We start from the raw sequence: 115343 nt of genomic DNA on the forward strand, positions 1-115343 counted from the left end.
GGTAGAAAAGCTCTTGAAACCTTTTGTGACAAGTGGAAAGCAGCTTATCCCAAGGTCATTAAATCTCTATGTGAGAACCCTTATATGTTCACGTTCTACGGCTTTCCTAAGCCTATCTGGAGAAGCATTTATTCAACGAATCTCATTGAATCATTCAACAAACAGATTAAGAAATACACCAAGCCAAAAGAACAGTTTCCACATGAAGAAGCATTAGAAAAGTTCTTGGTCGCACAGTTCGAAGACTACAACCATCGATTTGCTACTCGCTGTCACATAGGCTTTGATCAAGCACGTGTCGAACTCCAAGCCATGTTCATCACCAAGGACTAACACTATCTTCTACAAGAGAAGGTTATCTTCATTTACACATAAATCTTGACGCTACCAGTTTTCACTTGTGTTATATAAAGATGGTTTATCGTTATATGTAACTAATGAAGAAGCTCTGGAAGTAATCAAGAATGGCAGGGTATTGTTTCATATAAATAAAAATAAAGAGTTATCAAGAATTGATCTGGTGAATTTGACTTTTGATGAAATAAATATGATTGTTGAGGCATTGAAAGTTGTATAGTTCAACAAATTTTGAATCCACGGGAGGTAGACATGGCTATAATTAAAATTTGGGGTAAAGATCTTGTCTGTAGCTGTTGTGGAAATACGGACTGGGACCATTCCAAGATTAGAATTACAATTTGGGATATTAGTATGGGGGAAGAAGAGTCAGAACAGTCAAGGTATCTATTTAACTGCACACGATGTGGCATGGAAATGATGTTTGGCAAGATTTATGATTGGGATAATAGTCGTCTAAATATAGTTATTGTTGAAGAAGAAACTAAAGATATATCTACTTGAACCACGTGAGAGTTTGCTACACATTCCTTTCAACACTAAACAGCAATGCTTCCCCTATAACAAACAGATTGTTGGTATCTAGGTCTCACAAACAAGCAAGGTGAAAGCTTAACTAATACAGGCACTTGAAGCTGGACCATCCCTAGCTTCCTCATTCCATTACATCAAACTTGAAAAGAAAGAGAGATTATTATTGCTAACCACTATTGATTTTACACCTGGTAAAATAACCTACAATGAATTTCATTTTGAACCACAACTTCCCTTAGCCGAACAGATATGGTCATTAAAGCATGATATTTTGCAAGTGGCTTTTGAAGATGAACGATTTATTCTGGATGTAGGTTGGCTTCCTGAGTTTGATGTGGAGCGAGGCAACTTTATTGTGGTCATCGTAGAAAACTATGATTGGGATCATCCCATATATGAAAACAAAACAAACGAGATGTTTGCACTTACAACGTACATAGAAGATGCTATAACATTGATAAGAAGACGTATAACCTTATAAATGAATTAAATCCGACTCAAATGATCCACAGTAAGGGGGGCGTATATTGTTTTCCTGTTACTATGGCTGTTGAACCCCACATGAATATTCTTTGATTAGGTTTGGAGGCTAATATTTGCGATACCAAGAGACTTTGCTGTTTTTTCATGAATTATTCCATAGGCAGGCAGTTGCTAGTGGCGATATCGTTCACCTCGTTAACGCTGCACTATTCCATTTGTCTAACGAGGAGAAAATTCAATTACATAATAATTTGACTGACGCAGCTCTAAATGGGCTGTATCCCTTGCTTGATCAGTTGCTCTTGCCTACGGAAGCGAAGGAACACATGATGTACAAGTATTTTTTAGTTGTATCTAATGCAGCAGCACAACAGCAGGTAGACAGTAGATTACTCCTGCAAATTTGTAGTGAGCATGATCGAACTTCTTATGTGGCATTTGAAAGCTTGCTAATATCTCTGCTAAAAGAAGACCGAATTCACGAAAGTGACCTCACCATACTTGAACATATCCATACGAAGGCAATAATAAAAGAGACATTTGCAAGTAAAATGCGCGCTCAGACCGCGAGCGGCAAACAGTTGTCTCCGAATGATGTGAAGAAGCTGCTGGAATACGAGAAGTATGCCATGTTACAAGAAGCTTTGTTGCAAAATGACGTTGCATACGAAGCACTATCCTTGTTTGTCCTGCCAAACAAAGGGGAGCGTAACTATAAATACAAAAATAGACTGCATTTATGTGCTTCACAGATGTTAAGGAAATAGGTTGACATTTATCTCGAAAACATATATCTTGAAATAAAGATAATAAACATAACCAAGTAATCATTCGTTCAATTCATTATTTGAAACATAAGTTTAGGTCAACATATAATCAGGAGGATGATCCGTCATGGAATTAAAGGGACTTCATCACGTATCAGCGTTAACGGCGAATGCGGCCGCCAACTTTGAATTTTACACGCAGGTTATGGGCATGCGCCTCGTCAAAAAGACCGTCAACCAAGATGACACATCCGTCTATCACCTATTCTATGGTGACGATCAAGCAAATCCAGGGACGGAATTGACGTTTTTTGAAATTCCAAACGCAGGGCGAAATCGGGACGGAGTGGATAGCATCTCGGGGACCTCACTCCGTGTTGCGAGTGATCAAGCTTTGTCATACTGGAAGCAGCGTCTGGAGCAGTTTGACGTGGAGCATGAAGAGATTAAGCAGCGCTTCGGTCGAGCGACGCTTGCGCTCCGTGATCCGGAAGGCATGCGTCTTATACTCGTCTCAGACGAGAGGAATACGGGAGTAGCCGGCGGAATACCATGGGCAGGCAGTGCTATCCCGCAAGAGTTTGGCGTTGTTGGCTTAGGTCCGGTGCAGCTTACGGTGCGGGAACCGGAGGCGACCGCCTATGTCCTTACCGAAATTATGGGTTTCCAGTTCAAGGGAGCTTATCCTGCTCTAGTAGAAGGTCAACCTGACATTCAGGTATATGAGACTGGGCAAGGGGGCACGGGAGCAGAGGTTCATATTGAGCCGCGCACAGACCTTGCTGAAGAGCGCCTTGGACGGGGCGGTGTTCACCACGTTGCGTTTCGGGTGGAAAATGAGGCAGAACTGCGCAAGTGGGTAGACCACATTCAAGACATGCGCCTGCCAAGCTCTGGCTTCGTAGATCGTTATTACTTCGGCGCGTTATATTTCCGTGAGCCAAACGGTATTTTGTTTGAGCTATCGACGGATGGCCCGGGATTCGACGTGGACGAGGATATGCTTCGTCTAGGTGAGAAGCTGGCGCTGCCGCCGTTTTTGGAGGAAAAACGAGAGCAGATTGAAGCAAAATTAAAACCTTTGGTTACGACATAAATAAAGCAGCACGCAATAAGAGAAGTGAACGGCACACCAGTTATAGGAAGCATGTAAGGTTAGCCCGAGTTAACAATAAAGCAGGAGGGCATCCCGTCCATTGGATACCCTCCTGCCTATGTTCATGCTAACGGGTGTACAAGTACATTACACGCTAACTCTATTTAGTTGTTGGCTTCGCTTTCCCTTGCTCAATGGCAATCGTTCCTTTCCAATTGCCTGTTGTGTTGCCGATCCGATTCACATCCACTTTCAGGAAGACCGATTGAGGCAGACTTTTGCCGCTAGTGACAAATGCAAGCACCCCTTCAGGCTTATCCTGATCTGCAATGCCCGTGTCCAGCTCAGCCCCTGTCACATCTGTCGGGTGGAAAGGCAGGTTGTCATGATCGCTGTCAAGGAAATTTAACACGCTAAAGCCTTCGTGCTGAGGCTCCTGATAAGTTGGTTTGTCTACCTGACGGCCCTCCTTTTTTGCCATCTGACAGTATATTTAACCCCGTTGTATCAAACTCATATGGAACCAAGCTGCATCTTGCTGTTCAATACGGTAATGAATAAGTATTTTAGTATCTTCCACAACCATTTCTTTAAAATGAATCGTAAGGCCTTGATCGGTAATTTTCTGATCGATCAGGATAGATAGACCTTTGGACAAGGCATCCTTAACGCCTCGATCAACCAAACCATTCAGGTTGGCTTCCTCCTTGGCAAAGTACGAGCCACTAAACGCGTAAGCCCCAGTCGGGATAATAACCGCTGCCAAGCAAAGAGCAATTATTTTCTTTTTCATTGTTTTATGCTCCTTTTGCTGATGATGATAAATACATGACCGTTTGACACGCTCGTCAAGTTCAGGAGGTGTATGAAGCTGATTGATTCGGTAAGACTTTGCTTAATTTTGTTTGAGATAGACATGTTCGGACATTCCCTCCTGTTGAAGCTGCTGGTTATACCGTTTGCGTATTTGTTTTAGCGCCAGATGAGTTCTTGATTTCACCGTGCCTATTGGGACCTGAAGCAAGGATGTCTCTATAGAGGTAAAATTACCACTCTTCGTATGTTGGATTAACCACCATCCTGTAACAACAACAGCAGCACAGCACAAAAAAGCACCAGCGAGACAGATTGAAATATGACCCGCAGTTGGTCACTTTTTTCAAAGTGTCCATCTTACGGTTCACAGTTCAAATTGACCGTACAGATTGGTCTGCCAAGCGGTGCCTGTGGCTAATTTATATAATCAATAGTAGTTTAGGGATCAGCTCAATAAAATGCAGTCATAACATGATTTAAGATGTCAAATATGCTAGGATTTATTGCTGTGCCTTTTCCTTTGGCCATAGCGTATAGCTGAAGCTCCAAATAAAGTCAATCAACAAAATAATCGTCCACAATCGCGCCGTTCCAAGCATCGTATCGGTTGTCGCTGGGCGGTCTACGATCCAGATGATGCCGCCCAATAAGGCGATGCCGATCGACCCTGCAAGCACATGTCGATACCAGCCAAGTCGTTCTTTCTTGGCTCGTGAGAGGTAAGCTTGTCGGGGCGGCTGGGCTGGTTGCTGGGAGCTTCCGCCGAATAGATGAATAAAGCGTTTGTCGGCCCATTGCACCATACTTTTGCCGAAGGCAATCGTAGCTCCAACGTACACCGCAGCCAAGCTGTGGAACACATTAGCTTCAGCGCCGTTACGAAGATCAATGACCGTAAAGGCTATTAACAGCACATCGATAACAGGTGTACATAACAAGAAGATGGCACCAAGGGTAGGTTGTCTTAATTTATATCTCACAAACAAACCTAACAAAATAAAAATCCAAAATCCGATTTCGCAAGCCAGGATGAGCCAGCCAATCATAACGCCACTCCTTTTTAATACAGTTGTATTATTTAATTTAGCACGACTGTATTAAAAAGGCAATATCGGTTATACTGAGAGCATGCCTAAAATTGTAGATCATCTCAAACAGAAAGAAAAATTGGCGGAAGCCACGTGGAGAGTTATTTTGCGAGACGGACTGGAACGTGCATCCGTACGCAACATTGCACTAGAAGCTGGAATATCCGTAGGCTCCATGAGACATTACTTCTCCACCCAATCTGAGCTCATAGCCTTCTCGATGCGACTTGTTTCTGAGCGGGTGAAGCACCGGATTAGCAGCATTTCGTATACGGGCAATACGCTAGAAGACATTGAACTGTTGCTTTGCGAGATTTTGCCTATGGATGAAGAACGTAGCGCGGAAATGGAGGTATGGCTTGGCTTTACGGCCAAAGCGCTAGTAGATCCGACTCTTCATACGTTGAGCAGCGAAGTGTATGAGGAACTAAGACGGGCTATTTCAAGTGTGATTGAAGCATTGATCACGTCGGGACTGGCACATGAAACATTGGATCGTGAGGTGGAGACGGAGCGTTTCTATGCCGTTATTGACGGTCTGGCGGTACATGCCGTTGTGATGCCGAGCCGTCTGAGCCCGGACATGATCAGGGCCGTTATAGCTGCTCACTTACAATCTCTATGTAAGTGATTGGGGTATATTAGAGCTTGGAAGTACATAATAGGCAGTCATTGTATCCTGCTGCCAACTATGAAGCCGCCTGAACCACGGTGATAAGTGGATCTGACGGCTTTGTTGCGGGAGCACCCAGAGGCAGATACGATTCGTCTTGTGTATCGGGGAGGGACGGTCATGGATCAAGACTTTGAAGCAGGTATCGTCTAGGCGACTGGAAGAGCGGAATTTGGCGCTGTCTTAGTGGTTCAGCCCGAACAAGCTATTCTATGGAAGCATTTACTGTAGAATCACAGAAATGGTGAGGGTTGTCTAGCAGAACCACAACAGCAAAGGGGGACGCCGGATGTTCGATTTTATGACGCCGTTCTATTTGCATTACTATAATAGCCGCGCATGGATGGATACTTATTGGATGGGACATCCCGTATATAAATGTCCATTGGATTTGTTTCTATACCAGGAAATTCTTTTTACCGTAAAGCCGGACATCATTGTGGAATGCGGAACAAATGTAGGCGGAAGCGCACTTTACTTGGCCCAGATGTGTGATCTCATGAACAAAGGGCGAATCATTACCGTCGATATTGTAGAGTTCGAACGGACCAAGCACGATCGTATTACTTATCTGACAGGAGATTCAGCTTCCGTAGATACGTTTAATCGTATTAAACAATTCATTAATTCAGGGGATGTCGTATTGGTCATTTTAGATTCAGATCATACAGAACAGCATGTCTATAAGGAATTAATGCTGTATCATCAACTCGTTACAGTAGGCAGCTACGTCATTGTGGAAGATACCATCTTGGGTCATCCCGTATATCCTGAGCTGCTGCCAGGACCGATGGAAGCAGTAGCCCGATTCCTTCCCGATCATGATGAATTTAGGATCGATAAGAGTAAACATAAATTTCATCTCACGTTTAACCCAAATGGTTATTTACAGCGAGTGAAGTAGGGGATCAAGGATTAACTGTTGACCAGCAGCGATCAATGAGAACAATTGCTAGGGCTGACAAAGCCCTTTTCTTTTTGATTTAAGGCATGGTCTTTTCGTTTTAGGAATAGAGGGTATACTATACCTAAGGGCTTTTATTTACTTTTACATGGAAAGAGGTTCAATTGATGTCAACCATTCACACATTATCTCATCAGGCCAGACCTAGCCTAGGGGTGACTATAAACAAGTTTATTAAGGAAGTACAAGGCACCATTTACAAACCTTATACGGAAGCAGAAGTGGAACGAATTACAACTAAGGTGAAGTTGTTCTATGAATACAGTAAACCGACCAAACAAACGTCGTATTATGCAGAAATAAAGGGAAAACTTAGCGATCCACAATTTATGATGGATTTGACGGAAGAAGTCAGACGTTTTCTTGATAACCGCCCTACACAAGCGCGGTATGATGAATACATAAATTTATGTGCACAGTATCAGCTAACACCAAAGGTTATAGCTAACAAGCAGAAGCTAGAGGCGAGAATGGACAAAATAATGAGTACAAATGGTGAAACACAGGATATCAAATGAACATGCACTAATGTTAGTTAGACTGACCTTTAGCACAGAAATATACATTGTGCAAACCAATTATTAATGGTAAGTTATTTGTAATTTTTAGGAACGGAGGGTTCATGTAATGGCATTTTACAGATTCCGATTGAACGCTATTTGCAATTAATTGCATAGTGCTTTTAATTCTGCCTTGTGCAGGATATCGGGATAGGTATGTCTATTGACATGAATTCTTATCATAAATGGATAGGTCTTCAACGTTGGAGAAGAGCTAAGAGAGTCGAGCATGGAACTTGCGGCGTGGCCGTATATGTTGCGTAGGTTGTATTCTTTTGGCTCTGAACTTCATAGTCTCCGTCATGAATCTCCGTCATAAATCTCAGTCGTGGATTGAATGACTTCTATTCCGATATACCTGTGCACAGACAGAAGTGTTTGTGCTTTTTATGTTGTTTTGGGACTATAAACAGGTATGAATTAGAGGAGAGTACACTTATGACAACGATGAATCCCGATAAAATAACGAATTTGTTGCAGCTTGCAGAGAAGCATGGCTTAAAGTTGGATGCTCATACAATTAGCATAAATGAATCTGGAATGGATTTTATCGTCGGCTTTGCAAATGATGAATCCGGTAAAGCATGGGTATTAAGGGTGCCGCGCCGTGAAGATCCGTTGGAACGTGCTGGCTATGAAAAGGACGTACTTGCATTAGTGAGTCGCCATTTGCCAATTGCTGTGCCGCAATGGCATATTCATACAGATGAACTAATAGCTTATCCCAAATTGGAGGGGAATCCCGCAGGCACCATAGATCCGGAAGCGCGTCAATATGTGTGGCACATTAATCCAGAGGCGTTAAAGCCAGCATTTATCGTATCGCTAGCTCAGTCACTGGCAGCTTTGCACAGTATTGATTATCAGGAGGCTGCTGCGCGAGGTATCCGGGTACTAAGCCCGCAAGAGGTGCGAACTTCGCTGATCATGCGAATGCAGGAGATCAAGCAGAAGATCGGCGTCTCGGATGAACTGTGGCAGCGCTGGCAGGCTTGGACCAGTGATGACTCCTATTGGCCGCAGCATTCAGCGCTTACCCATGGGGATATGCATGCAGGACACATATTGGTAGATGCTGAGGAGCGTGTAAGCGGGTTTATAGACTGGACGGAGGGACAAGTAGGTGATCCAGCAGCTGACTTCAAGCTGTGTCTGGCTACGTTTGGCGAGGATGTGCTTGAAGAATTGATCGAACAGTATGAAGCGGCAGGTGGTCGCGTCTGGCCGCGCATGCGCGATCACGTCGTGGAGATGTGGGCTGCATACGCAGTGGATGTGGCGGCATTTGCTTTGCTGACTGGAGATGAGGCGACGCTGGATATGGCGCGTTCGTTGCTTGGTGTAAACGATCAAGAGCAGCCAGAGAGTTAAAGCCTCAGGAAAATGGTGCAAAATGATAAAGGTCGAGCAGGCATACAGCCACTCGACCTTTACGTTTGTTTATTGTTATTGTTCCTCTAACGCGTGCATCCATTGCTCATACAACGGTTCTAACTTAGCCTGCACCATTTCTCGTTCATTGTGTAAAGCCGCGAGCTTACTCGCGTCCGAGGCGAGGGTGGGGCTTAGCATCGCTTCGTCCAACAGACGCAGCGACTGCTCCAAACAATGGATGTCCGCCTCTAATTGAGTCGGGTTCATCCCAAGGGAGCGCTTGCAGCCTCCAGACTTCGGATGCGGATAAGGAGGCTTGCTCATTTCACGCGTTTGAGCAGTTTCATTTGCAGCTTGAGCACGACTATTGTTTGCGCTATTTTTCCGTTGCTGGGAATAAAATTGCGGGTCGAGCATGCTGCCCGCTACACTGTGCTGCACAGAATTACTAGTGCCGTTGTTGTGCATAGCCAGTTCATGCTTAGCTTTGTAATCCTCGTAATTACCATGCACAGTGACCAACTTGCCTTGCTCGAGTGACCATATTTTCTTCGCTAACCGATTCATAAAGTAGCGGTCGTGTGATACGGCGAGCAGAGTTCCCGGGAAATCTTCGAGTGCTTCTTCCAATGCTTCGCGCGAATCGATGTCCAGATGGTTGGTCGGCTCATCCAACACGAGCAGGTTTGGCTGCTGATGCATGAGCAGCGCAAAGCGGAGCCGACTCCATTCACCACCAGAGAGATTACTTATCTTCTTAAACACATCAGCGCCACAGAAGAGGAAGCGGGCAAGACGACCTCGCGCTTCACCTTCTTCTATACCTGCAGCATGGCGATAATAGGACAGCACAGTAGCGTTCTCCTCTTCGGGAGCACTTTCCTGTGCCAAGTATCCGATATCAACCCGAGAACCAAGCCGAATTTCACCTTCATCAGGCTGCTCCGCCCCCAAAATGCATTTGAGCAGTGTGCTTTTGCCTGATCCGTTATGTCCGATAAGAGCCACATGCTCACCATAACATAGCAGCTCACTGGCCTTTCTAAACAGCATTCGGTCTTGATAACCTTTGCTAACGCCGTCCAACGTTAAAACCTCCACCCCAGAGCGATCACGCTGCTGCAAATTCAGCTCGATGGACTTCCGCTCCACTACCGGTCTTTTGATCTTGGTCATCCGGTCAAGTGCTTTTTGCATGGAAGCGGCTCGACGATGAAATTTAAGTGCATTTGCACGGTTTCCCCATTCGGTTAGCTGCTTAATTGCCTCTTGCATTTGTTTGATTTTCTTTTTCTGTTCTTGGTAATCTGCAAATTGCTGAAGCAGCCGAGCTTCCTTTTCCTGCTGAAAACCAGAGTAATGGGTATGGTAGGTGACGGCTTCTCCATCCTCAAGTTCAATTATTTTGGTGACGACTCGATCAAGAAAATACCGATCATGCGAAATCACGATAACGGTTCCCTCGTACGATTGGAGAAATTGCTCCAGCCAGTCAATGGCCATCATGTCGAGATGATTGGTCGGTTCGTCCAGCAGCAACAGGTCAGGTGATGCCAACAGCATTGCGGCCAGCCCAATCTTCGTTTTTTCCCCACCTGATAAAGATTGAAATGGACGTGTAAATTGGGATGCGGGTATACGTAAACCGCTTGTTACTTTGCCGATTCGAGCTTCGATTTCGTAGCCGCCAGCTCTTTCAAAGCGCTCTTGCAACTCGCCATATTGCTGTAGCCTTTGCTCTAACGTTTCACTTCCTTGACTGGGGTCAGCCATTAGCTGTTCCAGTTCACGCATGTTTGCCATCCACTGCATAGGTTCATGGAAAGCTTGATTTAGCACATCACGAACAGTGTCGTGCGCACCACATTGAGGGACTTGCTCCAGGTAACCAATTCTTGTCCCTTTCCGTATGGAGAGCTGTCCAGCGTCAGGTTTTTCGCTGCCGTTCAAGAGATGAAGCAGTGTAGTTTTGCCTGAGCCGTTGCGGCCGATCAGTCCTACGCGTTCGAACTCATTTATTTCACAGGTGACGTCCAGCAGAATGGACTGAGCGCCGAACCCTTTTTGGATTTGTTGGCATTGAATCATCATTTATATCTTCCTTCCTGATGACCCTAACTGCCGCTGCCTGCTTAAAAAGATGACAAAAAAGGCCGCAAGGACATGTCCTCGCGGCCTTTGGGCTGTTACATTCGTCCGTTAAGGCAGTGACAGGATGGTCATGTTGCTATAATGTGATATTTGGTTCGAATTTCTAAAAATGGACAGACGTATCCCGTTCTTAGAGGAATCATGAAAAATTCCTAGCAATTGCGAACGAAGCTCACTCAATAGCGTAGACCATACATGTAATTGCATCCTGTCACACCTCCTCCTAATAAATATATGGTTACATATTACCATAGACTGGATAACGTAGCAAGCACCTTGGGAGCCTATATGGGCTTCTGCGGAATCGTTGGACCGTTGGACGTACTAAATCGAATTGGTATGCATTCTAGGCACACAAAAAAATGCGCCACCGTAATCGCGCAAGTTGTCTTGTTTATCATCTGTCCATTGTAAGGTTAATTATATGAGCAATCTAATGGTGCCAGAAAGATTCAAGGTACTTCTTGTTCCAGCACATTCACATCCGTGGATTGAGGTTTGGTCCCGAGTGTAGAACTGTTTAACGCTTTAATGTTAAGTTGAAGATCGTGCATATAAGTCTGGATCGTTTGCATGAGTTTATCCTTGATTTCTTTCGTAATGTCTTGGACGTGATCTGACGTACAAAATACCGAGCAAGTTAGCGAACCGTTTACATAATGTTTTGATTCTTCCATAATCTGATTCATTTTTTCTTTGAAAATACGTTTAACGACTGGGCCTTCCTCTGACTTTATTTCGTAGTAACGATTGGTTTCGATTAAGAGCTTCCACTCCGAAATGTCGAAATTTAACTTGTCCTTATGCAAGGACCCCGTAATTTTAACAATTTTCATATCAGACTGACTCACTTTCTGAATACCCTCTTTACCCCATAATAATTTAATGGTATAAATATTTTCTTTCAAGCCTATAACCGTAAACAATTAGATAAAGATTTTATCATAATTTATCGAGCTTACAATAGATAAAGATGAATTTCAGCAAATACAAGGGTTTTGTCACCATTTTGTAGCAGAATTTTTAGGTATATTTTAGAATGGGGATAAAATTGAACGAATATTCGTTCTTGCTTGGCGTAATAAGCTTTGCCTCGTGTTAATATTTAACTACGCTAACCAATACAAGTGCAGTATGATTTAAAGGGTAAAAGCCACATGTTTGAGGCAAATAGAGCAAGTATAGCTGAAGGGTAGTATGTAGACATTTACAAGTTGTATTTCTGATCAGAAACTCAAATATTGAATAGGAAAGGCAGGAAAAAGAGATGACCGTACCTAAAATCAAAATGGCCATCGCGGGATTGGGACACATGGGACATTATATGATTCGTTTAGTTCAAAAGGAGGAATACAAGCAGCATATCACGTTAGTTGCGATTTGCGAGTCTAATGAGCAGTCGCGAAGAGATTGCGAGGCGCAGTATCCGGAGTTGGCATACTTTGCTGATTACGAAGCCTTGCTGGCAGGCGTGGAGTTCGATTTGCTTTACGTTGCTGTACCACCCGCTTACCATCACGACGTCGTAATGGCTGCGCTGGAGAAGCGGATTCACGTCTTTTGTGAGAAGCCTCTTGCTAATAGCGTGGAAGAGGCAAAGCAAATGTTGGACAAGGCAAAGGAAGCAAACGTTGTGCATGCTATTCACTTCTCGCTTCCTCATGAACCGACGATGCGTACACTGAAACGGAAGTTGGATAATGGTCAAATTGGCGCCATTCGTAAAATTGAGCTTGTGTGGCGATTTCCGAGCTGGCCGCGGAGCTGGCAGCACAATTCGTGGATTTCATCCCGAAAGCAAGGTGGATTTGTGCTGGAAGTAGGCGTGCATTGGATTCATGTTATTCAAAAATTATTCGGAAAAGTTACTCACGTGCAGAGCGAACTGGAGCTGTCAGAACAAGCGGATTGCTGTGAGATCGGTGTGGAAGCCAAGCTTCGATTGGCGGATGGGACACCAGTGTCCATCAATGGTATGTCAGGCTTTGCAGGTGAAGAACGGGTATCTATGATTATTCATGGAACAAACGGTACACTAGCTATTGAAAACTGGGCACAACTGCTGGAGGGAGAGATTGGACAACCGCTTCAAGTAGGTGAGATAGATGAAGGGACAGCACCTCACACGGTATTCCATTATGTAATGCAGGCGATCAGAGATCATAAGTCCCCTTTATTTGACTTTCAGGACGGTTATGATGCTCAAGTCGTGCTGGAGGCATTACGCCATCCAACTACTGCGGATTGGGTAGATATTCGAGAGGCTTAATGCTAATGTTGGCGTGACAGCACATTGCTTGTCGGGGCTCCCTATTTTATAATAGGCTAATATTGAGAATTGTTCTCAATTATGATATGTAAAATGAGAAAGTCCAATACGGCAGCAGAGGTAGACGTACACATGGAAAGTAAAGGCTATCAGGATATTTATACGCAATATTGGCGAGGTTTCCAGTTGCAGCCCCAAGTCCCCCTTACCGACAGTTCCATGACACTTTGTAGTCCTGTAGGTACGGGCGCTATTCGACGTCTGTCCTCCAATCCTAGGCTGGAAATCGTACATTCAGATTACCATCTAACTGGATTGCAGGAGGTTTATGTCTCGTCTCCAGCGGCAATGGTGGAGTTAAGTATCTGTTTGCAAGGGGCAGGGCAGGTAAAGGTATCGGGAGCACGACACGACATTTGTGAAGCTACTTGTTATTTACACTTTATGAAGCAATTTGATGCCGTGTTTGAATACGATAATCAAGTACCTATGCGTTCATTGGCTATTGGCATTCCCCTTGTAGAGTTTAACCGGCTCATGGATGGAGGATCGGATGGGCGGTCCATAGACTTCAATCGAGTGCTTGGGAAACGAGCTTTCCGCAGGTTCGAACTGCCGATGAACACATTCGCTGCCCATATCGTCCGTCAAATGCTTGAATGTCCATATCAGGATGCTGTGCGCAAAATGTATATAGAAGGCAAAGCTTTGGAACTGCTAGCCAGCTACATGCATATCTTTTTATTCGACAGGGAAGAACCTGCTGCTGCAAAGCTAAGCAAGCGGGACATCGATAAGGTGAAAGATGCTGCTCAAGTGCTGCTCTGTCATATGGAGAGCCCACCATCGCTGCTCGAACTTGCACGAATCGTCGGACTGAATGATTTCAAACTTAAACTAGGCTTCAAAGAGTGCTTTGGAACGTCCGCGTTTCGATACTTGCGTGATAAGCGGCTGGAGCACGCCATGAGCTTACTAAGGAAAGGCGATGTCAATGTGACACAAGCGGCGGGTCTTGTAGGATACGCCAATTTGAGTCATTTTACCGCAATATTCCGCGGAAAGTTTGGGCTTAATCCTTCCGAGGTGATGCGTCAGCGCGGGTAGACGGTTACTATAATCACTATTGTTTAACGCCACACATTTATGTGCTGGCGTTATTGCTGCGTCTAAAATCATAAAATGATAAAATACGCCAATTAATCCGTGTTGCAGTATTGTTATCCGTTCTCCGGTAGAAATAGCAGGTGAACAAGCGTAAGATGACATTTGTGCAAATGAGAATGATTATCAGAGGAGGGGTGCTGAATGAAGTTTGGTAGAGCAGGGGTTGTATGGATAACGACAATTATACTGTCAGTTTCATTGCTAGGCTGCAGTGCAGCGTCGAAGTCAGCAAAGGAACAAAATGATAATCCAACGAGCGGTGTGGGTGTGGCAACATCTGAAGGAACGGGAGGGCAGGCCAGCCCTGCGACGCGTGTAATTCAGGATGCTAAAGGAGAGGTTGAAATTCCAGTTCATCCAAAGCGGATCGCTGACATTTCCGGCTCGACGGAAGAACTGCTCATTTTAGGTTACAAGCCTGTCCTGACGGGCAACACAGATATGGGCGATCCTAAGCAGGTGACACCTATTTTGCAGGAAAAGCTAGGTACAGATGTTCAGATTGGCGGGTGGTTTCAGACGCCAGTAAATATCGAAGCGATCGTGGCAGCTGATCCAGATCTCATTTTGGCAGGGCCGACGCAAAGCGGAATGTACGAGGAGCTGCAAAAGATTGCTCCGACTATACGGGTGCCTTTCGGATTTAATGCCTTTCGTGAGCGTTTTGCATTTGTATCAAAGGCTTTGGATCAGGAGCAGGCGATGAGGGAGTGGCTCAAACAATATGATAACCGAGTGGAGCAGTTGCGAAGCCAGATTAAAAAGGTGACAAAGGAAGCGACGTTTGCGGTAATCGAGCCCACTGCAAAAGAAATACGGATTTATTCCAGCACAGGAGTAGCAGAGTTATTATTTGAAGATTTATTGCTGCCTAAAGCGCCTGGCACACCGGATCCTGACGGCTGGGGTGGCAAAGTAACAAGCCTAGAAGGACTGTCTACGCTTAATCCAGATCATATTGTCCTCATGTCGGATCATGAGCATAACGTCTTGGAGGGCAGCAAGCTGTGGACGGGACTTCAGGCAGTCAAGAGTGGACATGTGTATAGACTGACAACACGGCAAAATTATAATGAGGCTTTTACGGCATTTGGCAAGCAGGCTGTATTGGAGCAGGTGGCTGAGCAAATATTACGTCAGGCGCTGCCCTAGCCTAGCTCGAATGGTAGTGGAGTTCTCATGAACCTTGTACAGGGACTGTGCGGATACGCGTATGGATCGCGGTGCGTCAGTCCCTGAAAGTTTGTGATTAGCGCCAATTCGTTGATGAATCAGGAAGGAAATGGGAAGTTATAGGCCTTATTCCAAACTGGTTGGTTGTCCCCATTTGGTATCGTAAATCAACTTATCCAATTCTCTTCTTTTCTCCCAGTTATACGCCTCAAGTAGCGGCCGTTCTGGATAATCATCTGTATAGCCGATTGAAATAAGCGCTGTAGGGTCAATGTGAAGCGGGATGTTTAAAATGCGACGAATGTCGGGTTTCTTGTAGAAGCTGACCCATCCCATCGCCAGCCCCTCAGCATACGCCGCCAGCCACATATTCTGAATAGCACAACTGACGGACATAATATCGGTCTCAGGTATCGAGTTGCGGCCAAGCACGTGATCGCCTCCACGCGAAGGATCACATGTGATGCATACCGTTACCGGAGCCTCCAAAATACCTTGAATTTTGATCTCCATAAATTTGGTGTCGCGATCGGTGCCTTCATAGTGGATTGCCAAGGCACGGCGCTCACGGTCTACAACTTCAGCCAGCTTAGCTTTTGTTTCGTCATCTTTAATGACAATAAAGTTCCAAGGTTGCATAAAGCCTACAGAAGGTCCGTGATGGGCTGCTTCCAGCAGCTTCACCAACAATTCATCCGACACAGGCTGCTTTAAAAAAGTACGGATATCTCTACGGTTGTATATGGCTTTGTAAACGCCTTCTTTTTCTTCGTCGGACAATCTATTCATCGTCATGTCTCATACACCTCTTCTTGTGAAATGTGTCAGTGCTTATGTGCAGATTCAATTAACATACTTTCATTATACCGCACAAGTGACTTGTGCTGCGAATGTCATGGTACAACTACAAACGAGGGAACCGGCACCTGGATACAAGCACTCGCTCCTCATGTCATCCACTAGTCCGATAGGAAATGGTGTCAGCTTATGATAGAGTGATAGTCAGATTCATATCTTATACAAGCTGCAGGAGTTGAGTGCTTGATGCATGGTAGAGAGGATCAAATTAAGAACAGACGCTTTCTTCGAATATGTGGCGTATACGTAAGTACGTTGCTGACAGCAACTTTAATGGCCGGCATATGGCATGGGGAGATTGCATCAGCTGTAAGTGAAGGAGATGTGCAGGCACGTGTGGCTGCACGGAGCAAGGAAGAAATCAGGCAGCATTGGCTTACCTATAAGCCAATGTCCGCAGGAACTGGCTATATGGCGGGCCTTCATATTTACGAGAAAGAGCCAAAAATGGTGCAGCCTTACGAACCGGGCATGCTGAAGCGGGAATATATTAAGGATGGAATAAACGCGGTCAATTTTGTGCGGTATTTGTCCGGGCTGCCATATGATGTACAGCCTGAGTGGCGTTTACAGGATCAGTCACAGGCAGCAGCTTTAGTTAATGCGCTTAATAACGTACTTACACACCATCCGGCAAAACCTGAAGGGATGGAGGAAGTTCTTTTCCAGTTAGGGTATGAGGGGACAACTACAAGTAATCTGTATGCCGGAAGCCCGAACTTTTATGCTAGTGTATTAGGATATATGTCAGATAGTGACACGTCAAACATTGATCGTGTGGGCCATCGGCGCTGGATTATAAACCCTGCGATGTCCAAAACGATGTTTGGTATGGTCAATAGGTCGAAGAGTGGATTTGACTACCCTTATTCCTCTATGTATGCCTTTGATCGCAGCCGAACCGCTTCAGCAGTAAGCTATGATTACATAGGCTGGCCATCAGCGCACGATTTCCCGATCGAGATGTTTAGCCCGCAGGATGCTTGGTCTGTTTCTTTGAATCCCGAGAAATATGATAATACTAAGCTGGATCAGGTGGAAGTTACGATTACGCGCCCTGCTGACGGCAAATTGTGGACTTTGAACAAGAGCCACAAAGATAAGAAAGGCAGCTATTTTAACATCAATACGAGTGGTTTTGGCATACCGTTCTGTCTTATTTTCAGGCCCGCAGGGTTACCGGAATTATCGGATGCTGACACCTATAACGTACATATTAAAGGGTTATATGACCGCAAGGGCACTCCAGCGGAAATACAGTACCAGACGACCTTTTTTGATATGATACCAGACGTAAAAGTGTACACAGGTGATTATGTGCGTCTGACTCAAGGTGAACGTTTTCAGATTAAACATACGTTATCTCTGGCAGATGCTGCCGCAGCGGGAATGACGTTTGAGAGCAGCAATCCTGCCATAGTGACGGTGGATGAGTCTGGTCGTGTAAAGGCCGAGCAAGTGGGCTCCGCAACAGTGACGGTGAAGTCCTATTTGCAGCCTGACACAAGCATTCGTTTTCAAGTAAATAGAGCTGATCCCAAGGATAAGGTAAGCGCCTGGGCGCTGAATGATTACAATCTCGCGAAGAGCAGCGGTATAGTAGACAGCAATTATGACCGAGATTATCGTAAGCCTATGGATCGATACGGCTTTGCCTTGATGGCAGTTCATACCGCTGAGTCCACCTTGGGGCGACCGCTGCCAACCGGCCCATCTCCGTTCGAAGATACGACAGACCCTTGGATCGCCAAGGCTTATCATTTTGGAATCATTAAAGGAACGTCAGCTAACAAGTTTTCCCCCTGGAGCCCTATATCACGGCAGGAAGCTGCGGTGCTGCTGCTTCAACTGTATACAAAGCTAGAACCCGCAGAAACTGGGCATTCGGTGGAACTGCCTGGCGGACAAATACGGTTTGCTGATGACAAACGCATTGCGCCGTGGGCGGCTGCAAGTGTATATGGTGCTGTCGAGCGGGGGCTATTGCAAGGTGTAGGAGACAACAAGTTTGCTCCGCTTGAGTTGTTAACTAGAGAGCAAACATTTGTCATCTTGCAACAGGTGTTGTCGAAGTTTGGTGAGGAAAAATAATGTAAATGAAGCACCTTATTCCTACTAAAGGCATAGGAATTACTTCAGGTTTGGGTTATAATCTTGATTGTAATTGCTTTTATAAGGTATACTTTTCTCGCCAAAATAACAATAAGGGGATAAGAGAATGGAAAAAGTACTTATTTTCGGACATAAAAATCCAGACACAGACACGATTTGCTCCGCTATTGCTTATGCGGACTTAAAGCAACAGCTTGGTTATGACGCAGAGCCTGTGCGTCTAGGCACTGTAAACGGCGAAACTCAATTCGCACTGGACACGTTCCAAGCAGAGGCACCTCGTCTTGTAGAGACGGTAGCTAATGAGGTCAAAGGGGTTATTCTTGTTGACCATAACGAGCGTCAGCAAAGTGTAAGCGACATCGATCAAGTTCAAGTGTTAGAGGTTATTGATCATCACCGTATCGCAAACTTTGAGACTAGCGCACCTTTATACTACCGCGCAGAGCCAGTAGGTTGCACGGCGACTATTTTGAAGAAGCTTTATAAAGAACACGGTGTGGAGATCAAGAAGAACGTAGCAGGCTTGATGCTGTCTGCTATCATTTCGGACTCTTTGCTGTTCAAATCCCCGACATGTACGCCTGAAGACGTGGCTGCGGCTCGTGAGTTAGCAGAAATTGCTGGTGTGGATGCTGAGAAGTACGGATTGGAGATGCTCAAAGCGGGTGCAGACGTTAGCAGCAAGTCGATTGCGGAACTGATCTCGCTTGATTCGAAAGAGTTCACAATGGGCAGCGCAAAGGTCGAGATTGCACAAGTTAACGTCGTAGACATTAACGATGTTTATTCTCGTCAAGCGGACATTGAAGCGGCTTTGTCTGACATTATTGCGACTAAGGGCTTGGATTTGTTCGTATTTGTCGTAACCGACATTTTGAACAACGATTCCGTAGCACTTGCACTTGGCGCGTCTGCTAATGCAGTTGAGAAAGCATACAACGTAACTTTAAGCGACAATAAAGCGTTGCTGAAAGGTGTTGTATCTCGTAAATCACAAGTTGTTCCGGTACTTACAGAAGCGTTCAAAAACTAATATATAAGCAGGAAGAGAAGGCTGTATCTCTTTGCTGAAGTAGCCTTCACTCGCATAAAGCTAACGCTTTTGCCGAGATGGAAGTGATGTGTTTAAAAAGTGGTCATTCCTTTTGAGGAGGCCACTTTTTTGCATATTTACTTCGTTTTTTGATGTACAAAAGAATGCAGCAGCGAGATAAGAGCTTCTTTTTGGGATTCATTTATTTCGTGGAACAAGCGAATGAATTCGGTTTCATTTTCACGAATGTTCAACAGTTATGTTAGTGATGCTTGAGTCATAGTACATCAGACATGACTGAAATGTTGATGAATGATTAATTATGTAACTAATTACTTTACATAACAAAATAAGTGTCTTTACGATGAAAATTTTTTTAGATATAAGCATTTACATCAGATCTGAATTGGAATATTATAGGTGGGTATTACTTTATTACTATAATGTAGTAATAAAGTAATATTATTCTTTTAAGATATTACACATGTTAGTTCTTACGGATTATTTAAATTTGGTCCAGCGATGTTATTTCATATAGCAAGCGGCAATGTCGCATTTGTTCCTTTAGTGACACAAGAGTCGGAATTCTTGATGAAAAGATGGTTCAAAAGAAGGTAATGACAACTAATTATAATGAAGGAGTGAACCAGCAGCTAAGGATGATAAACCATCTGACGCGGTTTCAACAGACGCCGACTTTGAACAGAAATTAAAAGATTATACTGTAAAGGAATACGAAGTCATAGGTCCTGATACTGGTGATCAAGGTGTCATTAAATTACAACTCAATCGAGTATACATCTTGAAGCCAGACTTTATTGATGCTAAACATACACCTGATCAAAGTGCGAACGCTTACCTGCTTGCCTTAAAGACAACGGTGACGGCCAACCCCAACAATGAGGTTGACATGCCGATAAGTACTCGCCAACCTTGGCTTGCAATAGGAAACAACACTTACGAGAAGGGTGAGATTACACATATACGATTTGATCAGTTGGAAGAAGGATTGGGTGACATATATCATTCACATTTTGAGTTGTTGGGACGAGAAATTAAACCGGGTGAAACACTAGTCAGCTTCGAATATGCGTATCTCAAAAATGACCCAGAAGATTTGCAAATTACACTACGAAGCAATAAAACAGATCAACCGAATGTAATCGCTCAGTTAAAAGAGGTCAAGTAAAAATGGGCAAGTAATATCAACGTGAAGACAACTATAACAAGCATAATAAGAGTCGGTGACACCTGGCTCTTATTGTGTTATATCCAAGCAGATTTGCTTTGATGGCAATACCATTTTTAAAATATCAGATCACTTATGACTTAGGAGGGATAAGATGAAGTTGAAGTTAATTGCAACTTTAACAGCATTGATTTTGCTGGTAAGTATGATAGGTGAATATCCTCGGCAGGAAGCGGTTTATGCGGAGCCACAGGCAGTACAACTAGTCGATACGAAGGGTCATTGGGGCGAAGCAGCGATTACTAAGGCGGTCCAAGCAGGTTATGTCAACGGTTATCCCAATCAGACATTTAAGCCAAATGGGAATGTGACAAGGGCTGAGTTTATTCGAATGGTGGTAGGAGCGATGTCATTGTCGGTCCCAGATGCAAAGCAGGGACAAGCCTGGTATAAGCCGTTTGTGAATGCAGCGGCAAAAAAGGGTTTGTACATGGATAATGATTATCCAATGGGGGATATGAATACGGCCATGACCCGTATAGAAATGGCGAGAGTAGCTGTACGCAGTGTTGGTGAAAGTGCAGCAAATGATGCTGGATACATGGTGATGGCAACAAAAAAAGGTCTCATTTCTGGTATGCAGAACGGCTCGCTAGCAGCACTTGAGCCAACAACCCGGGCACAATCTGTAGTTGTCATTGACCGGATACTTCGCATTCAGAATGGCGAGATGCTGCCAGTGGACGAGAAGGCAGTCAAAAACGCTGAAATAGCCTTGAATGCTCCGAAAGACCCGTGGGGAAGGGCGATACGTACTACTAATTTACCTAAAAACTATAAGGATTTCCCATATGTTTTAGAAAAGTATCCTAATAAAATGTATGAAATGGAAATAAACATAAATTGGAAAGGCGTAAAAAGTGCAGTTGAGATTACAAAAGCAGAGAACTATAGCAAAGAAGCGGTCAACAAATGGATAGAATATGTAGGTCAATGGGGAATGCAGCAGTTTAATGTTAATTACAAGACGATTGATAACAACTGGTTAGAAAAATATATTAATCCTGTAATTCAACAAAATTCGGGTGTAAAGAATAGTACAAAAAAGTATGTTGACTGGGTTAAAAAAAATCAAATTCAAATAGAAGGTAACGTCGAGGTCGAGCCTTCTATCATCCAGTATGCAAAGGGCAGTTATTACATTCGAACAGTATATACATTTAGAATAATTAATTATAAGGAAGATAAAGAAATTCTTTTTGATCCGTGGTATGAGCCGGGGAAATTCAAAAAAAATCAGTGGTATATAGGGTACGCTGATATTCCTCTAGTATCGAATGTATATATGGGTACTTGGAGTGACTACAAAATATCAACCCGAGCAAGTTTTATGAAACAAGAAAATATTAATAAATTGGGTTCATAGGACTTTAAGTCTTAATTTGAGGAAGGAAGAAATGAATAAATTAAAATCTAATTTATGGTTGCGTCTGTCATTTTTGTTGATGTTATTGGTTACTATCTTCCCCCCTACGGTTGATTCAGCACAAATCGGTAACGAGATTGTGTTTGATGATGTCGGCAATTTGAATGTTGTCATTACGTCTACTGCCGCCACTACAGGGATAAGATACCGTACTGTTGGATGGATCGTGGCTACCAAGCCTATGTGCAAATCTTATAGTGGGAGTCACGATTGTCGCCCCAAACAATCAGATTATGTTCAGTTTAACAAGCCGAGTGAGAAAGATATAACAATTGATAAAGAAGATCCTTATGTTACAACAACATGGTTTTTTTCTAAAGAAACGGTGGAAACCCAGTTTTATGCATCCTTTTATGAAAAAATGGAGCCGAACCAAAAGTTGTACTTCAGTGCAGTTATGGAATCCTATGACGCGAGTACAGGGGCAAGGAGAAAAAAAACTTTTTCAACATTAAATGAGATAATAATAGCAGAAGGGTGGAAATCGCCAGAAGATTTAAACGAGTATTTTGATCTGGCCACAGTATATAATCCCAAACAACCAATTACCGAAGTGCTAGTATTCGATGACAACGGTGTAAAAAGAGAACTTGAACGCTCTCAAGTAGGGGAAGTAAAACTATATGAGTCTTCCACACATTCCTTACCTGAAACGATAAATTTATCTGACGGTCGAACGGCAAATATTTCACGTTCTTATATCGTACCTGCAAAAACGAGATTATAGTAAAATAAACCAAAACATGGCGAATGGAGATAAAAACGTAATCACTCGAAGTACATTAAAGGTGGGTCAGATAAGAGTTCTGACATTAACGATATGAACACAGTCACCTCTGTGATTATTTATGCGCAGGCGACAGATGACAAGCTGCATAATCAGAAACGAAGCCGAACCCGAATCGAGCTGCGTTTATACTGGATCGACCATTCTCAGTGTTTATGCCAACAAGCGGACAGCATCGTAATATACCTGGGTACGGGAATCGGGATTATGCCAAATACTTCCGTATGAAAGAGGTCCGTTTCCCGTTTGATGTGTATTCGGCGGATCGAGGTACCTTCTATCCGAAGCAGACATGGATTACCATTCCAGTTACGCAGGAACAGGCAGATTTCTTCCTACCGGTGTGGGTGGACGAAGGCGATTATACGGTCGAATTCCGCAGCACGGCGGAGAATGCTCCGTCAAATGTGACAGATCAGCGCAATGCCAATACGGATTTGCAGCATCATCGGGCGTCAGATACGATTCCAGTTGAAGTGATCGGACGGCTGTACGACTTCAAGATTACGGACATCGCTGATTATAACTGGTCTTCTGTGTTCCGCCTGAACAATGGAACGACACCAAAGGGAACCTCCTATTGGGTAGGCAAAGGGGATATTGATGGCGAGCCGCGAGGCAACAACAATCCATACGTGCTCAGCATAGCCCCGGGAAGTCATCCCAATAACGGCTACAAAAACGTGGCAGTTAAGACAGGCTACCATTTTAAGTTCGAGCTAAAGTCAAAGGGGAATATGTTCGACAGCAAGGATGGTGTTAGAATTACCCCCCAATTCTACTTTGTGGACAAGACAGGCACGCAGCGCCAAGCGGTGGACTTGTATTACCACTCCAACACCAAGCGGTTTGTGCGAATAGGATCATCAGATGATACGGAACGAAGATATGTCATCTTAAATGACAGGATGCGAAATGTGTCGGAGCAGGAAATGACAGACACGGCTTTGTACATTTATGACCATTACTATACGTTCGATCAAATCGGTCATATGAGTCGGTCGCAATTCGTACATGAGTACATCCGAAAGGCGAAGGAAAAGACGTTAGTCGGGAAGTATGATTGGATGATTCTGCCGTATCAGGTGAGGACATTGATCGGTCCGAAGCAAATTCCAACTGGGGTGGACTATCAGCGAGCATACGCCTCGGTGCAGAAATGGTATGGAGAGTACAGTATTCCAGCAGGCGTGTATGCGGTGCCAAAGGGAACCAACCTAGCAGAGTATGGACGGAAAAACAAGCTAGATGAAAAGTCGCCCATTTTCCTGCGTGAAGGTTATATCATCGTTAACTTTAATCTGGAATCGATCCGCGATGGCAACGTAAACGCACCGCATTTACAGTACATCCACGGTCCGCTGATGAACCAGTGGCAGCTAGAAGGATACCGCAACAGCTACACAGATCCTTATGGAAAGCACTTTAGTCTAAGGGATGGTGATGTTGTATTTTACCACGGTGACAAATCAAGCCAGGATGACTTTGATGCACAGGTGCCACATTAGGCACGGAATTGATATTTGAACAACAAAGCTTTGTCACAAGAAAGAGGACCGTCTCGTGCATGAGATTGTCCTCTTTTCTGTTCCATTATCTAATGCCTGCAATAAGCTACAACGATTTCGGTCCTGTAGGCTTTATGTTATCCAGGTCGTCTGCTTCTACAAGCAGCTTTAGCAGGTTCAGCTTGTTATCCCAGAAGCGCTCATAATAGGCAAGCCAATCCTTTAGCTCGCGCAGCGGCTCCGGCTGCAGATGGTAGCGCGTCTCGCGACCGATCTTCTTGTCTTTGACAAGGCCTGCTTCTGCCAGCACGCGCAAATGCTTCGACACAGCTGTGCGACTCATTGGAAAGTGACTGCTGATCGCAGTGACAGGCATCTCCTGATCTGCTAACAGGCGCAATAGCTTACGCCGAGTCGGGTCGGCGATAGCTTGAAAGACATCATGTTTTGGTGCAGAATTCATTAAGCTTCCACCAATTCGCGCAATCTAGGCAGCACAGCTGATTCCCAGCCATTGTCCATCCGGTTGCGGACTTCGGCGTGAGACATCCCCGCTTCAGTGTGGATATTTTCTTTCCATCCTCCGTGAGTAAGCGTGAATTCCGTTGTTCCGTCTGCACCTTCTTTTAATTGGAATGTAATAATCCAATCCGGTCCCCACGTAAATTCCAACTTGTACGGCGGGTCAATTACCGTCACCTTACATGGTGACACGCCGTAAGGGGAGTGAATCGAAAATGGATGCCCAAGCACAGGCTCGAAATCATTAGGCATAAACCAGGCTGCGATATTGGTTGAAGTGGCCACGGCATCCCATACTTTTAAAATAGGTGCCTGTAGAATAATAGTTTTTACAATGTCGGGAAGTGATTTCTCTTGGATCATGATGAACCTCCATTTTAGAAAAAGAACGTTGCAACTGCACTAATTCGTATTGATTAATTGATTTCAATAAAACTCATTATATAATATGAAACCATATGGTTTCAAGTTTGGTGGGGAAATGAGGTTCCATCGCTGAAGGAAGACGCTGTTTTTACCTACTGAGTCTCCCACAAAATTGGGCCAAATAAACATAAACCGTGTATGATCAACCCGTGTACTATTAATCACTTATTATTTAACTTTCAAGGCATAATAACGTTAAACGAATTGAACAATGGACAGACAAAACAGTCATTTTGCATGAAAAAAGGAGATAGCTCTCCTCCCGTTAAGGTTAAGGAATGCTATCTCCACATTTTCCAAAATGAAACTTACTTCGACATCGAATAAGGCAGCTTCTCGATGTCAGTCACTTCCGCTGGCGCTTGATTGCTCATGCTGAACTCGATCGTGCCACCGGCCGTCAATTGCTCGTGTGTGAAGTACAGCTTTTCAACTTTTGAACCGTCCAACTTGACACCAGCAACGTACTTGTTGTCCGCGGAATTATGGTCCGCTTGAATGATGAGCTGCTTGCCACTTTCCAGATGAACGGTCATCTTATCAAAGTACGGCGTCCCGATTACGTATTCAGGGACACCCGGGCTGAGCGGATACAACCCCAAGGCACCAAATACGTACCAGCCGCACAAGCTGCCGTTGTCCTCATCACCAGGCAAGCCGTCAGGACGGGAGCTAAACAGCTCGTCCATCGTCTTGCGTACCCATTGCTGTGTCAAGGCTGGGTAGCCAAGCGCCGTGTAGATGTAAGGGAAGTGGAAGCTTGGCTGATTGCTAATTGCAAATTGCCCGAAGTCAATCATTGCCATTTCGGACATCTCATGAATTTCAAAGCCGTAGGAACCAACCTTGAACGCGGGCTCTGCTGCAAACAGCGCATCCAAACGTTCTTTACCGCCAGCACGACCGCCCATTAGCTTCGCAAGTCCGAGGAAGTCATGCTGAACTGCCCAACTGCTCTGGTAAGCGCCACCTTCTGTATAAGGTCCGCCCCATAACGTTGGATCGAATGGCTCCAACCAACTGCCATCTTGCAGCTTGCCGCGCATAAAGCCGACGGATGGATCATACAGGTGCTTATAATTTGTTGCGCGTTCCATCAGTTGCTCATAATCAGCTTCACGGCCAAGATGTTTTGCAATTTGTGCGATACAGAAATCGCCATACACGTAGTCCAACGTATTACACACACTTTCATGAGTATGAATATCGGCCGGCATATAGTTAAATTTCAAGTATTCACCCATACCTTTGCGGCCATATCGGTTGTCCGCAGATACCGTTGTAGCGTGCTTAAGCAAGCCTTCAAATGCTGCCTCTACGTCAAAATCCGTATTGCCTTTCACGATCGCATCTGCAAAAGAGACATCAATTAGTGTACCTGGCATCATGCTGCGTTCGCCTGGGGAAGCCCATTTTGGCATCCAGCCTGCCTCATTGTATGCATTTACCCAACCTTGCATCATTTCATTAACAAAGGAAGGATAGAGCAGGTTATATAACGGGAACGACGTACGGTAAGTATCCCAGAAGCCGATGTCTGCAAACAGCGGGCCTGCTTCGATCTTGCCATTGTACGGGCTATAGTGAATTTGCTTGCCTTCGGCATCGTATTCGTGAATCGCATGCGGGAATAACGAGGTACGATACAAGCACGTATAGAAGGTTTTCAGCTTTTCTTCATCTTTGTCTTCGACTTCAATAACACCGAGCTGCTTTTCCCAAGCGGCATTTGCCAATTGGTGCACTTCTTCAAAGCTGCGTTCGCCAATTTCACGATCCAGGTTGGTAAAGGCCTGTTCTTGGCTAATAAAGGAGGTACTGATGTTAACCTCAACGATGCCATTTTCGGGCAGGACGAGACCAACATGTGCGCCCATACGTTCCCCCATACCCATCAAGGAAGCGACCGGCTTATTGTCGTTATCGGATAAACCGCTATTAGCAGCATCGATTGGACAGTTAAACTTCACAACAAAATACATCCGATAGTTGTCAGGCGTACCGCCAGCTTTGGCTGTCGTATAACCTGTTAATGTGCGGTTATCCGGATCGATCAGCATCGCGGATTCGCCTGGGAACGGCGACAAAATAAAGCGGGCTTCATCGCGACGGTCGTACGACAGGCGAATGCTGGAGCAGCGCTCAGTTGGCGCAAGTTCCATCGTCGTCTGATAACGAAGCAGACGTACTTTAAAATAATCAGGACGGACGATCATGTCCTGCTTGCGGAACGAAGAAGAGCGCTCAGGCGCCCACACTTTTAAAGGCCCAGTTTGCGGCATAAAGGTCATATGGCCGTAATCACCAATCCAAGGGCTAGGCTGATGCGTGATTCGTACACCTTCCAAACGGTTATGATGCGGACTGAACCACCAGCCGCCGCCGGCTTCGGTTGTTTGCGGCGCCCATGCGTTCATGGCAAATGGCATCGAAATTAACGGCAGTGTGTTTCCATTTGAATAGGGATAAATAGAATCTGTACCTTGCAATGGATTTACATATTTAATCAAGCTCATCTATATCGCTCCTTCAGTAAAATATAGTTCCAAGTGCTTGCTTCTACATTACGGGCTGTCATAAGTTGCACCTTCATTGTAGATAACTACACGTAGCTGTACCTATCAATTTTTTAGAATATCTATCACTTTTGATGATAAAATGAAAAGGAAATGCCCAGCCCGAAATAAATAACATGAGATGGCACATTTAAAGGCATGACAGAAAGAGGACTTATCATGTTTCCATACAATTTACATGGTGACGAAGAGATTCATGGGGAATTTCCGTTTACTTTAAAAATACATCAGCTTGGCGTTCCAGTACCTGCGCATGTACACCACTTTATTGAGTATACGTATGCTTTTAAGGGTAGGGGGACGGAGATCATTAATGGCGTAAAAAAGGAGTTGGTACCAGGCACGTTTACTTTACTGTTTCCCCATCAAGTGCACGAGATAGACATCGAGCCTGGCGAGGAGCTGTTTTTGTATGTGGGTGCGATTGGTCTGAAGGCCTATTTTGGCGGTGATACCGTGTTTGATCTGCACCAATTGTTAAAGCAGGCGGAGACAGATGCCAATACGACCTACAAGTTGGATGAGCAGACCGCAGCTGAAATGCTGCCCTTGCTACAGCAGATGCATGAAGAGGTGCAGGTGGAGAAACCGTGGAGCCGCGTAATGTTCTTATCCAAGCTGGTGCAAGTGTTTGTGCTGTTTGACCGCTATCGGCAGGCGGCTGTGCAATCAGAGGGGAGAGTACAAGAAGGAGCGCCGCTGAAGGGAATGTGGGAAATCATCTCTTACTTGTATCAGAACTTTAAAGAGGACATTACTTTGGAGACGCTTGCTCGCCAGTTTAATTACAGTGTGTCCTATATAAGCGCATCTTTTAAACAGGTGGTTGGAGAGAACTATTATTCATTCTTAGAGCGAATTCGGATCGCCCATGCGTGCAATTTGCTCATTGGTACGGAAATGAAGATTACAGACATAGCATATGAAGCAGGGTTCAAGTCTTATCCCACGTTTATAAGAGTATTTCAGTCCAGAATGAACATGTCGCCAACTGCTTATCGTAAGCACAAAGGAATTACACTAGCGTAGGAGAGGGGAATACCTCCAACCAAGAACAGCCTGCCGCAGCTTGCGACAGGCTTGTTAGGATAATATGAAGTAGTTGAAATTTCAGCCACTAAGCTGTAAAATGGGCAATAACTTCTTTTGGTATATATAATATGAATACGGTTGAATATGTTTGGCCTACGCTTGATTGTAGTACAACAGCAGCGCGATGTTCTAGTGAACTGTCTTCATAAACTTTCCGATCCGATCTAGTGCTTCCACGAGATTTTCCGTTGACGAAGCATACGAGATACGGATATGCCCCTCACCACTTGCACCTAACGCATTGCCTGGCACAACAGCAACTTTAGCTTCCCTTAATACCCGCTCTGCAAACTGCTCTGAAGAAAGTCCCGTATGTGTAATAGAAGGGAAGGCGTAGAATGCACCTTTAGGTTCAAAGCATGGCAAGCCAATGTCAGACAAGCCTTTGACTACTAATCTTCTGCGCTGATTGTATGAATCGACCATCGTCGTAATATCGTCCTGTCCGCGTCTAAGTGCATCAATGGCAGCTTTCTGGGCTGTAATTGGCGCGCACAGCATCGTATATTGATGGATCTTGGTCATAGCCGCGATCACCTCGCGATTGCCGCATACATAACCGAGCCGCCAGCCGGTCATGGCGTATCCTTTGGAGAAACCATTAAGCAGAATGGTATGATCTTTCATATCCGGAAGCGCTGCAAAGCAAGTATGTGTCCCTTCGTAAGTCAGCTTATCGTACACTTCGTCGGATAGAACAATCAGACCATGCCGTTTAACAACAGCAGCAATACGCTCAAGCTCAGCTTTGCCCATAATGGCTCCAGTCGGATTGTTAGGATAATTGATAATAATAGCTTTGGTACGGGGAGTAATCAATGCTTCTACTTGCTCTGCTGTAAGCTGAAAATGCTGTTCTTCCGTTGTGCGAATGGGGACAGGCACGCCGCCTGCCATAATGGTGCAAGAAGCGTATGATACGTAACAAGGCTCTGGGATCAGCACTTCATCACCAGGGCACACGATGGTGCGCAGTGCCAGATCCAGCGCTTCACTGGTACCCACCGTGACCAATACCTCGTCTCGCGGTTCATAATAGACGCTGTAGTTATGATGCAGATGGGCAGCAATCTCTTCACGAAGCTCTAGCAGGCCAGCATTTGCTGTATACATCGTGTAGCCTTTCTCCAGCGAATAACAAGCTGATTCTCGAATCAGCCGCGGCGTTACAAAGTCCGGCTCGCCCACACCAAGCGAGATGATGCCAGTAACTTCTGTCGCCAGATCAAAGAAGCGTCGGATGCCAGAGGGCGGTAAATCCAGAATAACAGGTGATATCAAAGTATTCCATTTTAGTGACAAGTGACCCACCAACCTTCTCAATAATAGAATTAATGATGCTCATTAAGGATTTGAAGCCCCAGCGGCAACAAGAGAAAACAAGAAGCAATAAGAGGCGATAAGAGTAAGCGGCGATAAGAGACAACAAAAAAAGCCCTCATCCCTGAAAGGGACGAGAGCATGCTCACGCGGTACCACCCTAGTTGGCTGACAGATTCAGCCCACCTCGATCCCGGTAACGGCGGGAAGCCGGCAATCTCTTACTCAAGTTCAGAGTGCAACTCAGGGAGGGCTTTCAATAAGGTGGATTCCCGGGCTCTCACTGTCCCCGGTCGCTTTGCAATCAACAGCCTTACTTACTTTTCCCATCAATGTTCGTATCCGTAATAAGTTGTGGAAAAATATATCACGAAAAGATTTGTATTGTCAATCTTTACTATTGGGATAAAGTGTGATAAATTTCTAGTAATATTTGAGTCTATGACTAAAAAATACTATTTATGCTATATTATTTTATTTAATGCATAATTATTTCATTGCATTAATAAATAAACGTTTGCCAAGACACACTTTGGCGAGGAATCTTAGCAAACGTCTGGTTACGACCTATTGATTTAACAAAAAAAGATCGTAAATCTATTATACGGGCATGCCTATTTTTTGTAAATCAATGGGTTATACCTCTACTCTTGACTTAGAAAGTGAGGTTGACCCGTCCATGACGTATGCGCTGCACAACGTTAGCCAATCGTCTGTTCTGAAGAGTATTCATACCATCTGCACGTTAGGGCCTGAGAATACCAATTGTGAGCTTGCTGCAAGGACTTGGTTTGATCGGATGGGAAAGTCAGGTGCCATATTATTATATCCAACTTTGGAGGAAGCGGTTGTTGATGTAAGGGAGCAGCCAGGCACAGCGCTGTTAGGTTGCGTGGTGTACCCCGATTTGCACAAAATCGTATTTTCCAATCTGGATAAGCTAGTGTTAATAGACTGCTTTATAATGCCTACTTACAAGATGGTTCTTGCCTCCAATACAAGCAGCCTGCACCAAGACCCTTCCATTGCAACTCATCCTGCCCCTTCTGGACTTGCCGCACAGCACACTACCGATATTCGCCTAGTTTCAAGTAATGCCCAAGCGGCAATTAATTGCGCAGCAGGGCTTGCAGATGCCTGTATTACGACGATTTCAGCAGCAGAACGACAAGGTTTGCACATCATGCATGATTATGGCGAAATACCTATGGGATTTACGATACATGCCCACACGACCACAGACTATAGGTAATTGGGGAGGTTCACGATGTCCAACGTACAGTTGAGCAAGACAGGGTTAAAAATGTCAGAACTGACTGGTGTTCGTTCGATTATGAAAGATATTAAGGAGACAAATGAATCGGACACACCAAGGGACTACGTCAACGTAAGCGCGGGCAATCCGTTAGTGCTGCCTGAGGTAGAGGCGTTATGGCGCAAATATGCACATGAATTGCTTGATGGTCAGGAATTTGGAGAAATTATCGGACGATACGGTTCCAGCCAAGGATATGAACCGTTTATAGATGCCATTGTGCACTGGTTTAATGCGGAGTACGGCTGGAACTTGACGAAGCATAATGTACTTGTTACACCAGGTAGCCAGTCATTGTACTTTATGGCGGCCAATGCTTTCAGCGGTCCAGATGAAGAGGGCAACCAGCGTTCGCTAGTGCTGCCTCTATGTCCTGACTACACAGGTTATGGCGGTGTCGTATTGTCCAAGGATGTACTGAAGACGTATAAGCCAACACTTGATATTCAAGAGAAGCATCGCTTTAAATACCGGCCTGATATTGATAAATTGACGATTGATAAATCAGTAGGTGCCGTCTTGTTCTCCCGTCCTTGCAATCCAAGCGGCAACTTAATGACGGAGCAGGAAGTTGATCGGATTGTAGCGATGTGTGCAAAGCAGGATGTGCCGGTCATTATCGATTCGGCCTATGCACCGCCGTTTCCGGATATGGTATTTACTGATATGACACCGGTATGGGGAGAGAATGTGATCCACTGTGTCAGTTTGTCGAAAGTAGGACTTCCAGGCGAGCGTATCGGGGTAGCGATTGCAAGCGAGAAATACATTCAATTGTTAGAAGCGTTCCAATCGAACATGAATATTCATTCTTCACGATTTGGCCAGGCACTCGCAGCCAGAGCCATTATGTCTGGTGAACTGGCAGAGGTGTCTACAAATGTCATTAAGACGTTCTACCATAAGCGATTCTTGATTTGGGAATCGGCGTTAGATCGCCTAATGCCAGACGAGGTGCCTTGGCATTTGCATGTAGGCGAGGGATCTATTTTTGCATGGATGTGGTTTCAAGATTTGCCGATCAGTGATGCGCAGCTGTATGTCGAGTTAAAGCAAGAAGGGATGATCGTAGTTCCGGGTTCTACGTTCTTTAGCGGGCTTAACGAGCAGTGGAGCCACACGAAGGAATGCATCCGAATTAGCTTGACGGCAAGCGAAGAAGAATTGGAGCGGGGTGTAGCTATTTTGGCTAAGGTCATTGCCCGTGTGTACCAACAAGCTGGTATTACGACCAGATAGCACCAAGAGCGAGCGTGTTCACACCAAGATGGAGCACGATTGATGGGAGGGGGATGCAGCCGTGGCATTTATCACCGTAGATGCTGTGTCAAAGGAGTTCAAGGTGGAAGTGAAGCAGCGAGGTGTCATGGGGAAGCTGCGCAGCCTTGTTCGTCCACATATTGTAATTCGACAAGCCGTTCGTAATATATCCTTCTCGGTAGATGAGGGAGAGATTATTGGATATTTGGGACCGAATGGCGCTGGCAAGTCAACTATGATCAAGATGCTGTGTGGCATCCTGCATCCAAGCTCCGGTCAAATTCGAGTCAACGGCTGCATCCCTTACATCGAGCGTCGTAAGTATTCAATGGCAATTGGGGTCGTATTTGGTCAACGCAGCCAATTGTGGTGGGACTTGCCGGCCATTGATTCGCTTGAGCTCTACAAAGACATTTACAAAGTATCTGCGGCAAGCTATAAGCGAAGTCTTGACGAATTTAACGAATTGTTAGACTTGCACGAATTTGCGCATACACCTGTACGTCAGCTAAGCTTGGGCCAACGTATGAGGATGGAGCTTGCTGCGGCTATGCTGCACCACCCTCAAATTTTGTTTTTGGATGAGCCGACGATTGGTCTTGATATTATGGTGAAGGAAAAGATCAGGGATTTTATCCTGCAGTGGAATACGCAGCGCAAGACGACGGTTATTTTGACAACACACGACGTGATAGACATCGAGCGACTGTGCAATAGGATTCTCATTATTAACAACGGCGAAATGGCATTTGACGGCTCAGCAAAGGAACTGGAGCAGTTGTATAGCCGGGAGAAGCAAATTATCGTCACGTTTAAAGATGCAATTGATCGTCTGCCGCCATTACTGCATACGACTGTGCAGCGTCGGGAAGGCAACCAGCTATGCTTTGCGGTGGAGCGCAGTGAAGATGTACAGGAAGTGATCAAACGAATCGTTAACAGCTATGAGGTCACAGATATTCAAATTCGTGCGGCAGATTTGGAAAGCATCATCAAGCAAGTGTATCAAACGGGAAAAAGGGATGTCGCCCATGAAGTCGTATATTCGCATTTTTCATAAAACGATTTCCACTTCTTTTGTGTACAGATCGAATTTGTATATGCCAATGCTGGCGTACTTCGTCTTTGTATTTCTTCAGTATTCACTTTGGTCTGCTGTATTTGCCTTAAATGAACCTAAAGGCACCACGATTTCACAAATGATGACTTATATTTTTATCGGTATGATGATTCGTTTTCTAACGACGGCTACAGCTTCCGATCAACTGTCTCAGGAGATCAGGGAGGGGAAGATCGAGCTTATGTTGATCCGGCCCTACAATTTGTTTTTGTTTTTCCTTGCGAAGCAGTTGGGGCGTATCGTCGTTGATTTTATAACTAAAGGCCTCCCTTTGTTAGGCATCAGCTTATTGTTTTTATCTCCTTTCATCCAGATCCCCTACAATTTATCTAACTGGCTTTACTTCGGATTTTGTTGTATAAATGCGGTCATAATCGCCTTCTGCATGGATTATATGATCGGACTTATGGCTTTTTGGATTATCGAAACTTGGCAGCTCCGCTTTCTTATTCAAGACATTGGTAACGTTTTTTCCGGCGTATTTATTCCACTTTGGTTTTTCTCAGAACCATTTCTTTGGATAGCTAATCTACTCCCATATCCTTATTTATACTTCTACCCCATTAATGTGCTGCTGGGAAATGTAGATCACACAAGCTTTTTATCCCTTACCCTTGTTGGGTTGTCTTGGAGTATCGGTCTTTTAGTTGTCATTATGCTGATGTGGCATCTTTGCAAATCCCGGATTGTCATTCAAGGAGGGTAAGCCGTGATTCGCGCTTATGCAGCATTGTATCGCAAATTTATTATCAAATATGCAAAAGCCAAGCTGGAATACAAAATCCCGCTTACATTAGATATCGTGGCTAACATGGTGAACTCGCTTAGCTTTGTCTCTGTTGTCTATTTTTTAATGAACCATTTTAGTAAGCTCGATGATTGGCAACTGAACGAGGTCATGTTGATGTTTGGCTTTGGATTGTTATCCTGGGGATTGGCGGGCATGCTGTTCTGGGCGCCGGTCATGCAATTAGAGCAGTTGATTATTACTGGGCAGTTTGACCATTTTTTATTAAAGCCACTACACCCATTACTACACCTGATGTTTCGTCACTTTCAGCATACGTTTCTCGGCCAGACTCTGGTTGGCATAGGTTTGCTGTACTACTCATTGGAGCACCTGTCCATCTGGTTGACACCTTCGTTTATCCTCAATGGCATCTATCTGTTATTTAACTCCGTGCTTGTACAATCCGCAATTTTAATCGCACTTAGCTCACTGAATTTTTTTGTTAAAAAGCCGCTCGTATTTTCGATGATGGTTGTAGTGGATCTACAAGTTATTTCACGTTACCCTGTTTCTATTTACCATCAGGGATTACAATTTGTAGTCAGCTTTGTGGTTCCTTATATTTTTGTCTCTTATTACCCTGTCGTCATCTTGACGCGAGGCGTTAACAGTGAGCCGTTGCTCTGGGTGACGTACGTGATTGGCCCGATGTTGGTTGCGTTCGCTTGTCTGTTGTTTAATTACGGTGTTAGACGTTATGACGGCGCAGGCAGCTAGCAGCCACATACATTGATGGAGGTGTATAACCATGTTATTAACAGCTATAGAGCCCGCACAATATGTGAGGCAGCATATTGTGCCTATTGTGAATGAGTTCCGTAAGCTGCAACAGCCCGACGGCCGCGTCCAAGCGAATTATGACTTAGCGGATGAATGGCTGGACAAGCTTCTGCCGTCTGTTCGTCACATATATGAGATTTTGCTCATGCCTGAAATGGCAGCTGCGTTTGAGGCAGACGTTGCAGAATGGCGGCAAAATGGGCTTGATTCCATTCCTTATTTCGATCATTCGTTAAAATGCTTTGTTCCCCCTGCTCCTCAAACTTTTTCTTTTATTATTGCGCCATTAGTAGCGACAAATGGGCCTGCACCAAAAGGGCATTTTCTCGAGTGTTTCCTCGTCCTGCGTGAAGAACCCGTGGAATTGGAAGGCGTATCGGCAATGCTTCCGCATCCGAAAAACGGATGCCAATCCTGTCGATTGATTACAGGCTCGACGGGGATTATGATGGGCAATTGTATCGTGTTTTTCCCAGAAAATATTAAAACGAAGGAAAAAGTAGAGAGCCAATCATTCGCCATGTTTTTCTTTAACAAATTTCAGCTAATTTACTTAACGGAAACGTTCCCGCGTGTAATGCAGCTGTTTGGTACAGGATGGGTATCCGATGCTCTTTCTACTGAATCGGTATATCGTGCCCGCTCCGTATGGGGGTATTTGCACGATTATTATCATCATAATGGCCCACGCCCGTTTGATACTAATTTGCAGGTGAAGTTGAACTTTTTTGTAGGCATTTTGGAAGAAATTAAAGTGGATTGTCAGTCCGTCGTAGCTGCTTGTGAATTGGATGTACCTTTTGGAAGGGAGATAGCGGAGTATATATTATTTGAACGGATGCTTCGTTATCCGAATCAGCCGGATGCAAAGACAAACTTTGATGCAGGGACAGGGCTGTTTTTGTTTGAATGGTTAATGAAAAATGGGACTTGTTTCGAAGTTTCTGAGCAAGGATTGCGGTTAAGTCTGGAACAATGCGTAGAAGATATTAAGCGGCTCGTAAGCGAAGTGGAGGACATTGAACGTATCGAGGATGACGAGCAATTTAAGGCAGCAGCAAAACAGTATGTAAGAAAGTACTTGCCAGAGGGTGTTGACAAGGAGAAGTTTGCGATGCCGGATTTGTATGCCCGCTATATTGGTCATACATTCGGGGAACCCAAACTGTTGGACTTTTCCCAATTGCCGTATTAATGGATGTCAGATCATTATCATAAAGCAGTGTGGAGGATGACTTATGAGCCTTTCAGATGAGGTCAGACAGGTTGTTCTGGAAATATTAGCAATAGATTTGGATGAGCATTTGCCAGAGGATCATACGTTGCTTAAACAGTACGGCATGGATTCTGTAGCTATGATTCGGCTTGCCGTTGCTGTGGAGAAGCGATTTGGTGTGAAATTTAAAGGTAGAGATCTGCTTGAACGTAACTTTGCGTCTATAGGTGATATGGTGAACTTACTTTTGGACAAACAGCAGCGTGCGACGAAAGTGCCAGAATAATAGGGAGTAGGGGGAATCTCATGAGCAGCAGCTTGCTGAAGGCAGTCGAGCATGCCGGGAAATATTTTAACTGCTGGAAATATGAATTGAGCGGCTATTTAAATGGTAGAGGGCTGCCTGTGGACTATTTATTTTACAATGCATTAGAAAGTTCAGACCAAGTGCTTGCCCAAATTATGCATCAGAAAAAAAATCGATGGGTATATGACACGACATGCTTGCGTAACGAAAAGCAACTGCACTTGATTGGCGTCAACCTGGTGCGGAAACGTTTGGACTCGTTTGATCAGCTTGCTGCGCTTGTCCCGAAGGTCATTGATCATTCGAGTTCAATTTTACTGCTGCTGGATTCTTTCTATGTTCCGCACAAAGAACATTACGAAACTGCTCATACTCCTCACTCTTACGTCATTACTGCTTACCAATACGATGACATCCTACAGGATACGGTTTACAACTTGGTCGATATTGTGATCGATGATTATGGAGATTTCCCTTACGCTGCATCAGACCTGAAGCAAATGTATGAGCTTAGCTGGCCAGCTAATCGAGCCGTAGCCTATTTTGAAATGGGACAGGACAGCTATATTCAAAAGGAACAAATACTAGACGCATATGATCGTCATCTGAAGCAGCATAGCGACAGTTACGCACTGCATGATCTAGTTATTTCTGGGCTTGATCGCTTTGATGGTTTCACTGACCATAAAGAGCGGCTGTATCACTTGGACATGGCGTATACATTTCTGGCTGGCTCTCGTTATTTGTACGCTAGATTTTTGAAAATTATTGGATTTCAAGCCGCGAGCGAGGCCTACTACGAAGCTGGCGAGCAAGCAGAGAGCTTGTCGAATATGTATAGACGCTACGGGCTAATTGACGAAGTTGACAGTGAAGAGCTGATAGAGGAGTGCAATCGGATGAAAGAGCTGGATCAGTCAGCGCTGTGTGCCGCGCGTCAACAAGCTCTTATATCCGGATAAAAGGGTGATTCAGCAAAGGATAGGGGAGAGGAGAGTCGTGAAATGACGATTAGTCAGTTGAAGCCATGCTGTGTGGGGCAGCGTCTATCTGAATTGGCCGCTAGGATGCCGGATCAAGCTGCTGTTGTGCACGACGAAACAAGCTTAACCTACATGCAGCTTAATTACTGGAGTGAGCAATTTGCAAGGCGCTTAGTTGGCATGGGCATGAAGCAGGGCGAACGTGTATGTGTAATGACATATAAAGATGTTCGTCTTTTGATTGCGATCTACGGCTGCTTTAAGGCGGGGGCCGTCTTTGTACCGCTCGATGCCGGCAATCCTGATACACGCTTAAAGTATATTCTCGACAGTGCGCAGCCTTGTGCTGTAGTGGCGCCTGTAGAGGCTGGTGAACGCCTAGCCAGTCTGACGCCTGAATTAAAGCATATCCCGTCGGAAGAACTGCTGGCTCATGCCCATACCGAGCAATGGAGTACGCAGATGCATATGAGCCCCGCAATTGCGCTGCCAGCGGTAAGTCTGGATGCACCTGCTTACTGTATGTTCACCTCTGGATCAACAGGCTCGCCCAAAGGTGTTGTCATCCGCCACGACAGTCTAGTTGCGTTCTTTGAAGCAGCAAACGCACATATGAGCTTAAACGAAAGTTCCAAATGTTTGAACCTGGCGCCATTTTTCTTTGATGCTGTAGTAGTGGACACCTTCTATCCTTTGTATCGAGGGGCGACTGTTTATTTATACGATGGTTTGATTTTGCCAACAACGGTACTGGGAATGGTGGAGGAGGAAGGAATCACACAATTTACAGCCGTAGCTCCGATATTAACGATGATTGCAGACAGTGGTACGATGGATGATTACAATTTGAACAGTGTTAAGACGATATGGACAGGAGCAGATGTGTTAAATGTCAAAGCCACGCAGCAGTGGCTGAGCCGAATTCCTGGTCTTAAAATTGTAAATGGATACGGTCCAACAGAAGCAACTTGTGCTTGCTTGGCGTATCCGATTACGGAGTTGGAGCCAGATCGCGTAGAGCCTTATCCGATTGGCAAGCCATTAGCTGGTATTCATATTCGAATCGTGGACGAGCATTTGCAGCCCCTCCCGCAAGGAGAAGCAGGAGAGCTGCTAGTAAGTGGAATTCAAATTTTGGATGCGTATTGGGATAATGCGGAAGAAACCCGCAAGCGCATTGTGTCAATGTCGGGCCTACAGTATTATCGCACAGGCGATATTTGTTATCTTGATCATAGCGGGAATGTACATTATATCGGCAGAGCTGACGATGAGATCAAAATACGGGGTCGGCGCATAAATTTGAATGAGATTAGACAGGCCTTGTTTGCGCAATCGATTGTGTTGGATGCGACAATATTTGTGGTGGAGGATGACATCCACGGCAAGCTGTTGACCGTAGTTGCTGAAGTGGATGTCCCCCTGACGGAAGCTGTTGGCGAAGCTGTGTTAATAGGTCTGGAGAAGCAGCTTCCGTCCTATATGGTACCAAGGCGCCTTGTGTTAACGAAGCAACTGCCAAAGCTGCCTTCAGACAAAACAGACAAACAGAAACTGATCAAGTTTGTCCAGTCCTCTAAAATGAACAACAGCGGTATTTTAATCTATGCGGAATGAGCTAAATGAGGATAGTGTGTGCTGCGCTGTTATTCGCTAGTCTGAGGCGGATACATAATATGGATGCCAACTTCGATAGTGCGCGGTTCGCCAAGAAAAGGAAGTTGAAGCGTTGCCCGTTTCTTGTGACGATCTACTTTTTTGATGAGATTTTCCATTCCTTGAAGAGGTCCGGCTACGACTTGAATATTTGAATTTGTAAGTATTTGTAAGGTGGAGTACTCAACAATTTCTTTGGCATCGAGCAGTTTCAGTAAGTGCTCGATTTCAACATCGTGGATGGAGGAGAGTTGAAAGGACTCGGGATTGTGCTCGTTCTTTCGACCGTTTGTTAACATACGTAGTACATGAGGGATGCGTCTTAAGGCATGGTAGCGGTCAGCGTTCATGCTTGTCTGGATCAGGACGTACCCTGGAAACATTTTTCTAAGTACATGTTGAGTGTGTCCTTGTTTCTTTTCGGGAACTTTACGTTTCGGTACTAATGAAATGAGCATTGATGGATCAAATTGCTGTTTAAGTGATCGCTGGACCGTTTCTTCTTGGCCCGTTTCTACAAAAAGGGCGTACCAGTGCAATAGAATCATTCCTTATTATTGGATTGTCTTGACTTTACTTGGAAGTAGTATACAATCTATAAAATGAAAAAAAAGTCGAATTATAGAATTAATAAAATAAATTGACATTATTTTTGTTATCCGCTACGATAATCGTGTATTTTGGTAGATGTTAAAATATAAGTTTGTAGAAACGTGTAGCCGCTAGTTGATAGGTATCATAAAGTATAAGCGTATGTATTTAAGTATTTGTAAATGGTAGTCGATAGACTAGGTCTTCCTTAATCGACGTTGCGGCGCGTTAAGGTGACACTAGTTCATATATGCGGTAAACAAGTAGTGTGCATCGTTGCAGGCGAACGGGGGAGGGTGTGTCCGCATGCAGCAATACCCTGCTTGCGCTTACGGTAGACGTGGGGAGGGATTGCCCATCATGACTAGTGTGGAAAGGATTATACAGACGCGACTGGATCATATGCCATCCCGTCCAGAGCGTATCACTTGTCATTTAAGGCTGCTCACAGCAAACCGGTACGATAAAGCGGTCATGACCGTATGTAGCTTGGTTGGCAAGCGAGCACACGTTGAGGAGTGGCTCCATCCGAGCGAAGCAGCGTATCTCGACAAGCTGCGATTCGTGAAGCGACGACAAAGTTATTTGGCTGGGCGTTACGCAGCCAAGCGTGCTGTGGCAGCATGGATCGGTGCAGATATTCCGTTACGATGCATCGCAATTGGGCGCGGCCAGTTCGAGCAACCGATCGTCACCGTGAATAGTTATTCTAACATTCAGGTTAGCATTACGCATTGTGACGGTGGTGCAGCCGCTATCGCTTTTCATGAAGCGATTCCACTAGGCATTGATATGGAACTTATCCAACAGGAGAAAGTGGATGTGTTAAAGAGCCAGCTTACAGCAAGTGAGTGTAACATGGTCAAACAGCTCCCATTTGCCCAAGCAGCATCTTTAACACTGCTGTGGACGGCTAAAGAGTCACTGTCCAAAGTGCTGAAGACGGGATTAACGGTTCCGCCTCATTTTTATGAAACAGTTGATGTGGAAGCGAGCGCTTCCTCTGTGAATGGCCGTTACGCCTTTTTTCCGCAGTATCGCTTCCTTGCTTTTATTGCAGGTCCGTTTGTCTATGCTGTTACGTATCCTCATCAAGCCGCACTAACAACTCCTTTTGATCGCACACCACTTCTAATTCCCGCATTAGCACAGCAATTACGTGTAGATGGCCCGAATATTCACCGCTCATTTCGAAAGCTAGGAAATAGTTTAGGAGATAACTTATGAGCAAATCGATTGTGTTTATGTACGCTGGACAAGGGTCTCAGTATTATGGGATGGGACGAGCACTATTCGAACAGGAGCCTGTGTTCCGCGATTGGCTGCTTCGACTTGATCAAGCAGCTTCTGAAATGATTGGCGAATCGGTGCTCGCCAAGCTGTACGATCCGAAGCAAAAGCAGTCAGAGCCTTTTGATCGGACTTTGTTTTCGCATCCTGCTATTTATATGATTGAGACTGCGTTGACGCAGCTCCTGTTCTCGTACGGTATATTTCCCGATTATGTACTGGGCGAAAGTATGGGTGAATTTGCTGCGGCAACTGCGGCAGGGATGGTGGGCTGGCAAGACGGGCTAGAGATGGTTATTGAGCAGGCAAAGACTCTTGACACCTATTGTGCAGCAGGCGGTATGCTCGCAATTTTAGACAATCCCTCCATATATACGGATAACAGCCTTCTGTATGAACAAAGTGAGATTGCAGCTCAACTGTCAGATACCCATTTCGTTGTTACAGGGACACAAGGCGCCATTCAGACGATACAGACTTACTTACATCAACAATATATTGTACGTGATCTACTCCCCGTAACCCATGCTTTTCATTCCAAGCTTATCGATCAGGCAGCAGCAGCCTACAAACATTATTTGTCGCAAAAAAAATTCATGCCCGGAAGTCTAGCTCTCGTATCTGGAATAAATGGAAAACTGATGCAGGAACTGCAAGCGGATTACTTGTGGCAGGTGATTCGTCAGCCTATTGCGCTGCAAAAAAGCTTTGAGACGCTTGCACATGAAGGGCCCGCCGTATTTATTGACCTAGGTCCTTCTGGGGGAATGGCGAATATGGCCAAGCGTTGCTTAACGACACAATTCGGGTCAGAAATGAAGCCGATCCTGACTCGTTTTCGACAAGATACGGCTTATTGGGACAGTCTGAAGCAAACACAACCGTATATTCGAACACCAAACAAATCGAATCAGCAGTCGGTGGATAGAAAGGACAACGCCTCTACTCATAAGCTGAACCACAAAGAGATATCCAAGCCAGAACATGCGACGAATCAAAAGTCGAATCCAAAGTCAAATCCAAAGTTGAATCATAAGGAGGCAACACCCATGAGGGCATATGTATTTCCTGGACAAGGTTCGCAGCAGCGCGGCATGGGAGAGGGGTTATTTGACGAATATCCAGAAATGACAGCTTTAGCCGATCGTATTTTGGGATATTCCATCCAACAACTGTGTATGCAGGATCCAGATAACTTGCTTGGTCAGACTCAATATACGCAACCAGCACTTTATGTTGTGAATGCGCTTCATTATTTAAAGGCAGTACAGGAGTTTGGTCCCCCGAATATTGCCGCCGGCCACAGCCTAGGAGAGTACAATGCACTATACGCAGCGGGAGCCTTTGATTTTGAAACGGGGCTTCGTCTTGTGCAGCGCCGCGGTGTTTTAATGAGCCAAGCTAGCGGTGGGGGAATGGCTGCGGTAATCGGATTAGACGAGGACAAGCTTCGACAAGTGCTAGAGGATCACGGTCTTGATCAGATCGATATCGCCAATTACAACCATTTGACGCAAATTGTCATCTCAGGTCCACAAGCGGATATGCTGCAAGCACAGCAGGTTTGCGAAACAGCAGGCGCTCGTCTCGTTATTCCGTTGAAGGTGAGCGGCGCATTTCATTCTCGAATGATGACAGCAGCTTACGATAGCTTTAACGATTTTTTGAAAGAGTTCTCTTTTGGCACGCTCACCATACCCGTAGTGTCAAATGTGACAGCAAGGCCATATGAACAGCAGCAGTTAAAGCAACATTTAGCAAGTCAAATTACACATGCTGTTAGGTGGACCGATACCATTCGATATCTGATGGGATTGGGGGTTGAAGAATATAAGGAGATCGGGCCTGGCAACGTGTTAACGAAGCTGATCGCATCCATTCGGAAGGAAGCGACCCCTATTCTGCTGCCAAACGATACTCCTGCTGAGGATGTCGGACAGTTAGATCAGCAAGAAGAACTTGCATCGGTGCAGAATACGATCGGAATGACGCTTGGTGATCCTCATTTCAAGCAGGATTATGGGCTTCAATACGCTTATATGATTGGTGCGATGTACAAGGGGATCGCCTCAACACAAATGGTCGTGAGAGCAGGGCGAGCAGGTATGCTAGGTGTGTATGGGGCAGGGGGACTTAGCTTAGATCAAGTGGAAGCATCGATTCGCACCATTCAACAACAATTGTCGAATGGTGAGTCTTATGGCATCAACCTACTGCATGATCCCGAGCATCCGGAGAAGGAAGAGCAGTTGGTTGATCTGTATTTGCAATATGGTGTACCCATTGTCGAAGCGTCCGCTTATATGGCTGTAAATGCGGCTTTGGTTCGCTACCGTGCTTGTGGGCTAAGTCGTCAACCAGATGGAGGCGTACACCTTCGAAATCGAATTATTGCGAAGGTATCGCGGCCAGAGGTGGCTATTTCATTTCTAAGCCCGGCTCCAGAACGGATCATATCCAAGCTGCTGCTTGCAGGCAGTATTACGTCGGAGGCAGCTGAACTTCTAAGGGAAGTGCCGATGGCGGATGATATTTCGGTAGAGGCTGATTCTGGCGGGCACACCGATCATCGTTCACCCTACACACTGCTGCCGGCAATGATTCGTCTGCGGGACGAGTACATGAAACGCTTTAACTACAGCAGGAGAATACGTATAGGAGCTGCTGGCGGCATAGGAACCCCTGAAGCAGCACTTGCAGCTTACGTAATGGGTGCAGATTATTTGGTAACAGGATCAATCAATCAATGCACGGTCGAGGCCCATACTAGCGAGTCAGTTAAAGAACTGCTTCAGCAGGCGGATATTCAAGATATGGATTACGCTCCGGCTGGTGATATGTTTGAGCTTGGGGCAAAGGTACAAGTTTTAAAGAAGGGCGGATTTTTTTCTGCACGTGCGAACAAATTATATGAGCTTTATCGTAATTTTGACTCCATCGAACAGATTGATGAGCGTACAAGACAAATGATTGAGGAGAAGTTTTTTCAGAAGACGTTTGAAGAAGTGTACTCTGAAGTTCGGGCCTATAAATCGAAGACAGAAACGGAAAAGGCGGATCGGGATTCTAAACATAAGATGGCGCTTATTTTTAAATGGTACTTTGCTATGTCGAACTTGGCAGCGATTCACGGTGATCCAACTCAGCGTGTGAACTATCAAATTCATTGCGGACCAGCACTTGGTGCTTTTAATCAATGGGTGAAAGGCACTCATCTGGAGCATTGGCAGCAGCGTCATGTAGATGAGATTGGCCGCAAACTATGTGACGAGACTGCTGAACTGCTTCGTCGACAAGTCTTGCAATATGCGACATAAATCGTAGGATTTGAATTGAAATGTTTACCATTAATTGCTATGATTTTGGGAGCATCTCAATTTGCAGGCTTGGAGGTAGTCTATGTATATTAAACAGTCAATAGAGCAGCTTGCACCCTATGTGCCGGGAATTCAACCTCAGATGGACGGCCGCGTTATTAAGATTAACGCCAACGAGAATCCTTATCCTCCCTCGTCTCAAGTACAGGAACTGCTGGGCGGGTTTGATTATGCGCAGCTCCGTTATTATCCTGACGCGACGAGCCAACGCTTGCGCCAGTTGATCGCAGCACATTACCAGTTGCCCTCTGAACATTTATTTTGTGGCAACGGTTCAGATGAAATTATTTCTTACCTTTTTCAAGTTTGTTTTGAGGAACAAGATACTATTGCTACACCTTATCCTACGTATACGTTATACAAAACGATTGCGGATATTCATCGCGTTCATACGGAATACGTACCTACAAGAGATGACTTTACAATCGATACAGAAGCATTAGTACAGACGGGAGCGAAAGGCATATTTATTGCGAATCCTAACGCTCAGACCGGACTGATGCTGCCTTTAGCGGAGATTGAGGAATTGCTGCAACGTTATGACGGGCTTGTAGTCATTGATGAGGCATATATGGATTTCGCACCTGCATCTGCCTCTGCAATTGCGCTTGTTGGGAAATATCCTCATTTGGTTGTGCTGCGTACTTTTTCCAAATCCTACTCGTTATGTGGTATTCGTGTAGGTTACAGTTTGGCTGATCCTGCACTTGTGCATGCCTTGGACAAATGCAGAGATTCCTATAATGTGAGTCTGTTAAGCCAGTTATTAGCGGAAGCAGCTTTTAAAGATCAGACTTACTTGCAGCGCACGATCCAGTGGATTGTGGCTACTCGCGATCGGGTAGCTGCGGCGCTGACAGAGCTTGGCTTTGAAGTGCTGCCTTCAGAGGCCAACTTTGTATTATGCAAGCCTGTGCACGGCAGTGCGATTGATATTTACGATTATTTGAAGGCGAGACAAGTTTACGTTCGCCATTTTGACGCTCCGCGACTGTCAGACAAGCTGAGAATTACGATCGGTACAGATGCAGAAATGGATGTGCTGCTGAAGTATTTGCATGAGTTCGCTGAAGTCAGATCGACATCATGAAGCAGAACGTAATAAAGCAGTGGGTGGTGTGAGTCTTGCGTAAGTCTCACGTGAGCCTTATGTAAGGCTAGTTGAGCCAGTCACATCCACATCGAAATGCAAAAGCAAGGGATAGCACAGACTGAACGGTTTTAATTGTTCAGTCTGTTTGGCGTGTCTTAATTCTGTTCAGGAGGCGAGTGTACAGTATGGACCATACAAGTGGCGAAATGGATACGCCAGAGCAAGTAGTGGAGGGAAAGGAGATTGCTATCGTTGGCATGGCTTGTCGATTCCCAGGAGCCGCACATTACGATGCATTTTGGGAACTGCTCGCAGCAGACCGCTCAAGTGTAAATGAAATACCGCATGATCGATGGGACTGGGCATCCTATTGGGGAGACAAGGATGGAGAAGGAAATACCAGTTACAGCAAATGGGGAGGATTTATCGACGATGTGGATGCATTCGACCCACAATTTTTTGGTCTGTCGGCCCGAGAAGCGGAGACGATGGACCCCCAGCAGCGCATCATGCTGGAGCTGGCCTGGAACAGCTTTGAGGATGCAGGAATTGCACCCTCCCGCTTATCAGGCTCCAATGTGGGCGTATACATCGGCGTATTTAATTACGATTATAAAGAGCTTCAAGAACATCCTTCGTTAGTCATTCAAACGTATCATTCCACAGGAACGGCCTCCGCCGTCATTGCCAATCGAATCTCCTACTTTTTTAATTTTAAAGGACCAAGTCTTCCGATTGATACCGCTTGCTCCAGCTCATTAAACGCCATTCATGCGGCTGTGCAGTCGCTGCAAGCGGGAGAGTGCAAAGTAGCACTTGCCGGTGGCGTCAACTTACTGCTAACACCGACTCGCCATATCTCGTTCGCGAAGACAGGTATGCTGTCTCCGACAGGCTCCTGCAAAACGTTTGACGACAGCGCAGACGGTTACGTTCGCAGCGAAGGTGCTGGTATGGTAGTACTCAAGCCATTAGCTCAGGCGCTTGCTGATGAAGATCGAATTTACGGTATTGTGAAAGGCAGTGCCATTAATCATAACGGAAAGACGCATACGTTAACGTATCCAAATCCACAATCACAAGCAGATGTCATTTGCGAGGCTTATCGCCGGGCGGGTGTATCTCCATTAAGTGTGAGTTACATCGAAACGCATGGAACAGGCACACCTAAAGGAGATCCTCTTGAGTTTCAAGGGCTGTGCACAGCGTTTCAGCAGCTTGCGACAGAGGAGGGAGTCGTACTTAAAAAAGGGTACTGCGGACTAGGCGCGGTAAAGTCTAACATCGGGCATCTGGAAGCGGCTGCTGGTATGGCGGGGGTTATTAAGACGCTGCTTGCCTTTAAGCATAAGCAATTGCCCAAGCTCCATCATTTTCAGCGTTTGAACCATCGAATCAAGCTTCGTCACACCCCTTTTTATATGCTGGATACACACAAGTCATGGAAAGCACTTCGAGATCATGAAGGAAATGCGTTGCCGCGTCGAGCGGGAGTAAGCTCGTTCGGGTTTGGCGGCACCAATGCACACGTTCTACTAGAAGAAGCACCTGAACAGAACCGCAAAAAAGGGCGAAAGAACAGCTATCCCTATTACCTGATTTGCTTGTCGGCGAAGACGGTTGAAGCATTAATGGCGAAGCAAATCGCACTAGCAGCTTGGTTAAAGCAGGATGAAGAGCAGGAAAGTTTGCTCGATATAAGTGCGACCTTACTTGTCGGCAGAGAGCATTTCGGGGTTAGATCAGCCCTAGTTGTTTCCAGTGTGGAAGAGCTAAGACAGAAGTTAGCGCACATCATCAAAGGAGAACATACGGAAGGATACTACACGGGACAAGCAGAGGCACATGCAACAGGGAAAGGTACTCAAGCCAATGTGACACATATTCGAAAAGGAATTTCAGGCAAGGGAAGCAGCAACGCAGCCTATAAAGATAAGCTCACTCGACTGGCGGAACGATATGTGGAAGGGGAGTATTGGGACACAACTGCTTTGTTCGAATCTGCCTCATACAAACGGCTGGCATTGCCAACGTATCCTTTTGCAAAAGAGAGACACTGGCTGCCACAGCCTGTGAAATCGAATGATGAGCAGCAGCCCACTACACTTCAGAAGCTTCCAAAACACGACTTTCTCCATCCCTACTTGCATCGTAACACTTCTAATTTGAACGAGCACCGATACAGTTCGACCTGGTCGGGACCCGCTGACGGTTTGTTGACAGACGCATTAAAATTTACTGGTTCTGGAACAAGCTTTTGTGCACTGGCTTGTCTGGAAATGGCCCGAGCTGCACTGACGCTGTCAGACACAACGTCAGCGCACAAAGACGAGTCATTATATATTCGTCTGCATAATGTGATATGGTCTGAATCGATTTGTGCTAATGTGGACCAGCATGAGGTGCACACTGCGCTAGTGCCATTTGCGGATGGGGATATCGGGTACGAAATCTATCGAGACGCTGAGGTAAATGGACAAGATTTCATTTACAGTCAAGGCAGGATGCAGTGGCTGACCCGAACACCACTAGAGGAGGAAGTATCATTTCCTCTGACTGAGCTGGATTTAAGCTGGACGGTTTCAAGTCCTCCTGCTCACATGCCATATATTAAGGCGGCTTATCATCAGGAAGGAAAGTATGTTGCGCACATACAATTTACGTCAACTAACGTGCCAGCAGATACGCTTATTCTCCATCCCGAATTGCTGGAGGCCGCGATTATAAGCGCCATAGAAAGTGACACTACGTTGCCTGGATATTTCACTTGGCATGGAGAATTGCTGCCTGTAGCTCTGCATGAACTAGACATTTACGGGGCATGCACATCAGATATGTGGGTCATGGTTGAATGTCAGGGCAAGGCGGAGCAGAATGCTTTGCTTGAGCTTGATATGCGGTTGTATGACGCAGAAGGAAGATGTCAGCTTGCTGTATTAGGGCTGCAAGTCAAATTATTAAAGGTAGAGCAGACGGTGCAGGCAGAGTTGGAGGGGCCCGAAACACGGGAATGGAGCTGCCTGCACAAACAATGGGTGCCCAAGCCTTTAGTCAAAATGAGCGATTATGACGGGGCAATTGTGATCTTAACGAATCCAGTCACACAACATATTGCTTTAGCACTTCAGCAGAAGCTGTCGAAGCATCAAGTCGTGCTGCTAAATGAGAAAGATTTGCTAGTACAGGCTGATCAGCAGGATCAGGTTTGGGGAACTTATCGTGCATGGATTGACATTACAGGCTGCGGGCCCCGAATGGAGGCTGATCCGACATGGAGCGCAATACCGCTGCTACAGCAAGCCGTAGAACAAAGTCGAGAGAAAGGACTTATTGTACTAGGTGTTACACAAGGACTTGAGGCGCTGCAAAACGAGTCCATCCATCGCGCAGGTGCTGTACGTGCAGCCTTGTACCGGATGCTGCAAAGCGAATATCGACATGTCATTTCACGTCACATTGATGTAGAGGTGGAGGTGACAGCAGCACATATTGCAGACATCATCAGTAACGAACTGGAAGCAGATGAAGAAACGGCCGAAGTATGCTATCGGCAAAATATACGGTACAAAGCAGAGCTTCAAGCAATGGAAAGCTTTGAGGAGGCTGGCTTAGGTGTTAATGCTCGGTTTGAGTCTGCGCCTGATAGCGGCGATAAAAAGAGTCCGATGCTTGCCTTTGCAGACGAGGAAGTGTTGTGGATTACGGGAGGTACACGCGGACTAGGCTACCTTTGCGCAAAGCATTTTGTTAAAAATCACGGCGTCAAGCGGCTAGTACTGACCGGTAGAGAAGAACTGCCACCTCGTGAACTGTGGGGGAAGGACTTGCCAGCAGCCACAAGAGCAAAGGTTGACGCCATAGGTCAGCTGGAGCAGCTTGGAGCACAAGTGAAAGTGCTGGCACTGCCACTGTCAGAGCGAGAACTGGTGGAGCAGCATGTGCAGGCAATTCGCAACGAGTGGGGCCCGATTGCGGGTGTTATTCATTGTGCGGGCAACTGGGATTTGGATAATCCAGCCTTTATTCGCAAACCTCTGGATCTGTTCTTGCAGGTGGCTGAACCAAAGACGACCGGATTCGAAGTGTTATTGGCGAGTGTAAGGACAGAGCCGTTGCGCTTCTTTGTGTTGTTCTCCTCCGTATCAGCCATAATCCCTACACTAGGTGCAGGTAGAAGTGATTATGCTATGGCGAATGCTTATTTGGATTATGCCGCAGAAGCTTATCAAGACACTTGCCCAATCGTCAGCATACAATGGCCGAGCTGGAAAGAGACAGGGCTAGGCGAGGTGAGAAATAAAGCCTATGACGATACAGGCCTGTACAGCTTAACGAATGAGGAAGGACTGCGTTGGCTGGATACAATTGTATCAAGTAAGATTGGCCCTGTTGTCATGCCAGTAGTTGTGCAGCCAAACAAGTGGAATCCGTCACGGCTGCTTGATCGTTACATGGTGGACACTTCTGCTCAACCAGATGAAAAGACGATTAAGCCCGCGTTGCCGCATACGGAATCTTCCCGAACACAGCAATCCGATACGGATCTGGTGAAGCAGACAGAAACTTGGCTTACAGCTCTGCTGGCCAAGGAGTTAAAGACAGAGCCTGCGAAGCTCACAAGTCATGTGCCATTTCAGGACTTTGGCATAGATTCGATTATGTTGGCGCAAATTGTGCGGCAGATGGATCGAAGTTTGCAAGGGGTAGCTGTAGACCCGGCAGCGTTTATCGAGCAAGGAACGATAGGGAGCATGACACACTATTTGGTTGCCCATCATCACGAGGCCTTGTTAGCAAATCTAACCACACATACTCAAGCTCCTTCTAACCTGCACATCGACTTGAAGTCAGATACAACCCCACATAAAGACCTAACAGCAGATCAGAGCATTCGGTCCGAACAGGAATCTAGTGCAAACAAAATCATGAGCTCCATACGGCAACGCAGCGTGACGTCAACACCACAGCGGGTTGCCACCAATCGAGATAAAATTGCCGTTATCGGCATGGCGTGTCACTTTCCGGAGGCGTCTAATTTAGAATCATACTGGGAAAATTTGAGGTTGGGTAAGGACAGCATTGGAGAAGTTCCGCTATCACGTTGGAATTGGCGGGACTATTACGATCCGAGCGGGCATCAAGCTGGTAAAAGTCTTAGTAAATGGGGCGCGTTTCTGGAGCAGATCGAATATTTTGATCCTAGTTATTTTCATATTTCGGAGGCATTGGCCGAGCAAATTGATCCGTTACAGCGACAATGGCTTGAGGTCAGCGCTGAGGCGCTTGCAGACGCCGGATTTGGCAAACGTGACCTGTGGGGCAAAAGAGTGGGCGTATTTACAGGAACTAGAACAAGCAATTTCGGTAGTAAATATTGCGCGACCTCAAAGGATGTACTCGTTGCGACAGGACAAAACTTCATTGCGGCCCACTTGTCTCACATCTATAACTTCAAGGGTCCGAATATGGTCGTTGATGCTGCCTGTGCAAGCTCGTTGACTGCAATTCACTTGGCAGTGCGCAGCATCCAAAGCGGTGAAGCAGAGATGGCGCTTGCTGGTGGTGTAGAAATACTGCTTGATGAGTCCATGTACTTGGATCTGAGCGCGGCCAAAATATTGTCGCCAGAAGGGCGCTGCCGCACGTTTGATTCTGCGGCAAACGGTGTTGGATTGGGCGAAGGCTGCGGTGTGCTTGTGCTGAAGCCATTACAAGCGGCTATTGCGGATGGCGACAAAATATATGGGGTCATTGATGGTACGGCGATTAACAATGACGGCAATACGATGGGCGTAACCACGCCGAATCCGGAAGCGCAGCGTGAACTGATCGAAGCGGCTATTGAGGATGGCGGCATTCATCCAGACACAATAACTTATGTGGAGGCGCATGGAACAGGCACTCTGATTGGAGATCCGATTGAATTAAAAGCACTTACACAAGTATTTGGCAAATACACTTCCAATAAGCAGTATTGTGGCGTCGGCAGTGTTAAGACAAATTTGGGTCATCTGCTAAGTGCGGCTGGCGCGGCCAGCATAATAAAAGTGCTGCTCTCCATGACGGCGGGAGAGTTGCCTCCGACCCTGAATTGTAGTCATCCAAATCCAAGGTTTAACTTTGATGATTCACCGTTTTATTTAGTGAGAGAGGCGAGGTCTTGGCAAACAGAGCATGACGTGCTAAGAGCAGGCATCAGCTCCTTTGGCCTAGGCGGCAACAATGCACATATTATCGTCAGCAATGAAGGGATACCTGAGTCACTGCGCGCTACTCTCGCTCCAAATGGTGAACGGGTGGCATTTAACCGCCGAAGATTCTGGCCACAGCCGCAGCTTGTAGAACAGGACGTGCATCGAGGGCAGGAATTGGTGGAAGAGGACGCATTTGCAGCATTTTTTGAGCCTGTCCAGATTACGAGGTAAGGAGCATTGCTAATGATTAGTCAAACGCAAAAGCAAGAAAGTTACTTGCAGCGAGTTACGCATGCCAACTATATCGTTCGGGACCATCTGGTCCATCAGATTCGTACGCTGCCTGGAGTTACGCTGCTTGACATGGTATATCGTTTGTCGCTGCCTTATTTGGGCACACAAGCTATTGAGCTGCGCAATATTTTGTTTATTCAGCCAATCGTCACATCACCGCAGTTCGATCAGGAAGTTAGTGTTACTTTTACACCCCAGCCAACACATGTTCAAGTGCGGGTGACGAGCAGGAAGGTGCGCGGCGACCAGGTTGTAGATCCTGAATGGCAGGCTAACATGGAATGTACCTTGTTCAGAAGGCCGGAGCAGAACGAGACGAACAGGATTAGAGATATTGAAGCGGTGATGAACCAGGCGGATCAACAATGGGACATGGATGACATCTACAGCGTGGCACGAGACGCGGACATTAACCACTATACCTTTATGAAGACACTAGGGAAAGTGTACCGTCGTGGTCAAGAAGAGGTTATGGAGCTGCAATTGGGCGAACTGGCGGAACAATATCGTCCCAAGTTCTATGCTCATCCGGCTTTCCTTGACGGCTCAACCTTCGCAGGTTACTCTTTCCGCCTAAGTGGAGAACGCAGCCATTATTTTGATGAGGGAAAAGCATACATCCCTTTTATGATTGGTCGTTTCTGCATTTATAAGTCGTTGCCCGATACAATTTATACGTATACACACCGATCAGCTGTAGATGAGGCGCAAGTGACAGGGGCATTGGACGTGTTTTCTACTAACTTGGAAATTCGCAATGCGGCAGGCGAATTGTTAGTTGAATTTGAACACTTAACGTTAAAACGCATTCGAGAATTGCAATCAATTCAACGGTTGGTGGAATTAGAGCAAGACCGCGCTTCGACGGCGAGTAGAGAAACATCTGCTGTTTATAAAGATAAAGAGCTGTCATCTGTGACATTAGATGCAGGTGCAGCACATCATGTAGAAGAACAAGAGCCGGTGTTGCTCGCTGAAGCTTATTTAAGGGAGCAGATCGGGCTTGTTCTTAATACCTCGCCGGCCGCTTTGAATACGCAGACTGGATTTTATGATTTGGGACTGGACTCTACGGAACTGCTTGGACTTGTGAAATTGCTGGAACGGCGACTGGAAACACAATTGTATCCGACACTTCTGTTTGAATACGCGACCATTGAACGATTATCTGAGTATTTGGCGGAGACGTATGCGACAGCTTTTCAACAATTCCATGATGTTCAAGCTGACTACACAGAAGGCAGCGATGTAAATAAGGCGGACCATGTTGACGGGGCGGAACAGGGTGCTGCACCTAACGAAGCGAATGTGCAAGGCAACCGTGTGCATGAACCAGGATCGTCAACAGTGGGCTCCGTGGAAGCCCTTCAACTGACGCAACAACAGCGCGCTGGTGAAGAACGCGCAGCCAGACCAGTTGAGGATGGGGATCACGAGCTATTATTGTACGCGCGCCAATGGCAGCATGTCCCTAACTTTCAGTCTAACAATTGGGAAGAGACCAGCAAGGATACAGGTGCCCGAGGAAGCTATCCATCCGTGAAGCCTGGAGCACGGCAGAAACTATGGCTGTTCGGAGCTGCCGCTCGCTTGCGGACAAGCTTGCAGGCGATTCTGCCTTATGAGGATGCTGATGTGGATGTGTTTGATTCAACGCTCACAACAGCGCCTGCATGTCTTGAGCTGCTGTTTAAGCAGGCTCTTGAGCATATTCAGCAGGAGCTTAAGCAGCGTACTACGGAGCAAGTGCGTTACTTGGTCGTGGCGGATAAGGATGATGAGCTTGGACCTTATGCTGCGGCATTGGAGGCGATGTTTAAAACCGCCAGCTTAGAACAGCCTCGTATTAGCGGTAAAGTGATCTTGATAGACGGGCTCTTGAACATGTCTACGTCTCATGTAGCAAAGCTGCTTTTGCAGGAATCCGCTTTTTACCGCTCAGGGGAGGAGACTGTGCTTTATCAAGGCGACTCCAAGGATCGTCATGTTAGACAATGGGTGGCGATGCCACGCCATAATCATGAACATTTTTACACTTCAGCAAGACCTGAGCAATCTAAGCTAGCATACAAGCCAAAAGGTACGTATTTGATCACCGGGGGATTAGGCGGTCTGGGGCTACTAGTTGCAGAACATATTGCATCTCATTTTCCTGTTAATCTCGCATTAGTTGGTCGGTCACCGTTACGTCCCGCACAGGAAGAGCGTGTCAAGCGATTGCGTGAACAAGGCTCAGAAGTGATCGTTATGCAGGCGGATATGGGCAATGAGGCAGACGTAGCTACCGCTTTTAAACGCATCAAAGAACAGTTTGGTACAGTTAACGGCATTATCCATAGTGCAGGCGTCATTAGGGACGAGTACATTGTACGTAAAAATATAGACGAGCTAAGTGAAGTGTTTCACCCTAAGGTACACGGCTTGTATGCGCTTGATCAGGCAAGTCGCGACGAACGATTGGACTTCTTTGTGCTGTTCTCTTCTATTTCTGCTGTTATCGGCAATATCGGTCAGGCGGACTATGCGAGCGCCAATGCTATTATGGATGTGTTCGCAGCGAGACGGGAGGCGCAAGTTCAATCAGGGGAACGATATGGGACAACTGTGTCTTTTAATTGGCCGTTATGGGCAAATGGAGGCATGCAAATCGACGCACAGATGGAACGGATGCTGTTTGCATCGTCCGGGCTGCGACCGCTGCCTAATGAGGCAGGTTTACAGGCGTTAGATGCCGCACTTGCAGCAGACGAAGTACAGGCGGTTGTATTGTATGGAGCAGCGGGTATTATACAGGAGACATTCATAGGTAACCGTGCAAACCAACCTCCAGCATCTTTCGCTGCGGACACAAGTGAAATCGAGGTCAGTTACGGACCCGATGATATTGCTGTTATTGGTCTATCTGGTCGGTATCCGCTTGCAAGAAATGTGGAGCAATTTGAAAGCAATCTTCGTGCGAAACGAGATTGCGTAACAGGCTTTCCTCAGGATCGATGGGAAGGCTATTCGTTTGGATATGAGGTCGATCAATTTTATAAATTCGGCGGCTTTGTGGATGATATCAACAAATTTGATCCGTTGTTTTTTAATATGTCGCCACGTCAGGCGGAAACTACAGATCCACAGGCTCGTTTATTTTTACAAGCGGCATGGGAGGCGTGTGAGGATGCTGGTTATTATCAGGATCGCGCAGAGCACCATTATGTATCTGGTGGAGAACATACGGTAGGCGTATTTGCAGGTGTGTTTTGGAGCCATTATGAGCTGTTTGGCGCAGATTCCGCCCATCAAGGGGTTCCAATGTCATTTGGAAACAGCCCTGCGGCGATTGCTAATTTGGTATCCTACAGCCTTAACTTGCACGGACCGTCTTTGGCAGTGGACACGATGTGCTCGTCTTCGCTAACAGCTATTCACTTAGCGCGTGAAAGTATTCGCAGCGGGGAATGCCACTTTGCAATTGCTGGGGGTGTCAACCTAGTTACGCACCCGCACAAGTATATGTTTTTGCAGCAGGCGCAATTTTTGTCCTCCGATGGGCGCTGCCGCAGTTTCGGTGAAGGTGGCGACGGCTATGTGCCTGGCGAAGGGATAGGGGCTGTCCTGTTAACGACTGTTGCGCGGGCAGAGCGCGAAGGATATCCGATTTACGGAATTATAAAGGGGTCCGCGATTAACCATGTTGGCAAGACGTCTGGTGCTACGGTTCCCGACCCCATTGCGCAGTCTGAAGTGATCAAGGAGGCGCTTAGCAAGTCTGGCATTCATCCACGTACGATCAGTTATGTGGAAGCACATGGAACGGGGACTTCACTTGGTGATCCGATCGAAATTCAAGGATTAAACCGAGCCTACTCAGTGTGGACAAAAGATAAGCAGTTTTGCGCAATTGGCTCATCCAAGTCCAACATTGGACATTTGGAGGCGGCAGCTGGCATTGCTGGATTAACAAAACTGCTGCTGCAATTAAAGCATGGCGAGTTGTTTCCATCCCTTCATGCCGAAGAGGCAAATCCGTTTATACCATTTACGGATACCCCGTTTTATTTGGAACGTGATGGGGGACCTTGGAAACGGCCTGAATTAGCAATCGACGGTGAGTTGAAAACATATTCAAGAAGGGCTGGATTAAGCTCTTTTGGTGCTTTCGGAAGTAATGCTCACTTGGTTGTTGAAGAGTATGTACCCAGACATAGCCGCGTTCGACTCGATCGGTCGGACGCTGTGAGTGGAGAACAAGGCGTTGTAGTTATCCCGTTGTCTGCGCGTAGTGAAGACAGACTGCATGCAAGCGTCAAGCAGTTGCTTGACTTGTTGACAAAACAAGCAGCTGGTATCGATCCAGCACCAACCGCCTCCTACTTGAGAGAGCAAATAGAGACGGACGTTTTACAACAGCTAAGTGAGCTGCTTCATGTTGCTGCAAGTGAGCTGGATGCCGCGCATTCTTTTGTGGACCAGAACGTGGACCCCTTGCTGCGCCATCGCTTATCCGAGCGGTTAGCGGAGTTGTGGGGGCTGCCAGATGGAGAGGGACATACGTACAAAGCAAGCTCCGTTAATGAACTGGTAGATCGTTTGCTTGAACATGAGCGGGAGACGCTTGCCGGTATTTACAGGGATTCAACTGCATCCACTGGCATAAGCGCTGGTACTGCCAAAGCTGCTTCGATCCAGGAAGAGAAGGACAGCGGACAGCAGCACATTCACTTGTCGGAGTTGGCTTATACTTTGCAGGTTGGACGGGAAGCTATGCCAGTGCGACTTGCGTGTGTGGTGAGCTCTATAGATGATCTGGTCAGTAAGCTGACAGAACTGGTGGCAGGGCAAACCCCATCTGACAGTTATCGAAGCGAGGGGGCGATTAGACAGTTGGCAGCCCCAGTTGTGCTGCACAGTGGGATGAGTCACAGCGAATTATGTGGTGTCGCAGAGCAATGGGTAAAAGGGGCACGGCTGAATTGGCAAACACTTTATGATTTTGCACCAAGGCGAATGCATTTGCCGACTTATCCATTTGCAGGGGACAAGTATTGGGTGCCTAAGGTGGAGCAGTCAGATGAAGTGAAGTCTAGCTTGACGCAAGGTCCATCATCAGCCGTAACCGTTCTGCACCCGTTGTTACATCGAAATACTTCCGATTTAACAGAACAGCGGTTTAGCTCTTGCTTTACGGGTAAAGAACCATTTTTGGCTGATCACGTTATAAACGGGCGTAGTGTACTGCCAGCCGCTGCGTGCTTGGAAATGGCTCGGGCAGCTGTATTTGAGGCTGCTGCGCCACTAATGGAACAAGAGCGGCGCTTAACGTTTAAACATGTCGTATGGACTAGACCTATCGTTATTCATGGGAATGAGACAGCATTCCATATTCGGCTGTTTGCGCAGGACAGTGGCGACATTACGTTTGAAATATACGGAAATGAAGCGGAGAAGTCGTACACGCAGGGTAATGTGACGATCGGGACCGAAACAGAACCTCCGCGCCTTCAGTTGGAGCACCTGCTTGCATTAGCGCGACCAAGCCGCTGGAGTACGGAGCAGTATTACGCAGCATTTCAGCAGGCTGGTCTGGAATATGGTGCAGAACATCGTTGTATGGAGCATATCTCTATAGGAACTGATGTAGCTATAGTCAAGCTGCGATTGCCTGAACGTGAATCGGGAGCGGCTGCGGATGCTTCTTATATGCTCCATCCAGGCTTGCTAGATGCAAGCTTGCAAGCAACACTTGTTTTGTTGCACGAATCAAGCGGTCATTCGGCGGAGCTGCCGCAAGTATCCTTAACCGTACCTTATTCTTTACGTGAGCTGAGTATGTTCGATACAGCGGCTTCTACAATGTGGGCGATCGCTCGATTCAGTGCAAACGGCCCCTCCTCAGAGACGACACATACTTTTGATATTGACGTATGTGATGAAGCGGGCAACGTGTTGTGGCGCATTCAGGAATTATCAGCCACAACAATGAAGGCGGAAAGTGCAGACGTTGGTGTTCTGGTCTATGAACCAACATGGCAGGAAAGTGAGTTGGCGGTGCACACGCCTTCTGTAGTGTCGTGGAACCGCCATCATGTTCTCCTTTGCGGACTAGAGCATATAGACGCCCGTCTGCTTGCAGACCATTTGACGGGAGCTAACTGCCTGTCGCTATGGACGGACGAGCAGCACTTCGGATTGAAATTTCAGTACTATGCTATCCATTTGCTTGAACATATACAGCGTGTGTTAACAACTGGGGGAACGGATAAAGTGTTGCTGCAAGTAGTTATCCCGTCCACTGATGAGGGCAGGCTCCTTGCAGGTCTGAGTGGGATGCTGAAAACAGCGCATTTGGAGCATCCGCGCTTGTTGTGGCAAGTAGTCGAATTTGACCATCAGTTCGCGTCGGTGGAACCTAATTCAGCTTCATCCACCAATACTCCTGCTCAGTTGGCACATATGTTAAGAGATAATGCGGGCCAAAGCCAGCAAGGGGATCTTCATATTCGTTATCTTCATAACAAGCGCTACGTACAGGCATGGAAGGAGCACGCAATTAAGGATCATGCTGGAAAAATTCCGTGGCGGAACGAAGGAGTTTATTTGGTTACGGGAGGCACAGGAGGACTTGGGCAAATTGTAGCAAAAGAAATCCTTCGTCGTGTAGAACGGCCGATCGTGGTGCTGACGGGTCGTTCTCAACTTGATGAGCATGTTCAAGCCAAGCTGCGTGCGTTACAAACTGAAGCCCCGCTTGCTGTGATTGAATATGTACAAACAGACGTAGCAAATCTTACTCAGGTTGAAGCGCTTATGAAGGGGATTCATACCCGTTACGGAAAGTTGAACGGGATTGTTCACAGCGCTGGCCTCACACGTGACAGCTACATTCTGAAAAAGACCCCGTCAGAATTGGCAGAGGTATTTGCTGCTAAGACGATGGGAATCGTTCATCTGGATCAGACAAGCCGACATTTCCCACTTGATCTGTTTATTATTTTCAGCTCACTTGCGGGAGCGCTGGGCAACGCAGGGCAAGCGGATTATGCGGCAGCTAATGCTTTTGCAAGCGTATATGCGGAACTGCGGACAGAGGCGGTGCGTGCTGGACTGTGCTCAGGCAGTACTCTGACGGTAGACTGGCCGCTCTGGCAAGAGGGAGGTATGACAGTAGACGTAGAGAACGAGAAACGACTGCGTCATCACCTTGGCATTATTCCGATGCGTACTACCTCGGGGATAAAGGCATTATATGATGGGTTATCTTTGCATGCGCCGCATCTCATCGTGTTAGAAGGTGAGTTGGCACAGATGAGAGCTCGTGTGGCAGCCAATCATCGCGGTGCTAATCGTGACGCTAAGCAGACGGCAGGCTGGAATGAGGCGGCTGCCACGGCTGTTGCTGTTGCGGAAAATGGGGCAAATGCAGACGTTGACAAGCAGAATTTGCTTGTGTCAACAGCGATGGAAGAGGCGCTGGCCAGACTAGTTTCTCACCTGCTCAAGGTAAAGCCGCAAGATATTGAGCCACAGTTAAAATTAAGCGATTATGGGTTTGATTCTGTTACATTTACGGAACTGACGAATCGATTAAATGAACAGTTTAAAGTCGATCTGACTCCCGCAATCTTTTTTGAGTATGCGACGATTCAAAGCTTTGCCGACTACATGGTTCAAGAACACTACGAGAAGATTGCTCCATTGCTGCTGCCCTCTGAAGTACAGAACGAAGAGCCTCTCCACAAGGCGGAGAGCCTGAATGCTGTCGAAGACGAGTACGTAACTGCATTGCCTCGTCGAGCCCGATTTGCACAGAACAACTCCTATGCGTCAACTTCCTTGCAACGCTCGACGCAATCACATGGGATCGGGCCAACATCTGAAGCCTCTTTATCTGATATGTCTGGCATATCTCAGCAGCGAATTAGATCATTTGCAAGTAACAAGCAAGCAGGCCCAGACCAACTAGGCAAGGGATCAGCATTTGATCAACAACAAGCCTTGCCAGAACAAGTTGCTATTATTGGGATGAGCGGCAAGTTTCCGATGGCTGACGACTTGGATGAACTGTGGGCAAACCTGCTGCAAGGCAAAGACTGCATTACCGAAATTCCATCAGATCGCTGGGATTGGCGGTCTTATTTCGGTGATCCGGCGATGGAGCCTAACAAGTCCAATGTGAAGTGGGGAGGCTTCCTGAACGGCATCGCGGAGTTTGATCCGCAATTTTTTGGCATCTCACCGCGCGAAGCGGAGCTGATGGACCCGCAGCAGCGGCTGTTAATGACGTATGCGTGGAAGGCGTTGGAGGACGCAGGGTATGCGGCTGCCAGCTTAGCAGGCTCCGATACGGGCATTTTTGTTGGCACCGCGAGCAGCGGATATAGCGAGCATGTTTATCGGGCGGGCTTGCCGATTGAGGGCTACACTTCAACGGGCAGTGTTTCTTCTGTAGGCCCTAACCGAATCAGTTATTTCCTGGATATTCATGGGCCAAGTGAACCGATCGAAACGGCATGCTCCAGTTCACTGGTAGCTTTAGATCGAGCAGTAGCAGCTATTCAGAACGGGACATGTGGGATGGCGATAGTCGGCGGGGTAAACACCATTTTGTCACCAGAGCCACATATCAGCTTTAATAAGGCGGGAATGTTAAGCGAGGATGGTCGTTGCAAAACGTTCTCACATGCTGCTAATGGATACGTTCGTGGTGAAGGTGTAGGTATGCTCGTATTAAAAAGGTTGGATGAGGCCGAACGGGACGGTGATACGATTCATGGTATCATTCGTGCAACTGCTGTGAATCATGGCGGACGTGCACAATCATTAACCGCTCCGAACCCGAAGGCACAAGCAGCACTATTGCAAGCGGCGTATAGCAAGGCGGGAATTGATCCACGAACGGTGACATACATTGAGGCGCACGGTACAGGAACAGAGCTGGGTGACCCGATCGAGATTAATGGCTTAAAAGCGGCTTTCCAAGCTCTATATGAAAAAAGTGGTGTGCCCGCAACAACTGAACCACATTGCGGGCTTGGTTCGATCAAGACGAATATAGGTCATTTGGAACTGGCGGCAGGCGTTGCAGGAGTTATCAAAGTGCTGCTGCAAATCAAACATCAGACGCTTGTTCAGAGCTTGCATTGTGACGAGGTGAACCCGTATATCCAACTGAAGGACAGCCCGTTCTACATCGTGCAGCATAAGCGGGAGTGGACGGCACTCCGTGATGAGTATGGGAAAGTCGTGCCGCGTCGTGCGGGAGTAAGCTCATTTGGCTTTGGTGGTGTCAACGCACATGCGGTTATTGAAGAATATATTCCGCAACCTAAGCAGAACAAAGCGGGAATATTTTCAGCAGAAGTGAAGCCGGTTGTTATCGTGCTGTCAGCGCGGAATGAAGAGCGTTTGCGTGATCAGGCTGCTCAGTGGCTGGCCTATCTGGATGCAGGGAAGCTGGAGGATTCGAAGCTTGCAGATGCAGCCTATACGTTGCAAACAGGACGACAAGCGTTTGAAGAGCGAATCGGCATTGTAGTCGCGTCGGTGCAGCAATTACGTGACAAACTTATGCTTTACGTGGCAGGGGAGCAATCGATTACGGGCTTGTACAAAGGTCATACCAAACGTAGCAAAGATTTGGTGTCTTTGTTTGCTGATGACGATTTGAAGCTGGCAGTTGAGGCGTGGTTTGCTAAAGATAAGCATCATAAGCTGGCAGAGATTTGGGCGCGGGGGCTGGACATGGATTGGAAGCAGATGTATCGAAGTGTGCTTCCGCAGCGACTGAGCTTGCCGACTTACGTATTTGCACGTGAACGCTATTGGGCTGGACAACGTGGGGCTCAGACCGTACGGTCTGAGGATGTCGTAGAGCAACGTCGTCAAGAGGATTCAGAGGGCGCACGTCAGCATAATCGTCGTGAACAGTCTGAGGGTGCCGTTCAATATAGTCATCACGAACACACCGTGTATGAATCCCATCGTAACGGTCAGCGATTGCCAACTGGCGAAACCTCACTCCGGATGAGCCAGCTCGGTCAGTCTCTTGCCGCAATGGATTCGACAGAGTATGCGAGCCTGAATCCACGAGACGCACGCGAGACAGCGAGATCTAACCACCAGCAGGAGCAGCCGGAATCGAAAGTTCATTTGCAAGATGCTCTAGCTATGTCTGGATCAGGCAGCCGGTGGTCAAGTGCGCCATCATCTCTTGCTCCATCATATCAGTCATCGAAGCCAACAGGCATTAAGCTTAAACCTGCCGGCAACAAACCGCCAGAGACACAACCATATTCAACAGCTGCCGAGAAGGCAACTATAAGTCTGCGCTCGCTCGCGGACTATAGAACAGAAGCGACTGAAACAACTCAAGCAACTAGAGCACATGAAACAACTCAAACAACTCAAACAAACCAAACAAACCAAACAAACCAAACAAACCAAACAAGACAGACAAGTCAAACAGCTCAAACAGCTCAAGCAGTTCAAGCAGCTGAACCGGTTCGAACAGCTGAACGGAATCCCTCTGGCGTAACGACGACCGCTCAAACTGCTTTGTCGCAATATGTTCAGCCACAGCCAAAAGCTGCTTCAATGCTGGCACAACGGTTGCAGCAGGAATTGACATCAAGCTTAGCGGAGGCGCTATATTTGAGCGCAGCCGATATCGATACAGATAAGCCGTTTATTGAGCTGGGACTGGATTCCATTATCGGTGTTGAGTGGATGCGTACCCTTAATCGCACCTATGGCACTACAATTCAGGCTACAAAAGTGTATGACTATCCGAATGTAAGGGATCTTGCTTCCTATATAGCTCAACAATTACATCAAGTTGAGGCTAGGACGTTATCCAATCAGCCAATAGCTGAACATCAGATAAAAGCGGAGGCGCGAACTATTTCACCTTCAGTAGCAGACACCTCCAGATCAGCTATTCCAGCAGGAAGCAAGCAAACCGATTCGCTGCTGCAACAACTTACCGAAACGTTGGCTGAAGCTTTATATTTAACTATCGAAAAGCTTGATGTTGATGTGAAATTTATCGATCTGGGACTGGATTCCATCGTTGGTGTTGAATGGCTGCGAGCTGTTAACCGTCAACACGGCACAGCGGTTACAGCGACCAAGCTGTATGATTATCCAACATTGCGCGAGTTCGCCGCATATCTCAGCTCTCAATTAAGTGGTGATAGTTCACAACCGTCTGTAGATCACGTGCTACAGCAAGTACAGGCGGGCAAGCTAGACATCCAGCAAGCAGAACAACTGCTTATGACATTAGGAGGGGTTTAAATGAACAAGGAACAAATTTTTAACATTGTCATTGAGCATAGTCGAGAGTTGCTGCCAGAACTAGAAGGACATACGTTCCAATATTCAGACCGATTGACCGATCTGGGTGCTAATTCGGTCGATCGGGCCGAAATTGTAATGATGACGATGGAAGCATTGTCGCTGCATATTCCTCGTGTTGAATTGTTTGGTGCATCCAACATTGGTGAATTGGTGGATCTTATTTATGACAAATTGCAGCTTGTCTAATGTGTGGGTCACCGGAGCAGGCATAACTTCTGCCATAGGTCAAGGGCAATCAGCATTTGCTGATGCCCTTTTTCGTGGTGAGCATGCATTTGGCATCATGAAGCGGCCGGGGCGGCAGAAGGAGAGCATCTTCATCGGAGCTGAATTAGCCCCGATGCTGCCTGCGGACCGTATCGCCAAGCGGTTGTGGCGCGGAGCATCGTTGACCAGCCAAGCCGCGCTCATCACACTGCTAGAAGCGTGGGAAGAGGCAGGGCTGGACGATGTAGATCCGACGCGGATCGGTCTTATTATTGGCGGCTCCAATGTACAGCAGCGTGAGCAACTGCTCACTTACGATTCGTATGCAGATCGCCCTCTTTACACAAGACCAACCTACGCGCTTACTTTTATGGATAGTGATCTGTGCGGCATATGTACAGAGCAGTTTAATATCAAAGGATTTGCCTATACGATAGGCGGGGCTTCAGCAAGTGGTCAAGCGGCGGTAATTGCCGGAGCAGAGGCAATTCGTTCCGGACAAGCGGACGTTGTGATTGCTTTGGGAGCATTGATGGATTTGTCCTATCTGGAGTGCCAAGCGTTACGTTCGCTTGGCGCGATGGGTTCTGACCGTTACGCGGGGGAGCCTGATGCTGCTTGCCGGCCTTTTGACCGTGCGCGGGATGGCTTTATCTATGGAGAAGCCTGTGGCGCGATCGTTCTTGAACGTGCGGAGCATGCTGTTGCTCGTGGGCAGCAAGCTTATGCGCGTATCGCTGGCTGGGGCATGGCAACGGACGGCAATCGTAACCCGAATCCTTCTGCAGAGGGAGAGACACGTGCTGTGCAGCAAGCATTGAATTCCGCAGAGTTGGGCGCACGCGAGATTGATTACATTAACACGCATGGAACAGGCTCAGCCATTGGGGACGAGACTGAACTACAGGTCATTAGAGATTGTGGTCTTGAACAGGCTTATCTGAATGCGACCAAGTCGATTACAGGTCATGGACTAAGCGCAGCGGGTAACGTGGAGTTAGTCGCAACGCTGCTCCAGATCAAAAACGCCATGCTGCATCCGACACGCAACTTGTACGATCCCATTGATCCAGCGCTACGCTGGGTGGCAGACCAGTCTGTGGAGCATGAAATACGGAACGCATTAAGTTTAAGCATGGGATTTGGCGGCATGAACACAGCCGTTATTTTGCAGCGATTATGAACGGAAAGCAGGGAGAGTGCAGATGATCTCAGCGGGAATAGAAGCGATGAATGCTTTTGGAGGTACGGTAAGCCTGAATGTGATGGAGTTGGCCAAATACCGCAAATTGGATACAGGTCGATTTGAAAATTTGTTAATGGTAGAAAAATCAGTTGCTCTGCCCTATGAGGACCCGGTAACATTTGCGGTTAATGCGGCCAAGCCAATCATTGACGCAATGACTGAAGCGGAAAAGAACCGGATCGAGATGCTGATTACATGTACAGAATCGGGTATCGATTTTGGTAAATCAATCAGTACCTATGTGCACCATTATTTGGGGCTTTCACGCAACTGTAGGCTATTTGAAATGAAACAAGCCTGTTATGCGGGCACAGCTGGCTTTCAGATGGCTATTAATTTTGTACTGTCTCAAGTATCACCTGGTGCGAAAGTATTAGTCGTTGCGACGGACATCTCGCGTTACTTGAAAGTAGAAGAAGGAGATGAATTATCGCCGGACTGGTCCTTTGTGGAGCCCAGTGGGGGGGCGGGTGCTGTAGCCATGCTCATCTCGGAGCAGCCCGTTGTTTTTCAGGTCGATCCTGGCGCCAACGGGTATTACGGGTATGAGGTGATGGATACCTGTCGACCGGTACCGGATAGCGAAGCCGGAAATGCAGATTTATCGCTGCTTTCTTATCTGGATTGTTGTGAGCAAACCTATCTGGAATATGAACGACGGGTAAGCGGAGTTCATTACCGGGACACGTTTGATTACATGGCTTACCATACACCTTTTGGCGGCATGGTAAAAGGCGCCCATCGCACGATGATGCGCAAGATGATTAAAGCCAAAGCTCCAGAAATTGAGCAGGACTTTGCTGAGCGTGTGCTTCCTGGCCTGCACTACTGCCAGCGAGTTGGCAATATTATGGGAGCAACGCTGTTTCTTGCGCTGACCAGCACAATTGATCGCGGCAGCTTTGACGTACCGAAGCGGGTAGGGTGTTTTTCTTACGGATCAGGGTGCTGTGCGGAATTTTTTAGTGGTGTTGTGACACCAGAGGGGCAGGAGCGTCAACGCCAACTGGCGATTGGACAACAATTATCGACACGTTATTCATTGGCGATGGATGAGTACGAAGCTGTGCTGCAAGCAAGTGATATTGTGAAATTTGGTACAAAAAATGCCAAGCTTGACCCGCTGTTTATCCCGCAGGCTGTAGTCAGGCATTCGGCACCTCGACTTGTACTTGATGAGATAAGTAATTATCACCGCATATACAAATGGTCAACTGTTACATGAGCAGTCATTATGAGACGATCCGCATTCGTCATCAGGGCCCAGTAGCTTATATCCAGTTGTACAGGCCAGATGCCGACAATTCGATTAATGACCGTATGATCTTCGAATGTTCGGAGGCGCTAAATACTTTGAGCACTCATACTCAGGTCATTGTGCTAGAGGGCTTGCCGGATGTGTTTTGTTCCGGTGCTGACTTTCAGCATGTAAGTAAGCAGCATACGGCAGAAGCAGAGGCGCTTGATGTTGCGCTCCCCCTTTATACGTTGTGGGAGCAGTTGGCCAATGGACCGTATGTCACCATTGCGCATGTAAAAGGTAAGGTAAATGCAGGCGGTGTGGGCTTTGCAGCAGCTTGCGACATGATAATTGCAGAGGATTGTGCGCAGTTCAGTTTGTCGGAAATGCTATTTGGTTTATTTCCAGCATGTGTGCTGCCGTTTCTCATTCGTCGTATCGGGTACCAGCGCTCACATTACTTAACGTTATCCACGCAAGCAATCAATGGCAGCCAAGCGTATGAGTGGGGGCTTGCGGATGCAGTAGGACCTGATAGCGAGCTGCTGCTTCGCAAGCATCTGCCGCGGCTGACTCGAATATCAAAGGAAGGTATTATGCATTACAAGTTATACATGTCCAAGCTTCGTGATGACATAGCAGCTGCCAAGCCAGAGGCGATCAGGGCGAATCAAACGATGTTTGCCGACCCCTCCAATCGTGAAAGGATTAATCGTTATGCCACGACAGGACTATTTCCGTGGGAATACTAGGAGCGAACGCCAGTTATGAAACAATCAGTCGTTCAAATGAAAGAGATTGAACCCGGCATTATACTGCTGCGAATGGAAGACCGGGAGCATAAAAATATGCTCACCCCTGACATGACAGCCTCGCTGCAAGCGGCATTTCGGATTGTCGGGGCGGACACACGCTGTCGAGCAGTCATCTGGACGGGATATGACAGCTATTTCTCATCTGGAGGCACAAAGGAAGGGCTATTGTCCATTCATGCAGGTCGGGCCGTATTTACAGATGCATCTGTATTTCAACTGTCCTTGGAGTGTCCGGTTCCAGTCATTGCAGCTATGCAGGGACACGCCATTGGCGGGGGACTTTCGATGGGGCTATTTGCCGATTTTGTGGTGCTGAGTCGAGAAAGTGTTTATACAGCCAATTACATGAAATACGGTTTTACGCCAGGTATGGGCGCTACTTTTATTATGCCGTACAAGCTGGGATATTCACTTGGCAGCGAAATGCTGCTGACAGGCAGTGCTTATCGCGGGGGCGAACTGGAGCGTCGCGGCGTTCCGTTTTCCGTTGTTCCGAGAGGCGAGGTGCTGACGGAGGCGTTAGAGCTTGCGCGAAATATGGTGATGAAGCCACGAGCATCGCTGGTGACGTTGAAGCATCATTTGACAAGGGCAATTCGGGAACAGCTTCCAGAAGTCATCCAACAGGAGATCGTAATGCATGAACAGACGATTCATCAAGCAGAGGTTAAAGAGCGGATTACACAATTATTTGGAAATTAGCCATATGAAATTGACAGTTAAAGAGGGAGATAAATGAACGCACAAGCGATCTTACGGTCTCTGCAAGAAGGAAGTATAAGTCTGGACGAGGCTAAGCAAAAACTTCGCGAGTTTTCGAGGCAGGAACAACGCTTAGCGGAAGAGCGGGCATCAACAGAAGATGTGCGGCAACTGCCACACGATCCTATACCTGAATCGATATGGATGCACAAGGAAATGCCTGCAACAGAACCGAAGCAAGAGCACGAATTTTTTTCACAGCCTTTTGCACCTAAACGGGATTCATATGAGGGTAGAGAGGAAACAGCCCATCTTAAGCGAGACTCTGATGCCATTGCGATTATCGGCATGTCTGGGCAGTTTCCGCAGGCGAATACGCTAGAGCAATTTTGGAGCAATCTGGCGGAAGGGTGCGACTGTATAAGTGAAGTGCCTGCGGACAGGTGGGATATGTCATTCTACGATGCAGACCCGAAGACGCCTGGGAAAAGCTACTCGAAATGGATGGGCGTACTGGAAGAGGCGGACCAATTTGATCCCCATTTCTTCAATTTGTCCCCTGCCGAAGCTGAATTAATGGACCCGCAGCAGCGCTTGTTCCTGGAGCATTGCTGGCGGAGCCTGGAGGACGCTGGCATCGCACCGTCCAGCTTGGCTGGCAGCCGTTGTGGCGTATTCGCTGGCTGCTCCGTGAATGATTATGATCATCTTATGGGCGATGACGGGATGAGCGCATATGGGCTTGTAGGACGTTCTATTGCGATTTTGCCCGCCCGTATTTCCTATTTTCTAAACTTAAAAGGTCCTTGTTTGGCAATAGATACGTCCTGTTCCGCTTCATTGGTTGCGATTGCGGAAGCCTGCAATAGCTTAAAGCTGGGAGATAGCGATCTGGCGCTGGCAGGTGGCGTATGCGTACTGACAAATCCCGCGATGCATATCATGACCAGCAAGGCAGGCATGCTGTCGCCAGACGGACGCTGTTTTACGTTTGACAATCGGGCAAATGGTTTTGTGCCAGGTGAAGGTGTTGGTGTCATCGTGCTCAAACGTCTGGCAGATGCTGTACGGGACGAGGATCTTATCTATGGTGTCATTCGCGGTTGGGGGATGAATCAAGATGGCAGAACAAACGGGATTACAGCCCCAAGCGGCCAATCTCAAAGTGAGCTGGAGCGCGATGTGTACGAGCGATTTGGCATTAATCCTGAATCGATTACGATGGTCGAGACTCACGGTACAGGTACAAAACTGGGCGACCCGATTGAAGTCGAAGCATTGACAGCTGCTTTTCAGACTTATACGAACAAGAAAGGCTACTGCGCCCTTGGCTCGGTTAAAAGTAATATCGGTCATCTGCTGACGGCTGCTGGAGCAGCAGGTGTTATAAAAGTCCTTCTCTCTATGCAGCATAAGTTGCTGCCGCCGACGATTCATTTTGAAGCTTTAAATGATCACATCACGTTAAGTGAAAGTCCGTTTTATGTTAATACGCAGTTGCAGGCATGGAACACAGCTGCATCTATGCCAAGACGTGCTGCGGTAAGTTCTTTCGGATTCAGTGGTACGAACGCCCATCTTGTTATTGAAGAATATGTCGCCTCAGCTCAGGAGATCGAAAACTCAGCGCAAACACTATCGTCACAAGTCGCGCCGTCAAGAGTGGCAGACAACTTTTTATCCGCTTGTGCTTCATATGGTGTTGTCAAACATGTGCCAGATGCTGCAGGTGCCATACATGCAAAAAATAGCTCTTCTATTGGACCGTATTTATTTCCTTTGTCTGCACCCGATGTAGATGGACTTCATCGTTACGCTCACACGCTTCAGCAATGGATTAGCAACAAAGGCTATATTAACCCCGAAACGATAACGTCTCTAGCCTACACGCTTCAAACGGGACGGGAACTGATGAAAGAACGTGTAGTCATCATCGCTGCTCACGTGTCTGACCTGTTGCTAGGTTTGGGAAGTTATATCAACCATGAGACCTCACCTTATGTCATAACAAAATGGAGTGTATCTGATACACACGTTACAGCGGCTATTAACGATCAGGGCTCGATGCTATTACGTAGCATGCCGTCCCACGAGTTTGAGCACCTAATGGCTGTAGTAAATACTTGGGTGAATGGTGGTATTGTTCCGTGGTGTGAACTGTACGCGAATACTCCTTTCAGCCCGGTACGATTAAGACTGCCAAGCTATCCGTTGAAAAAGGAGCGCTATTGGGTACGAGCGGCGTCTACCATGGGGGCGCCAACTCAGCAAGCACCTGCTCAAGCGTCAGCGCATCTGGCACGAACAGATGCAAGAGCTTACGTCTACGAGTTGCTGACAAGGCACAGCCTAGGCGTTCAATCGAAGCAGTCTGTACATTCATGGGATGAGGACGTGCCATTTATTCAATTGGGCCTCGATTCGTTGGTGGCGATCCATATCCAAAATACGATCATGAAGGATTTTGGCCTAGAGGTTACGATGGTTCAGCTTATGGATGGATTGAATACACGTGAACTGATTCAACTGCTGGAAGGTGTTCATTCTCAACCCGTGAGGAACCGAAACGAAGCGGGTGTGGCGAATCATTCTGGTGAGGCGGAGCAGAGACAATGGCTTGATGTAGAACGGCATGGCTCCCGAATCGATCAAGTTAAGCAGAGTGAACATCGTGTTCGAGGACAACAAGAACAGAAGGAAGATGAGGCTGTTTGGATGGAGTTATAAGAAAAAGGAGGGACCATATGCGTTTTTTTGCCTTGCTTCATGAACTGATGCTAAAAGGTATTGCCTTTAAAGTAGACGGAGGCAGGCTGCGCTACAGTGATGAAGGCAGCGTCATGACAGAGTCGATGCTCTCGGAGCTGCTTGCTTATCGGCCAGAGTTCACTAAGCTAACGAGCAGCGCCAACCGTTTTCAGTTGGCGCCTGTGTCGCCAGCCCAGCAGGCGATGTGGATGATGCATCAATTTTATCCGGAAAGTGCGGCTTACAATACGGTGCTTGGCTTACGTCTGACAGCACAAGTGGATGAGTATGCGTTAGAGCAGGCTTGTCAACAGCTGACGGAAAGGCATCCTGCTTTGCGCTCCGCTTTTCGAAGTGATGGTCCTGATGTGCTGCAAATTATCCATGACGAGCATCAAGTATGGTGGCAAATCTACGATTGTCGGTCATTCAGTGCCGAACAAGCACGGACTGAGATGACTCGACGCAGCAAGGAGCCGTTTCGTCTGGATCAAGGCTCTTTGTTTCGTGCGGAGTTGTTTCGGATGGATGATCATTGCTGTCTTGTGTTAACGGCACATCACATCATAATGGATGCGTGGTCGTATCATTTAATTGTTGAGCAACTGGAAGCTTGCTATCGTGCAAACATGGCAGGCAAAGAAGTCGTTCTGCCGCCCCTTAACTGCCAGTATGCAGACTATGTATTACAGCAGCAGCAGCTGTTAGCGGGGCCTAAAGGCGAGTCGCTTGCTGCTTATTGGTGTGATCGACTTTCAGGAGATCTTCCATCTATACATTTACCTGTGGATTATCCTCGACAGCCTATCCAGCGAGGAAATGGCGATTCTGTCGTCTTTGAACTGGAATCCGCGCTGCTAAGCAGATTGTCTACTGCTGCACAGGATACGGGCAATACGCTGTACGTCACGCTGCTCGCAGCTTATCTGGTGCTGCTTCACCGTTATAGCGGTCAAGAGGACCTGCTTGTTGGCACGCCAGCAACAGGGCGGACCAAACCGGAATGGGCTGGCGTAGTTGGCTACTTTATCAATGCCGTTGTCATCCGAGCTGACTGTGCAGGAGAGCCGACATTTGCTGCTTTTGCCAATCAAATCAAGCGGGCTGTGCTGGCAGCTCTGGAGCATCAGGAGTATCCATTTGCTCTGTTGCTGGACAAGCTTGGGCTTAAGCCTGATCCGAGCAGGCAACAATTGCTGCAAGTCATGTTTGTGTTTATCGATGATATCCGCAAGGCACAGCAGGCAAGCAGCACTAGCACAGCCTTGTGGACTCCATTTGATTTGCCAAGCGAAGAGGGACAAAATGATCTTATGCTTGTTATGACAAAGCTCGGCGAGCGCTTTGCAGGAGCATTGCGTTATGATGCCGACTTGTTTGATCGAGATACGATATCCCGCATGGCCGAAAGCTTTTTAACCCTGCTTCACAGCATCGCGGATAATCCGTACTTGCCAATCGGCAAGCTCCCGATCGTGAGCACGTCTGAACGAACACGTCAGCTTGTGTTATGGAATGATACGGCTACTCCTTATCCTCGTGAATACCGCTTGCATGAGCTGTTTGAGCAGCAGGTTGAACGAACACCTCATGCTGTAGCTGTCACGGATAGCAGCACGTCACTAACTTACGCACAATTAAATCGATATTCCAACGAAGTGGCAGCGGCGTTAATCGCAAGCGGCGTAGTTCCCGATGACCGTGTTTGCATTTTGGAGGATCGTGGCTGTGATTTTCTAATTGCAATGCTTGGGGTGTTTAAATCAGGTGCTGCCTACATTCCACTTGATCCGCGGCATCCAACAAGTCGACATCTCGGTATTATCCGCGACAGTGCTGCCAAAGTTCTACTTACTTCCTCAGACAAATCAAAGCCTCTTATTCAAGAGACGAATCAAATGAAGCTAGCTATATTGCCTATCCAACAGTTGTACGGAAATCAATCTGTATGCACAAATCCCCATGTACGCGTGTCTGCGGATCATCTGGCTTACGTCATTTACACATCAGGCTCAACAGGTAAACCAAAAGGAGCAATGGTGGAGCAGAGGGGTATGTTAAACCATTTGTACGCCAAAATAAAGGATCTATCACTTGGACCAAACGATGTAGTTGTACAAAATGCTTCACAATGCTTTGATATCTCCGTCTGGCAGTTTCTCTCCGCGCTCGTCGTGGGAGGGACAACTCGAATCGTTGAGGATGAGTTTGTCATGGACCCCGTTCCATTCCTGGATATCATTGCTGCTTCGCGTACAACTATTTTGGAGATGGTTCCATCTTTGCTTCATGCTGTACTTGATGTCATTCAGGCAAGACCTGACCTGACAGCCAAACTTCACAGTCTAAGGTGGATGATTGTGACAGGAGAGGCGTTGCCGCCTAATTTGTGTATAAGGTGGTTCGCACGATATTCTCACGTTCCAATGATGAACGCTTATGGGCCAACCGAATGCTCGGACGATGTGGCTCACTATGTGCTGTATGGTCCGCCAGAGGAGCATCGTACGATTATGCCAATCGGTCGTTCGATTCAAAATACGAAACTGTATATACTGGATCGTTATTTGGAGCCGGTACCCATTGGGGTTACGGGTGAATTATATGTCGCTGGAGAAGGGGTGGGGCGTGGTTATTTAAATGATCCTGAACGCACTCAGCAAGCTTTCATGATCGATCATTTGGCAGCCCAACCTGGCGGAAGGTTGTATCGTACAGGGGATCGTGCCAAATTTTTGGCCAATGGAGATATTGAATACCACGGCCGCATTGATTATCAGGTGAAGGTGCGGGGCTTCCGGATCGAGCTTGGTGAAATTGAAGCTGCTATGCAGAAACTGGCAGGAATTAAAGAGGCGGTTGTAGTGGCAAAAGGCGAGGCGCTGGAGGACAAAACACTGATTGCGTTTTGGATTTCGGATGGTGAGCGCGAGAGCTTAAATCCAGCCGCTGCGGATGGACAGCAAGCCTTCAAAAAAGCACTAAGCCAAGCTTTGCCGGAATATATGGTGCCAGCAGTTTGGTTGCAGCTGCGGCAGTTTCCATTGTCAGCTAACGGCAAAATAGATCGCAACTGGCTAGCCGCCAACACGTTGCCTGACATTGGGCATCAATATGGATTTAATGGTGAGGCAATTGAACGGTCTAAAGAGCATGTATCAGCTACAACTAAATTTCAGGTGGAAAATGCGGAAATTCGCCAGTCAGCAGCTAAACCGGCGTCTTCAAATTGTGCCTTGCCATCCGAAAAAGAGCTTCGAGCGTTGCTGCAAGGCTGGCTCGAACATGATGTAGGATCTGTCATCGCCGAGATGATGAATCTAAAGGTAGCAGAGCTGGATAGGCGAGCTAATCTGATTGAGAGTGGTTTTAATTCGATTAAATTTATTACACTGAGTGCCAAGCTGGATGAATTGTATGGGATTCGGATTGCGCCGCCGCAGTTTTTTGATTTTGCTACTACAACAGGTATCATTCATTATTTGCTGACTAACTATCAGAAGCCATTAACAGCTAGTTACGCTGAGTCATTGCACCGATGGCAGCAGGAACGTCTCGATACCGATCATACAGCAAGCTCCGACCACAAGACGAATGTTCAATCGTCGACAGTACGTCGGGAAGAGACTTTTAATGCAAGCAATCCGGCGGAAGAAGCAACTATTGATGAGGATACAACGTGGATGGAATCAGCCGTTGCGATAATCGGGATGCATGCTCGTACGCCAGGTGCACAGACGGTGCCAGAGATGTGGAATAACCTGGTGAAAGGAATCGATGTGATTACGGAGATTCCTGCCGATAGATGGGATTGGCGAGAAGTATCCGGCGAGCATACGAAAGCCAGATGGGGTGGTTTTATTGCCGATGTGGATAAATTCGACGCCGGTTTCTTTGGTGTGCCTGAAGAAAAAGCACGACAGATGGACCCGCAGCAGCGTCTGATGCTGGAGGCCTCTTGGAAAGCGGTAGAAGATGCCGGATACAAGATGTCCGAGCTGTCTTCTCGTCACGTTGGTGTATTTATGGCTGTGGCTTATACGGATTATATGGACGTATTGCGAGAGAGTGGACACAATCTGGATTTGCATGCGGCAGCAGGTATGGAACGAACGCTGATTCCGAACATGATTTCTCATTATTTTGATCTTACGGGCCCTAGTGAAGCTGTAGATACGGCCTGCTCTAGCTCGCTTACGGCACTAAGCCGTGGGGTGGAAGCTTTACGCAGCGGTGCTTGTGATACCGCGATTATCGGGGCCAGCAATTTAATACTAAGTCCGCGATTATTTACAGTGTTTGATGAGTTGGGGAAATTGAGCAGTGATGGTCGCTGCAAAACGTTTGATAAGGATGCGGATGGATATGTCAGGTCGGAAGGTGTCATTACTGTAGTTTTAAAGCCGTTAAAGTCAGCATTAGCCGATCAGGATCATATCCACGCTGTAATTAGAGGATGCACGACTAGACATATCGGTCGCTCAAGTGCATTTACAGCACCCAAATCCACCTCTCAAGCTGATTTAATTAAGGAAACTTATAGACGCAGCGCTATTGAGTTAAGTTCGCTTGGTTATGTTGAAATGCATGGGCCCGGGATTAGTCTGGTAGACGCTGTAGAAGTCAATGCTTTGAGCAGAACGATGAAGGAATCATTGGAAAGTGGATCATCAGATAAGAAATCTACTTTTGCTTGTGGCATTGGTTCGGTCAAATCTAACCTTGGTCATATGGAAGCGGCAGGAGGGCTGGCAGGCCTGCTCAAAATTGTATTGTCCATGCAGCATGGCATTATCCCTGGCAATGTCAACATTCAAGAAATGAATCCTTATCTGGAACTGGCGGATAGCCCGCTCTATGTTGTACGAGAGAATACACCGTGGCAGGACACTATCGATGAGTCTGGCCAGCGCAAGCCAAGAAGGGCAGGAATTAGTTCTTTTGGCGGCGGCGGGGTAATTGCCCATGCCATAGTGGAGGAGCATATTGACAAGCGGCATTTACTGGTGGAGGAACCCGCGGACAGTGGAGACTACATGCAGCGAGTGTATGCCATACCGCTATCGGCCAAATGCGAACAATCCTTGCGTCAATACGCGGCGGACTTGGCAGCATTTATTGAGCCGCTTTTGCAGGACGGCCAATCAGACCCAGCATCATTAAGAGCGCACCAGACTGGCAACATGGCGAATAAACGTCCATACAGGCTGATGGATATAGCCTACACACTCCAATCCGGCAGGGAAGAATTCGAAGAACGGCTTGGCTTGACGGCAACAGGGTTGGATGAGTTGTATCGCAAGTTATTAGGGTTTGCCAAGGAACAGCTGGATGAACGTGAGTATTACAGAGGTACCGTTCAAGTAATGGATGAGGAGTCTGAGCCGTGGACAGATCACGGTAAGGGGAAGATAAGTGAGACAACAGAGGCTGCTGTGAAGCTCACTGCTGAACAAGTGATTCAACAGTGGACGACTGGCACAACAGTGGAATGGGATCAGCTGTACGACAACGCAAGGCCGTATAGAGTACCGCTTCCAACCTATCCATTTCACAAAGAACGTTATTGGGTAGAAGTGTCCGACAATGCTAAAGAAATGGTAGCACAAATGTAATCCAGAGAGGCCATATTAGGTGGAGAGTGATGATAAGGATGGTAAATACAATAGAAGCGCGTGCATTTCCGGACAATGGAGTTCTATCTCTAATTGGTAACACCCCTTTATTAAAGTTGGAGCGTATTGTGTCACAGAACCGATTTAATCTGTACGGCAAGCTCGAAATGTACAATCCAGGGTCAAGTATTAAAGACCGCACTGCGCTCAGCATGATCAAGGAAGCATGGAAACGCGGCGACATCAATGAAGAAACTACCATTATTGAATCAAGCTCTGGCAATTTGGCTGTAGGACTGGCCCAACTGGCTAATTATTTAGGTTTGCGGTTTATTTGTGTGCTTGACCCGAAAACAAATCAGCAGACGATCAAAGTGCTTCGAGCCTATGGAGCTATCATCGATATGGTAAACGAGCCTGATCCTGTAACGGGTGAATATTTGCAAGCAAGAATTAATCGTGTTAGCTGGCTAAAGGAAAACACACCCAACAGCTTCTGGTGCAACCAATATGCCAATCTCGACAATCCGTTGGCACACCGTCACCTCATGAATGAGATTATGACCGTGCTGCATGGTGAGATCGATTATTTGTTCTTATCTGTGAGTACGTGCGGGACGTTCAGAGGGTGTTTCGAGTACATTCAGCAGCACGGTTTAAATACGAAGATTGTGGCTGTGGATGCACAGGGCAGCGTCATTTTCGGTGACAAAGGACGAGCCAAACGGTTAATTCCGGGTCATGGCGCGGCAAGGGTTCCGGAGTTGTTCCAGCCTGGCATGGAATATCAGCAGGTACATGTGACAGATATGGAATGTGTGGAAGGATGCCGCTTGCTGTTACAGCGGGAATCGATTTTAGCGGGCGGCTCCTCAGGGGCTATTATTATGGCGATTAAGCGTTTGGAAGCGGAAATTAGCGACAATTCGACCTGTGTAGCAATATTAGCAGATAGCGGCGAGCGTTATATGGATACCGTCTATTCCGAAGAGTGGGTCCAATCACATTTAAAAGGGGTACAAATCCATGAGTAGTGTAGCGATTGAGCAAGCACAAATGGTGCTTTTGACAGGTGACGAAATTGTTGATATTTTGCAAGGCCATGAACAGGAAATGATTAAGCTTGTCCAAGCCGCCTATCAAACGCACAGTCTCGGTGATAGTGAACTCCCACATTCCACCTTTCTCCGCTTTCCGAAGCAGGAGCGGGATCGGATTATTGCGCTCACGGCTTATCTTGGGGGAGATTTTAACGTAGCGGGTCTGAAATGGATCGCTTCTTTTCCGAATAACATTCAACAAGGTCTTGAGCGGGCGTCGGCGACGCTTATTTTAAATGCAATGGAAAATGGTCGCCCCAAGGCGATTATGGAAAGCTCCGTGATCAGCGCACAGCGTACAGCGGCAGGCGCGGCTCTCGCAGCGGATCGCTTGTGGGAGAACATGCCGCTCCACAAAGTAGGAATGATCGGATGCGGGCTAATTAATTATGAGACGTTTCGCTTTTTGTTAAGCGTCAGGCCAGAGGTGCACACCGTATACGTCTACGATGTCGATTCCGCCAGAGCGGAGCAGTTTAAACGAAAATGCCAGGAATATGCGGGCAATATTGAAATCGTGCTAAAGCCAGATATGTCATCAATCTTGGCAGAGGCAGAGGTAATCTCGCTGGCGACGACAGCGGTACAGCCGCACATCCATGATTTGTCGATGTGTGCGCCGGACAGCGTCATTCTGCATACTTCGCTGCGGGATATAAGCGCGGAAGCGATCTTGTCCGTTGACAACATCGTTGACGATGTAGATCATTGCTGCCGCGCGCAGACGTCTGTCCACTTGGCCGAGCAGCACTCAGGGGACCGGGCGTTTATTCGCTGCACGATAGGTGATATTTTGCTTGGCAATGTTCGTCCAAGGGAGCAGGGCAAGCCTGTTGTGTATAGCGCATTTGGCCTCGGTATACTGGATATTGCGTTAGGTGAATATGTGTACAAGCGCGCACTTGAGCAGCAGGCAGGGACTCGAATTGACTCCTTTTTTCCAACAAATTGGCTGGAGCGAGGCGGACAGTTGTAGTCGTTACACGGTATAACGTAATCTAATTCTCATCTTAAAGACGCAAACACGCTGGTGTTTGCGTCTTTTTTTTGAGCTATTTGCAGCGGGCATGCCCAAACTATTAAAAAAATAAATTAATAACTTCTTTGAACTGTAATGAATCTGTTTAACTGGAAAGGGAGGATCATGTTGGTGTTGAAGGAACTAAGAAAATACGTGAGTCTACTATTACTTCTTGTAGTGCTTCAAAGTTTAATACCTTACGACACAGCAAATGCTGCTGACATCACTCACGACCCATGTGGAATATTAACGCAGTCGTCAAAGCCAGACTTACAGCGACTCATTCACGTTGGCGTTGATGTGCCGGCACAACCTGAGTATTCTGTATCCATTGGAAACCTGCAAGGATTAATTTCCACAAAAATATCTAACACAAGCATTATTTTAAGCTGGTTTCCTGTCTCTGGAGGTACTACAGGTCCTGGGCATGAAAACCCTGTTGAACAATGTGGTTATTATTACCATGTTTTAAGGGAAGGAACTTATATAACTTATGAATCACGATCTTCTTCCTATGGCATAGGTGGATTAATTGCGGAAACACCTTATAGGTTTACGGTACGTGCACTGAGAAACAAGGATAGATCAGTAGTAGCAATCGGCACTATTGATGTAAAGATTCCCTATGTTACGGAATCAGAATTTACAAATATATGGAAGAATTACTTCGTCAAGTGTACGGAGCAGGAGGAAGATAGATGGGGGTGGAATCCTATAATTTTTTTATATACCCAAAATAAAATATGGTTAAACTTACAGATGGTGGATGGGAAACGTATGGTAGTCATTCGGTATTATTTACAAATGTTACAAATGCACTCAAATCCATGTTGAATGTCAATTCATACACATCTAAAGAGAGCTGGTCTACTGATGATCCAGAATGCTATTATTCTTATGTGGATGAAACTTGCATTCTAGAAATACAAATTAATTCAGGTGTGAAGTCGGAAAAGGTTGATGAGATTTCAGTAAGATTTGCTGTCTGTAATCCGGAAGGGACATTTGAAAAAGCAATTAACTTGTGTAGAAATATTGGAATCTTACTGGGAATGAATGTATTAGATATGAAATTACATGAATCTTTAGATTTTAGTAACGAGATACAGGTAATGAAAAGTAAACAAAAATACTATGAAAAGAGAGAACAGTTCTTTTCTATGTTCAGCCTACAGGATGGCGTCATAGCTAGGCCATTATATTGTAGTGAGGTTTGGAACATTGTAAAAGGGGAAAGGTAAGTTTTAATGCGAATAAATAAGAATAAGTGGTGAGTTTATATTTTTGAATACAAAAGCCCCTTACGATATCACTCTAGGCTCACACGAGCTTGATGATGTCATAAGGGGCTTTTTTACGTATTACGATTAGTTAATAAACTTACCTTGCTGCAAAAGGGCGAACAGGACGGACACCGCAGCTTCGCGTGTCGTTGGTGCTTCAGGACGGAAGTAGGACACACCGCCTTTATCTTCACCTTTCATCAAGCCGCTATCTGTTACATCTTTAATGCTGTTTGTAGCATAGCCGGAGATCACGTTGGCATCTCCATAGGCTTGCTTGGATGGGTTGCTCTTTGGTACTTGCAGCAGGGCGGCAGCTCTAGCCAATATAACCGCTAGATCTTGGCGGCTAATGCTGGCATTCGGATTAAAGGTGGATTTGTTTACACCGTTAATAAGTCCAATTTCATAGGCTGCTGCTACGTCTTCCGCATACCAAGCTGTAGATTTGACATCTTTGAATGGTGCATCTGCTTGGGATTCAATCCCGAGTGCACGCACTAACATAGCGGCAAATTCAGCACGAGTCACATCTTTCTTAGGTGAAAAAGTAGTTGCTGTTGAGCCATTTACAATAAACTTGGCAGCAAGTGATTCGATACGGGATTTCGCCCAAGATGATGTGATGTCGTTAAAATTCACCGTACGGGAGGCGGCAACATAAGTGCCGAGGCCTGGGTGATTAATAGTGACAACTGTTGTATTATCGTTATTTTTCGTAACGAAAGCCGGAATAGGAGCACCTGTATCATTTTTTAGGAACAGCGCACCCGTCGTATCTAAGCTTCCTGGCACAATAAAGGCACGCTTGATAAAGTGCTTAGCAGGTACGACGATTGGCGTAGACGTAGTCCCTTTTAAGACATTGACGGCAAAGGCAGTTGGCGTACCAACAAACTGAGCCTCTGGGAACATTTCTTTCAGTTTCGCTTGTTTATCTGTAGCAGAGCTTACTTCAATGCTTACACTTGCGTCTTTATCGATCCCTTTTAATACTTCTACAGGCAACGCAATCGATTGGCTTCCATTGCTAACTACAACGGTACTGCCAATTTGTGTTTCCACAAGCTGCTTAATCTGTGCAGGTGTTAGAACTACTCGGGTTTGCTGCTTATAAGTGTCAGCAGTGACGCTTATAATGACAGCTGTAGGTGATTTTGGAGCTTTTTCCAGTGCCGCTTTTAAGTCGAAATCCGAAATCGTTCCAGTTACAACCGTACCCTCTGTTTTAGTAGTAGATTTGACGACTTGGCTGACTTGTCCTTGATTAATGACAGCCGCTACAGAAGGGGTGCTGCTGTTAATGTTATTGTCAGTCGTTGATGCACCGCCCCCGCCCCCGTAATAGCCGCCATTGCTGCCCGTACCTTGTGATGTAAGGATAACGCGGACAATAGCTTCTTTTTTGTAGGAGGTTAATTCATCTGAGAAGATAGCGACTGTCAAATCAACAGTCACAGACCCGCTGCTAGGTAATGCTTTCAGTACGCCTTGGCTGTTGATGTAAGAGGAGTGAGAGCTTTTCGTCACGCCGTATTTAATTCTTGGTGTTTGTGGGAAGCCGAGCACTGGACGATTCGTAGTTGTGGTGTTAATAATTGTAGCTTTAAATTGCTGGAAGGCTTTATCAACAGCAGCTTGAACCTGTTGGTTCGTAAAAGATCGGACTGCGAAAGCAGTATAAGCACTATGGAATTGTTGCTGCCCGGTTTCATTATACACATAGGCATTATTGGCATCTAATTTTGGAGCAAGGACTTCAAGCTTATAAGTACCTTCTTTTAAATATTTAACAATAAGGTTCCCATTTGCATCCTTTTGGCCATCGGTGTATGAACCATCAAGACCAGTAAAGGTGATCGACTGCGGCTGGATGATATTTAGTTGACCATTACTGTCTAGTGTTCCGTAGGCGCCTAACTCTCCAATCAACTCATCGTTAATACCGTATGCATTTAAGACGATAAATTTGGTCTTGGCACCTAATGTTACATTTACTTTCGTGGTGGAAGTGCTATCAACACCGTATGGTTGAATAATTTTGTTGCTTAGATTTAAGTCGTATAAACCAAATCCGTTAGGCGTTCCTTTGTTGACATGTACTACAAATGGTAAATGCAACGTTGGGAGCGTAGCGTGTTTCAAGACGATCTCACCCTCATACACACCCGCTGTGGCAGTAACTTTAGGTGTTAATTGAATAGAGAACGGCTGTACGGAATTTGCATTGGCGGTTACCGTATCACCATTGCCAAGTCCAGTCAGCTTCACTTGGATTTGATTCACATCTGGAGTAGGGATTGGAGCATTAGGATCAGATGTCACTTGAGGATGAAGCTGAACAGAAGCCTGATATTGAACTGCAGATAAGGAGGTATTCTTTAACTGTAGTGCAATGGTTTTGGCAGCTTCTCCCGCTTGCATAACACCAAAGCTGGCGTTGTCTCCATAGTTGGTAACAGACACAGGATTCAGATTTTTGTCCAGAATGGTAATGTTTTCAACTGTTTGAAGTACGGCAGGTGTATACACCGCCTGTGATACACTGATACGTCCAGCACCTTGGGAGTAAACATCATAACGAGTACCTTTCTCATCACTGATCCCATCTGCTGTGTTAGCTAAAGCAGCACGAATATCAAATGGAGTCCATTCAGGATGCAACTGTTTGAGAAGTAAAGTTGCGCCTGCTACGTGTGGAGCGGCCATACTTGTTCCGCTAAGGCGGCCATATGCTTGATTATATGACGCGTTAGGGATGGCTTTTCCATAAGCAGGAATGGTTGATAAAATGTTATTTCCTGGGGCAGCTACATCCGGTTTAATGCCTAGTTGCCCATCTGCATTAGGTCCACGGGAGCTGAAGGTTGTAACTTGATCTCCAGGGATGATGGATTTGTTAAATGCGCCAAAAGTGAACGTAAATGGTTTGCCTGGATTCGAAAGTATTTTGACAGCTAGAGCACGTCCTGGGGCACCTTGCATATCAAAAGTAGGAATGTAGTTAAATGCATCTCCTACGTACACGTTAGCAAAGTCGTCTCGTCCAGGAATGGATGGGGATAAATTTGCACTATTTCCTGTGTTAAGCCCATTAAAAATAATAATGGCTTTGGCTCCGAATTTCTTAGCGGTTTCAATTTTTTCCACAAAAGAGTAATTCCCACGAGATACAAATACAACTTTGCCGTTAGCGTTAATGTTAGCATAGTCCGAAGTATGTCCTAAACCTGCATATACGGCCTCTATCGGCTGGGTTCCAAGAATTTGATTGAAATTTTCTTGACCAGTTGTCCATGACATGATGTTAAGAGGTAAAGTTTGCCCATATACCGATTCAGTTACAGTTGTGTTATAGAACACAGAATCAACTGTAGTGGCGCCTACAGATATAGCAAGTTGAGAAGTCGCAGGAGAGCCTAAAGAATAATAATAAGGACCTTTATCTCCAGCGTTACCGTTGGAAATGATTGCAACTACTCCACCTAATACTGCGTTATTAATGGCAATTGAATCTGGTGAAAGGGGGTCTTTGTCTGCATCTGCACCTAAAGATAAATTAATTACATCCACACCATCTTTAACTGCACGCTCAATCCCGTCTATTACTTGAGCAGATGATCCGGAATCTCGGCCTGTCTCGGCATTGCGACCTAGCACGCGATAGGCATACAAATCTGCATCATATGCAACACCACGTTGTACGATATCTGAGGTTGTGTTGGCCGCGCGGCCAACAATCGTACCAGCTACATGTGTACCGTGGTAACTGCCTCCATAACCGATATGTTTGGGATCGTCCTGCGGGCTGATTGGGATTCCCTCGTACGGATCGTTGTCATTATCAATCGAATCGTAGCCACCTTTGTAGGCAGTAGCTAGATCAGGATGTAAATAATCTACACCAGTATCAATAACACCGACTTTTAACTTTTTGCCTGTCAAGCCTTTCGACCAGGCTACATCAGCGCCAATATGCTTTAAAGGGAGGATTTCAAACTTAGGATTGTTAATATCAAAGTTGAGAGGTTCTTGTACAGGAATCGAGTAGTATGTACGGTTCTCATGGATGGATTTGACGCCTGGCAGCTTGGCCAGTGCTGGAATTTGAGATGCAGGAATGGTAATTTCCATGCCGTTCAGCACGGTGTTGTAGGTGTAATTCACGGTGAGGTCAATGCCGTTAGTCTTGGCTGTGGCGACCAGCGACTGCTGCTGATAATTAATTGCGGCTTCCGTCGATTCAGCGGCAAAGTTCTTGACCCCCTCCGCAGCGGCATATTTGCCGACGGAAACTGGTTGTCCGCTTAATTGGACGATGACACGAACGGGCTTGTCCGAACCAGTGTTCAATTTGGGTGAGACGTACACGGATGGTTGACCGGAGAGCGTCAAAGTATCCAAGCGATTGGCTAAGTCAAGTGGAATGGATAGGCTTCCGGAAGCACTGGTTGGAGCGGCTACTGCGAATTGCTGTAGGAACAGCGATGCTGCCAACAAAGTAGCAGAGAGAGAAAGAAGTGTTTTTTTCCAGATCGGTTTGTTTTTCAAATCTGCATTCCTCTTTTCTAATTATTTAATTGTTATCGCACACTTATGTAAAACGAAAGCTATCATGACCCTCCTTCCTTTAATTTACAAGATGTTTAAAATTCAATCTTATTCTACCACCGAGTTTTTTAGTAATCCATATATTACTATCAAAATGGTGAGGATTCTATTAAATTGATACTATATACCTATTTAAAATTAACAAATGGTCAACATGATCTTGCAAAAAAAATGCTAGTTCGACATGATGTGAGTCAAAGACTCGAATTCTTTAATACTGTGCCATAACAGCGTCAAGTGGGATGATTGTACAAGTCTAAAGAGGATCTAATATTCAACATAGTGGATGTGAAACGTGTGTAAGCAGGAATCGAGAGGACATGTCAGTCTGGTCTTGATCGTCTGTAAAATAACTTAGATTTATTAAGAGCAGGGAATAAGAAATTTATCATAAAGTAAAGGAATATTTTTGAAGTTTATCTCCAACTTAGGACGCGTATCTTACCGTACAGTTAGAGTTACACGGGATATACTTTGGGAGAGTGTTGTAGGGAAAGGACTTATATATAGCGTTTCACTCAGAGGATAACTATAAATAGAGATAGCAAACTATGAAACTATAATAAGCTAATTGTAGCCAAGTATATCCCATTCCTCTGAATGTGTCTATAAGTATATAAATGTTCACTCTTCTAGCATTGAACAATAATGATCTGATTAGTTATCGTACCGGATCTGAGCTGAATAATACGCGCTGTTGTTTGTAAGACGTTGGTGTAAAGCCAGTGCTTTGCTTAAACAATCGAGAAAAATAATACACATCCATACCGATCGAGTCTGCGATCTCTGACACATTCAGATCGGATGTCAGCAATAACTGCTGGGCACGCGATACTTTTACCCGATTTATGTATTGGATTGGGGATTCTCCCATCTGCTCACGAAAAAAAGTTATAAAGTAATTCGGATGCAGATGCAGCAGCGAAGCCAACTGCTGTACGCTAATCTTCTCGCTAAGATGGCACTCTATGTAATGGAGCACTTCGTTTATCTTTTCTACGGCAGCGGAAACGGGCAGGGAAACTTGTTCAAAGCCTGCTTCCTCCAAATATAGGCTGAGCAGTTCCATCAGCAGTCCTTGTGTACGGAATGCGGCTGTCCAGCCAGCAGTATGATGTACGTCCGTTAGTGTTTGAAATGTGTGCAGTGCCTGCTGCAAACGTTCAGGTGCTAACGTTATGCAGTAGGGGACCTGCATAAGCTGAAACAGGTGACGATCACCGACAAGTGCCTGAAAATGGCACCAATACTTGCTATAAGGATGCTCATTAATTGTCGTGTAAGACTGGGTGACATGTGCTGGCATGATAACGAGCTGCCCAGGAACAGGCCAGTAACTTTTATCCCCGATCTCAATCCTGCCATCTCCTTCGCAGATCAGATAAAGTCGATTAAAGGCAGGCATAAAGTTCAACTCTTGCCAGTCGTTCGTGCAAGTTGTGTAAAGTGCCTCCAGTACGGACACGTTTACGTTGGTCATATAATTGTTCAGCAGCGCAAATTTGTTGGAGGAATCGACATACTTCCTATCTTGGCATGATGTTGTTGGAAGACGCTTATCGACCTGCTTAGATGCAAATGGAAGAAGTGCTTTGTGCTGTTGCCCGCTGTTCATGATAAGACCCACCGCCCGTTACAAGTTAGTATTGTGCAAAAAGGAGTTAGCTCTCTCTATCTGTATTATAAACGTTTCCCTCTACAATAGAGAAAACAACATCAAGTTAAAGAGGTGCCTAATAATGACAACTGAACATTTGAAGCGTACGCAATGGTTCACACATGACCGCTTTGGCCTATTTATTCACTGGGGATTGTACGCGATTCCAGCACGCGGCGAATGGGTACGGAACAATGAACGCATGACAAATGAGGACTACGAGCCGTATTTTGAACAGTTTAATCCGGTACGATATAATCCGCGAGCGTGGGCACGGGCGGCGAAGCAAGCGGGCATGAAATATGCCGTCATGACAACGAAGCACCATGACGGTTTCTGTTTGTTCGATTCTCAGTTAACGGACTATAAAGCAACCAATACTCCAGCCGGCCGCGATCTGATCCGTGAGTATGTGGATGCATTCCGCGCCGAAGGCTTGAAGGTAGGGTTTTATTATTCGCTCATTGATTGGCATCACCCCGATTATCCTGCTTATGACGATCTGCACCATCCGCTGCGCGGCAATGAGGCGTATAAGGCGACTGAAGCGCAGAAAGATTTTGACCGCTATACGTCCTATATGCATGGCCAAGTGAGGGAGTTGTTGACCAATTACGGTACAGTCGATATTATGTGGTTCGATTTCTCCTATGAGCAGATGACAGGCGGGAAATGGCGTGCTACAGAACTAGTGACCATGATGCGTTCCATTCAGCCTGATATCGTTATCGATAACCGTTTAGGCGGCAACCTATTGTCAGCGAATCCAGAAATTTATGCGGGCGACTTTGTTTCGCCAGAACAGATTTTGCCGGCTAAAGGGATCCGGAATGAAGCAGGGGAAGCAGTGCCATGGGAAGCTTGCATCACATTAAATGATCACTGGGGATACCATGCGCACGACCATAATTATAAGCTGCCGTGCCAAGTTATTCGCGGACTGGTGGAATGTGTCAGCAAGAATGGCAATCTGCTGCTTAATGTAGGTCCAAATGCGAACGGCGAGATTCCACACGAATCGCTGGTTATTCTGGCGGAAATAGGTGAATGGATGGCGTATAACAGTGACAGTATCTACGGCTGTGCAGCTTCTTCGGTCGAGAAGCCGGAGTGGGGGAGATACACACAGTGCGGCAACAAGCTGTACGCGCACATTTTAGACCGTGGTATAGGCCCGATCGCACTGCCTGGGCTTGCAGGCAGAGTCCGCTCGGCCCGCATACTTGCTGACGGCTCTGAAGTAAATATCACCACCCCGTGGAATGGGACGAATCAGGCAGTATTTCAAGACTGCTTGTTTATAAATTTGCCATCGGTGCAGCTACCAGATAAGCGTGACACCGTAATTGAACTGGTGCTGAATGAGACAGTTTAGTTGGTGAATAGAGTAGAATTGATTACTGAAGTATGACATCTGCTAATCTATTATAAGCATACTTAGTCACTCGGTCGCTAATCGAGTAGAGAAGCGTAGCGCTTCTCTACTTGGTTACGAAGTGGTGTTCTCGCCGTGATTCTGTGGCTTATCACCATCACTTAAATTTCATTTGATGAACTAACTGCGATAGGTCTTCAAGAAGCGGCGAAATCCATTCGCTGGCACCAGGTATGATATCCTTGCCCCTATGGATCAGCCAATGCAGTGTACGAATATACCAGCACAAGCCACCGAGATTCACTTGATCATTGATGCTAATGTGAGAGCTGAAATAGAGGGGGCTGCTTTGTTCTAGTTCATGTGTATAAGCATGAAGCATATGCTCTCTGCTCACACACGATCGTGATTCCGCTTCTTGAATGAGCCCATGCAGGTCGCCTAGATGAGGGCTGAGATAGGCATTTGACCAATCGATTACAAGGATTTTGTTATGTTGAACAATTAGATTTTTTGGAAAATAATCATGGTGAACAAGAGCATAAGGCATGCAAGCATACAGTTCGATCACTTTAGCGGGAAATACATTTGCAGCCCATTCAAGGGCGGGATTCCCTTGGAAACTATCGTATGTTTGCAGTTCGTATAATTGATCGATAAAAGATTGCGCGGATATGTCGTACTTCTGGCGAATATGCGGCGGAATGGCGCCTAGCTCCAGATGCCGTATTGAGGAAGAACGAAGTCGGGCTAACTCTCTTGCAGCCTCCAGAAACAGCTCAGGGGTAGACTGCTTCTCAAGGTCATGCGAGCCAGCATCCTCCATAAGGATGAGACCGCCGCAGGAAGTGCTCCAATGATCATATAGACGAGGAGCACGGATATGAAGCGGTGCCAACAGTTGATTATATACATCAGCTTCACGGGCCATTTCACAGCCGCCCCATTTGATAATCCGCGTATCGCCTGACGTCAGTTTGATCCGATACACTTCAGATAAGGACCAATGACGCAAGAGTTGCCATTGTGTAATTTGACCCCCAACTGAAGTGTTTTGGATATACAATTTACATTTTACCGGAATCGACATGTTAACGGTCTCCCTTGTTTTGTTGTCTTTTCCGTTGCGCAACGTAATGCTATTGTGCCACGCCAAGTGAGAAAAATATAGACTTAACATTTTCGTTCTGTTAGGATGTTGAATAGGGTCTCGATTATTATCGGGCCCTTTTTTTGTAGCTTATTTCTGCCCATTTCAATCCCCAATTCACCTACAACCGATGACATGCTGCCCCATGCACCTGATGAAACCAAACGAAAGATAACCAGATTTTATAGAAAACGAAATTTCCAAAAAATTCGAAAAATTGCAGTAACATTTTAGGAGCATTAACGTCTGAAAACTAGCGGCTGATGATCACTGAAATTTATTTTGTGATGGAAAAATACGATTACAGCAAAATGAAAGAAGGGGAACTATGCAAATGGGGAAGGGAAAGTGGCGTCTTTATATTGTGTTTTTGATCACGATCGCAACGCTTGTAGGTTTAGAAAATGCTGCAAACGCAGCACCAGAATCGCGTACTTCGTATGAGGGATTAAACTACGAAAGGATAGAGGACACGTCTCTTACAACGAGACCATTGTGGACTGCGCCGTTGGACCAAGTTTCAGACGATTTGCAGCTCAGCAAGGGTATTATCGCAATTGGACATGGATACGCCTATGTCATCCAGAATGGAAAACTGGCTGCCTTGCAAGTACAAAATGGAAAGCAAACTTGGACCTTTGGGAACTACTTAAGAGCGCCTTTGTTGTATCACAAGGGGACAGTATATGTTAGTTCGGATAAAGGTGATATTTATGCCGTAGATGCCAAAAATGGCAAGAAACGTTGGGTTTCCGCCAAACCTACCACAAATAGTAGACGATACATCATTGATCGTGACCAACTGTTTGCCTTGAACGGAGATATACAGGCTTATAATATCAAGGACGGTAAGTTCCAATGGCGTGAGTCATATAGCGAGCAGTTGCCTGTTGAAATAGTTGCGACGGATGAGCTGATTTTGGCACAAAACAATGTATCAGGTGCTTATTCCTATGATCAGCTCCATGCATTTGACCGTAAGACGGGTAAAGAAAAGTGGAATCTTGGGCAACAATTGCTGCCTTTTCGTATAGAAGGAAATACTGCGCTTTCCGTTAAAACAGCCACGCTACTTGATCATAATTCTCTGCCTACACTTCATACATTAAATCTCCAGAACGGGAAAATAATCAATACAGTTCAATATAATCCCGAAAATATAGCGGAGTCAGCAGAGTCGTACGGCTACGGTAGAGGCGATTTCTGGGTGCACGATAATCGTTTGTATGTAGGCTTAGGATCTAAGGTGTATGGATATCCGCTTAACACAGCTCCTTCGGTTGCTAATCAAGACGTGTACAAACCAGATGGTGATGAAAATGAACGATACGCTGCTGGGCCCTATGATGGCCGCCTTTATTTCACAACTAATTCCCGACTGCTTGGAGTAAAATTGGCAAACAAATCAACCGTGTATTATTCTGGACTTACCAATCCAATAGCTCGCTTCGAATTAATCGGTCACGGGATTTACGTTGCACAAACCGATGGCATACTAGTTGTTATTCATACGCAGACAGCCAAGCCAGTGTTGAGACTGGCGACTTTTGGCAAAGTATTTGGACCTACGCTGCGTGATGAGGGCATCATCCTTGTGCAAACCAAAGGAAAGCTGCTTGCGTTTAAGGAGCCTGCAAGCGTTAAGTAATAGCCTATAAATAGCAAATAAATCGCTAACAAGCCCTTCCCCCAATTGCGGACCTCCTGCTCGTGGCAAGTCCAGAGATACGTTCATTTGAACGATCTGCGCTGACAGGTAGACCATACATCGTGGCACCTGCCAGCAATCAAGGTGAAGGGCTTGTTAGGTTTCTTACATTTAGAGCGTAGGGACTAACATCTTTAAGCCGTGCATATAAGGCTGTAAAGCATCAGGAATGCGGATGGAACCGTCCTCTTGCTGATGATTTTCAAGCAGCGGGATCAGAATGCGCGGTGTCGCGACAGCTGTATTATTCAGGGTGTGGCAAAATGTCAGCTTCCCTTTGGCATTCCGGTAGCGGATATTAGCTCGCCGTGCTTGAAAGTCATGCAAATTCGACGCGGAATGAGTCTCGCCATACGACTGCCGACTTGGCATCCAGGTTTCGATGTCATATTGTTTATACGTCTTCTGCGCCATATCGCCTGTACAGACGGCCATCACTCGATAGGGTAGCTCCAGCAATTGAAGAATCTCCTCTGCATGCCGCGTAATATCCTGAAGCAACTGCTCAGAAAGCTCGGGCTCGGCTTCGCAGATGACAACCTGCTCTACCTTTGCAAATTGGTGCACGCGATACAGCCCGCTGACGTCTTTACCGGCAGAGCCGACTTCGCTGCGGAAACAGGTCGAAGCCGCCGCAAGCTTGAGCGGCTTATTTACTTCAATGACCTCGTCAGCATAGCACGAGACGAGGGGAACTTCCGACGTGCCCACTAGCCACTTGTCTTCATCGGCAATCCGATACACCTGCTCCTTCCCCAATGGGAAGAAACCAGTGCTCACAAGAGCTTCCCCGCGCACCATCAGCGGCACGTCCATCAAGGTAAAGCCGAGCTGCATCAAATAATCGAGCGCAAGCTGCTGCACGGCACGATGGAGCAGCACCCCTGTACCTTTCAAATAATAGTTGCGGCTTCCTGACGTTTTGACACCTCTTGGAATATCTACAATGTCGTGGAGATGACTAAGCTCCACGTGATCCCTTGCCACGAAGCCAAACGCAGGGCGAATGCCGACATGACGCACAGGTACATTGTCGGCGTCTGTGCGCCCAATCGGCGTATCTCGTGATACGATGTTTGGCACGAGCAGCATGAGCGCCGTCAATTGCCGTTCGGCCTCCTGCAAAGCGACCTCGAGACCCGTTAACTGATCATGCAAGCGGATGACCTGTTGTTTGACAGCATCAGCTTCCTCCTGTCTACCTGCCTGCATATGGGCTCCAACTTGGCGGGACGACCGATTTCTCACTTGACGCAAGTCATCCACCTCCATTTGCAACCGTTTCCGCTGCTCATACGCCGCTAACACTTCCGATATGGATACATCGATTCCTTTATGAAGCGCTACCGCTTGTACCTCATCTTGATGTTCCTTGATCCAATCCATGCTTAACATGCTGCACCGCACTCCTTTGTCTAAAAAAATACAAAAAGCGCCCTCATCCGTATGGGACGAGGAGCGCTTGCTCGCGGTGCCACCCAACTTGATTAAATGCAAATGCACTTAATCCTCTTTGGTTCCGCGGTAACGGGCGGTGCCGGTAAACTTAGGGAATGAGATTCCTTGACGAGAACGCCTCCGAGTTGGATGCTCTTCATAGGCCGTTTAATGATGATTTAATTAAATAGTAGTATAGCTCATTTTGGACCTACTATTCAAGGGGAGAGTGCCCACAGAACAGTGTAATTACAGAGAGCGACAACAAACAAAATAAAAGATTTTAACTATTTGTATTGACAATGATATTCATTATCATTTATGATCAGACATGTAAATGAGAATGATTGTCATTATCGATAAGTAGTTGCCTTACATAAGCGACAAAGTAAGGCAGGGCAAGATTCGACATACGCTTCGCTAAACGAGATTTGTTATGTGAGCCTCTGCCCGAAAGCGAATCGAGAACATAACTGTATGTTATCGATGTTCCTTATTTTATATTCCAAGGAGGATTCATTTATGTTACGTGTATTTAATCGTTCAGCGTCTAAGCTCGCACTTGCTGCTATGCTCATATTTACTTCTGTAAGCACGGCTGCTGTCGCGGCACCTAGCACAACAGTAGCGAAGAAGATTACGGTAACAGACTTTGCAGGGCGGTCAATAACGTTTGATAAACCTGTAAACAGCGTAGTTACGCTTGCGGCGGGAGACGCACAGATCGTAGCTGCACTTGGCGGTAATCTGGTCGGGCGTCCGAAGACATCTAATACGAAGCTTCCAAAGGCGGTACTTGATGCGGCTGTAATTGGATCGGCACACACGCCTAACTACGAGCTGATTACAGCATTAAAGCCAGAGCTCATTATCGGCAGCAAAAACTTAAACGTCAAGGACGTAAAGGCGCTTGAAGCGACAGGAGCTAAAGTATTCCTTACCAATTCCGAATCGGTAAAAGAGATTAAGGAAAGCGTACTGAAAATGGGTCAATTGTTAGGCAAGTATGAGCGAGCCAAAGCAACTGTACAAGCGATGGATGTGAAGTTGCAGCTTGCAGCTAAGATTAATAAAGACAATCCGAAGAAAGCTTTAATTGTCTATGGTGCTCCGGGTACACTACTTGCGGCTATGCCGGATTCCTTGCCGGGTGATTTGCTTACAAAAGCAGGCGGAAAAAATGTAGCTGCTGACTTTCCTAAAATGGAAAAAATGTCGGGCTATGCACAATTGAGCGCAGAACGTGTTATCGCCTCCAATCCGGATGTTGTGTTCCTGATTACTCATGGCGATCCCGATGCAGTAAAGAAAGCATTTGATGCAGAGATTAGCAAAAATGCTTCATGGAGCAGTCTGACTGCGGTGAAGAAAGGTCATATTATTATTCTTCCTTCACACTTGTTTGGTACGAACCCAGGTACCAAGATTTTTGATTCCTTGCAAGTGCTGGCAACTCATTTAAAAGAAGCGGAGTGATTTACGATGAATGCCGAACTGGAGGCGAGTAAAGCTTCCGGATCAAGTGCCCTTGCTCAAGATCCACGCAGGTGGAAGCGACTCGCAGCCATTATAGTCGCGCTGCTGCTTCTAATTGTGGCATTTTTGTACGGCATGTCAACGGGTGCAGTGTCCATTCCGATTCGAACCATATGGGCGGTGCTAGTAAATAGGGAACCGTCTACAGAGGAACAGATCATATGGAATTTCCGACTGCCACGTACACTGCTTGCAGTGCTAGTCGGTATGGCACTATCTGTGTCAGGTGCGTTCATGCAAGGTGTAATGCGTAATCCGCTAGCTGATCCAGGCATTATCGGTGTGTCGGCTGGAGCAGGCTTAATGGCCGTTATCATTATGCTGATATTGCCTGAGATGATATATTTGGTGCCCGCGGCGGCTTTTATTGGAGCATTTATCGCTGTAATGGTGACCTATAGCTTAGCGTGGAAGCGTGGTGCCTCACCGCTGCGTATCATTTTGGCAGGTGTAGCCGTCAATGCACTGGCAGGTGCGGTGACTTCGGGTGTGATGCAGTTGTACAGCGACAGGGTTCAGGCGGTATTGCCTTGGCTTTCCGGTGGATTGGGTGGTGTAAGCTGGTACCATCTTCAGATGGTCTTACCATATTTTGCTGTAGCCAGTGTGTTGTCTGTGTTTGCGGTACGCCATGCCAATATACTGTTGCTTGGTGACGATGCCGCAAAGCTGCTTGGTCAGAAGACGGAGCGGAGCCGCCTCTTCCTTATCTTTATTAGTACGCTGTTAGCGGGAATTGCGGTAAGCGTGTCGGGTCTTATCGGATTTGTTGGCCTAGTTGTACCGCATATGGTGCGGCTCATCGTAGGCAACAACTACAATTACTTGCTGCCGGTGTCAGCTCTTGGCGGAGCGGCATTGGTCGTATTTGCAGATACGGCGGCGCGAAGCTGGTTTGATCCGCTCGAACTGCCGGTTGGTATTTTACTGGCTGTGATCGGTGCACCGTTCTTCTTATATTTACTGAGACGGGGAGGCGGCATTCTTGGGCGTACTTAATGTCGATCAGCTTGGTTACAGGCTGTCTGAGAAATTTGGACTTCACGAGGTTTCATTGCGGGCAGAACAAGGTGAAAGAATAAGCATTATCGGACCAAACGGCTCTGGCAAGTCCACCTTGCTTAAAATGATGGCGCGGCTTATGACTCCTCATCAAGGTAGCGTCATGTTGAATGGACGAGATATCGCAAAGATGAAGGGACGGGACGCGGCAAGAATGGTGTCCATGCTGACCCAAATCCAGCCCGATTTATCGGAAATGACGGTACGTGATCTTGTGCAGTATGGCAGACATCCATATAGAAGTCTGCTGTCAGGCTCCACGGAGGCTGATCAGGCTATCGTGGAATGGGCGATACACGAGACACGGCTAGGACAGTTGGCAGATCGCCAGCTAGATTCCCTGTCAGGCGGCGAGCGGCAGCGTGCTTGGATTGCGATGGCGCTTGCCCAGAAACCGAAAGTGCTGCTCCTTGACGAGCCGACCACTTATTTGGATATTGCGCATCAGTTAGAAGTGCTTGAACTGATGAATCGCTTAAATGAGCAGCTTAACATGACGATTATTATGGTGCTGCACGACATGAATCAAGCGGCCCAATATAGTGACCGCATGATTGTGATGCAGGACGGAAGCATCGTTCAGAGCGGCACTCCAAATGAAGTGATGACGGCCGAGATGTTTGAGCAAGTATTTCGTATACGAGTTCGGATTCATCAAGAACAAACGCGGCCTTATATTTTTCCGTTAGCAGTCTCGTCTGTATAATCTCATCTTGTGAGGGAGGATTCCAACATGATTGCCGTTACTAACCGACTCCGCACCCGTAAGGGTGAGGGGAATCATCTGAAGCAGCGCTTTGCGCAGCCCAAACGAGTTCATCACATGCCAGGCTTTGTTAGTCTGGAACTGATGACGAGCACACAATCCGAAGAGTACGACGAATATGTTGTACGTACGGTCTGGCAAGATCGAGAATCCTTTGAAGGTTGGGTGAATAGCCAGCAGTTCAAGGAAGGTCATGCCCGCCGTGAGAAAGCGGATGACAGCATTATTGAATTCAAAGTCACGATTTATGATATCGTGCATCACCATCTTCCGGCAGGGCCCGAAGAGTCTGTTGCAGCTGCGACAGGAGAATAGTCATAGAAGAAGCCCCCGCTTCTTATGACATATATGTTTACCCAACCCCACTCCTTGAATGGATCAGCAATCGTCTCCCCGGGCGATTGTCTGGTCCATTCATTTTTGGTTTGTGTCCATCGATTACGTGACTGTTGTAACAAGCAATTTGAAGTACATCACATGTTCATTTATTTGTGACTTGATATGTACAGGTTAATAATGATACACTGGCTTTTAATTTTATAATGAACAGCGATGATCAAGGACATAGGCGCATATTCGGTTGGCTCAGAGAGGGAACTCATAGGCTGAGAGGTTCCTGCAGGCGATGTGCTGCTTCCTACTTTGTAGCTGCGACGAGGAAAGGGATTAAGCGTCATGCGGAAGGCATGTAATGTCTTTTATCCAGTAAGCAAACGAGTACTCGACGCCGGAACGTTTCCGTTATAACGTTAAGCGCCGGAGTAATGGAATATGCCGGTGAAAATAGGGTGGTACCACGAGCACATTCGTCCCTGACGAGTGTGTTTTTTGTGTTTTAGCTGCGCACAGCAGTGGAAGATGAATACAAAAGGAGAGATTTTGAATGAGACAAAGCCAATTGCTTGCACCAACTTTGCGTGAAGCGCCAGCCGATGCGGAGGCTATCAGCCATCAATTATTGCTGCGCGCCGGATATATCCGGCAGACGGCGGCAGGGGTGTACTCTTATTTGCCGCTAGGCCGGCGTGTTCTTCGTAAATTTGAGCATGTCGTGCGAGAGGAAATGGATTTGGCCGGGGCTCAAGAGGTGCTGCTGCCTGCTATCCAGCCAACGGAGCTGTGGCAGCGGTCTGGAAGATATGATCTTTATGGACCGGAATTAATACGTTTCCATGATCGACATAAACGAGAGTTTGCATTAGGTCCTACGCATGAAGAAGTAATTACAACGTTAGTAGGGGGCGAGGTGAATTCCTACCGCAAGCTGCCTGTGACGATGTACCAAATTCAGACCAAGTTTCGCGATGAACGGCGTCCGCGTTTCGGACTGCTGCGAGGGCGTGAATTTTTGATGAAAGATGCTTACTCTTTTGATACGGACGGGGATGGACTTGATCGCTCCTACTGGAACATGTACGAGGCTTATCGTCGGATCTTTACCCGCATGGGATTGCAGTTCCGTGCCGTAGAAGCTGATCCTGGCTCTATAGGCGGCGAGGGAGGGACACATGAATTTATGGCATTGGCAGCGATTGGCGAGGATACGATTGTCTCCTGTTCCTTGTGTGCATATGCCGCTAATTTAGAGAAGGCACAATCTGTAACTGCACATCCTTCAGAGGATGAGAACATAGCGGATATGACAGGGGAAGAACAGTCAATGACAGTATGTCCTCCTCTGACTAGACTGCATACCCCAAATATCCGTACGATTGAGCAGCTTAAACAGGCGTTTGGCAAAGCAACGTATCAGATGATCAAGACGTTAATCTATGTGGCAGATGGGCAGCCGATTGCAGTTGTTGTTCGCGGTGATCATGAGGTAAATGAGATTAAAGTGAAAAATACGCTTGGTGCCGTAGAGCTTCAGCTTGCTGATGCAGAGACAACGTCCCGTGTTACAGGGGCGCCTGTAGGATTTGCAGGACCTATAGGATTATCCATTCCTGTACTTGTGGATGAAGCTGTAGCAGGGATCAAGGATGCGCTTATGGGGGCCAACGAAGCGGATTACCATTATGATCACGTTGTGCCAACACGCGATTTCACGCTAGAACGCATCGGAGATTACCGGAATGTAAGGGAAGGTGATCGCTGTCCTCGATGTGAGGGGGAGCTTCGATTTAGTAAAGGGATCGAAGTCGGACATATTTTTAAATTGGGCACCAAGTACAGCGAGACGTTAGCAGCGACTTTTTTGGATGCAGCAGGAAAAGAACAGCTTATGGTTATGGGATGTTACGGTATTGGCATCTCTCGTTTGCTATCGGCTACCATTGAACAGCATCATGATGAGAACGGGATAATATGGCCGTTAGCGATTGCTCCATATCAGGTTCATCTTGTGCCTGTATCTGCAAAAGATGCAGAGCAGACCAAACTAACGGAACATCTATATAAATGGCTACGCCAGCACCACGTTGACGTGCTGCTTGACGACCGCGATGAGCGGCTTGGCGTAAAGCTGAAAGACGCCGATTTAATAGGCATACCGCTGCGGATCGTGGTAGGCAAGGATGCTGTCAATGGCCTGGTGGAGCTAAAAGAACGCTCAAGCCGTGACAAACAGATGGTGACGGTTGAAGAGGCCTGTTCCTATATCCGAGCGGCATTGGAACAAGTGCAAAGCTAGTGTTTTGCAGCGTTTATTGTTAAATACAGAATAGCGGGCTATTTCATTGCTTGTTGAAATAACCCGCTATCCCTATGTTCGCTTACATGCGTTCCGGTGTCGGCAAGCCTAGCACTTGGAGCGCATCACTAAGCGTTTCCTTAAATTTGTCTGTCAACCATATACGGACAGCTTGACTGTTGCGGCTTGCTTTTAAGATAGGGCACACCGCATAGAAGTTGTTAAACAGCGTTGCAAGCTCAAAAGCATAGGTGCAGATCGTGTTTGGTGCAAGCTCCTTGCAGGCGGCTTGTAAAGTTTCCGGCCACTTGGCAATATGACGCAGCAGGGCGTATTCTGCTTTTTCGAGCTGGGACATTTCGACTGGCGCAGTAGGCTCGAGACGATGCTCCTGTGCTGCACGTTGTAGTAAAGTCGTCGCGCGTGCATGTGCATACATCACATATACGCCCGTGTTGCCTGTAATTTCTGTCGCTTGCTCAAGATCCAGCACCACTTCCGTCTGAAGATTAAAGCGCAGCAAGTAATATCGAATGGCAGCGGCAGCAATATCACGACTGTTCATACCCGTCTGATCTGAACGCTTGTTTGAAATTACCTTTTCCATGAGATCGAGCAATTGTGCGCTCTTAATGCCAATACCTTGACGGCCACTCATGGCATAGGAGGATTTGCCGTCAGAAGTATCAATGCCAAGCTCGCTGGCGGCATTTGGACTTAACGACACGACACCGTAGCTCACGTGATGCAGGTTCTCAGCTTGGGTCGTGAATCCAAGTGCTTGCAGCGCCTGCTTAACCATGACTTGAGGGTATTGCTGGCGATAATCGATTACATTAATGACGACATCCGCATGTCCATAATGACGTGCAGCTCCTCCGGCACGAGTGGTCCATAAGGAATTTGTAAACGGTGAATAAGTGAAGTCTTGGTTTAGAAGCCCAAACTTCCATAAATGATAGGCGATGTCCTTTGCCGTATACGTCAGAATGCCGTTTGAGCGAATGAGCACTTTGTCCTGATGATGCTCGGGCTCGGCGCTCGGCTCATCATTATGCTCTAGCGCACTATCTTTCAGTGGTTCATGCTCAGATTGTCGCAACACCCAACATCCAGCAAGCTTGCCTTTATCGATCTGATAAAATGAGTCTGTTTGCTGAAGCAAGTCAAAGGCAGCGTTCCAGAAGCCCTCTCTGACGATATTGCTTTCCCATACAAGTAAGTCGTAGTGGACGCCGAATTCGCCCATTTCCGCCAGGTGTTCGCGTACGATCCTTTCTGCAATAAGCATGCCGGTCCATGCGAGATTGTTATTACCTTCTTCAAGGGCATGCAGCACATGAGAGCGCTGCTGCTGAAGTTCGGCATTATGCTCATATTGTTTGTTCACATGTGCATACAAATCCCAACAAAAATCACCAAAACGGTTATGCGCTTGGTTTATCGGTGTATGTAGCATGCCAACTACTGTATCAGCAAGCTGGTTGCCAAGATCATCAATGTAGTTATGGACTTCGACAGTGTGGCCTATTCTTTGCAGCATTCGGACAAGCGTATCTCCAATACAGGCATTACGAAGATGACCGATGTGCGAAGATTTATTTGGGTTAATGGACGTATGTTCAATCACAATTTTGGTTTCATGCGCAAGCGGAACCGCCATTGTCTGCTGCGCCCACACCGTCCAATTCATAAATAAATTAATGAAGCCAGGAGGAAGTACCTCTATTTTAGTTACAAGTCCTGCGCACATTCCGTCAGCTTCCAATTGGGTCTTGATCTGCTCAGCAATGTGAAGCGGTGATTTCCGCAGCGAGCGGGCTAATTGAAGGGCGATATTGGTACTATAGTCACCGTGCTCCATACGTGATGGTTGTTCGAGTGTGATGGAGGTAAAGGTTTGATCAGAAATCGCAGATTGTTCTAAAATCGCAGATGCAGCATGCTTTAAATGGGTTAGCAGCATTTGACTTAACATGTGAATTCCTCCTTATCAAAATAAAAAAAGCCCCCGTCTCTACTAAAAGAGACGAAGGCTATTGCATTCGCGGTACCACTCTTGTTGCCAAGCCGCAGCTTGACCCCTTTGACAGGATAACGGTCTTGGCCGGACACGCGTACTTGATAAACTAATTTCAGCGCATCTTCTCGCGGGCCCGCTTCATTCCTGGCAATGTACCGGCTTCCACCAACCCGGCTCGCTTGGACTACTGCCATAGAACTACTCTCCCGTTCATCGAACAATTGGATGTAATTTTATACTATTATACCCGTTGAATTATAGAAATCAACTCAAACGTGTCAAGAACTACACTTCTTACACCTTATTCTGATAAAATACAGGCTGTAACTTCCTCAATTTAACTTTTGATTGCTCACATCAACATACGAGATCCATGCGAAATTATGATCGTCTGATGCAGGAGAACCGAAGATGCAGTAGACGGTGGAGATGAGGCTTGCTGCTCGTTGTAGCTGAGCAGCATCAAGTCATACATTTTATTTCAACAGGAGGAACAAACGATGAAGTATAAACGGCTCGGCAGCAGCGGGATGAAAGTATCAGGATTAGGGCTTGGTACGAATTCTTTTGGCAAAAGAGCGGATGAAAACGCATCGGCCCGCATTTTACATTACGCCATCGATAGCGGGATTACGTTTGTGGATACGGCAAACATCTATGCGCAGACAGAATCGGAACGGATTATTGGCAATGCCCTTGTAGGGAGACGGCAACAGGTAGTGCTTGCGACCAAAGCAGGATTGGTCAAGGGGCAAGGTCCGAATGATCGTGGTTCCTCCAGATATCATCTTATGCTGGAGTTAGAACAGAGCTTGAAACGATTGCAGACGGATTACGTGGATTTATATCAGATCCATACGTTTGACCCCGAGACACCACTTGAGGAAACGCTGCGTGCTCTTGATGATATGGTTCGCTCAGGCAAGGTGAGGTATATCGGTGCTTCTAACTATGCCGCATGGGAATTGATGAAAGCGATTGGAGTTAGTGAAAAATGGGGTTTGAATCGTTTTGTGTCAACGCAAACGAGTTATTCGTTAGCTGATCGGACACCGGAGCAAGAGCTGGTAGCGTGTTGTCAGGATCAAGGCGTAGGCATTATTCCTTATTTTCCGCTGGCAGGTGGAATTTTGACGGGTAAATATACGTCTTCAGCAGTAGTTCCTGCTGGATCGCGTGCAGAGAAGGACGATCATATTAAACGGTTCATTAACGAGACGACTCTTCCGTTGGTGGAGCATGTACGTTCCTTTGCGTCGGACTTGGGATGCTCTCCAAGCGCGCTGTCCTTGGCGTGGCTGATGCATCAGCAGGCTGTGTCCACCGTTATCGTAGGAGCGACCAGCGTAGAACAATTAGAAGCGAATTGCCGCAGCGTGGAGCTTAACTTGGATAGCAGCACCTTGCAGGCGTTGGACGCGATTAGTGATCATTTTAAGTATGGAAAGCCGTTAGCTGTATACCGTTTACCGAAATGAAGGATGCGATAGTGGTACGATGGTTACCCTTTTGCAAGAGTGCGCCTATCAGTACGATAGCCAGATAAAATGTGCTAATACAAAGAGCATATATCGAACGACACAAAAAGTGTCAATAAATAAAGGGGCTTCTCATGACAGCCCCTCCTTACGAAGTAAAGTAACGATGACTTTTCAGGTGAAATGAAGTATGACAGCCAACTTGACCAGTTCATCATCGCGTGAAGGGATGTGGCATTTATGTCAAAAGCAGATAACATGCTATCTATCCTATGGCTGTTAAAGACTAGACGGCGGATGACAGCGAAGCAGTTGGCAGAGCAGCTTGAGATCCATATTCGTACGGTGTATCGCTATATTGATGCTTTGTGTGCTAGCGGAGTACCGATCGTATCCGACTCGGGTCATCATGGTGGGTACAGCCTGTTGGCTCACTTTCAGGACGCTCCGCTCATGTTTGACAAGGATGAGCAAAAAGCGCTTATCCATGCGGCAAAGTTTGCTATTGAAGCAGGGTATCCACACGGCAATGTATTACAAGGGGCACTCTCGAAGCTGAAGCTGTTCAGCAATGAAGAGCAGGTCCATGCGATGAATCAGTATTCGGATGGTTTGGACGTCATTCATCCTCCTGTCGATGATTCTATTAAGGAGACCCTCCAGGAGTTAGAACTGGCTGGTGCAGATCATGTTGCTGTATCGATTGATTATATGAAAGGTTATGGTACTGCGATTGAGGCACGTCTCCTTGACCTGTATGGTCTCGTGTACTGGAAGAGCAAGTGGTATGCAGTAGGCCACTGCCACCTGCGGGGGGAAATTCGCAGCTTTCGGGTGGATCGGATCAAACAAATCCATCGCACGGAGCTCCAGTATGACAAGCCTAAAGATTTCTCCGCGAAGGCGTTCTTTATGCAGTCGCTCCTGCCGAATTTAGACAATAAGGAACAACTCGTCAGTTTAGTTATTGAGGGCAAGGAACAGGCGCTCGATGACTTGTGCGCGCATTGGCTGCTAGGACATGCGTTGGCTGAACGCTCCAACACTGCTGCTCGCTTCTGCCTTGATGTGCGTACATTAGAGACGCTGCCCTACTTGTTGTTGTCATATGGAGGCACGATTCGTGTCATTGAACCCGATTTTTTTATGGATCAACTTATACAAGTGACGACCCGTATGCTTCATTATTATGAAAGCCAGCGCATGACTGACCGTAGTTGTCAGTAAAGCGAAGGTATAATAAAAGGGCTAGATTCGATGATTAGGAGAGTGAATTGAATGGGGAATGACGCGAGAAAGCTGTACCGTTACCATGTGTGGGCAAATGAAAAGCTAATAAAGCATTTGAAAGCAATACCGGATACGATATGGACTGAGCAAGTGCAAAGCGTGTTTCCGAGCATTCGAGAGACACTTTTGCATATCTACAGTGTAGATCATGTATGGCTGCTAACGATCAGCAATGACACCATTAATATTGACGAGATGATCATCGAGGTTGGCCGATTGCGAACCGAAGCGCAAGCATGGGATATTGAACAATTGGAAGCGCAATTCCACACGTTAGCTGGACGTTACACTGATTTTATGGAGCAGCAGGCTGATCTTGATGAGGCGAAGCAAATTTCGCATCCTCATTACGGGACTTTGGACACTAGCTATTCGGACTTGATTCAGCATGTTGTGAATCATGGCACCTATCACCGTGGAAATGTAACTGCAATGCTGCGGCAGTTGGGACAGGCAGGTACTTCTACTGACTATATACTCTATTTGTACGAATTAGCACATCAGTAGTATCGTGTTGTAACATGCAGCCTGATGTTTATTTCATTTGAATATGCAGCTTCTTCTAAGGAAAGCTGCCATGAAGGCAGGCGTGGCCAAATAGGCTCTCGCCTGTTTGGCATGTCTGTACATGACATATAGGCGATTTTTAGCGCTATTTTTGGTATACTCATATAAATGATAACAATTATCAATTGCGAATGGGATGATCTAGTTGCATGATAGTGTCATCTCCGTGGGCTATAGTGGCTATAAATGAACAAAAGTTAATTAATCATAAGTGTGGTGGACTTCTTGAATAGTAAAGCAGCGAGAACAGACAAACGATCATTTCCGGCACAGGATGTGGACGCTTGGATTATTCGGCTTAGAGATGTAAACATCATTCATCGCAATTGTGAGGATCGGTGGACGCAGCAGTTTACCTTTACTCACATTTTAATTATCGTGCTGTCGGGGACTGGAAAAGTAATGATTGGCGAGCAGGAGCACACGGCAAAGAGCGGCTCCGTATTTGCCTGTCCGCCGGGACAGACTTTTGGAGCATATGTAGCAGCAACAGATACGATTGAGCTTGTAACGATCGCCTATGAAGTGCTAGCAGACGGCGGAATGCCTAGAGAGCCTAAATGTGTTGCTCCTCCGCACGACTTGTTCCCGAATGAAGGGGAGCTAATGTTAAACGCGTCCGTGTCGTGGACGATGTACGGCACTGAACTGCTGCGATGGTTCCAAATGGGGGATGGGCTTGAGCGGTTTCGTGCGCACGCGATGTTTCAAGAAATGTTATATCATATGATGAAACATTTGCGAAATTCCCCTAAAGATAGTTTGACGGCACTTGAAGCAACAAAGCTATATATGGATAACCATTATGATCAAAGTCTATCGATGGATCAACTCGCCCGTATGGCGGATATTAGCGCCAAATACTATGCAGAGCTTTTTAAGAAAATGTATGGCATGAGCGCGCTTGATTATTTGACTTCCGTACGAATGAAGCGGGCCAAGCAGTTGCTTACAAGAGCGGAAATGAAACTCAAAGACGTGGCAGCGCAGGTCGGGTATCAAGACGAGTTTTATTTTAGTCGCAAGTTTAAGCAGCAGGTTGGTGTGGCGCCAACAGTGTATATGAAAAACAGGCAGCGCAAAATAGCGGTATTCGGAGGCATAAGCCTGCTTGGGTATTTGACTCCGCTTCATTTTATTCCTTATGCGGCTCCTCTTCATCCGAAATGGGGCGCTTATTACTATAATACATATCGTAATGATATCCCTGTACATCTTAGTGCTTATCGTTACAACGAATACTGGGAAGACAACGTCGAGAGGCTGCGACAGGCGAAACCGGAAGCGATTCTTTGTTATGACAACTTGGAGACAGAACATAGTGAGAAGCTGCGGGAAATTGCGCCGCTGCTATTCGTGCCGCATCAGTTGCATTGGCGGGAGCAGCTTTTGACCATTGCAGCACATTTGCAGCTGGAAGAAGAAGCCACGCGCTGGTTGCATCAGTATGATCGCCAAGCGAGCAACGCCGCCGCCATTTTGAAGCAGCGAATGGCGGATGCTACTTGTTTGATCGTGCGTATTTTTAAGGATCAATTTCACATTTACAGCAATGAGGCGATGACTGAGGTGTTTTATGGCGATCTTGGCATACAGCCAAGTTGTCCGTTGCAATCGCCAGAGCTGAATGAACCGACTAGCATCAGTCAACTTCAAGCACTTGATCCTGATTACATGTTGGTACTTGTATGTCAGGAGAATGACTCGTTAGCGCACTGGAAAGAAATTCAAGAATCGCCGGAGTGGGGCAAGATCCGAGCAGTGAAATCAAATCGCACGTATCAGATCACGTCTGAGCCGTGGCGAGAGAGCTCTCCGTGGTCGCATGAAAGCATCATTCAACATACGTTAGAGCTGTTTAATGAAAAATGTCCATGACAATTCCGTGATTCGTCCATGTCTCGGATGAGTCAGCTCGTATATAATTCTCATTGATAATGATAATAGTTATCAATTAGATGTGACAAATAGAGAGGGGATATTTAAGCAATGAAGACAAAGAAGGCTATGGGCTGGGCGCTCTTATTAGCACTTGTGCTCGTGATCTCGGCATGTGGTTCCAAAACAGAAAATGCAGCAACTACGGGAACAGATACGAAGGGGGCTGCTGAGCAAACGACTACCGAACAGCCTACAGCAGAAGCAGGTAAAGAAACCGTTACAATTAAGTATTTAGATAAAGAATATACAGTACCTTCCAAAGTGGAGCGTATCGTCATCACAGGTAGTATGGAATCGATGGAAGACGCTGTTGTATTAGGGGTTGAACCTGTCGGCGGCATTACGGTGGGCGGAAAGTTCCCTGAGTTGTTCCAACCCGTAACAGCGAAGACAGAATCAGCTGGTGAGAAAATGCAGCCTAACTTTGAAGCCATTTTGAAAATGAAACCAGATGTTATTCTTGGTTCCACTAAATCACCAGCAGAAGTAGGCGAAAAGCTCGGCAAAATCGCTACGTATATTCCAGTTTCTCATATCGCAACGAACTGGGAAGCTAACCTGAACTTGATGGCTGAGCTGTCAGGCACACAAGCAAAAGCAACTGAAGAATTGGAGAAGTACAAAAAGAGCGTCGAAGAAGCGAAGGCCAAAATTGGCGATAGCTTAAAAGATAAAAAAGTAGTTACAATGCGTGTCCGCGCGGGCAATATTATGATCTATCCGCAAGGTGTATTTTTTAATCCGATTTTGTACACGGATCTTGGCTTAACTCCACCAGCAGAAGTGTTGGCCGCTAAAGCTCAAGAAACAGTTTCTGTTGAGAAGTTCAGTGAAATAAATCCGGACGTAGTCTTTGTTCAATTTTCTGAGTCTGAAAACAAAGACAATCCAAATGCATTAAAGGATCTGGAAAATAACCCAATCTGGAAGAGCATTAATGCTGTTAAGAACAACAAAGTGTTCGTTAACTTGGTAGACCCGCTTGCACAAGGCGGAACAGCACTCAGCAAGATCAAGTTTATTGAGGCTGCGGCAGAAAAGCTGCACCCCTAATTAATGGCAAAGCGAGTAGATAACCTCATGCGTAATTCTAAATCGATACCAGCTATCATACTAATAGCGGCTCCGTTTGCTATCGTTCTGACTATTTTATTGTCAGTGCTGTATGGTGCCAAAAATATCGACGCCAGCACGGTGTGGGAGTCTATCGTGAGATTTGACCCTGATAATGTTAATCACCAAATTATTATGCATTCTCGCTTGCCACGCGTGATTGGAGCGCTCCTAATTGGGGCGTTCCTTGCCATATCTGGGGCTTTAATGCAGGGGATGACTCGCAACTACTTGGCATCACCTTCGATTCTCGGAATTAGCGACGGCTCGGCATTTGTCATCACTTTGATGATGATTATGCTGCCTGGAGCTTCTTCTATGGAAATGATCATTGGCTCATTGATAGGTTCCGCGCTGGGTGTAGGCATCATATTTGGACTGGCGTCCATCATACCAGGAGGTACGTCCCCTGTTCGAATGGCCATTCTAGGTACCATTATCGGGACGTTTCTCAGCAGCGTGTCAGCTGCAATTGCAACGTATTTTCAAATATCACAAAATATTAGCTTTTGGTATAATGCACGTCTAAATCAGATGGACCCTGAGCTTATTCAATTTGCAATTCCGTTTGCTGTTGTAGGTATAGCGCTCGCCGTTATTATCGCGAACTCTATTACGGTGTTGTCCCTTGGGAGTGAGGTGGCGACCAGTCTCGGACAGAAGACTGCACTTATTAAAATGGTAACGATGCTTAGTGTTATTATTCTGACGGGGATAGCTGTAGCGCTTGCTGGTAAGATCGGGTTTGTCGGGCTTATTATTCCACATATTACACGGTTCTTAATTGGCGTCGATTACAAGTGGGTCATTCCTTGCGCAGGCGTTATTGGTGCTGTGTTCTTGGGACTATCTGACGTGTTGAGCAGGTTCTTAAACTATCCGTTTGAAATGCCAGTAGGTGTGGTGACCGCAATTATCGGTGTCCCATTCTTCCTTTACTTAATTCGCAAAAAGGGAGGACGTGAGCATGCCTAGCTTGTTATCGCGCAGCCGGTTTTGGCTTGTTCTAGGGACAGGGATGGCCCTGACATTAATTATGATTTACGTTAGTTTAACAAATGGTGAGTTTGATATGACGGTAACAGATGTGATCAACACACTGCTTCGCCATCATCCTGTGCCCGAGCATGATTTGGTCATTTTTGAATTCCGTCTACCTCGTATCGTCATCGCCGCATTGGTGGGAATCGGGCTTGCTGTAGCAGGAACCGTTATTCAAGGCATTTCACGTAACGGTCTGGCAGACCCCGGTTTGCTTGGTATTAATGCAGGCGCAGGGGCAGCTATCGTCATATTTATGCTCTTGTTTGGGGGTACGCTCAAGGAGGCAGGTTTTGTTTCCGTTATGGCCATGCCGATGTTCGGGTGGGTAGGAGGCGTTTTTTCTGCGCTTATCATCTATGCCCTGTCATGGCGGCATGGCCAACTGGACCCGCAGCGTTTGCTGCTCGTAGGTATTGCGGTAGGCTCTGCATTTGGAGCGATTACGTTGTTTGTGTCGTTAAAGATGAATCCCAATGACTTCGAAATGGCGACAGTATGGCTGACGGGCAGCATCTGGAATGCAAACTGGATGTACATCTTAACCGTACTGCCTTGGTTGATTTTGCTGCTTCCTGTCATTATGGTGAAGTCACGGGAGCTTGATATGTTTATGTTAGGTGACGCGCCATCGAAGAGTCTTGGTGTTCGTTTGGAACGCGATCGCTTTATGCTGCTCTTGTGTAGTGTCGGACTTGTTAGTGCTTGCGTAGCTGTATCGGGCAGCATCGGTTTTGTAGGCTTAATTGCCCCGCATATTGCCAAGCGGCTAGTTGGTGTTGAACATGCACGGGTATTGCCTGTGGCTGGAGTCATTGGCATGCTGCTTGTAGTCGGTTCGGACTTTATCGGAAAGACCGTGTTTTCGCCTGCTGAGCTGCCTGTCGGCATCGTGATTTCTATTGTAGGTGTTCCCTATTTTGTATACTTACTGCTGCGCAGCAAAAAATAACATCGTTGCCGATTGGAGAAGCATCTCCTATAGAAGTGTTTAATTGTTTACAAAGTTTACGAAGAGGTCGGGGTTATCTCCGGCCTCTTTTATGTGCTATGAAAATGAATAGTTGGTCTAATGGTCTGACAGCAGCTTCTTTATATTATGTGATTCCATTGGTCTTATATACAGGATTGAAATTACAATTGAAGGAAGTAGTTGCATGGATGTTATATTCGGTTTATATATAAAATAGACAGAGCAGGAAAAGAAACTAGTTTCGACAAATATCGTATATATTCCATATCAGCAGTCATTTTCCACTTGAAGCATTTTATTATGTTTTGTCTAATCCTAAATATCCGTGATGGAGAGGGGGACAAGCTTATAACGATTTATAAGCGAACGAAGGCTATTTTATTGTTGATGTTTATGTTTACGGGCCTTGCCTTTGCATTCGGAGCAGTCCCTCAAGCGGAAGCTGGTTTCTGGGATTGGGTAACCGGCGTTACAGAGATTCCTTCGGAGGTAGAACAACTTAGATCTAAGTACGACGAAATGGAACAATCGATTATAAAGAGCGAACAACACTATAAAGAGGCAACGGATCGGTTAGCCTCCGATAATGAGAAGCTGCGCGGACAAAATGAGCAGCTGATGCAGCGCATATTGCAGCTTGAGACGAAGGATTTGGAGCAAAGGCAGCAAGTTCGCCGCATAGCAACTGTAGTGATTACAGGAATTGGATTGCTTTTGTTATATTTTGTGTTAACACGTGTGCTGCGTGTCATGGTATGGCAGCGACGGCGTTAGGGATATGGAGGAATGGAATTGCATATTCAGAGTGAAGCGGAGTCGGTCCTTTCCCAAGCAGTGACGATTCGACTGGAAGAAGGAGAGATGCTGAATGTGCTGCATCCAAGGCAAATTATATCGTTCCAGGGCCAATCTTCCCAGCGTGAGGATCGGTTTATGGACATTGCAGGAATGTACCGCAAGCGTAAGCTGATCCAATCCAGACTGAGTGGTCCCGCTCAGTTTATGCTAGGTCTTCCTGCTGGCTTCTGTATGCAAACGATTCCGATTACAGCGGGCTCGGATCTGTTGTTTGAATGGAAGCATATTTTGTTCTACACGGAAGGTATGCGAGTTGAGCGCAAAGTCCAAACCTTCAAAAACGCGGTCATAACAAGGGAACTCGTTAAAATGAAATTTTCAGCAGAAGACGGTCTGTTAGGTATCGTGTCCAATGGCCCCCTTCATCCAATGAAGCTGGACTCGGAACGGCCAACTTTTGTTGATATCGGGAGCTTGGTTGCCTATCCTGAAAATGCAACGTTGAAGCCCTGTGTATATGGGAACTCGATCGCGAGCCAGCATATGAACTACCACTGGGAAATGACCGGACAAGGTTATGTACTGCTGCAAACGGGACGAAATGATGGTCAACTGGAGCGGGATATTGAAGGCGACGGCTTTGTCCGGCGTGTGTTAAGAGAAGTCATTCCATTTGGCGGTGTTCTTATTAGGTAGAGGTCGATAGTCATTGTCTCGGGAAAATATGTAAATTGGCACATGGTGTAACGATGAAGCCCCTTCCATAACGACTGTAACTATCGGTCATTATGGAAGGGGCTGTATGATGTGATCGACGGGGAGTTGAGTCCGACAAGCACAGACGTAGCTCACAACTGTTGCTTATCGTTGCAGGCGAAGCTGCTCAAACATAGAGATTCTGAATAGAGCATCTTCCAATCCGTCCGCGCTGTCCTCTACAAACCACCATGCAGATAATACACTATGGGCATAAGCCCAATCCAATAAGCGATCGCGATTTAAGTTAAGCTCCTTACAGAATAGGGATACTCGCCGCTCTGTAACGGCGATCGCTTTCTCTAAAGTAGCTGGAATCTCGTTTAACAAAAATGGAATGACTTCGTATTCCGCCTCGCCGATCACCCCTTTCGGGTCGATGGCGAGCCAAGATTCACGACGGGAAGCTAATATATTCCCGTGATGAAGATCCCCGTGCAGCAGCGTCCACTCTTGAGTGGACGAAAGCAGCTCCGCGTAGCAGCGCTCGGCTTGCTGCACGGCATGCTCCGGCAGCGGACCCGTGCTGCCGTTATACATCTGGCGCAGCTTGGTAAGCCCCTGCGCCCAATCCGCTACGCTGGGAAAGGGGGATATCGTCCCCTTATCCCAGCGTTTGTTTTTGTGCAGCCGTCGAATGACGGCCGCCGCCGTTCGGGTTGCGACTTCGTCATCCCGAACGGTGCTCAGCTCTTGCCCAGGCGCGGCACGCTCTAGCAGAAGCGCGCCTTGTTCTGCATCAGACGCGACAAGCCTAATCGCGCCCTGACCGTCATAATAGTTGAGCGCAGCAAGCTCACTGCGCAGTTCCTGACCAGGAAGGCTCAGCTTGAACACAAGCGCCGTACCATCCGCATGTTCAGCAGGTGCAACATAATTGTAAGAGAGCGTAAAAGGGGGTCCAACCTTTATTTTCCATTCGGCTTCATAGTGTGCAATTACTGTCGATAGCTCTGACAACCATTGCGCCCCTTGTTGATCATATATGGCAAGGATGGTTTGTCTCCATTGCTCAGGAATGGGCCTCATTTAGACGTTCACGCCCCTCTTCTTGTTATTACAGCATACATTCCCCTCTATGCGCTCAGAAGCTCGAGTGATAGGCGTTATTGACCGATAGAGATGGTCGAAGCAGAGGAACGGTCATCTGGTGGCTTGAGCAAATCAATCCGTTCACGGGCCTCAGCGGCCATATCCGTAATAATGCCGTCAACACCGAGTGTGTAAAAATGCTCAACAGATTCCACGTCGTTGACTGTCCAGACATAGATCGGCTTATGAGCTAGCTTTGCGGATGCAATCCGTCTGGCATTTACAAACGTTTCCTCCACAACAAAGAAATCACATGCGAATCGATTCAAGTCAGCAAAGGTAGCAAAAATAATATATCCTACCTTGAGCTGTGGATCTAACGCTTTAAGCTGCGTGACGAGGTCGTAATCAAGGCTCTGGAGGATAACTTGAGATGCGACTTCATGCCTGCGCAACGTATCAACAACAGTTGCTACATAAGTCGGGGTCTCCTTACCGTGTGTCTTGAGCTCAATATTAAGCTTGATCCGTCCTTTCGTCTGTTCAATGACCTCGTCAAGAGAGGATATTCGAGCACCATCACCATCTTGCTTGAGCGTGATCTGCTGGAGTTCCGCTAACGTAAGGTCGTATACATTTACATTTCGTCCGGACAGCCGCTTTAGATTAATATCATGAATAACGGCAAGCTTCTCATCTTTGGTTTGTAAAATGTCGAGTTCGATATAGTCCGCGTTTGCCCGAATAGCTCCCTCAAAGGCAGCGGATGTATTTTCGATACCCGAGCGTACGTCTCCACGGTGGGCCATAATGACAAAGTCATCTTTTGCCTCTCCCCAGTCGGTCAGCGTTGCTGTAATCCCCCATCCTACTGTCAATAGCAGCAGCATGCTAAACGTTGCAAATTTACGACGATGCCGATGTATAAAGGTACGATTTTGCACGTTTCGCCGTTCCCACTGCACCGAGGCATCCAGTCCGTCAATATGGACGTTAACATCGTACGGATTCGCAAATTTGACATACAAGCAGGTTAAATTGGTCATAAACAGCGGGGTCCACACCAATGACAAAGCATACACCCCGACACTAATAATAAAACCGAAAGCCAATTCGTTAGCCCACTCCTCAGAAATGAAGCTAAACAAAACGATAATACCGATCAGCAGCAAAAATACGATTATAATTCCAATAATGCCTATGACTAGCCATTCCAGCATCGTCAGAAGCAGCGTCCATTTGCTGCGCCAGAACATACGGCTGCTCTTCTTGAATGTCGTCCAGAAACGTCCGTTGTGTTCCAACACTAAAATAGGCAGCGCATACGTGCACAGTAAATTAAACAGCAATACGATAGTTAGAAATACCCCAAGAACGGCAAGTCCCCATAAGCTTTTCATGAGTTCGCCAGTAACAAAGTTGGGTACTCTAATGCTTGGCAGCAGTGATGCGCCGAAACCGATATCAAGCAGTGGAAACAGTAGGAGCAAATATACGGCTGCACCGATACTACCAATACCAAGCAGTCTGGGCAATCGAGATATGACTTGGAGTAAGACCGAACGAATACGAGCGCGCTGCCCTTGTATACCGTAATAAGCGATATAAATAAGAACTGCAAATTCGGTATAGATAATCATAAAAGCGAGGGGCGCGATCACAATTAAACTTAACAGCCCGTAGCGGCTGAATACAAACCGAAGCAGATCATGATTAGCCGCCGCCTGGAAGCCACCGAGATCTAATATTTGATTAAAAATGATCGATAAAAAGGGGACAAACAGCCCAACCGTCAGCAGCTTGTAAGCAAGCTCAAACATAATAAAAGAGCGGCCCGCATGTTTCCATACATAAAACAATTGTCGTGTCATTTGGAACCGAGGACGTTTGTTTTTGTTGCGTAATCTAGCCATGAATAAATACAGTCCCTCATTATTTTAATTTCTGCACACTAACTTCATTATAAACTTAATCGTCAAAAATGCCAAAAAATGTGCAAAAGTGAACAGTTGAGTTGACTTATTTCAATAACTATTATATACTTACTTACGAAAAGTAACTTATTTGGTTTACACCTTTAATATGGATTGTGCATCCTGAAGGAGAAGGGACTTAGCTTCAGCCTTTCAAACGGGATCAACATAACGATATAGCTGCTACTAAAAGGAGGCACCCTCTGATGACAACATCTATCCACCCCCAAGTAAGGATTGGCCACGTGCACTTACTTGTTGCTAACTTGGACAACATGACACGTTTTTACCGAGATGTGATTGGTTTTAAAGTTACTGAACAACAAGCCCAAAAGGTCACCTTTACTGCTGATGGCCACACGCCTTTGCTAGTGCTGGAGCAGCGTGAGGGCCTTAGTTTAATGCCACAGCGGACGACAGGGCTGTACCATTTTGCCATATTACTGCCGGATCGTGCAGATTTGGCACGTGCACTATTGCACTTGGCGGAGCAGAAGGTCCCTACGCAGGGGGCCTCAGATCATGGCTTCAGCGAAGCTTTATATTTAAACGATCCTGAAGGAAACGGCATTGAAATTTATGCGGATCGTCCTCGTTCAGAATGGGAGGGCAGAGTGGAGCAGGTAGGCACGACTGGAGCACTTCAAGTAGAAGACCTGCTCCGAGCTGCGGCAGGAAACGAGTCATGGCTTGGCTTACCAGAACAGACGATTATTGGCCATATTCACCTACACGTTGGCGACTTGAAGGAAGCAAACCAGTTCTTCGTTGGGCAGTTAGGATTTAAAATAGAGATGAGTATGGCTGATCACGCGCTGTTTATTGCTGCTGGCGGGTATCATCATCATATTGGCTTAAATACTTGGGCAGGATCGGAACGACCACCTGCAAATAGCACGGGCTTGTATTTGTATTCGTTATTGTTCCCTGATTCAGCAGTGCTGAATGAGACGATCGCTAGGCTGCGGCAGCTTGATATTATGGTAGATACATCCACTGTGCATCCGACTATAATCGATACTACGGGCAGCCGCATCGAACTTCGAACAACGTAAATACATCACATAATGAAATACAGCGACAGCACTAACACCTTGCCGAATTGTAAATGGGAAGCTCATTTATGATTACAGGCAAGGTGTTTTTGTGTATAAAAGACATAACTTATACATAAACGAGGATATTGAATGGAAGGTAGTTGAATGAAGAGGTAGCAGAGTGGGTTAACCACTGAAATTGCAGCTCCACAACTCGTATATATAAGTGTTGACAAACATGTATATACGAGTTAATATGTCCTTGTAAGCGGTAACAGCAGGCTGTTGCCACAAGCGGGTAATGGAAGAGGAGATGACATCAATGGGGAAAAATTACCGTGAGACGGCTGAGCAAGTCATAGAGTATCTTGGTGGCAAAGACAACATTGAACAAGCTGCGCATTGTGTAACACGGCTGCGGATTGCACTTAAAGACGAGTCGCAAATTCAATTGGAACAATTGCAATCGGTTTCACTGGTGAAGGGTGCATTTATGAATGCCGGCGTCTTCCAAGTCGTCATTGGGCCTGTCGAGGTGGAGCGTGTGTATGCGGAATTAATCGCACTCACACAGATGAAGTCAGCTACAGTAGCAGACGTGAAAGAAATGGGCTCTAAGAAACTGAACCCGCTCCAGAAGCTAGTCAAAATATTTTCTGACGTGTTTATGCCTATTTTACCGGCCATTATTACAGCGGGCCTCCTGATGGGACTAAATAACTTGATTGGTGCCAAGGATCTCTTCTTTGCAGGTAAAAACTTGCTTGAGGTGTATCCGAATTTACAAGGGGTATGGGACCTCATTAATATGATGGCGAATACGTCTTTTGTATTTTTGCCAGCTCTGGTCGGATGGTCTGCAACCAAACGGTTCGGCGGCAGCGAGATTTTGGGGATCGTGCTCGGATTGCTGCTCGTTCATCCCGATTTACTTAATGCATGGAACTATGGTCAGGCAGCGGCAGGTTTAGATGGAGCTAAATTGCCCTATTTCGATATTTTAGGATGGTTTTCTATTGAAAAAGTAGGTTATCAGGGACAAATATTGCCGATTTTAGTAGCGGCTTATGTATTAAGTAAAGTAGAACTGTGGTTAAAGAAACGTGTACCAAGCGCAATTCAATTGCTAGTCGTACCGATTACTTCAATTGTGGTGACAGGCGTGCTCGCCCTTGGAATTATCGGCCCTGTAACAAGACATATTGGTAACTTGCTTGCAGACGGAATCGTATACGTATTTGATTTTGCACCCGTGCTAGGCGCCTTGCTGTTCGGGGCACTGTATGCACCGCTAGTTATAACGGGAATGCATCATATGTTTATTGCGATTGACCTTCAATTGATTACACAAAATGGCGGTACCTTTATTTGGCCGATGATTGCCCTTTCTAATATTGCACAGGGCAGCGCTGCA

The 115343-nt window shown here is 46.4% G+C and carries 81 protein-coding genes, 3 pseudogenes and 2 other annotated features (1 of these 86 running past the window's edge); of the genes and pseudogenes, 65 read left to right on the plus strand and 19 right to left on the minus strand.

What is annotated here, in order from left to right; translation table 11 throughout:
* From H509_RS25320 to H509_RS0114050, 6 genes are all read left to right on the plus strand, one after another.
* The coding region (locus H509_RS25320) for a transposase (protein ID WP_028545645.1) at nucleotides 1-333 on the plus strand (333 nt) is incomplete at its 5' end.
* 67 nt (nucleotides 334-400) lie between these two features.
* On the plus strand, nucleotides 401-577 hold the full coding sequence (locus H509_RS27715) for a hypothetical protein (RefSeq protein WP_157277727.1): 177 nt from the start codon (nucleotides 401-403) through the stop codon (nucleotides 575-577).
* A 32-nt stretch (nucleotides 578-609) separates the two neighbouring features.
* Nucleotides 610-861: a hypothetical protein gene (locus H509_RS0114035; RefSeq protein WP_028545646.1), complete on the plus strand. Its 252-nt coding sequence runs from the start codon at nucleotides 610-612 to the stop codon at nucleotides 859-861.
* A 193-nt stretch (nucleotides 862-1054) separates the two neighbouring features.
* Nucleotides 1055-1372 (plus strand): hypothetical protein, encoded by a 318-nt coding sequence (locus H509_RS25325; RefSeq protein ID WP_036697530.1) that lies wholly within the window; start codon nucleotides 1055-1057, stop codon nucleotides 1370-1372.
* A 115-nt stretch (nucleotides 1373-1487) separates the two neighbouring features.
* The gene (locus H509_RS0114045) at nucleotides 1488-2141 is read left to right on the plus strand and encodes a hypothetical protein (RefSeq protein WP_028545647.1); all 654 of its coding nucleotides are present in this window, start codon (nucleotides 1488-1490) and stop codon (nucleotides 2139-2141) included.
* A gap of 127 nt (nucleotides 2142-2268) precedes the next feature.
* Nucleotides 2269-3237 carry a ring-cleaving dioxygenase gene (locus tag H509_RS0114050; protein ID WP_028545648.1) on the plus strand — a complete coding sequence of 323 codons (969 nt, stop codon included), beginning with the start codon at nucleotides 2269-2271 and terminating at the stop codon, nucleotides 3235-3237.
* 160 nt (nucleotides 3238-3397) lie between these two features.
* Here the strand turns inward: H509_RS0114050 and H509_RS28390 are convergent, their stop codons facing one another.
* The 3 genes from H509_RS28390 to H509_RS0114065 form a co-directional block, all read right to left on the minus strand.
* Nucleotides 3398-3718 carry a hypothetical protein gene (locus tag H509_RS28390; protein WP_245596089.1) on the minus strand — a complete coding sequence of 107 codons (321 nt, stop codon included), beginning with the start codon at nucleotides 3716-3718 and terminating at the stop codon, nucleotides 3398-3400.
* Nucleotides 3719-3730: 12 nt separating this feature from the next.
* Nucleotides 3731-4030, minus strand: a complete 300-nt coding sequence (locus tag H509_RS28395) for a DUF4179 domain-containing protein (protein WP_245596091.1) — start codon at nucleotides 4028-4030, stop codon at nucleotides 3731-3733.
* 523 nt (nucleotides 4031-4553) lie between these two features.
* Nucleotides 4554-5099 (minus strand): hypothetical protein, encoded by a 546-nt coding sequence (locus H509_RS0114065; RefSeq protein WP_028545649.1) that lies wholly within the window; start codon nucleotides 5097-5099, stop codon nucleotides 4554-4556.
* Nucleotides 5100-5181: 82 nt separating this feature from the next.
* On the opposite strand from H509_RS0114065, the gene H509_RS0114070 reads away from it, so the two are divergent.
* The 4 genes from H509_RS0114070 (at nucleotide 5182) to H509_RS0114085 (ending at nucleotide 8709) form a co-directional block, all read left to right on the plus strand.
* Nucleotides 5182-5772, plus strand: a complete 591-nt coding sequence (locus H509_RS0114070) for a TetR/AcrR family transcriptional regulator (protein ID WP_028545650.1) — start codon at nucleotides 5182-5184, stop codon at nucleotides 5770-5772.
* 331 nt (nucleotides 5773-6103) lie between these two features.
* On the plus strand, nucleotides 6104-6718 hold the full coding sequence (locus H509_RS0114075; RefSeq protein WP_036697534.1) for a CmcI family methyltransferase: 615 nt from the start codon (nucleotides 6104-6106) through the stop codon (nucleotides 6716-6718).
* A gap of 167 nt (nucleotides 6719-6885) precedes the next feature.
* Nucleotides 6886-7296, plus strand: coding sequence for a hypothetical protein (locus tag H509_RS0114080; RefSeq protein WP_028545652.1), 411 nt, complete (start codon nucleotides 6886-6888; stop codon nucleotides 7294-7296).
* 480 nt (nucleotides 7297-7776) lie between these two features.
* On the plus strand, nucleotides 7777-8709 hold the full coding sequence (locus H509_RS0114085) for a macrolide 2'-phosphotransferase (RefSeq protein WP_028545653.1): 933 nt from the start codon (nucleotides 7777-7779) through the stop codon (nucleotides 8707-8709).
* 75 nt (nucleotides 8710-8784) lie between these two features.
* Here the strand turns inward: H509_RS0114085 and abc-f are convergent, their stop codons facing one another.
* The 3 genes from abc-f to H509_RS25335 all read right to left on the minus strand — a co-directional run bounded on the left by abc-f (nucleotide 8785) and on the right by H509_RS25335 (nucleotide 11699).
* A complete protein-coding gene (gene abc-f / locus H509_RS0114090; protein WP_028545654.1) occupies nucleotides 8785-10803 on the minus strand; it encodes a ribosomal protection-like ABC-F family protein in 2019 nt (672 codons plus the stop codon).
* 108 nt (nucleotides 10804-10911) lie between these two features.
* Entirely contained in the window at nucleotides 10912-11070 is a 159-nt protein-coding gene (locus tag H509_RS27720) for an RAxF-45 family protein (protein ID WP_157277729.1), read from the minus strand.
* A 245-nt stretch (nucleotides 11071-11315) separates the two neighbouring features.
* Nucleotides 11316-11699 carry a hypothetical protein gene (locus H509_RS25335; RefSeq protein ID WP_157277731.1) on the minus strand — a complete coding sequence of 128 codons (384 nt, stop codon included), beginning with the start codon at nucleotides 11697-11699 and terminating at the stop codon, nucleotides 11316-11318.
* Between the two features lie 431 nt (nucleotides 11700-12130).
* Between H509_RS25335 and H509_RS0114105 the strand changes: the two genes are divergently transcribed.
* The 3 genes from H509_RS0114105 (at nucleotide 12131) to H509_RS0114115 (ending at nucleotide 15451) form a co-directional block, all read left to right on the plus strand.
* Nucleotides 12131-13132 (plus strand): Gfo/Idh/MocA family protein, encoded by a 1002-nt coding sequence (locus tag H509_RS0114105; RefSeq protein ID WP_028545655.1) that lies wholly within the window; start codon nucleotides 12131-12133, stop codon nucleotides 13130-13132.
* Nucleotides 13133-13225: 93 nt separating this feature from the next.
* Entirely contained in the window at nucleotides 13226-14239 is a 1014-nt protein-coding gene (locus tag H509_RS0114110) for a helix-turn-helix transcriptional regulator (RefSeq protein ID WP_169450912.1), read from the plus strand.
* A gap of 201 nt (nucleotides 14240-14440) precedes the next feature.
* Entirely contained in the window at nucleotides 14441-15451 is a 1011-nt protein-coding gene (locus H509_RS0114115) for an ABC transporter substrate-binding protein (protein ID WP_028545657.1), read from the plus strand.
* A 147-nt stretch (nucleotides 15452-15598) separates the two neighbouring features.
* On the opposite strand, the gene bluB is transcribed toward H509_RS0114115, so the two are convergent.
* Nucleotides 15599-16261: a 5,6-dimethylbenzimidazole synthase gene (gene bluB / locus H509_RS0114120; RefSeq protein WP_028545658.1), complete on the minus strand. Its 663-nt coding sequence runs from the start codon at nucleotides 16259-16261 to the stop codon at nucleotides 15599-15601.
* A gap of 255 nt (nucleotides 16262-16516) precedes the next feature.
* On the opposite strand from bluB, the gene H509_RS25340 reads away from it, so the two are divergent.
* From H509_RS25340 to H509_RS25355, 6 genes are all read left to right on the plus strand, one after another.
* Nucleotides 16517-18421, plus strand: coding sequence for an S-layer homology domain-containing protein (locus H509_RS25340; RefSeq protein WP_051287152.1), 1905 nt, complete (start codon nucleotides 16517-16519; stop codon nucleotides 18419-18421).
* A 127-nt stretch (nucleotides 18422-18548) separates the two neighbouring features.
* Entirely contained in the window at nucleotides 18549-19478 is a 930-nt protein-coding gene (locus H509_RS0114130; protein ID WP_028545659.1) for a manganese-dependent inorganic pyrophosphatase, read from the plus strand.
* Nucleotides 19479-20280: 802 nt separating this feature from the next.
* On the plus strand, nucleotides 20281-20667 hold the full coding sequence (locus H509_RS0114140; RefSeq protein ID WP_028545660.1) for a hypothetical protein: 387 nt from the start codon (nucleotides 20281-20283) through the stop codon (nucleotides 20665-20667).
* Between the two features lie 154 nt (nucleotides 20668-20821).
* Nucleotides 20822-22093, plus strand: a complete 1272-nt coding sequence (locus tag H509_RS26820; protein ID WP_051287154.1) for an S-layer homology domain-containing protein — start codon at nucleotides 20822-20824, stop codon at nucleotides 22091-22093.
* Between the two features lie 31 nt (nucleotides 22094-22124).
* Nucleotides 22125-22880, plus strand: coding sequence for a hypothetical protein (locus H509_RS0114150; protein ID WP_028545661.1), 756 nt, complete (start codon nucleotides 22125-22127; stop codon nucleotides 22878-22880).
* A gap of 215 nt (nucleotides 22881-23095) precedes the next feature.
* A complete protein-coding gene (locus H509_RS25355) occupies nucleotides 23096-24448 on the plus strand; it encodes a hypothetical protein (protein ID WP_157277735.1) in 1353 nt (450 codons plus the stop codon).
* Nucleotides 24449-24554: 106 nt separating this feature from the next.
* On the opposite strand, the gene H509_RS0114160 is transcribed toward H509_RS25355, so the two are convergent.
* The 3 genes from H509_RS0114160 to H509_RS0114170 all read right to left on the minus strand — a co-directional run bounded on the left by H509_RS0114160 (nucleotide 24555) and on the right by H509_RS0114170 (nucleotide 27912).
* On the minus strand, nucleotides 24555-24911 hold the full coding sequence (locus H509_RS0114160) for an ArsR/SmtB family transcription factor (RefSeq protein WP_028545662.1): 357 nt from the start codon (nucleotides 24909-24911) through the stop codon (nucleotides 24555-24557).
* On the minus strand, nucleotides 24911-25333 hold the full coding sequence (locus H509_RS0114165; protein WP_028545663.1) for an SRPBCC family protein: 423 nt from the start codon (nucleotides 25331-25333) through the stop codon (nucleotides 24911-24913). The genes H509_RS0114160 and H509_RS0114165 overlap by 1 nt, the downstream gene beginning before the upstream one ends.
* A 371-nt stretch (nucleotides 25334-25704) precedes the next feature.
* A complete protein-coding gene (locus tag H509_RS0114170; protein WP_028545664.1) occupies nucleotides 25705-27912 on the minus strand; it encodes a GH92 family glycosyl hydrolase in 2208 nt (735 codons plus the stop codon).
* Nucleotides 27913-28131: 219 nt separating this feature from the next.
* Here H509_RS0114170 and H509_RS0114175 point away from each other — a divergent pair, with 219 nt between their 5' ends.
* Complete coding sequence (locus H509_RS0114175; RefSeq protein WP_028545665.1) at nucleotides 28132-29001, plus strand: AraC family transcriptional regulator; 870 nt, start codon at nucleotides 28132-28134, stop codon at nucleotides 28999-29001.
* A 192-nt stretch (nucleotides 29002-29193) separates the two neighbouring features.
* On the opposite strand, the gene H509_RS0114180 is transcribed toward H509_RS0114175, so the two are convergent.
* Nucleotides 29194-30366, minus strand: a complete 1173-nt coding sequence (locus H509_RS0114180; RefSeq protein WP_028545666.1) for an aminotransferase class I/II-fold pyridoxal phosphate-dependent enzyme — start codon at nucleotides 30364-30366, stop codon at nucleotides 29194-29196.
* Nucleotides 30367-30510: 144 nt separating this feature from the next.
* Nucleotides 30511-30726, minus strand: a binding site (T-box leader).
* 289 nt (nucleotides 30727-31015) lie between these two features.
* Here H509_RS0114180 and H509_RS0114185 point away from each other — a divergent pair.
* From H509_RS0114185 to H509_RS0114225, 9 genes are all read left to right on the plus strand, one after another.
* On the plus strand, nucleotides 31016-31636 hold the full coding sequence (locus tag H509_RS0114185) for a type 2 periplasmic-binding domain-containing protein (RefSeq protein ID WP_245596093.1): 621 nt from the start codon (nucleotides 31016-31018) through the stop codon (nucleotides 31634-31636).
* Between the two features lie 15 nt (nucleotides 31637-31651).
* Nucleotides 31652-32938 carry a valine--pyruvate transaminase gene (locus H509_RS0114190; protein WP_036697539.1) on the plus strand — a complete coding sequence of 429 codons (1287 nt, stop codon included), beginning with the start codon at nucleotides 31652-31654 and terminating at the stop codon, nucleotides 32936-32938.
* A 61-nt stretch (nucleotides 32939-32999) separates the two neighbouring features.
* Nucleotides 33000-34019 (plus strand): ABC transporter ATP-binding protein, encoded by a 1020-nt coding sequence (locus H509_RS0114195; protein WP_028545669.1) that lies wholly within the window; start codon nucleotides 33000-33002, stop codon nucleotides 34017-34019.
* Nucleotides 33991-34785, plus strand: a complete 795-nt coding sequence (locus H509_RS0114200) for an ABC transporter permease (protein ID WP_028545670.1) — start codon at nucleotides 33991-33993, stop codon at nucleotides 34783-34785. The genes H509_RS0114195 and H509_RS0114200 overlap by 29 nt, the downstream gene beginning before the upstream one ends.
* 3 nt (nucleotides 34786-34788) lie before the next feature.
* Nucleotides 34789-35586 carry an ABC transporter permease gene (locus H509_RS0114205; protein ID WP_028545671.1) on the plus strand — a complete coding sequence of 266 codons (798 nt, stop codon included), beginning with the start codon at nucleotides 34789-34791 and terminating at the stop codon, nucleotides 35584-35586.
* Between the two features lie 31 nt (nucleotides 35587-35617).
* Complete coding sequence (locus H509_RS0114210) at nucleotides 35618-36844, plus strand: DUF6421 family protein (protein WP_051287158.1); 1227 nt, start codon at nucleotides 35618-35620, stop codon at nucleotides 36842-36844.
* A gap of 43 nt (nucleotides 36845-36887) precedes the next feature.
* A complete protein-coding gene (locus H509_RS25360; RefSeq protein ID WP_036697543.1) occupies nucleotides 36888-37151 on the plus strand; it encodes an acyl carrier protein in 264 nt (87 codons plus the stop codon).
* A 20-nt stretch (nucleotides 37152-37171) separates the two neighbouring features.
* A complete protein-coding gene (locus H509_RS0114220) occupies nucleotides 37172-38134 on the plus strand; it encodes a hypothetical protein (protein WP_028545673.1) in 963 nt (320 codons plus the stop codon).
* A gap of 42 nt (nucleotides 38135-38176) precedes the next feature.
* Entirely contained in the window at nucleotides 38177-39772 is a 1596-nt protein-coding gene (locus tag H509_RS0114225; RefSeq protein WP_028545674.1) for an amino acid adenylation domain-containing protein, read from the plus strand.
* A 29-nt stretch (nucleotides 39773-39801) separates the two neighbouring features.
* On the opposite strand, the gene loaP is transcribed toward H509_RS0114225, so the two are convergent.
* Nucleotides 39802-40359, minus strand: a complete 558-nt coding sequence (loaP, locus tag H509_RS0114230; protein WP_084159208.1) for an antiterminator LoaP — start codon at nucleotides 40357-40359, stop codon at nucleotides 39802-39804.
* 403 nt (nucleotides 40360-40762) lie between these two features.
* Here loaP and H509_RS25365 point away from each other — a divergent pair, with 403 nt between their 5' ends.
* The 18 genes and pseudogenes from H509_RS25365 (at nucleotide 40763) to H509_RS0114310 (ending at nucleotide 79931) form a co-directional block, all read left to right on the plus strand.
* Complete coding sequence (locus tag H509_RS25365) at nucleotides 40763-41629, plus strand: 4'-phosphopantetheinyl transferase family protein (RefSeq protein ID WP_169450914.1); 867 nt, start codon at nucleotides 40763-40765, stop codon at nucleotides 41627-41629.
* Entirely contained in the window at nucleotides 41626-45009 is a 3384-nt protein-coding gene (fabD, locus tag H509_RS25370; protein WP_028545676.1) for an ACP S-malonyltransferase, read from the plus strand. The genes H509_RS25365 and fabD overlap by 4 nt, the downstream gene beginning before the upstream one ends.
* A gap of 82 nt (nucleotides 45010-45091) precedes the next feature.
* Complete coding sequence (hisC, locus tag H509_RS0114245) at nucleotides 45092-46159, plus strand: histidinol-phosphate transaminase (protein ID WP_028545677.1); 1068 nt, start codon at nucleotides 45092-45094, stop codon at nucleotides 46157-46159.
* Between the two features lie 188 nt (nucleotides 46160-46347).
* Nucleotides 46348-52587 (plus strand): beta-ketoacyl synthase N-terminal-like domain-containing protein, encoded by a 6240-nt coding sequence (locus H509_RS26825; protein ID WP_028545678.1) that lies wholly within the window; start codon nucleotides 46348-46350, stop codon nucleotides 52585-52587.
* A gap of 12 nt (nucleotides 52588-52599) precedes the next feature.
* Nucleotides 52600-60252 (plus strand): annotated as a pseudogene (locus H509_RS26830) (SDR family NAD(P)-dependent oxidoreductase); the annotation flags it as partial.
* A 387-nt stretch (nucleotides 60253-60639) separates the two neighbouring features.
* Nucleotides 60640-62463: pseudogene (locus H509_RS28400) on the plus strand (type I polyketide synthase); the annotation flags it as partial.
* 804 nt (nucleotides 62464-63267) lie between these two features.
* Nucleotides 63268-63933: pseudogene (locus tag H509_RS28405) on the plus strand (acyl carrier protein); the annotation flags it as partial.
* Nucleotides 63934-64182 carry an acyl carrier protein gene (locus tag H509_RS0114260; protein ID WP_028545679.1) on the plus strand — a complete coding sequence of 83 codons (249 nt, stop codon included), beginning with the start codon at nucleotides 63934-63936 and terminating at the stop codon, nucleotides 64180-64182.
* Entirely contained in the window at nucleotides 64160-65386 is a 1227-nt protein-coding gene (locus H509_RS0114265) for a beta-ketoacyl synthase N-terminal-like domain-containing protein (RefSeq protein WP_028545680.1), read from the plus strand. The genes H509_RS0114260 and H509_RS0114265 overlap by 23 nt, the downstream gene beginning before the upstream one ends.
* 22 nt (nucleotides 65387-65408) lie before the next feature.
* A complete protein-coding gene (locus tag H509_RS0114270) occupies nucleotides 65409-66674 on the plus strand; it encodes a hydroxymethylglutaryl-CoA synthase family protein (protein ID WP_028545681.1) in 1266 nt (421 codons plus the stop codon).
* A complete protein-coding gene (locus H509_RS0114275) occupies nucleotides 66671-67441 on the plus strand; it encodes an enoyl-CoA hydratase/isomerase (RefSeq protein WP_028545682.1) in 771 nt (256 codons plus the stop codon). The genes H509_RS0114270 and H509_RS0114275 overlap by 4 nt, the downstream gene beginning before the upstream one ends.
* A 15-nt stretch (nucleotides 67442-67456) precedes the next feature.
* Entirely contained in the window at nucleotides 67457-68206 is a 750-nt protein-coding gene (locus tag H509_RS0114280) for a polyketide synthase (protein WP_028545683.1), read from the plus strand.
* A gap of 33 nt (nucleotides 68207-68239) precedes the next feature.
* Nucleotides 68240-70933: a type I polyketide synthase gene (locus H509_RS25390; RefSeq protein ID WP_028545684.1), complete on the plus strand. Its 2694-nt coding sequence runs from the start codon at nucleotides 68240-68242 to the stop codon at nucleotides 70931-70933.
* Nucleotides 70934-70950: 17 nt separating this feature from the next.
* A complete protein-coding gene (locus tag H509_RS0114290; RefSeq protein WP_028545685.1) occupies nucleotides 70951-76569 on the plus strand; it encodes a non-ribosomal peptide synthetase in 5619 nt (1872 codons plus the stop codon).
* A gap of 29 nt (nucleotides 76570-76598) precedes the next feature.
* Nucleotides 76599-77603: a 2,3-diaminopropionate biosynthesis protein SbnA gene (sbnA, locus tag H509_RS0114295; protein ID WP_051287164.1), complete on the plus strand. Its 1005-nt coding sequence runs from the start codon at nucleotides 76599-76601 to the stop codon at nucleotides 77601-77603.
* A complete protein-coding gene (gene sbnB / locus H509_RS0114300) occupies nucleotides 77596-78645 on the plus strand; it encodes a 2,3-diaminopropionate biosynthesis protein SbnB (protein ID WP_051287166.1) in 1050 nt (349 codons plus the stop codon). The genes sbnA and sbnB overlap by 8 nt, the downstream gene beginning before the upstream one ends.
* A gap of 174 nt (nucleotides 78646-78819) precedes the next feature.
* Nucleotides 78820-79524, plus strand: coding sequence for a fibronectin type III domain-containing protein (locus H509_RS0114305; RefSeq protein WP_028545688.1), 705 nt, complete (start codon nucleotides 78820-78822; stop codon nucleotides 79522-79524).
* Nucleotides 79518-79931, plus strand: coding sequence for a hypothetical protein (locus H509_RS0114310; RefSeq protein ID WP_169450917.1), 414 nt, complete (start codon nucleotides 79518-79520; stop codon nucleotides 79929-79931). Before H509_RS0114305 ends, H509_RS0114310 begins: the two co-directional genes overlap by 7 nt.
* A gap of 126 nt (nucleotides 79932-80057) precedes the next feature.
* Here the strand turns inward: H509_RS0114310 and H509_RS28600 are convergent, their stop codons facing one another.
* Complete coding sequence (locus tag H509_RS28600; RefSeq protein WP_084159209.1) at nucleotides 80058-84524, minus strand: S8 family serine peptidase; 4467 nt, start codon at nucleotides 84522-84524, stop codon at nucleotides 80058-80060.
* A 721-nt stretch (nucleotides 84525-85245) separates the two neighbouring features.
* Complete coding sequence (locus tag H509_RS25400) at nucleotides 85246-86199, minus strand: AraC family transcriptional regulator (RefSeq protein ID WP_084159210.1); 954 nt, start codon at nucleotides 86197-86199, stop codon at nucleotides 85246-85248.
* 124 nt (nucleotides 86200-86323) lie between these two features.
* Here H509_RS25400 and H509_RS0114325 point away from each other — a divergent pair, with 124 nt between their 5' ends.
* Nucleotides 86324-87616 carry an alpha-L-fucosidase gene (locus H509_RS0114325; protein WP_028545690.1) on the plus strand — a complete coding sequence of 431 codons (1293 nt, stop codon included), beginning with the start codon at nucleotides 86324-86326 and terminating at the stop codon, nucleotides 87614-87616.
* Between the two features lie 157 nt (nucleotides 87617-87773).
* On the opposite strand, the gene H509_RS0114330 is transcribed toward H509_RS0114325, so the two are convergent.
* Nucleotides 87774-88706, minus strand: a complete 933-nt coding sequence (locus H509_RS0114330) for a phosphotransferase (RefSeq protein WP_028545691.1) — start codon at nucleotides 88704-88706, stop codon at nucleotides 87774-87776.
* 394 nt (nucleotides 88707-89100) lie between these two features.
* On the opposite strand from H509_RS0114330, the gene H509_RS0114335 reads away from it, so the two are divergent.
* On the plus strand, nucleotides 89101-90414 hold the full coding sequence (locus H509_RS0114335; RefSeq protein ID WP_028545692.1) for an outer membrane protein assembly factor BamB family protein: 1314 nt from the start codon (nucleotides 89101-89103) through the stop codon (nucleotides 90412-90414).
* 171 nt (nucleotides 90415-90585) lie between these two features.
* On the opposite strand, the gene serS is transcribed toward H509_RS0114335, so the two are convergent.
* Nucleotides 90586-91869, minus strand: a complete 1284-nt coding sequence (gene serS, locus H509_RS0114340) for a serine--tRNA ligase (RefSeq protein ID WP_028545693.1) — start codon at nucleotides 91867-91869, stop codon at nucleotides 90586-90588.
* 564 nt (nucleotides 91870-92433) lie between these two features.
* Here serS and H509_RS0114345 point away from each other — a divergent pair.
* The 5 genes from H509_RS0114345 (at nucleotide 92434) to H509_RS0114365 (ending at nucleotide 97907) form a co-directional block, all read left to right on the plus strand.
* A complete protein-coding gene (locus H509_RS0114345; RefSeq protein WP_028545694.1) occupies nucleotides 92434-93387 on the plus strand; it encodes an ABC transporter substrate-binding protein in 954 nt (317 codons plus the stop codon).
* A gap of 6 nt (nucleotides 93388-93393) precedes the next feature.
* Nucleotides 93394-94446 carry a FecCD family ABC transporter permease gene (locus tag H509_RS0114350; protein ID WP_051287168.1) on the plus strand — a complete coding sequence of 351 codons (1053 nt, stop codon included), beginning with the start codon at nucleotides 93394-93396 and terminating at the stop codon, nucleotides 94444-94446.
* A complete protein-coding gene (locus tag H509_RS0114355; protein ID WP_028545696.1) occupies nucleotides 94433-95215 on the plus strand; it encodes an ABC transporter ATP-binding protein in 783 nt (260 codons plus the stop codon). Before H509_RS0114350 ends, H509_RS0114355 begins: the two co-directional genes overlap by 14 nt.
* Before the next feature lie 27 nt (nucleotides 95216-95242).
* Nucleotides 95243-95590 (plus strand): antibiotic biosynthesis monooxygenase, encoded by a 348-nt coding sequence (locus H509_RS0114360; protein ID WP_028545697.1) that lies wholly within the window; start codon nucleotides 95243-95245, stop codon nucleotides 95588-95590.
* A 568-nt stretch (nucleotides 95591-96158) separates the two neighbouring features.
* A complete protein-coding gene (locus H509_RS0114365; RefSeq protein WP_028545698.1) occupies nucleotides 96159-97907 on the plus strand; it encodes a proline--tRNA ligase in 1749 nt (582 codons plus the stop codon).
* A gap of 82 nt (nucleotides 97908-97989) precedes the next feature.
* Here H509_RS0114365 and H509_RS0114370 read toward each other — a convergent pair whose 3' ends face one another.
* A complete protein-coding gene (locus H509_RS0114370) occupies nucleotides 97990-99885 on the minus strand; it encodes an arginine--tRNA ligase (protein ID WP_028545699.1) in 1896 nt (631 codons plus the stop codon).
* A gap of 44 nt (nucleotides 99886-99929) precedes the next feature.
* Nucleotides 99930-100153, minus strand: a binding site (T-box leader).
* Nucleotides 100154-100430: 277 nt separating this feature from the next.
* Between H509_RS0114370 and H509_RS0114380 the strand changes: the two genes are divergently transcribed.
* The 9 genes from H509_RS0114380 to H509_RS0114420 all read left to right on the plus strand — a co-directional run bounded on the left by H509_RS0114380 (nucleotide 100431) and on the right by H509_RS0114420 (nucleotide 109827).
* Nucleotides 100431-101408 (plus strand): aldo/keto reductase, encoded by a 978-nt coding sequence (locus H509_RS0114380; RefSeq protein WP_028545701.1) that lies wholly within the window; start codon nucleotides 100431-100433, stop codon nucleotides 101406-101408.
* A 240-nt stretch (nucleotides 101409-101648) separates the two neighbouring features.
* Entirely contained in the window at nucleotides 101649-102635 is a 987-nt protein-coding gene (locus H509_RS0114385) for a helix-turn-helix transcriptional regulator (protein WP_028545702.1), read from the plus strand.
* Nucleotides 102636-102686: 51 nt separating this feature from the next.
* On the plus strand, nucleotides 102687-103205 hold the full coding sequence (locus H509_RS0114390) for a DinB family protein (RefSeq protein ID WP_028545703.1): 519 nt from the start codon (nucleotides 102687-102689) through the stop codon (nucleotides 103203-103205).
* Nucleotides 103206-103490: 285 nt separating this feature from the next.
* On the plus strand, nucleotides 103491-105143 hold the full coding sequence (locus H509_RS25405; RefSeq protein WP_051287171.1) for an ABC transporter substrate-binding protein: 1653 nt from the start codon (nucleotides 103491-103493) through the stop codon (nucleotides 105141-105143).
* Nucleotides 105144-105254: 111 nt separating this feature from the next.
* The gene (locus tag H509_RS0114400) at nucleotides 105255-106259 is read left to right on the plus strand and encodes an ABC transporter substrate-binding protein (protein ID WP_028545704.1); all 1005 of its coding nucleotides are present in this window, start codon (nucleotides 105255-105257) and stop codon (nucleotides 106257-106259) included.
* Nucleotides 106260-106286: 27 nt separating this feature from the next.
* On the plus strand, nucleotides 106287-107294 hold the full coding sequence (locus tag H509_RS0114405) for a FecCD family ABC transporter permease (RefSeq protein WP_028545705.1): 1008 nt from the start codon (nucleotides 106287-106289) through the stop codon (nucleotides 107292-107294).
* Nucleotides 107287-108312: a FecCD family ABC transporter permease gene (locus H509_RS0114410; RefSeq protein ID WP_036697550.1), complete on the plus strand. Its 1026-nt coding sequence runs from the start codon at nucleotides 107287-107289 to the stop codon at nucleotides 108310-108312. The genes H509_RS0114405 and H509_RS0114410 overlap by 8 nt, the downstream gene beginning before the upstream one ends.
* 306 nt (nucleotides 108313-108618) lie before the next feature.
* Nucleotides 108619-109107 (plus strand): coiled-coil domain-containing protein, encoded by a 489-nt coding sequence (locus tag H509_RS0114415; protein WP_211234340.1) that lies wholly within the window; start codon nucleotides 108619-108621, stop codon nucleotides 109105-109107.
* Between the two features lie 12 nt (nucleotides 109108-109119).
* Nucleotides 109120-109827 (plus strand): AIM24 family protein, encoded by a 708-nt coding sequence (locus H509_RS0114420; protein ID WP_028545708.1) that lies wholly within the window; start codon nucleotides 109120-109122, stop codon nucleotides 109825-109827.
* Between the two features lie 165 nt (nucleotides 109828-109992).
* Here the strand turns inward: H509_RS0114420 and H509_RS0114425 are convergent, their stop codons facing one another.
* Together H509_RS0114425 and H509_RS25410 are read right to left on the minus strand one after the other, a co-directional pair.
* On the minus strand, nucleotides 109993-110916 hold the full coding sequence (locus tag H509_RS0114425; protein ID WP_028545709.1) for an aminoglycoside phosphotransferase family protein: 924 nt from the start codon (nucleotides 110914-110916) through the stop codon (nucleotides 109993-109995).
* Between the two features lie 77 nt (nucleotides 110917-110993).
* Nucleotides 110994-112832: a glycerophosphodiester phosphodiesterase gene (locus tag H509_RS25410; RefSeq protein ID WP_051287173.1), complete on the minus strand. Its 1839-nt coding sequence runs from the start codon at nucleotides 112830-112832 to the stop codon at nucleotides 110994-110996.
* Nucleotides 112833-113098: 266 nt separating this feature from the next.
* Between H509_RS25410 and H509_RS25415 the strand changes: the two genes are divergently transcribed.
* Nucleotides 113099-113947, plus strand: a complete 849-nt coding sequence (locus H509_RS25415; protein WP_036697553.1) for a VOC family protein — start codon at nucleotides 113099-113101, stop codon at nucleotides 113945-113947.
* A gap of 304 nt (nucleotides 113948-114251) precedes the next feature.
* Nucleotides 114252-115343: the 5' portion of a PTS system trehalose-specific EIIBC component gene (treP, locus tag H509_RS0114440; protein WP_028545710.1), read on the plus strand. The gene runs 345 nt beyond the window's last position; the window shows 1092 of its 1437 coding nt (coding positions 1-1092); the start codon lies at nucleotides 114252-114254; its stop codon lies off the right edge, out of view.

It is taken from the genome of Paenibacillus taiwanensis DSM 18679 (assembly GCF_000425125.1).
GTDB classification, from domain to species: Bacteria; Bacillota; Bacilli; order Paenibacillales; family Paenibacillaceae; genus Paenibacillus_B; species Paenibacillus_B taiwanensis.

Bases quoted from the DNA above. Each gene is read 5' to 3' on its own strand.
- H509_RS0114035 (WP_028545646.1), top strand. From the start codon at position 610: ATGGCTATAATTAAAATTTGGGGTAAAGATCTTGTCTGTAGCTGTTGT.
- H509_RS0114050 (WP_028545648.1), top strand. From the start codon at position 2,269: ATGGAATTAAAGGGACTTCATCACGTATCAGCGTTAACGGCGAATGCG.
- H509_RS28390 (WP_245596089.1), bottom strand. From the start codon at position 3,718: ATGGCAAAAAAGGAGGGCCGTCAGGTAGACAAACCAACTTATCAGGAG.
- H509_RS28395 (WP_245596091.1), bottom strand. From the start codon at position 4,030: ATGAAAAAGAAAATAATTGCTCTTTGCTTGGCAGCGGTTATTATCCCG.
- H509_RS0114065 (WP_028545649.1), bottom strand. From the start codon at position 5,099: ATGATTGGCTGGCTCATCCTGGCTTGCGAAATCGGATTTTGGATTTTT.
- H509_RS0114070 (WP_028545650.1), top strand. From the start codon at position 5,182: ATGCCTAAAATTGTAGATCATCTCAAACAGAAAGAAAAATTGGCGGAA.
- H509_RS0114075 (WP_036697534.1), top strand. From the start codon at position 6,104: ATGTTCGATTTTATGACGCCGTTCTATTTGCATTACTATAATAGCCGC.
- H509_RS0114080 (WP_028545652.1), top strand. From the start codon at position 6,886: ATGTCAACCATTCACACATTATCTCATCAGGCCAGACCTAGCCTAGGG.
- H509_RS0114085 (WP_028545653.1), top strand. From the start codon at position 7,777: ATGACAACGATGAATCCCGATAAAATAACGAATTTGTTGCAGCTTGCA.
- abc-f (WP_028545654.1), bottom strand. From the start codon at position 10,803: ATGATGATTCAATGCCAACAAATCCAAAAAGGGTTCGGCGCTCAGTCC.
- H509_RS27720 (WP_157277729.1), bottom strand. From the start codon at position 11,070: ATGCAATTACATGTATGGTCTACGCTATTGAGTGAGCTTCGTTCGCAA.
- H509_RS25335 (WP_157277731.1), bottom strand. From the start codon at position 11,699: ATGAAAATTGTTAAAATTACGGGGTCCTTGCATAAGGACAAGTTAAAT.
- H509_RS0114105 (WP_028545655.1), top strand. From the start codon at position 12,131: ATGACCGTACCTAAAATCAAAATGGCCATCGCGGGATTGGGACACATG.
- H509_RS0114110 (WP_169450912.1), top strand. From the start codon at position 13,226: ATGAGAAAGTCCAATACGGCAGCAGAGGTAGACGTACACATGGAAAGT.
- H509_RS0114115 (WP_028545657.1), top strand. From the start codon at position 14,441: ATGAAGTTTGGTAGAGCAGGGGTTGTATGGATAACGACAATTATACTG.
- bluB (WP_028545658.1), bottom strand. From the start codon at position 16,261: ATGAATAGATTGTCCGACGAAGAAAAAGAAGGCGTTTACAAAGCCATA.
- H509_RS25340 (WP_051287152.1), top strand. From the start codon at position 16,517: ATGCATGGTAGAGAGGATCAAATTAAGAACAGACGCTTTCTTCGAATA.
- H509_RS0114130 (WP_028545659.1), top strand. From the start codon at position 18,549: ATGGAAAAAGTACTTATTTTCGGACATAAAAATCCAGACACAGACACG.
- H509_RS26820 (WP_051287154.1), top strand. From the start codon at position 20,822: ATGAAGTTGAAGTTAATTGCAACTTTAACAGCATTGATTTTGCTGGTA.
- H509_RS0114150 (WP_028545661.1), top strand. From the start codon at position 22,125: ATGAATAAATTAAAATCTAATTTATGGTTGCGTCTGTCATTTTTGTTG.
- H509_RS25355 (WP_157277735.1), top strand. From the start codon at position 23,096: ATGCCAACAAGCGGACAGCATCGTAATATACCTGGGTACGGGAATCGG.
- H509_RS0114160 (WP_028545662.1), bottom strand. From the start codon at position 24,911: ATGAATTCTGCACCAAAACATGATGTCTTTCAAGCTATCGCCGACCCG.
- H509_RS0114165 (WP_028545663.1), bottom strand. From the start codon at position 25,333: ATGATCCAAGAGAAATCACTTCCCGACATTGTAAAAACTATTATTCTA.
- H509_RS0114170 (WP_028545664.1), bottom strand. From the start codon at position 27,912: ATGAGCTTGATTAAATATGTAAATCCATTGCAAGGTACAGATTCTATT.
- H509_RS0114175 (WP_028545665.1), top strand. From the start codon at position 28,132: ATGTTTCCATACAATTTACATGGTGACGAAGAGATTCATGGGGAATTT.
- H509_RS0114185 (WP_245596093.1), top strand. From the start codon at position 31,016: ATGGGTTATACCTCTACTCTTGACTTAGAAAGTGAGGTTGACCCGTCC.
- H509_RS0114190 (WP_036697539.1), top strand. From the start codon at position 31,652: ATGTCCAACGTACAGTTGAGCAAGACAGGGTTAAAAATGTCAGAACTG.
- H509_RS0114200 (WP_028545670.1), top strand. From the start codon at position 33,991: ATGAAGTCGTATATTCGCATTTTTCATAAAACGATTTCCACTTCTTTT.
- H509_RS0114210 (WP_051287158.1), top strand. From the start codon at position 35,618: ATGTTATTAACAGCTATAGAGCCCGCACAATATGTGAGGCAGCATATT.
- H509_RS25360 (WP_036697543.1), top strand. From the start codon at position 36,888: ATGAGCCTTTCAGATGAGGTCAGACAGGTTGTTCTGGAAATATTAGCA.
- H509_RS0114220 (WP_028545673.1), top strand. From the start codon at position 37,172: ATGAGCAGCAGCTTGCTGAAGGCAGTCGAGCATGCCGGGAAATATTTT.
- H509_RS0114225 (WP_028545674.1), top strand. From the start codon at position 38,177: ATGACGATTAGTCAGTTGAAGCCATGCTGTGTGGGGCAGCGTCTATCT.
- loaP (WP_084159208.1), bottom strand. From the start codon at position 40,359: ATGATTCTATTGCACTGGTACGCCCTTTTTGTAGAAACGGGCCAAGAA.
- H509_RS25365 (WP_169450914.1), top strand. From the start codon at position 40,763: ATGACTAGTGTGGAAAGGATTATACAGACGCGACTGGATCATATGCCA.
- fabD (WP_028545676.1), top strand. From the start codon at position 41,626: ATGAGCAAATCGATTGTGTTTATGTACGCTGGACAAGGGTCTCAGTAT.
- hisC (WP_028545677.1), top strand. From the start codon at position 45,092: ATGTATATTAAACAGTCAATAGAGCAGCTTGCACCCTATGTGCCGGGA.
- H509_RS26825 (WP_028545678.1), top strand. From the start codon at position 46,348: ATGGACCATACAAGTGGCGAAATGGATACGCCAGAGCAAGTAGTGGAG.
- H509_RS0114260 (WP_028545679.1), top strand. From the start codon at position 63,934: ATGAACAAGGAACAAATTTTTAACATTGTCATTGAGCATAGTCGAGAG.
- H509_RS0114265 (WP_028545680.1), top strand. From the start codon at position 64,160: ATGACAAATTGCAGCTTGTCTAATGTGTGGGTCACCGGAGCAGGCATA.
- H509_RS0114270 (WP_028545681.1), top strand. From the start codon at position 65,409: ATGATCTCAGCGGGAATAGAAGCGATGAATGCTTTTGGAGGTACGGTA.
- H509_RS0114275 (WP_028545682.1), top strand. From the start codon at position 66,671: ATGAGCAGTCATTATGAGACGATCCGCATTCGTCATCAGGGCCCAGTA.
- H509_RS0114280 (WP_028545683.1), top strand. From the start codon at position 67,457: ATGAAACAATCAGTCGTTCAAATGAAAGAGATTGAACCCGGCATTATA.
- H509_RS25390 (WP_028545684.1), top strand. From the start codon at position 68,240: ATGAACGCACAAGCGATCTTACGGTCTCTGCAAGAAGGAAGTATAAGT.
- H509_RS0114290 (WP_028545685.1), top strand. From the start codon at position 70,951: ATGCGTTTTTTTGCCTTGCTTCATGAACTGATGCTAAAAGGTATTGCC.
- sbnA (WP_051287164.1), top strand. From the start codon at position 76,599: ATGATAAGGATGGTAAATACAATAGAAGCGCGTGCATTTCCGGACAAT.
- sbnB (WP_051287166.1), top strand. From the start codon at position 77,596: ATGAGTAGTGTAGCGATTGAGCAAGCACAAATGGTGCTTTTGACAGGT.
- H509_RS0114310 (WP_169450917.1), top strand. From the start codon at position 79,518: ATGTTGAATGTCAATTCATACACATCTAAAGAGAGCTGGTCTACTGAT.
- H509_RS25400 (WP_084159210.1), bottom strand. From the start codon at position 86,199: ATGAACAGCGGGCAACAGCACAAAGCACTTCTTCCATTTGCATCTAAG.
- H509_RS0114325 (WP_028545690.1), top strand. From the start codon at position 86,324: ATGACAACTGAACATTTGAAGCGTACGCAATGGTTCACACATGACCGC.
- H509_RS0114330 (WP_028545691.1), bottom strand. From the start codon at position 88,706: ATGTCGATTCCGGTAAAATGTAAATTGTATATCCAAAACACTTCAGTT.
- H509_RS0114335 (WP_028545692.1), top strand. From the start codon at position 89,101: ATGGGGAAGGGAAAGTGGCGTCTTTATATTGTGTTTTTGATCACGATC.
- serS (WP_028545693.1), bottom strand. From the start codon at position 91,869: ATGTTAAGCATGGATTGGATCAAGGAACATCAAGATGAGGTACAAGCG.
- H509_RS0114345 (WP_028545694.1), top strand. From the start codon at position 92,434: ATGTTACGTGTATTTAATCGTTCAGCGTCTAAGCTCGCACTTGCTGCT.
- H509_RS0114350 (WP_051287168.1), top strand. From the start codon at position 93,394: ATGAATGCCGAACTGGAGGCGAGTAAAGCTTCCGGATCAAGTGCCCTT.
- H509_RS0114360 (WP_028545697.1), top strand. From the start codon at position 95,243: ATGATTGCCGTTACTAACCGACTCCGCACCCGTAAGGGTGAGGGGAAT.
- H509_RS0114365 (WP_028545698.1), top strand. From the start codon at position 96,159: ATGAGACAAAGCCAATTGCTTGCACCAACTTTGCGTGAAGCGCCAGCC.
- H509_RS0114370 (WP_028545699.1), bottom strand. From the start codon at position 99,885: ATGTTAAGTCAAATGCTGCTAACCCATTTAAAGCATGCTGCATCTGCG.
- H509_RS0114380 (WP_028545701.1), top strand. From the start codon at position 100,431: ATGAAGTATAAACGGCTCGGCAGCAGCGGGATGAAAGTATCAGGATTA.
- H509_RS0114385 (WP_028545702.1), top strand. From the start codon at position 101,649: ATGTCAAAAGCAGATAACATGCTATCTATCCTATGGCTGTTAAAGACT.
- H509_RS0114390 (WP_028545703.1), top strand. From the start codon at position 102,687: ATGGGGAATGACGCGAGAAAGCTGTACCGTTACCATGTGTGGGCAAAT.
- H509_RS0114400 (WP_028545704.1), top strand. From the start codon at position 105,255: ATGAAGACAAAGAAGGCTATGGGCTGGGCGCTCTTATTAGCACTTGTG.
- H509_RS0114405 (WP_028545705.1), top strand. From the start codon at position 106,287: ATGCGTAATTCTAAATCGATACCAGCTATCATACTAATAGCGGCTCCG.
- H509_RS0114410 (WP_036697550.1), top strand. From the start codon at position 107,287: ATGCCTAGCTTGTTATCGCGCAGCCGGTTTTGGCTTGTTCTAGGGACA.
- H509_RS0114420 (WP_028545708.1), top strand. From the start codon at position 109,120: ATGGAATTGCATATTCAGAGTGAAGCGGAGTCGGTCCTTTCCCAAGCA.
- H509_RS0114425 (WP_028545709.1), bottom strand. From the start codon at position 110,916: ATGAGGCCCATTCCTGAGCAATGGAGACAAACCATCCTTGCCATATAT.
- H509_RS25410 (WP_051287173.1), bottom strand. From the start codon at position 112,832: ATGGCTAGATTACGCAACAAAAACAAACGTCCTCGGTTCCAAATGACA.
- H509_RS25415 (WP_036697553.1), top strand. From the start codon at position 113,099: ATGACAACATCTATCCACCCCCAAGTAAGGATTGGCCACGTGCACTTA.